This window comes from Lysinibacillus pakistanensis (genome assembly GCF_030123245.1).
GTDB classification, from domain to species: domain Bacteria; phylum Bacillota; class Bacilli; order Bacillales_A; family Planococcaceae; genus Lysinibacillus; species Lysinibacillus pakistanensis.
The window spans coordinates 2,599,681-2,715,023 of the sequence record NZ_CP126101.1; the positions used below are offsets into that span (position 1 = coordinate 2,599,681).

The window sequence follows — 115,343 nt, forward strand, 5'->3', positions numbered from 1 at the left end:
GGAGAATTTAAGTGAAACAACAAACAATCATTTTAACCGGTGGAGGGACGGCTGGTCATGTATCACTCAATCAGGCGATACTCCCTTCTTTACAAGAACTAGGTTATGATGTCCATTATATTGGCTCAGAGCAGGGCATTGAAAAGGAATTAATAGGCGAAGCATTTCCTAGCGTTCCGTTTTACGGAATTTCAAGTGGAAAATTGCGTCGTTATTTTTCAATGAAGAATTTTACAGATCCGTTTAAAGTGCTTGCAGGGATAATGCAGGCTTTTCGTATTATCAAAAAAGTGAAACCGCAAGTTATCTTTTCAAAGGGTGGATTTGTTTCTGTCCCTGTAGTGATGGCGGCGAAACTGGCTGGCGTTCCAGTAGTTATTCATGAGTCGGATGTGACACCAGGGTTGGCCAATAAAATTGCCTTGCCATTTGCCTCTCATATCTTTACTATTTTTGAAGAAACTTTACAGCATCTGCCAAAGGAAAAGGCGACTTGTACAGGATCTATCATTCGCCAAGAGCTATTTATGGGAGAGCGGGCAAAAGGATTATCACTTTGCGGCTTTACTACATTAAAACCTGTTTTACTTGTGATGGGGGGAAGCTTAGGTTCGGTTGTCTTAAATGATGCATTGCGTCAAAATTTACCAGAGCTTGTCAAACAATTTCAAATTATTCATTTGTGCGGTAAAGGCAATTTTGACGAGACATTAGCGTCTATGCCAGGCTATAAGCAATTTGAATATGTAACAACAGAGTTACCGGATTTATTACATGCAGCAGACTTTATCGTCTCACGTGCAGGTTCTAATTCTATTTTCGAATTTTTAGCACTTCATAAGCCGATGTTATTGGTGCCGTTATCTGCGCAAAAGAGCCGTGGTGATCAAATTTTAAATGCAAATTTATTTAAAAGGCAAGGCTATGCAGAGGTTTTAGAAGAGGAAGAAATGACAAAGGAATCCTTTAAAAAATCAGTGCATGTTTTGACTGAACGTAAAGAGGACATGGTAGCAACTATGAAAAAAACACAAAGACCAAAAACGCCAAAAGAAATGGCAAAATTAATTTTGCACTATAAAAAGTAGCCGTTAGGTTATGGATTGATAGACCGGATATAACCTATTCAATAACCACTAAAAAAGCTATGTGCTAGTCAATATGACAGAACACATAGCTTATTTTGAAGAAAATTGTTTTTTAGTTACATTGCTTGTTCTTCGCCCTCTAGCATTTCGTTAGCTGTTGTCAGATAGAACAAGTCTTTCGGGATTTTATATAAATTAAATTGCGCTTCACCACTGTTAACCTGCGATAATAATGTAGGATGGCATTCGTTTGCACTTACGACATAAGGTAACTTTAAAGCTGCACGTTGTGATTTTTGATTTTCAACACGTATACGGAGAAACACCGTATGGAAATTATAGTCAAAAAATAACTCGTTTAAAAATAGCATCTTTGCTTTTTGATTATAACCTTTGCCTTGATAGGGAAGTCCAATCCACGTTCCTAAAAAGCCTGCACCTTCCTCAACATCATGAATGCTGATGGTGCCGATTGGTTGACCCCAATCATCAGTAATGGTCCTAGAAATAGCGAGTCCCTTCGCTTCTTCTTCAATCAGTTGTTTTGTCATAAACCAATATTCATCAGCAGATGTGGCTTTTTGACGAACAAATGGGAAAACAGAAGGGTGTGATAATAGCTCATAAAGCTCTGTACATTCATGTAGGTCTCGATGTTTAAGCATACGAAACGCCTCCTTTACTAGGGTAGTTAAAACAATTCCGTTGAAACATAAAGAAGAAAACTAAAATTCGTACTGGAATTAAAACCCAAAGAACTAGACGTTATAACTATGATAACCATAATTTCCCGCTGTCTTACTGATTTTCGACCATACCGAAAAAAGGCTAGTTTTTTTAATATAATATAACAATCTTACTGTTTAATGCAATCATTTTACTCGCTAAAACAAAAATTAAGTTTAATAGTCAGTTAATTCTGAAAAGTAAATTATGTTATAAATACTTAATTTTGTATGAGAATTATTTAGGATATTAAGTCTATCATCTCAATTTTTACTAGGGTACAATAGTTATTCTATTTCTTTTGTATTATTTAATTTCTTGGAAAGAGGTAAACTATCAAAAAATACCCTAAAAAGGATATAATATCTGTAATTCAAAAGAAGTATTTCTTTTAAAATATGTTATAATAGTATTATTGATTTTTTTGTATAAATAAACATTAAAATAATAATTCTTTTCAACTTCAACGACTTATGGGGGTGACAGCATGGAGTATCTTTTAAGCGAAGAATTATTTAATGAATTATTTATTGGCAAGGATTTTGTCTTTCTAATGAAAAAGGTAGGAGACGATTATCAATATATTCGCTTAAATCAAGCAGCTCAAGCTTTGTTATCAGATAAGGCACTTGGGAAAATGCTTTCTACCGTTACCTCAAGTCACAATTTTTCAATTATTCAGCAATTTTATCATCAAGCCATTATGAAGCATGCTCAAATCGATTATGTGGATTATGCTTATTATAAATCGGAGATTCGAAAATATGAGACATCTGTTCGTCCGCTTACATACAAGGGCGACGACTATATTTTAGCCATTACAAAAGAGATTCTCTATGACCGTAATATTGAGGATAAGTTTTTATTTATGCGCTCTATGTTTGACCATGCATTTTTCTCAACTGTCATTCTATCTGCAGAAGGGGCAGTTTATGAAGTAAATCCTAGCTTCATGGAAGACTTTGGATTAGATAACGATGCCGTAAAAAGGAAATTGTTTGTTGATTTACCAATTGTTCCTAATGATGAGAGAGAAAACATTCAAACTTTTCTACAAAGAGCTGCAATGGGCGAAAATATTGGGGAGAAACTTATCAAGCTCCATACATTGGATAAAAAAGAGCGCTTCTATTTAATGTCACTTTCTCCTGTTATGCAAGGAGATAATTCATTTGCGATTTTTCTTATTATGCAGGATTTCACCCAGTTTACTGAGCAAAAAGCAGAATTACGTTTAAAATCGCATGGCTTAGAAGTTTTTAAGGCTGCGTTAAACTCTGCGACGGCCATTGCTATATGGGATGTTGATGGCATAATAATTGAAGTAAATGATCTATTTTTAAATGCGTCAGGCTATACGGCGGAGGAGCTTATAGGTAAACCTTATACGTTAATCGAACCTAGTTATCATACAGAGGATTTAATGCACTTAATTAATGAAACGCTTGAAGCGGGGGACATTTGGCGAGGCGAGCTGTGCTACCGTACAAAATATCATGCAGATTATTGGGTAGAAGCAGCAATTGTTCCGTTAAAAAATGAAGTAGGCAGGACAGAACAATATTTATCCATTAACTATGATATTACGGACAAGAAAAGAATGTTAACGGAATTAAAAAATATTGAACGCACATTTCGTCTAATAACTGAAAATACAAATGACTTGATTGTTATAACTAACGAGGATGGCATTATTATTTATGCTTCACCGTCCTATAGGATTTTCTTAGGCTATGAAAATGTAGATTTACAGGGTCAGTTTTACAGTGATATTGTCGATGAGGAAAGTAAAATGGCTTGGCAAACATTCTTAAATAATTATTCTGGACTAACGGATACACAATTTGAGCTATTACTCAAGGCCAAGGATGGTACACCTGTTTGGACAGAAGGAAACGTAACTGTTGTACATGATCCTGAACGAGAAAAAGTTTCCCAAATTATGATGGTATCTCGTGAAATTACGCATCGAAAAGAACGAGAGAATGATTTATTATATTTAGCCTATCATGATACGTTAACACAGCTACCCAATCGACGTTATTTATTAAAGGAGTTTCCAAAATTACTGGCAGAAGCACAAGAGACGGCTAATTGTTTGGCGATGCTTTATATAGATGGAGATGACTTTAAGGATGTAAATGATCATTATGGTCATGATACTGGCGATGACTTTATCCGAAAGTTTGGGCAAGTTTTAGTCAACTCTGTCAGAAGCCATGATTTAGTGATTCGTATTGGTGGCGATGAATTTATTGTCATTCTAACAGGGTTAACTAGAGATAGTGAAAAGCGAAAGGCTCAAATGATGCATATTATTCAGCGCATCCGAGAAGAACTAAAAAAAGGTTGGATTATTGAAAATAATTATTTTGCCCCGACTGCTTCGATCGGTGTTGCGTATTATCCTGATCATGGAAAAAATTTAGACGAATTACTGGATTTAGCGGATCAGGCGCTCTATAAAGCGAAAGAATTTGGCAAAAATAAACTTTATATTACGGAAGCGCATTAAAAAAAGTCTGTACAAACAAGTATTTGCTTGTGGTACAGACTTTTTATTTGATGTTATGCTATAACATGATAAGGAGGAATTCCTTATCACCATATTAGAATAGAAGGTGGAAAAATGCCTAAAAAGATACTTTTAGTGGAAGATGAAAAACATATCGCTCGCTTTGTAGAGCTAGAGTTAAAGCATGAGGGCTATGATGTGTTGGTCACTTTTGATGGACGTGAAGGATTAGCTCTTGCTTCATCTGAGGATGTTGATGTTCTTTTATTAGATGTCATGCTTCCAGGCATAAATGGTATTGAAATTTGTCGGCGCATACGAACGCAGTCAAATGTACCAATTATTTTGCTAACGGCACGTGACGCTGTGATGGATCGTGTAGCAGGTTTAGATGCAGGAGCAGATGACTACATTGTTAAACCATTTGCTATTGAAGAATTACTAGCTAGGATTCGAACAATTTTGCGCCGTGTAACACCAGACGAGCAAAACGGTGAGGCACTACAATTTCGCGATATTGTCATTGATGTAGCAGCCTACGAAGTACTTGTACAAGGAAAAAGGCTTGATTTAACGAAAACAGAATATGATTTACTGAAATTATTAATGGAACATAAAAATAGAGTTTGTACGCGAGAGCTAATTTTAACTTCTGTTTGGGGTTATGAAACTGATATTGAAACAAATGTTGTAGATGTATACATACGGCATTTACGAACAAAACTACCAGGTGATATGAATGCCTATATTGAAACCGTTCGTGGAGTAGGGTATGTGATGCGAGAATGAAAAAATTGAGAGAGATTTTTGTCAATCAATCATTGCAAAGAAAATGGATGTTTACGTCTAGTGCTGTTATCTTTTTTAGTTTTACAATCATTTGTATAGTCGTTTATATTTCATTGCATACATGGCTATTAAATGATGAGCAACTTAAAATTCAACGGACAAGCTATGATGTGGTGTCTTTTTTTGAATCACAAGGACCCAATCTGACCATTCAGCAAATTCAACAAAACATAGGGCTTTTAAATTCCAGTGATCAAACAGTAATATTGTTTAATTTAGATAAAATAGAGGTTTTACGTATTGTTAATACTTCAGGGGTTAATAATCCTTCACAGACTGCTCCTCTTACGCAAATGGGGGAAATTGTTGAAATGACAATTGATAAAAAGGATGTTTATGTTATTAATAAACCGATTCAGCTCGGTTTCTTTCGTGGATACATTCAGGTGATTCATCCATTATCAGGATTCCAGTCGTTGATGCATTATTTATTGACTGCCATGCTAATAGCAGGCTTAGGAGCTTTAGTATTATCCGCTTCAATTAGTTATTATCTAGCCAGTTATTTGATGAAGCCCCTACATGCTTTGCGTTCATCCATGAAAAACGTAATGGATAAAGGATTTAATGAACAAATTCAATTAACATACACGTCTCATGATGAAATAGGTGATCTCTTAAAAATGTATAATGCGATGATGAATGAACTGCAAATTTCGTTTACCCAGCAACAACAATTTGTTGCAGATGCATCTCATGAGCTACGAACACCTATTCAAGCTATTGAAGGACATCTATCTTTATTGAAAAGATGGGGAAAGGATGATCCAGAAATTCTTGAGGAATCTATTAATACATCATTAACTGAAGTTGCACGGATGCGCAAAATGATTGAGGAATTATTAGAGCTTGCACGTCGGGAGGAAAAAGATAGTAGCAGTGAGGCTAATGCAGTGGAAGTAATTGAAAGTGTTATCGAGGAAATGGAGCATCTTTATCCAGAAGCTCGAATCACGCTGTCTAAAAATGGAGAAATAGGTCTATTATTTATAACGGATAATGCGCTAAGTCAAATAGTACGTAATTTAGTTGAGAACGCCATTCGCTATTGTGAAAAAATTCCGGAGATTCAAATTACTTTATCAGTTGCTGGAAATGAGGCGCTTTTAAAAATAGAAGATAATGGAATTGGTATAGCGCAAGAAAATATATCTTTCATTTTCGATCGATTTTATCGGATTGATGAGGCTAGAAATCGTCAAAAAGGCGGTACAGGCTTAGGACTTAGTATCACAAAAATGTTGCTTGAAAAATATAATGGTTCTGTGGAAGTCAAGAGTGAGATAAATATTGGAACCGTTTTCTTCATTAAATTCCCGCTAAAATATTAAGAAAAATTCACGCTTTATTAAGTTATTTTAGCCTTTGCGAAAAAAATTGCTTAATTTCCTAAAAAGAGTTGTATTTTTTGTGAAGAGTAGTAAGATTGAGATGGAAAAAACGTTCTTTAAAATATGGATAAGTTGTGTCAAACATCCTTTAAAAGAACGGAAAAATATTATATAATTAATTGTAATTTAATTAATGGAACTGCCGAAAGGCAAAATTTGGAGGTCATTTTTCATGTCGAACAACGTTACAACTGTAAGTTCTCCATGGTCAGCTTTCTCTGGTCCTAACCTAGGATATGTGATGGAGCAATACGACTTATTCTTACAGTCTCCTGAAGAAGTAGAACCGGAGTTAGTATTATTATTCCAACAATTTGGTGCACCAGTAGTAGTAGAAGGTGAAGTAGCGGTAGCTAATAGCACAGCGGCTCCTGCTGGCGATTACAAAAAAGTATTAGCAGCTGTGAGATTAGCAGATGCAATCCGTACGCATGGTCATTTAGCGGCAGATATTTATCCTTTGAAAAACCGTGAACTACAAACAGCTCAAATTGAAGAAAGCGCGTTCAATCTAAGCGTTGCAGATTTAGCTGAAATTCCTGCAGCTATCTTCTTCAAAGATGTGCCAGCAAACGTGAAAAATGGTAAGGATGCAATTGATTACTTAAAATCTGTTTATACAGATAAAGTGGCATTTGAATATAATCACATCGCAGCAACAGAAGAACGTGATTGGATTCAAGCACAAATTGAAACAGGTTCATTTAAACAAGCATTATCTTCTGATGAGAAAAAAGCATTATTAGATCGCTTAACACGTGTTGAGAATTTTGAGAAGTTTATTCATAAAACTTTCGTTGGTCAAAAGCGTTTCTCAGGTGAAGGTTTAGATACACAAATCGTTTTATTTGATGAAATTTTAAAAACAGCAGAAGCAAATAACGTAGAAAAAGTGCGTATTGGTATGGCACACCGTGGCCGTTTAAATGTATTAACTCATATTTTAAATAAACCATATGACATGATGTTCTCTGATTTTGCACATGTTTCCAACGAATTATTTTTACCAGAGGATGGTCGACTTGAAATCACTAAAGGTTGGACAGGTGATGTAAAATACCACATGGGTGCTTCTTACAATCGCGAATCTGGTATGAACGTTAAACTTGCTTATAACCCTTCACACTTAGAAGTAGGAAACCCAGTTGTTTTAGGTACTACTCGTGCAGCTCAAGATGATACGTCTACGCCAGGTCAAGCAATTTTTAATCGAACAAAAGGATTAGGTATTCTTGTACATGGTGACGCGGCATTCCCAGGTCAAGGGATTGTAACAGAGGTTCTTAACTTTGCGAAAACAGAAGGATTCACAACTGGTGGTACAATTCACATCATTGCAAACAATATGATTGGATTTACAACTGAACAACAAGATTCTCGTTCATCTGTTTATTCTTCTGACCCAGCAAAAGGTTATGAAGTACCAGTTATCCATGTGAATGCAGATAGTCCTGAGGCTGTATCATTAGTTGGTCGTTTTGCAGCTAGCTACCGTCAAAAATTCGGTAAAGATATTATCGTTGACTTAATTGGTTACCGTCGTCACGGTCACAATGAAACAGATGATCCAACTGTAACAAACCCAGAAACATATAAATTAGTAGCTCAACATGAAACTGTTCGTGCTTTATATGGCGCACAATTAGTAGCAGAGGGTGTTGTTTCGGCAGATGATGTTGCGGCATTAGATGCAGCAATTTATGCAGAAATGCAAGCTTCTTATGATCATGTTAAAGAAATGGCTGCTAAAGATGAGCACAAACATTTAGAAATGCCAGAAGAATTAAAGGTAGAGTTCCCACAAATTGATACAGCAGTTGGTGCGGAGCGTCTAGAAACAATAAATGAAGAGCTTTTAGTGTTTGAAGAAAAGTTCGAGCCACAGAAAAAACTTGGTAAGATTTTAGAAAAACGTCGTGAAGCATTTGCTTCTGCAAAAATTGATTGGGGCCATGCTGAAACTTTAGCCTATGCTACGATTATTCAAGACGGCACTCCAGTTCGTTTTACAGGGCAGGATGCACAACGTGGTACGTTCTCGCAACGTCACTTAGTATTACATGATAAAAACAATGGTAATGTATTTACACCACTTCACCATATTTCTGGTGCAAATGCATCATTTACAGTACACAACTCTCCACTGACAGAAGCAGGGGTAGTAGGCTTTGAATATGGGTATAATTTAGAAAATGGCCATGTACTATCAGTTTGGGAAGCTCAATTTGGTGACTTTGCTAATATGGCACAAGTGATGTTCGATAACTTTATTTCAGGTGCACGTGCTAAATGGGGTCAAAAATCCGGTTTAGTCATTCTTTTACCTCATGGTTATGAAGGCCAAGGTCCAGAGCACTCTTCAAGCCGTATGGAACGTTATTTACAAATGTCAGCAGAAAATAACTGGTTCGTAGCAAACTGCTCAAATGCAGGTAACTACTACCACTTATTACGTCGTCAAGCAGCGTTACTAGGAACTGAAGGTGTTCGTCCACTTGTGGTTGTATCACCTAAATACCTACTTCGTCACCCATTAGCTGCAGCGAATGCTGAGCAATTAGCAAATGGTTCATTCCAAGAGGTAATTGAACAACCAGGTCTAGGTTCAAAACCAGAAGCTGTAGAGCGCATTGTACTTGGTACTGGTAAAGTGATGATCGACATTGCAGACCGTATTAAAGACGGTGAAGGTTTCGATCACTTACACATTATTCGTGTAGAACAACTTTACCCATTCCCAAAAGAGCAAGTTGCTGGTATTATTGCTAAGTATCCGAATGTTAAAGAAGTAGTATGGGTACAGGAAGAACCGAAAAACCAAGGTACTTGGAATTATGCATTAGAAACACTTTATGAACTTTCAGAAGGTAAAAAGCTTCGTTATGTAGGTCGCCCTGCAATGAGCTCTACTTCAGAAGGTGATGCAGATTCTCATAAAGCTGCTCAAGCCGCAGTTGTAGAAGAAGCGGTTGCTGAGCCTGTAAAGGTTAAATAATCATATATTAATTTTTGAAGCCGGGCTGCTTGCTTAGGCGGGTGGCCCTTCTATGTGCATTATGCACGTTAATTAAAGGAGGAAATGAAAGTGGCTGAAATTAAAGTCCCTGAATTAGCAGAATCGATTACAGAAGGAAGTATCGCACAATGGGTAAAAAAAGTGGGCGATCGCGTTGAGAAAGGTGAATTCATCGTTGAACTTGAAACAGATAAAGTAAACGCTGAAATTATTTCCGAAGAAGCAGGTGTCTTAACTCAAATTTTAGCTGAGGAAGGCGATACTGTACTTGTTGGTCAAGTTATCGCAGTTGTAGAAGCAGGCGAAGGTGCAGCACCAGCTCCAGCTGCTCCAGCAGAAGCAACACCAGCGCAAGCAGTACCACAAGCAGCACCTGCCCCAGTTGCGGCAGCTCCAGTTGTGGAAGAAACTTCTGGTGAGCGTGTAATCGCATCTCCAGCAGCACGTAAACTTGCTCGTGAAAAAGGTATTGATCTTGCTGCTGTATCTCCAGTAGACCCACAAGGTCGTGTACGTGTCCAAGACGTGGCAGCTCATGGGACAGCTCCAGTAGCAACAGCGCAAGCTCCAGCAGCGCCAAAAGCGGTAGCGGCTGTAGATGAATCACGTGTAACAGTAGAAAAAATGAGTCGTCGTCGCCAAACAATTGCGAAACGTTTACTTGAAGTAAAACAATCTACTGCAATGTTAACTACATTTAACGAAGTTGATATGACAAATGTTATGGCTTTACGTTCTCGTAAAAAAGACCAATTCTTCGAGTCGACAGGCTCTAAACTTGGTTTCATGTCATTCTTCACAAAAGCAGTAGTAGCAGCACTTAAAAAATACCCATATGTGAACGCACAAATAGTTGGTGACGAAATTCACTTAAACAACTTTTTTGATATTGGTGTAGCTGTATCGACAGAAGAAGGTTTAGTGGTACCAGTTGTACGTGATGCTGACCGTAAAAACTTTGCTGAAATTGAAGATGCAATTGCGGACCTAGCGAAAAAAGCTCGCGACAAAAAATTAGGTTTAGCAGATCTTCAAGGTGGCTCATTCACAATTACAAATGGTGGTGTATTTGGTTCATTAATGTCTACACCTATCATGAATGGTACACAAGCTGGTATCTTAGGTATGCACTCCATCAAAAAACGTCCGGTTGAAGTGAATGGTGAAGTAGAAATTCGCCCAATGATGTACCTAGCGCTTTCTTATGACCACCGTATTATCGATGGTAAAGATTCTGTAGGCTTCCTTAAAACAGTAAAAGAATTACTTGAAAACCCAGAAGATTTATTATTAAATTCTTAATTTCCAAAGCCCTGCGATTTGTGCAGGGCTTTTTCTTTTATATGCAAGATAGAATTAGCTGATAGAAATGCCAAAATGGTGGATAGAATCCCCAAAGTAGTGGATAGAACCTTCAACGTGATGGATAGAAACATTGTACGGTGAACACCATTGTTCTTAAAGGTACTTTTGGAATGCTAGTATTACTATCAATGGTAATAATTTGCGATTTTTTTCACTAAAACTTCAATATATTTGCTTACATTGCAAAAGTAAATAATGGATTTATAATAGATAAAACCCTAATATTGTCATTAATCAGAAAAATGATAAAATTATCTTGACGAATAAGTTCGTTTTATAGTAGTATCTAGATATCAATTAAATAAACAAACCTCACATTAATTTTGTTGTGAGGTAGAGGCGCGGTATTTATTAGTCCATTGTTGAGTACAAGCAAGCGAAGACGCAATGGAGAAGGAAATATCGCCGAAGTATAAAAGGAGCTCGTACTTTTATACTGGGTCTGCAGTGAATAAGTGCAGGACTGTCCTAGTAAGTTGCTTTCCACATTTACTAGGTTGTGCTATCTCGGAAACATGGAAATTATAGTGAGGATTTGGGCAACTGTCAATTAAAGGTAAGACCTAAGTTCAAAGCTTAGGTCTTTTTTAGTACAGTTGTCTTATTTTTTTACAGAAAAGGGGAGTTTTTCATGAAAAGAAAATGGTTGTTAGTAATGATCTCTATTATGACAGCAATTGTGCTAGCTGCTTGTGGTGCTGGCGACAAAAAGGATTCAGGTAAATCTGGAGATGCTGGTACTGATGTAGGTGGATCAGAAGATGGTGGACAATTCCGTATTGGGATGGAAGCTGGTTATCCTCCATTCAATTGGACACAGCAAAATGATGCAAATGGCGCAGTAAAAATTGCAGATAATGCAGAGTATGCAGGCGGCTATGATGTTCAAATGGCCAAAAAAATCGCTGAAGGTTTAGGAAAAGAATTAGTGATTGTCAAAATGGAATGGGATGGTTTAGTGCCAGCACTTCAATCCAATAAAATTGATGCTATTATTGCTGGGATGTCTCCTACTGAGGAACGTAAGCAAACGATTGATTTCACTGAAAACTACTATACTTCTGATTTTGTAATGGTTATTAAAAAAGGGAGTAAATATGAAAAAGCAAAATCAATTCAGGATTTCTCCGGTGCTAAAATTACTTCACAATTAAACACTTCAAACTACAATGTGATTGACCAAATCAAAGATGTACAAAAGCAAACTGCTATGGATAACTTCCCAGCAATGCGTGTAGCTCTAGAGGCTGGCAAAATTGATGGCTATGTAGCAGAACGTCCTGAAGGTATTTCAGCTGCAGCAGCTAATGGTAAATTCGCATATGTAGCGTTTGAAGAAGGCTTTGATACAGATCCTTCTAACACATCCATCGCAGTTGGTTTACGTAAAGGTGATGCAAATCTTGACAAAATCAATGAAATTTTAAAAGGAATTTCAGAAGATGATCGCCAAACAATTATGGAAGAAGCAATTCAGCAACAACCAGCAGCGCAATAACATGAATGCACGGACTCTTTGCTAGTCCGTGCAATGTCATTTCATCATTATTCAATGAGAACCTCTCTAAATAATGATAATGTCTTAGCTAAACATTTCATAAAATAGTAGAACAATCGTGTTTATCATGGCAGATAGCTAGGATTATAAAGAAGAAACAAGCAACACTATGTTGTTAGGAGGAACATCATGAGTCTTGAATGGATTATCTCTATTGTAGAGAACAACTGGCAAATGTTTTTACGAGGTGCGTATTATACCTTATTGATTTCGAGTATTAGTACAATTATTGGTGCATTTATCGGATTTTTCATCGGGATTATGCATACCATTCCGGTTCGTAAAAAAGGTGTAAAGTTTTACAGTTTAAAGCTGATTAATTTTATACTAACATGCTATGTTGAATTCTTCCGTGGTACACCAATGATTGTACAAGCGATGGTTGTCTTCTACGGATTGGATATAGCATTTGGTATCGACATGCATTTTATTACAGCAGGTATTTTAGTAGTTTCTTTGAATACCGGTGCCTATATGGCTGAAATAGTGCGTGGTGGTATTGTTTCAATTGATAAAGGTCAATATGAGGCAGCTTCAGCTATCGGTATGAATCATTTCCAAATTATGCTGCATGTTGTACTGCCACAGGTTGCGAGAAATGTATTACCTGCAACAGGGAACCAATTAATTATGAATATTAAGGATACTGCTGTTTTAAACGTTATCGGGGTAACGGAATTATTCTTCCAAACTAAATCAATTGCAGGGAATAACTTCCGCTATTTTGAATCATTCTTTGTAGCTTGTGTCCTTTACTTTATTATGACATTTACAGCATCACGAATTTTATTATATGTTGAAAAACGACTTGATGGACCAGATGCCTATCAAAAAGAACAGAAAGAAGCGATATAGGGGGACGCACAAATGACAGTTATTAAAATCAAGCATTTAAGTAAATCATTTGGTCGTAACCAAGTGTTAAAGGATGTCAATTTTCAAGTAGAGAAGGGGGAGGTAGTGTGCTTAATCGGCTCCTCTGGATCTGGTAAATCAACATTACTTCGTTGCATCAATTTATTGGAAACGCCAAGCGGTGGACAGATTATCTACAAAGGTGAAAATATTCTGGATGACAAGCATAACATTCAAAAATATCGTACACATTTAGGTATGGTTTTCCAGCAGTTTAATTTATTTAACAACCATAATGTATTGAACAATTGTACAGTTGGTCAAATAAAAGTATTAAAGCGTTCAAAATCAGAAGCTGAAAAAACAGCTTTAGAATATTTAAAAATTGTTGGTATGGATCAATATGTTAATGCCAAGCCAAGACAGCTATCTGGTGGGCAAAAACAGCGTGTGGCTATTGCGCGTGCACTATCGATGAGTCCAGATGTGATGCTGTTTGATGAGCCGACATCTGCTCTTGATCCAGAAATGGTAGGGGAAGTATTAAAGGTTATGCGTCAACTCGCAGATGCAGGAAATACGATGTTAATCGTGACACATGAAATGGAATTTGCAAAAGAAGTAGCAGATCGTGTCGTATTTATGGACAAAGGGGTAATTGTAGAGGAGGGACCACCTTCTCAGGTTTTAGTTACGCCTCAGCATGAGCGAACGAAGGAATTTTTAAAGCGTACATTAAAATAAATTCCAGATAGGTATAAAAAAAGTGAGTCCAATAAATGGGCTCACTTTATTTTCTAGAATTCCATTCTGCATAAAGAATAAAGCAAATTGCAAATGCTGCGGCAATGATAAAAAACCATTGCGGTACACCACCAAAGCTCATAATAACACCTCAAAGTAAAAATTTATAATAATAATGGTTGTTTATCAAGAAAATATGGTCTTCTATGGTTTTTTTCTCCACAAAAGATCTAAAATATTATAAAATAAGCAGTAGACATTAGCTTCAAGCTAGTAAAGAGAGGTAGAGAGATTATGTTACATTTAAAATGGAAAGATGCGCCAACACTTCGCACAGTCAAGTGCAAGCATACAAATGCATCTAAATACTTAGTGTCCAATGTATTAACGGTTGGAAAAGATTATGAAGTTAAAAATGAAACAGAAGAGTTCATCTTTATTATCGATAATACAGGTAATATCGGTGGCTATTATAAAGACTATTTTGAATAAGCTTCACAAAAGTAGGGTGGTTCAGACGATTTCTGAGCCACCCTTCGTTCATAAGAAAAATAGCATTAGTCCTTCTTAAAGCCCTTTAATTCAGCGACATCTTGTAAATGCTGTTTTTCCTGTTCTGTTGCAGTATGGAGGGCAAAGACATCCTGAATAGCCGTCTTGAGCTCCTGCTGAGTTTCTCTGAATTTTGATACTTGCTGTTCGAAAGAGGGGCTCGTAAAGCGATCGTGTGTGCGAGACAAACGTTCCTCAAGTTGTGCATAGTGTTGATCCATATTCATGGATAGCATCATGGCCAGCTGATTTTTCCAAAGCGGTATAAGGGTAACGATTGAAAATTCGATTTTTTCTGCAAGTGTTTGGTTTGCTTGCTGAATCATACGTATTTGAGGTGCAGTCTGTAGGGCAACTTGCTGTGAAACTTGTAAGTCATAAATGCGTTGATCTAGACGTTCAATTTGAGCAGCTAAGTCATTAAGCTGTTGGACTGCAAGAGGTTGTTTTGCTGCCTGTACACTTTGCACCTTTGTCGGTAGTTCTGTCTCAATGGCTTGCTGCTTTTTCATTTGTCCTGCAGCAATCGCAGTGGCAAGCTCCTCAAAAAACCCTCTATTATGTGAGTAAAGATCCTCAAGCATCTCTACATCCTTTATGAGCTGAATCTGTGCACGTTCTAGCTGTACACCAATTCGTTCGACTTGGATACTGATTCGTTCAAACTCTGTTAATGTTTGCTTAATTGGGCGTTCCGTTTTACCAAACATTTTTTTGAAGAAAGATTGCTTTTTTGGCTCTAAAGCATTAGGATCTACACGATCTAATGTTTGCATTAATGAATCTAACATTTGTCCAATTTTGGTAACATCCTTCTGTTTCACCTGTGCAAGCATGCGATCAGCGAAGTGAGAAAGTGATCGTTGTGAATCTTGCCCTAAAGATAGTACGGATTCAAAATTTTCCAAATCGATTTGACTAGCATATAGAAGTGCACGACTTTGCGCAAGAGGCGATAGCGTTTCATAGGTCGCCATCGCCTCGTTATTCGTTGTTTCTAAATAAGTTTGTACAAGGGGGGAGAGCCCTTGTATTGTATTAAGTTGAAATGCATGATCATTTGCTGTCACTTATCATCGCCTCGCCACTCCAATTGTTCTCTTCTTCTATTATTGGAACGATTCGCGAATTCGATTTCCATTTGAAGATGATCGATATCATTGGAAAGCGCATCCTTTAAATCAATCTGAATCGTATCATTTAAATCCGTCAGTGTTTCCCTTGTTTTAGATAAAGTTATTTGAATTTCTGAATCCTTTACAGGCTGCTTCGATAGCATTGTATATTTATCCGTTAATTCTACAGCAGAAGGTAGATGTGCATAAAAAAATTGCTCTACATTATAAAATTTACGAGGATCTGTCTTGACAATTTTTACAATGTTTTTTGAAATACGCGTCATTTCAAGCAATTGCTTAAATGCTGCAACAGAGCGTACACGTAAGTAGTTTTGGCTCAATGTTTGGATATGTTTATTGGCAGTTATAATTTGGGTTTCAATATGTTTATATTCTTCTTTTGTTATACCAGTTAATTGCATAACTTTCTTCTTCTGTCTATGTTTCAGCAACGCTGTACTCGTCGCGTAAGTTCCAGCAAAAAATAAACCACCAAGGAAGTATCCTGGATTTGCCACAATTGCTGCAAAGGAAACAGTTGTTAGAGAAATAAAGAAGCTAGCGGTATGTCTAGTGAAAAACTGTTTGACACTAAGCATTGTTTCTTCCTCCTTGCTTTTCAATATGTCTATCTTCTTATACGAAATAATCGACATAAAGTTTCATTGAAAAATTAAACCTTACATAAATTTTACTGCTAATTGTTAAGTTTCTCAATGATAATACTTTAAATACTGGCAATCTTTGGAGCCATATTAATAACTATCATAGATTAACATTTCCAATCGGTTTGTGCTTATGCTTATTTTGATGAATATGTATTTAATTTAGGTTAGCCTTTTCTATGTTCCTATAACATCCGTTTTAGTTATAGGTAGGGAGGAGGTCGCGTTTTTCTGGAAACCTCCTGAAGATAACAAAATGCCATAAGTAATGATGGCACCGTTATTAATGATACCTGTAAATGTTATGCCTGAAAAATTTAATCATTTAATCCCTTACCATTAAAAATTTGCTGCGTATATTTTTCAATCCTTGACACTCTTGTTTTAGATTGTTTAGCTTGCGAAAAATATAGAATGTATGCTCTTTGCCTTCCCGGCGTTAGTGCTTCAAAGGCAGTTTTCAAGGCTGGCTCTTCTTCAAATTTTTGTTGAAGTTCATCAGGGATAGTCTCCGTATCCTTTTTTAACTCTACCTCCAAGCCTGCTTTCTCGACTGCAATTGCTTCTGAGACATAGTCCTTTATGATTGCTTCCTTTTCAACTATTTCTTGAACATTGGTAAAGCGAATTTGGCGTGCTGCCTGAACATTTTCGGTTTGCTGAATGAGAATCCCGTGCGTATCCTGTAATAGTGCTCCCTTGTGAAATAGAAGCGCACAATATTCTTTAAATCCATGAATTAAAACTATATTTTTATTATTAAGCGTGTAACAAGGATGCATCCACTTAAATTCTTCAGTCAGCTCACAATCAAGAACAATTTTTCTTAACGTTCTATATTCTTCTTGCCATTTTTTTGCCTTACTTATAAATTCATCAACCTTAGGATTCATACTATTCATTACGGAACACCTCACATCAATTTGTTAATCTGAAATCAAGAAAGACAAAATCAATTTCATCAATTGATTTATAATAAAACATGAGATGGTGTCATGTCTAGCATAGCCAAATGTACTGGGGAGCTACAAATCGGAACCTAAAAAAAGATTGAAGCAATAAACCTCAATCTTTAGAAAAATTTGCCTAAGCAGCATTTCATTTTGAGAGTATCATCAATCTTATATTCACTAGCTTTTGTCCTAATTAAACAATATCTGACTCCATTCGCACATATCCTTTTAAATCATCATGAAGCTCTAAAGTAAAGGAATTAGAATCTGCTTGTGGACTTACACCTTTTTGAACAAATATCAGGAATTCTTCTATTGCCTTTTTAGATCCCTCTACTTCAACTTCAATCTGTTCTTGGACATTGAGCTTACAATATCCCTTTAATCCTAGTTCAATCGCTTTTTGTTTAATGAAAAAACGGTAGCCTGTACCATATACATCACCAAAAAATTTAATCAGCGCTCGCTTGTTCACGCTAAAACCTCCTACTAGTTAAGGAGGGGAAGAGTCCCCTCTACTTAGTGCATTACACGTTCTTTTTCTAAATGAGCAATTAAGTTATTAATAAAATAGAGAACTTTCTCAGATGCCTGGTCAACTTCTTTTAAATGAATTTCGGCTTGTTGTATATGACCAGCCTTATGAGCCTCTGCTGCTAATTTTGCTGACTCATGGACACGTATATGATAGGCGTCTAGATCACGATAATCTTGTAAGTGTCCAAAACGTTCTACAGAGCGTGGAGAAGTATACCATTTACCTAGACGGCAATCTTTATGAGAAGATACATCACTCGGTTGTACATTTTCAAGTCCGAGGAACATATTATAAATTCGCCATTTCCATAAAATATGATCTGCCTTTGATAATTGTAAAAGTGCTATGGATGATAGCTGAACATTATTATTGGCAACAATATCATTACGGAAACGGTTTATTTCTTTTCCTAATAAGTGTATATCACTAGATGTATTATGACTATATTCTCGAATATCATCCTGTAAATTAGATATTTCAATCATTCTTGTAGATACCTCGTCTATTGCTGCTGCCTGTTCCTGTGAGATAGCAGCCGTATTTGTGACATCCAGGTTAATTCCTTCAATGGCACTAACAATAGCGTTCAATAATGGCAACGATTCTTTTGCCTCAACGGTTGCATCTCTAATGATGTCTGTTGTTTCCGTAATGGAGTTAGCTACATCATTCGAATAGCTTTTTAAATGATGGACGTTCGTAGAAACCTCACTTAGTGCTGAGACAGTGCCCTCAGCAAGCTTTCGAACTTCCTGTGCCACTACAGCAAAGCCTTTACCGTGTTCACCTGCGCGTGCCGCCTCAATAGAAGCGTTTAGTGCAAGTAAATTTGTTTGATCAGCAATTTGGTTAATCAAGGTTACTACATGCTCAATATCATTTACTCGCTTTTGTAATTCCGAAAAAGATTCAACGATTGCTGTAAATGTTTCTTCTGTTTTGAAGATTTCAGATAATGCATGCTCAATAGCGTCTTTCCCTTTAATGGCATGATCTACAGATTCAGTTGTTTTTTCAGAAATATGGGAAGACATGCGGGCAACCTCATTAATAGAAGCGGCAATTTCTTCTGTTGCAGCGGTAGAGGATTGGATTTCTTCATTTTGTTTATCTAAACTGAATACTAAATCCTTCATGTACATAATTTTAGCGTTAACATCCATTAAAGAAGATATTTCTGCGACTACATTTTCAATAATTCGTTCTGTTAGTACTTCAACAAGGAGCTCTTGATCGACATTGACAGCAGATTGGAATGATTTCATGTATTCAAAGGCCTTATACGGTTTTATACCGAAATTATGCAAAATATATGTAGTAATATAAAAGGCAAATTGATTGAAAACAACAATTAGCTTACCAGGCTCATACTGATTTTTTCGAAACAAATTGAAAAATTTAACTGTTTCATCTACATACTCATCATCACGCGTAGCTAAGAAAAATTGTGTCAAATATCGATTAATATTTTCTTCACTAATTGTTTGCTGAGAGGTAGGGGAGATTTCACTTAAATAATTGTTGAAAATAGCATTCATAGATGGCGTGATATCTTTTAATTTATTGTAAAGAGCTTTTAAATTTTCCTCATCACGAGAATTGAAGTGGTTAAATGCTAAAGTTTGATGGAAACGGCCAGTTGCATTCAAATTGGTACCACGCTTTAATAATTCTTCGAGTTCTGCCTTCGGTCGAATACTTGAAAACATAAAAAAAATACCTCCCAAAAAGTATGAATAATAAGGTAATAATAGCATATTTCAGGGTGTTTTAATAGACATTTCAGGTGTGTTTGCTAAAATGAGAATATCTTATGACAGCAGGGAATGGGCAAATATGTATACAATACTTTACATGAAAGCTGATTATGAGCCTTGGTGGAAATTTGAAGGCTGGGAAGCTTTTATTCAAACGAATGAAACATTTGCAACGGAAGAGCAATTTAAATTGGCATTAGAGCAAAAATTAGAGCACTTTCGATTAACATACGACAATGAGGCAACTAAAGAAGGGAAATATTGGGCTTTTTGGTCGGAGGATGAAAGCTTTTATTGCGACGCTTGTGATGATGATACCCAAGTTTATCATGGTATTATAGCTATAAAATCAGAAGAATTGAAATAAAATTTTGAAATTAAATAAAAAAACAATTTTCTTTATTTGACAAAATTATGAATGGTGGTTATACTTAAGTTAACAATTTAATTGCTTCACCGGAAACATGAATTCACATATTACAAAAAGTGATCGCGTTAGTTCGGTACTCTTTGTAATATGTGAATTTTTTTCATTCGCTGAAGAAATTACATATTGTTCACTTTTATTTTTTGGAGGTTTTCTTAAATGAAACAAGGTACAGTAAAATGGTTTAACTCAGAAAAAGGTTTTGGATTCATCGAAGTTGAAGGTGAAAACGACGTATTCGTACACTTCTCAGCTATCCAAGGCGAAGGTTTCAAAACTCTTGACGAAGGTCAAAAAGTTGAGTTCGAAGTTGTAGATGGCAACCGCGGACCACAAGCTGCTAACGTAACTAAACTTTAATTCTCAGTAATTAAAATTACTTTCGTTAAACTTAAGGCATCCTATTTCCATAGGATGCTTTTTTTTGCATACTTTCAGGGTTAAAGGTATATTTCTATTTTAACAATAAAATTATTATGTAAACTAAATAAAACTGCTTATCTCCTAAAAAGAGAGAATAAGCAGGAGCAGTATGCTTTAATTATTGAGAATACGATGTAATTCTTGAACAGGTACAAATAAACCTACTTGACCATATGGCTCTTTTTTCATCGTGGCAAAGACAATTCCGATTACCTCACCATCATTATTTAACACAGGACTTCCACTGTTTCCTCGATACACAGGTGCTTTCATCATCATAACAGGCCCTTGCCAATCCTCAAGATATGTTGATTCAAGTAGTGTACCTTCATTAGCAATGCCCGTAAAGGCTAATGGATTGCCAATAAAATAGACATGTTCATTTTGACTATAGCTGGGATCTTCAGCAAGTGGAAGGGATGGTAGTTCATCACCAGTTACTTGCAATATTGCTAAATCAACATTAGGGTAGCTTTGCACTAACTTTGCTTGCATAATGCCCTCCTCAGGAAAAATAACCGAAAGAGTATGGGCGTCTTCTATAACGTGTGCATTGGTGACGATAAGTCCATCTGCTGAAATGGAGAAACCTGTACCTTTACTACTGCCAGTAGATACTTCTACCACCGATTTTTTATAGGTTTTTATATCCTCCTGTGTGGATAGCCTTGTTGATACCTTCAAAAATTCTATAGCTGGGATGGAGTAAATTTGAAAGATCACCGCAAATGTGTTAATAAATAACACAAGTGCCATACTCCAGACAACCCATTTGATTATCGGTTTTTGTTTTTTAGGTTTTTTACCTTGCTGGCGTTCCTCTCTTTCTAGAGCTAACGCCTTTTGCTGTTCAGCAAGGACAAGCTCAATCAATTCTTCTTCTGTTAGTTCTTCCTCAGTTGACCTATGTATATCATGCATTCATATTACCCCCATACCCAAAATAAAAGGCGCCGCAGAAAGTAAATCTGACTCGATTTTCTGTAAGGTCGACGTAATAATAAATCGTCACCATCATGTCCTCTATACGGATTAGTCCAATGTTTTTGGCAAAATATTTTGTAGTCGTTAGCGTATCAACAGTACATGTTAGCTGAATAACATCATGATAATCGGTAATGCCAACTGTAAGTGAAGCAGTCGATGATTGGATTGTCCAGCCATTGAAACGATGACCCCTGTTAAGGGCTTTTGTAAAATAGTTTCCATCACTGGCCATGAAGCTACTTCATGTGAGGAAGGTAGTTTGGAATTATCATCTAACACTTCCTTATAGACAAGCTCAATAGCCATATCTGTCATTCGATAAATCTTTAAAACTACAGGTGTTTTATCACCAACTTAACATTGCTTACGTCGCTACAGCCAATGATTAATAGTGCAAGAGAAATATAAGTAGCTTGTTGTCTCATAGGCAAACTCTTTCAGCTTTTTTCCTTCATTATACGTGAAGTTTAACGGAATACGAATGTTATGAATACCAGCTTTCTAAAAAGCTAATTTGTTTTTTTGATGCATCAACACGTATACGTAAACCAATTGGTATCGCATGGAGAGGGTGGGTGTGGCAGCAATCGACTTCCGCAATAATAGGAATATTGTTACCATCAAGAACCTCTAGCAGGACTTCAAAAGGTTTTCTCCCAGTTCCTAAATCGTCATATTGTTCATGTTTGCCTAAAATGATTGCAGCAGCTTTGTCAAAAACGCCATGTAATTTAAGCATAGTAAAGTTTTTCTCGACAACTGCAATGGTTTTGGATGTATCCTCAAGCAATAAAATATCTCCTTCTTTTATTTGTGGAAAAAAGGGGGTTCCAATAAAACCGTACATTGTATTGATATTTCCACCTATTAGACGTCCTTCAGCAACACCAGACTGGGCCGTAATCCAAGAATTCGGATGTTGTGTTTTTTCAGAAGTTTTTTCTAACCGATTTAGTCGGTCATCTGTCCAAATTGGTGGCACTGGCATATCGTAGGGAATGGGTAGAGAATGCATAAATAAATTTTTAAAATATTGTTGCGTATATTGCACAAATGGCGGAAATTCACCGAATGTTGAAGCAACAGAAGGACCGTAAAAAACAGGGATTTCCGTCTTTGCATACATTCCAAGTAATATAGCGGTCACATCAGATAAACCTACAAGCATTTTTGGATTTTGCCGAAATGCTTGATAATCCAAATAAGGCAACATACTATTAGCGTTTGTACCGCCCATTGTCGGTAAAATCATTTTTACTTGAGGATCACGTAGAAGGGCATTGAATTCTTGAGCACGTTCCTTCGGGGTACCAGAGCGATAAAAATCATCTTTGCCTGTTAAAGAACCCTCACGAATGATTAAGCCAAGTGCTTCCAGACGCTTCTTTCCACGTTCATAGCGAGCTTTTGCTGTTACAGTAGCTGGTTTGGAAGGCGAGTATATGCCGATCATATCGCCTTTTTTTAAAGGGGAAAACATAAAATACCTCTTTCTATTTTTTATCAGACAAGGCTATTATACATGATTTTACAATTTAATGGGCTAGAATGATTTACATAATAATATTATTATGTAAACTATATATCAGAAACTTGTAAGAGAGTTTAGAATTTACTATGATAGAAATGAAATTACCAAAAATGGGGGGCATCATAATGTATCGACTAGTAGATGATTTTTTAAATGATTGGACAGCAGCATCTCCAGGGACAATTCAAGTATTAAAGGCGGTAACGGATGACAAGCTAGGACAAAGCATCGTGGAAGGCCATAGTACACTTGGTTGGTTAGGTTGGCATTTAGTTGGCGCGGCAGGTTACTTTAGTTATTTAGCAGGTTTAAAGGTGCCGATGATTCGACAAGAAGATCCTATTCCAGCTACAGCTGCTGAGATTGTAGCGGCTTACGAAAAAATAGCAAATAGTATTAAAGAGGAAGCAGTAAAGCTATCAGATGAAGATTTAGTCGAGGAAGTAAAGGGCTTTGCAGGTCCAACCCAAAGAGGCGCATTATTACGTGTATTAATCGATCATCAAACACATCATCGTGGACAGATGACTGTGCTGCTACGACAAGCAGGTCTCCCAGTGCCAGGTGTGATGGGACCGACAAAGGAAATGCAATAAAATATAAGGCAGCAGACAAACATATTTTGGTCTGCTGCTTTTTTTGTTTGACACTTACCTACTAGTAAGTTAGTATATAGCCATGACAAATCGTAAATTACAAATTATCGAATTAGCCTTGAAAAAAATTCAAGAAAAGGGATTTTCAGCTTTTAGTTATGATGATTTAGCTAAAGAATTAGGCGTCACAAAAGCAAGCATTCATTACCATTTTGAAAAGAAAGGAGACTTGGGGATTGCTGTTTGCGAAAGGATTCAAAATGGACTTGAGGGGGCCTATACAACTATTAAAGAAGCAGCTATTAATGCTGAAGAAAAGCCTTTCGCCTTTATTTTACAACGAGTCAAATTTCTAGAACAGGACGGTGTTTGCCCGATTTCTGCATTACAGGCAGATTATAATGATTTACCATTGCAAATGCAGGAAAAAATTCAACAACTCAGTCAAATGGAAATCGATTGCTTTGTAGATTTACTGAAAGATGCAAAGCAAAAGGGCTCGTTACAAACGACTGAGGATTTGGAGGCACTGGCAATTATGCTTATTGCAAGTACGAAAGGAGCACTGCAATATAAGCGCGTATTAGGGGAAAGCTTCTTTACTAAAATGCTTGACCAATTAAAGGGACATTTACAATAATTCATGGAAAAAGTGAAGGAGAGTCATTCATGGTACGAAGAGTAGTAATAACAGGATATGGTGTAGTCTCACCATTAGGTAATTCAGTGCAAGCTTTATGGACAAATATTACAGAAGGAAAGTCAGGAATAAAAAAACTACAATCAGAGGAATTTTCTACTATTTCTACCCAAATTGCAGGATACATCACTTATTTTGATGCCGCTCAGTATATGGATAAAAAAGAAATTAGTAAATATGATGTCTTTATTCAATATGCACTTGCTGCTGCACAGCAAGCTTTGGAGCAAGCAAACTTAGATATGGGGAGTATTGATCAAACTCGTTTAGGCGTTTATATAGGCTCAGGTATTGGAGGCATTGATACTATTTTAGCAAATCATCAAAACATGCTGGATAATGGTCCACGTAAGGTTTCTCCCTTTATGGTACCCATGATGATTAGCAATATGGCCGCAGGTATTATAGCGATAAAAACGGGCTTTAAAGGCCCAAGCTTTTCACCAGTTTCAGCCTGTGCAACGGGGAATCAAGCAATTGGAGAGGCTTTCTTAAATATTAGACATGGTTATGCAGATGGGATTTTGGCAGGAGGAGCAGAGGCGCCAATTAATCCCCTTAGCTTTGCTGGTTTCTCTCGTATGAAAGCCATGTCTACAAGGAACGATGAGCCAACAAAGGCAAGTCGTCCATTTGACAGCCATCGCGATGGATTTGTGATGTCAGAAGGATCAGGTGTAGTATTTCTGGAGGAATATGAACATGCGAAAAAAAGAGGTGCAACAATTCTCGGTGAAATTGTAGGCTATGGCGTAACAACAGATGCTTATCATATTACATCCCCTGATTTTACAGGGGCGGCAAATGCGATGAATCTAGCCTTAAAAATGGCTGATATAGATTTGTCAGCTGTTGATTATATTAATGCACACGGTACTAGTACACCAGAGGGAGATAGATCTGAAACAAGGGCAATAAAAAGCGTTTTTGGTGAACATGCCTATCACTTAAAGGTAAGTTCTACAAAATCTATGACAGGTCACCTCTTTGGGGCAGCTGGAGGGATAGAAGCTGTTATTACCTTAAAAAGTATAATGGACAGTATTGTACCTCCAACAATCAATTATGAAACACCAGATCCAGAATGTGATTTAAATTATGTGCCAAACGAGGCGATACATCAACCAGTCAATCTAGCCTTGTCTAATGGCTTCGGTTTTGGTGGCCATAATGCAGTATTGGCTTTTAAAAAGTTTGAGGAATAGGTAGTAAAAAAAATAGATGATTCATTAAAGGATGGTATGAAATTGGATGTTCATGCCATCTTTTTATGTGTCATTCGTCAATAAGTTTTTCTTATGATTTTGTAGTGAAAATTCATATTTATGCTTATGTTCATTATGGGTTAAATTTAGGTATAGAAGGGGAGATGGAAGATGAGAATTTTTGATGCACATTTTCATATTATTGATTTTCCGATAAAAGAAAACCAGGGATACACACCTCCAAACTTTATTGTCGAAGATTATCAAAATGAAACTACTGAATTCAACGTCTTGGGTGGGGCGATTGTATCAGGATCGTTTCAAGGATTTGACCAGGAATACTTGTTGAAAGTATTCAACAGCTTTTTGATGAACAGGCTGCTGATAAGATCCTTTATAAAAATGCTCTTCAATGGTATTTTAAATAAACAAATCCTCTACCAAGGCTTACGGTAGAGGATTTTATGTGGAATTAGCTTAAACCTTGGCTATCTTTCCACTCTAAGAATTCATCATATGTTAATTGCTTATCTAAAATCGAGCCGTCTTCACGGATTTCGATGACACGGTTCGCAATTGTTTGGATAAATTGATGGTCATGTGATGTAAAGAGCATTGCACCTTTAAAGCGCATAAGTCCTTCATTTAGTGCCTGAATCGATTCAAGGTCAAGATGGTTCGTTGGTTCATCTAATAAAATAACGTTTGCTGTTGCAAGCATCATTTTAGATAGCATACAACGTACTTTTTCTCCCCCTGATAGTACGGAAGGGGATTTTTTCACTTCTTCACCAGAGAATAGCATACGACCTAGGAAGCCACGTAGGAAGCTTTCTGTTTCATCATCTGGAGAATATTGACGAAGCCAATCTACTAATGTTTTTTCCGAGCCTTCAAAATATTTATCGTGATCATTTTCAAAATAGCTTTGAGAAGTAGTCACGCCCCATTTGAATGTACCTGCGTCCGCTTCCTTTTCTTCCATTAAGATGTCAAGAAGCGCTGTTTTTGCCATTGGACTACCAAGTAAAACAATTTTATCTTCTTTATTCATAGAGAAGCGAATGTCTTTAAATAACGTTTCGCCTTCTTGACTTGCTGTTAGTCCATCAACAGTTAATACATCATTCCCAATTTCACGGCCGATTTGGAAGTTGATGAATGGGTATTTACGGCTTGAAGGTTTAATATCATCTAGCTCAATTTTATCCAGCATTTTTTTACGAGATGTTGCCTGTTTTGATTTAGAAGCGTTTGCAGAGAAACGAGCGATAAACGCTTGTAATTCTTTAATTTTCTCTTCCTTTTTGGCATTTTGGTCTTGCGCCATTTTTTGCGCTAATTGAGAAGATTCATACCAGAAGTCATAGTTCCCAACATACAATTGGATTTTAGAGAAGTCTAAATCCGCAATATGTGTACACACTTTATTTAAGAAGTGACGGTCATGGGATACAACAATAACAGTATTTTCAAAGTTAATTAAAAACTCTTCTAACCATTGGATAGCTTTTAAGTCAAGGTGGTTGGTAGGCTCATCGAGTAATAGAACATCCGGCTGACCAAATAGTGCTTGTGCAAGTAATACTTTGACTTTATCAGAGCCTTCAAGATCGCCCATTAGCATATAGTGAAGATCATCTGAGATACCTAAACCGTTTAATAATGTTGCTGCCTCTGAGTCAGCTTCCCAACCGTTTAGCTCTGCAAATTCACCTTCCAGCTCAGCTGCACGCATGCCATCCTCATCACTAAAATCTTCCTTTGCATAAATTGCATCTTTTTCAGTTTTCACATCATATAGGCGTTTGTTACCCATAATGACCGTATCAAGAACTGTATGCTCATCGTATTCAAAGTGATTTTGTTTAAGGACAGATAAACGTTCGTCCTTACCCATTGATACATGACCTTCCTGTGCTTCAATTTCACCAGAAAGAATTTTTAAGAATGTCGATTTACCGGCACCATTTGCCCCGATTAAACCGTAGCAATTCCCCGGTGTGAATTTTATATTTACGTCTTCAAATAGTTTACGATCGCCATAGCGAAGACCTACATTACTTACTTGAATCATGCAAGTTCCTCCTTTTTTCACAATGGCTCTAGTATAGCATGAAATATGTACCATAGTCTATAAACATTATTAAATCAAGGTTTAGCATCATTTAAATTATCAAGAGCACAAAAAGAAATTTAGAAACTTTGAATAACAATATAGAAGACCATCTGACAGAAAAGGATTTCTGGGGTACTCTTCGAGATTTATAAGGAAATCCTGTACCTAAACCAGGTGGTGGATACTGGAATCATTTAAAAGAAATAAAGGATTTATATAAAGGTTTTAAATAAAATTGAAAAACGAATAGAAGGGTCGTTAAAGAATCAGAATATGAATGAATCTGAGCGTAAATTACTACAAGAGGCATTAGATAAAGTAAACACATATATTAAAAAAATTGAAGATTTATTTTTTTTATATGGAGGTATTAAAAAAATGTCTATAGGCATGACAATTGGTGAAGTTATAATTTGCCAGCCCCATACAGTAATGACGATTATAGCTTGGAACAATGGTACATGGAATTTTATAAAAAACAGGTAAAAGAGTTATCAACGTTAGATGTTATTAGAATGTCAGAACAGAACATTTTGGAAGAGTTAGCAATTAAGAAGGTTGTTGAAATTTTACATGAAGATCCGTTAACATTCACCATGTTATGTAGAAATATCTGTAAAAGGTGGTGGATGTCATAAGTTACAGAACAATAGTGGCAGTACGTTTTATTCAAACGTAAACCAGATGATTTAGCGATTATAGGTTTATCTAGCTTATTTTGACTCACGAAGAACATGAGAAATTAACAGATGAAATTGCCCTAAATCTATTGCAAGAACAAGGTTACAATGTAATCAGGATGATTCATAATGAAGAAAATATAATATGTGTTAATTTTGGTGATCAATTTTAGACGTTTGACACATATAAACAATTGTTCAGGACTCACTTCAAAAATGAGTGCCTGGTCTTTTTGTGTTGTGGTGAATATTAAATTTTATAAAATTGCTATGGACCACAAATCGAGAAACAAGTGTGCTCTTCGAAATTTTTTTGTACCCAATCATCTATTTTGTTAAAAAAACGGATGAAATCGATGTCCATTGAATTATTTAAAGTACATGCAATGAAAGCGATTTGATTCCATTGTTTAAGGTTAACTGAATTTGGACCAAAATAATTAAAATTCGGTAAAACTTTATATATATGTAGATGTAAAAAAGCAAATGCCTCTTCTGTTAAAAAAATTGAAGATTCATGCCAATGTTCATTTTTAAAATCACCGCGCATGAATTCAAAAACATCACGTTGTTGTAAGTTTTTTAATGTATGTATTTTAATCATTTAATCCTCCTTATCTAAAAAGCCACTCATTTTGAGTGACTTATATCCCTAACAATTGCTTTTTCTTTGCTTCAAATTCGTCTTGTGTTAAAATCCCTGCATCTAGTAGTTCTTTCATTTTAATAATTTCATCTGCGGCACTTACAGCTGTAGATTGAGCAGTAGTCGAATCAGCATGACGTTTTGATTCAATCAAATCTACCATTTCTCGTGCTTGCTTTAATTCTTTTTTTACAAATGTGATTGAATTCTCGTCTTTTACAGCTGCCATTGTTCCACCTTTTGTTTCACTAGATCCGGAATAAGCAAACTGAATATATCCAGTAGTGAGTCCGGGCTCTTTGAATTGGATGGCAGTAATCGATTTAATAGGAATTGATTTTTCTCCTTTTGAACCGCCTTTGTTAATGAAGTTTGAAAAACCTTTAGATTGAATTTTTACGTTGTAGTCATCCACAGTTACAGTGAATTTTCCATTAGATTTAAACTCATATACTTTTGACATAACTAGATTTCCTCCTTTGAAGTTTGTTTCTATGAAATAAACTATACCAAATAGCCCAAATTGTGTCAGTATTAAATATGAAAATAAAAACAGACAACTGTAATTAATATCTGTCTCACAATCTGTTTTGGACCGTTTACCTTGTTCAATTACTTCCTCAAAGGCTGCTTTAATTTCCTCAATCGTATAGCCAGCGCCAGTAATTTTTGGGTTGTTTGTTCTAGTTTATTCATTTTGATATCCTCATTTATATTTTATCTATCTCTAACATTAATAATATTGAAATTGGCTAGAAATATCAAAAGAGTCGTACTTGTAGGGGCGTATAGGTTTTTTACTTGGTTCCCAAACATTGAGGGTCTTTGTTTTATTTTGTAGAATGAATGTAAGGGAGGCGAGCTAACTTGGAAATTACAACAGAAAGATTAATAATTAGACCTTTTAAGAGTACGGATTTACAGGATGTATTTGCTATTTATAATAATGATGATACATGTAAGTTCCTATTACATAATAAGTGGACTCATGAGGATATGCAGGAAAGATTTAATAAGAAGCTAGCAAACGGTGTACTCACTAATGAATCAATGTTAAGTTTGGCAGTTATATACAAGACTAAAGTAGTTGGTGATTTATCCGTATGGTATACAGATATGAAAGACACTGTTGAGATTGGTTATAGTTTTTCAAATGAAGTAGCTGGGAGAGGTTTGGCAACAGAAGCAGTAAGTAGTTTGGTCTATAAATTATTTGATGAATTTAATGTACATCGTATACAGGCTAATCTTGATGCACGGAATACAGCTTCACAAAAATTGTGTGAACGATTAGGCATGAGAAAGGAAGCCCATTTCATACAAGATTTTTGGAATAAAAATGAATGGACAGATAGTATTGTATATGGAATGTTACCCTCTGATTTGCAGAAATAAATTTAGTTATTTTATTGCACTTTAGGGGTGCTTTAGTTAAATATTCCGTAAAAGATCACCCGTGATGGATGTAGTTAATTTGCTATTATTTTCTCACCGCAATGTCCTACTATTGAAATACTGCGGACCATGAACAGAATATAAGCTGTCTCACTAAGTATTCTTTAAACCAAAAGTTGACTTTCATTTATAGCTACTGTAAAATATTTTGAAATTACAGTTAAATTCAATGAAAAAGAGAGTAGTTTATGGATAACTGGAAAGCGAATTAGGGATAGTGGAAGCCTAATGCAGGAGCCGTAAATGAAACGCACTTTGGAGAAGGTTCTCGAAAAAGAAGTAGAGAATATCGGGGAGTCACCTCGTTAACAATGGAAAGTGGTCATTTGGAATGGCAACTAGAGTGGTACCGCGGGATAAATATGCTCTCGTCTCTATTATTAGAGACGGGAGCTTTTTTAATTTATTTAGAGGAGGAAGATGAAATGAATATGAAGGAACAAATAGCCAAAAGCATTGCTGTTGCATTAAAGGATCAGCTCACAGAGAAAGAAATTCAACATTTATTTGAAAAACCAAAAAAATCGGAGCTAGGAGATGTAGCTTTTCCGTGCTTTACTCTTGCTAAAAAATGTAAAAAATCACCTAACAGTATCGCTGAAGAGATAAAAAACAATTTGACATGTGAAATCATAAAGGATGTTCAAGTAATAGGAGGATACGTCAATATATTTTTTAATCAGTCAATCGTTACAAAACAGGTGCTTACTAAAATATTAATAGAACAACATTTATATGGAAGTCAGCAGGAATCAAAAGGGAATATTGTCATTGATTTTTCTTCTCCTAACATCGCGAAGCCATTTTCTATGGGGCATTTACGTTCTACTGTAATTGGCAATGCTTTAGCTAATATTGCCGAAAAAAATGGCTATCAAGCAATCCGTATCAACCATTTAGGGGACTGGGGAACACAATTTGGTAAATTAATTGTTGCCTATAAACGATGGGGCAATCAACAATCGATTGCGAATGCGCCGATTGAAGAATTATTAAAAATTTATGTGAAATTCCATGAAGAAGCTGATCAGGATGAATCCCTTAATGAGGAGGCACGTGCTGCATTTAAAGCGTTGGAGGATGGGAATGAAGAAGCATTAGCTCTATGGCAATGGTTTAGAGATGTATCATTAGAGGAATTCAATACTATCTATCAACTTCTTGGAATTCACTTTGATTCATACAACGGTGAAGCCTTCTACAACGACAAAATGGCAACGGTTGTCAAGGAACTAGAAGAAAAAGAGCTACTTATAAAATCTGATGGGGCATTTGTTGTGGAAGTTGAACATATGCCACCTTGTTTAATTACTAAAACAGATGGTGCGACACTTTATGCGACTCGTGATTTGGCAGCTGCTTTCTATCGTAAACAGCACTATGACCCTAAAAAAATATTTTATGTGGTTGGCAATGAACAGTCCCTACATTTTAAAAAATTATTTAGGGTAATAGAAAAAATGGGATATGGATGGGCAAAAGATTTAACGCATGTACCTTTTGGGATGATTCTAAAAGACGGTAAAAAAATGTCAACTCGTAAAGGCAAAATTGTTTTATTAGGTGAGGTGCTGAAAGAAGCGATTACTACAGCAAAACGCAATATTGAGGAAAAAAATCCAAAGCTAGAGCAGAAAGATAGTGTTGCCTATCAAGTTGGTGTTGGAGCGGTTATATTTAATGATTTAAAAAATGATCGTCTACATGATATAGAGTTTTCTCTTGAGCAAATGATGAATTTCGAAGGGGAAACAGGTCCATATGTTCAATACACTTATGCACGTATATCATCCCTCTTGGAAAAAATTAATGAACAAAGAAATGAAGTATCTTTTGAAAAGTTGGGTGACCAAGCATGGCCAGTTGTTTTACTACTAGAACAGTTTCCAAAAGTAATTTCCAATGCTTTTGAGCAGGCGGATCCGTCACAAATTGCTAGATATGCCTTACACTTAGCTCGTTTATTTAATAAATACTATGCTCAAAATAAAATATTAGCTGAAGCTCATATTAGAGGCTCACGATTAGCTTTCTGTCAATGTGTCGCTATCATTTTAAAAGAATCATTAGCATTATTGGGTATTGCAGCACCAAAGAAAATGTAAACGAAGCACATCTACTACACTGTGGTAGATGTTATTTAAATTGACCAGTACTGGAAAAAATGATAAAAGAGAATAGAAAGAAATCGGAGGTCTGACAATAATGGTAAAATTTATAGATTAGAGAGAAGGTTAAACAAATATGATAAATAAGCAATGGAAGGCTTCCTCGGTGCTAATGGTTGTATGTATTTTTTTCATTGCCCTCAATATGCGTCCAGCAGTAACTGCAATTGGACCACTCTATAATGTTTTATTAGAGTCATTACATATATCGAATACAAAAATGAGTTTTTTAACATCTATACCAGTATTTTGTATGGGGCTCTTTGCACCCATTGCTGTACCATTACAAAAAAAAATGGGCACGAAAACAGCTATTACACTCTTAATTCTTCTTCTTGCCTTAGCAAATGGATTACGTTTTTTAAAAGAAAGTTATGGTTTACTTGTAGTTACAAGCTTTCTTGCAGGATTTGCGATTGCGCTTATTGGTCCAATGCTAAATGCCTACATCAAGAAGAAATTTCCGACTCGATTCACTACAGTTGTCGGAATTTATTCATTTGGAATAGGAACAGGCGCAACACTAAGTGCAGCACTAACCGTAACTTTTTATCGTCATTTTGATGGTAGCTGGACGATAGCTCTAGGTAGCTGGTCAATTCTAGCACTCAGCGCCCTGATAATGTGGTATCTGTTAGTACAAAAAGAGGAGCAGAAGCTATCAGGGAAAGATGAAAACTCTGAACATTTAATACGAAATCCATGGAAAAGCTTCAGAGCTTGGACAATTCTAATTTATTTTGGCTTACAAACATCACTATTTTTTTCAGTGATGTCCTGGTTGGTACCAATTTTGCAGGATAAGGGCTATTCACTCGGTGAAGCAAGCTCCATTTTAACATTTATGTCTTTTATACAAATGATTGGCAACATAGTAGTTCCGATACTAATGGAAAAATGGACAAGTCGTTTAACTTGGCTTTTTGCTTTAGGTATTTTAGGTATATTAGGATTTGCATTATTATGGGTAGGCTCAGGTAAGTTGCTATTAATGGCGGTGTTTATTATCGGTATCACATTAAGTGGTTTATTTCCAATTGGACTTTTATTGCCATTGGATGAGGCAGAAACCAATGAGGAGGCCAATAGTTGGTCGTCTATGGTGTTGTCTGGCGGATTTATAATAAGCGCCATCATTCCAATTGTAATCGGCTATTGCTATGATATTACTGGTAATCATACAGTGACTTTTGCTATTTTCATGATCATTATGATTGCCATTATGGCAACAACTTATCGTTTAAAGAAAAGTTCTCTCTAAGGCATGTGAAATTGTTTAAGCATGTCTTTTTTTAAAAATTATTTTTGCTACGATTTATAAGTCAATTTTCATAACAAAGTTTTAAAAGAAACAATTTTTATAGGTACAAGGAATTGATTAAAAGAAGCAGCCAATATGTTTATAATATAATGTACATAATAATATTATTATGTAAACTTGAAACGTAAATAAACCTTGTTTATGATAGATAATGAAAGAAGCAGAAAGAAAGTATTGGTGAAGCTATGCGGAAGAAGATGCTCATTTTGGGTGCGACAGCTATTTTATTAACAGGCTGTAGTAATCAAACAGTGGCAGAACTGTTTGAGGCAAAAAAAGCAGAGACAAAATCAGAAAAAGCGGTAACAAAACAGGAAGAGAAAATAGTGCCAGAGGTAAAAGTTGTTGGTGAAAACGGTATTGGTGCAGGACTTATTATTAGGCAGGATCAAGATAAGCTTTATATAGTTACAAATGGGGCACTCGTAGCCTCTAAGCCAATTGCCCTCGTTGAGTTTGCGAATAATAAGCTTATGGAAGCGACTATACATTATATGTCTACAGCACATAATATCGCCATCTTACAAGTATCCTATAAAACCTCTGTAAAGGTACCAACAGTATATAAGGGAGATTTAAATAAGCTCTCAGTTTATGTCGATGGATTGCCACACATTATCCATAAATATAGTGATAAAATCGCTGCTTATTATATAGATGTAGAACAACCATTACCCCTAGGGAGTCCTGTATTGGAGGCAGAGAATGGTGAATTTGTAGGGATCTACTTTAATCGTCAACAAAACGAAGTTTCACAGCCATACATATTGCCATTTAAAGACATAACTCAACTAGTAGATGAATGGATTGAAGAAGGAATGAGAGTTAGTGATCGACTATCTCAATCCAAAAATTTGTACCCCTATATAGAAAAAGGGGATCAAGCTGCTGTAACGCAGGTGATTGAAAAGTATGGAAAAAATATTTTTGCTTATAATGAAGATGAAATTAAGCAATTTTTAGATGTATTTCATAAGCATTTAAAGGCAGCTGTCGATATTCAAGACGCTAGTGTAATGAAATCTATTGTTGGAGCAGACGATTTACAGGATACTTTGAAAAATATGGTCTCTTACTATGCCTCTAAACAGGCGAAAATTAATTTTTCCAAGACTACTATAAAAAACATTGAAGTGATAGATCAGCGTTTGGTTGTGCGTGCAAAAACAGAATATTTACTGACGAATTCTGCAGGTCAGGAGGCACTTGCAAATTCGAAGATGCTTTATGAAATGATAAAAAATGAACAGGGCGAGTATAAGCTTATTCGTTTAACTACTGAGGAGTGAAAAGTTGGATGGAGCAAGCAAGACAAATGCTACAACATCATTTTGGCTATGATTCATTCCGTGATGGACAGGCACAAATTATTCAGCAAACATTACAAGGACAATCAAGTCTTTGTGTAATGCCAACAGGCGGTGGCAAATCAATTTGCTATCAAATTCCAGCTCTTATGCTGGAGGGCTTAACGCTTGTGATATCCCCTCTTATCTCTCTTATGCAAGATCAGGTGGAAGCATTACGTGCGGCAAATATACCAGCAGCTTATATTAACAGTACCTTATCTATACAAGAAGTGGATGAAACAATGCAGCTTGCAAGTGCGGGTTATTTAAAGCTTCTTTATATTGCACCAGAGAGATTGGAAAGTGCTGCATTTTTACAGGCACTATCCTATTTGTCAGTACCGCTATTAGCTGTAGACGAAGCCCACTGTATTTCTCAATGGGGACATGATTTTAGACCAAGTTATCGAGCGATCCAAAAATTATTTACATTGTGGCCACAAAAGCCAACAGTCTTAGCCCTTACAGCTACAGCAACGCCAGCTGTATGTGAGGATATAAGACAGTTATTAGAGATTGACGAGCAATCAGCGGTTATTACAGGATTTGCGCGAGATAACCTAGCTTTTTCAGTATTGATCGGTGAAAACAAAGAACGTTATATTAAAAATTACCTCACAAAGAACAAGCTGGAAGCGGGCATTATTTATGCTGCCACTCGAAAGGCTGTGGATGCAATATATGATGTCTTAAGTCGTTCTGGAGAATCTGTTGCAAAGTACCATGCTGGACTAGCAGAGGAGATGCGCATGTCAGAGCAGGAACGTTTTTTAAAAGATGAGGCGCGTATAATGGTGGCGACTAACGCATTTGGCATGGGGATAGACAAGAGTAATGTACGTTTCGTTGTTCACTATCAAATGCCACGCAATATGGAAAGCTATTATCAGGAAGCTGGGCGAGCAGGACGCGATGGTTTACCAAGTGCCTGCATTTTACTGTATGCATCAGGGGATGTTCAAACTCAGCGTTTCTTAATTGAACAGACACAGGATGAATCCCGAATTACCCAGGAACTAGTAAAGCTACAAACGATGGTGGATTACTGTCATACAGAGGGGTGTTTACAAAATGCAATTCTCCTCTATTTTGGTGAAAAGGCAGGAGAGCCATGTGGTCGTTGCGGTAATTGTAATGATGGGCGAGAGGTCAAGGATGTAACGGTGGATGCGCAAAAGGTGCTAGCCTGTGTCGTACGGATGGGGCAAAAATTTGGCAAGACAATGGTGGCTCAGGTGCTAATTGGCTCCAAAAATCAAAAGATGACGGAATTTGGCTTTGCACGGTTGTCTACTTATGGCATTTTAAAAGGGCAATACTCTTCAAAAGATGTCTCTAGTTTTATTGAATTTTTAATTGCGGAAGGATTACTAGCCGTTAAGCACGGTACGTATCCAACTATCTATGTATCAGAGGAAGGCAAGGCGGTTTTACTTGGCAATCGCAAGGTTATGCGAAAAGAAGCTGTTATTGTACGTAAGTTGGCAGACAATGATCCGCTATTTGAGCATTTAAGAGCATTGCGAAAACAGATTGCAGATGAGGAACAAGTACCACCATTTGTGGTATTCTCTGATAAAACATTACGAGAATTATGCGAGCAAAAGCCAATGGAGCTTGAAGGCTTACGACGTGTGAGTGGAATTGGTGAAGTAAAGTTTGAAAAATACGGCAAACGATTCTTCGAGGCACTCCAATCGTTCTTGAAGGAAGCATCCAATATTTAGTTTGAATCGCGTGGCTAGGGCTTGTTGCTCAAAACAAAAAAGCGTGAGAAATCAGAACGTTGATTTCTCACGCTTTTCTGATATTAAATTTTGTAATAGTCTCTTTTTGACTCCATACCCGGCAAAGATACTAGTCTACATTTATTTTTTCCAATGCTCTGAAATAAATTGATCTCTACCCGAAATTGCTCGGTCCTTTTGATAATGCTCAGGCTCTTTTTCATAATAATCCTGATGATAATCTTCTGCAGGATAAAAGTGTTGAGCATCGCGAATTGTGGTTACAATAGGCTTATCAAAGCGTCCACTTTTTGCTAATTTCTCTTTGGATGCTTCGGCGATGTGTTTTTGTTCTTCGGAATAGGTAAAAATTGCGGTTGTATAGGATTCACCACGGTCATGAAATTGGCCATAAGCATCTGTAGGATCAATTTGCATCCAGTAGATATCTAGAAGCTGCTCATAGCTAAAGATGCTAGGGTCAAATTCAATTTCTACTACCTCTAAATGGCCAGAATTGCCTTTTTTAACATCCTCATAAGTAGGATTTTCTAAATGGCCACCCATATAACCTGAAGTAACCTTATGTATGCCATCCCATTCAACAAATGGCTTGACCATACACCAAAAACAACCGCCAGCAAATGTAGCTTTTTCTATCATAGTTATCATCCTTTCTAACGTGAAAATATTATAGCATTATTTTGCTCTCTACCGACACTTTCGGTGTAAAATAACGAGTAGATGGATAATTGTAGGAGACACAATATTTTAATGAAACTTTCCTTATGGTGAATCGTTACAATAACTATATTACAATAGAGGAGTTATGCAATATGGAAGAGCAAGAGTATACAAGACGCTCACAACGTCCCAAAAAACGTCGATTGCGTAAAGGAAGGGCATTATTTTCATTGCTATTGCTATGTATCATAGTTCTAGTTGGTTATTCAGTGATGCAATATCGAAGCGGACTTGAGCTAGCAAATGACACAAAAGTCGCGCAAGAGGATTTTAGCGGTGATACAGTTAAAGGAGATATTGAAAATTATTTATTATTAGGCATTGATAGTCGTGGGGAGGAAAAATCACGTACGGATACAATGATGGTTTTGTCCTGGGATAAAAAAACAAATAATGTCAAGCTAGTATCATTAATGAGGGATATATATGCAGATATTCCCGGCTACCAATCATATAAGCTCAATACAGCTTATTATTTAGGTGGTGTGCAATTATTAAAGGAAACAATTAGCAATATGTTTGGTCTTCCCATTCATCATTATGCCATTATAGATTTTAAAAATTTTGAATCACTTGTAGATATTTTAGCGCCAAATGGAGTTGAAATAGATGTTGAAAAAGATATGTCTGAAAAGATAGGTGTTGCCTTAAAGCAGGGTGTGCATAACCTAAACGGGAAAGAATTACTTGGCTATGCTCGCTTCCGACACGATGCAGAGGGTGATTTTGGTCGTGTGGCGCGTCAGCAAAAGGTCATTGAAGCCTTAAAGAATGAAGTGTTAGCACCTCAAAATATTTTGAACTTACCAAAGTTTGTTGGAGCAGCACAAGGGTATGTCACAACGGATTATTCCTCCTCTGGGGAAATTCAGCAGGTACTAAAAATGGTGTCAAAAGGGAAGGTCAAAATTGAAAAGGCCACTATCCCAATTGAAGGAAGCTATCAATTCAAGAGCTTTAGTCATGCAGGGGATTCAATCGTTATTGATGTTGAGAAAAATAAAGCCTTTTTAAGTGAATTTTTGGGTATGAAGCTGGAGTGATGGTTCGCATAAGTCAACATTATCCTGTAATATAAAGGTAAAGCATTTGGATTGGGGTGGGTATATGGAAAAAGAAAGACCAAAAGAGCGGTCTAATTTGTTTTCGACTAAGTTCATCCGCTTTTTAGGTGGGAAAAACTTATTTTTTACACTCATTACTTTGTTATTGTTGGCATGTGTTATTTTCATGTTCCAAAAGGTTTCTTTTATATTTACCCCGCTGAAAGTATTATTTGAGGTAGTAATTTTACCTGGGGTACTTGCCATCATCGCCTATTATTTATTGCGTCCATTATTAGGCATTCTAGAAAATTGGCGTATCCCAAGAGTCTGGGGTATTTTGATTTTATACATCGCTGTCATCGGTTTCATTACATTACTAGTAGTTCTTGTTTATCCGTTTCTTCGGGATCAGTTTACAAATTTAGCGCAGGAGTTTCCAGGGTATTTTATGGCACTGACGCAAAATATTGTTGAGTACTTAACACATTCTCGCTTCAATGAGTATTTAGATAAAATAAACTTTAACTATGACGAGGTTGTTAAGAATGTCACAACCGATTTAATTGAAACGGTGAAAGATACAGCAACGAACTTAGCACAGGGTGTTGCATCTGGTATTACAGGCTTCCTTTCTACTTTAACGGGCATTATCCTGTCCTTAGTAACGGTGCCATTTATTTTATTTTATTTACTTAAAGATGGTGAAAAGTTACCGAAATTTATGTTAAACATCTGTCCACCTCGTATGCGTAAAGAGGTGCATGAAATTTTTCACGATATGGACAAGCAAATTAGCTCTTACATACAGGGTCAAATTTTAGTGTCGATGTGCATTGGTGCCATGGTAACAATTGGTTTTCTAATTATTGGCATGAAATATGCCTTATTACTAGGGTTCCTTGCAATGATTACAAGTGTGGTTCCATATTTAGGGCCTGTCATTGCGATTACACCTGCTGTAATTATCGCCTTAGTAACATCACCGTTTATGCTGATTAAGCTCGCAATTGTTTGGACAGTGGTACAGCTTATTGAAGGGAAATTTATTTCACCACAAATTATGGGGAAATCGCTTAGCATTCATCCAATCACCATTATTTTTGTCTTATTAACGGCTGGTTCTTTATTTGGTGTACCAGGTGTTATTTTAGGAATTCCGGGATACGCTATCTTTAAAGTGCTTGTAAGCCATTTATTTAAACTATTTAAACAGCGTTATAATCGTTATGAGGACGAGGAACATCAGCAATATGAAGTATGAGAAAAAACAGTTACTGCGAAAAAGCAGTAACTGTTTTTTATGGAGTTTATTTTGGTAGGTATAAACCTAATCCAAGACTTAAGATTGTGCTGTTAATTGTATTTGCGCTAATTGATTGACCGCTTCCTGTAGCACTTCTTTTGGCTGTACTAATGCTAAACGTAAATAGCCTTGTCCAGCTGAGCCAAATACCGTACCCGGAACTGTCACAACGCCAACTTGCTCAATTAGCTTAAAGGCTAATTCTGTACAATCAATATCATATGGATATTTCGCCCATACAAACATCCCTCCATCTGAAGGAGCCGCATCCCATCCGATCGTTCGTAGGCCATTCATTAATGTTTTATGACGCTCTGAAAATGTTGCTCGAAGGCTTGCTGTAATTTCCTCTGCGTTATCAAGCGCAACAACGGCTGCATCTTGAATTGGCTCAAATATGCCAAAATCTAAATTTGATTTTAATTGCTTTAAAATGGCAATCATCTCAGCGTTTCCTGCGATATAAGCGATACGTGTACCTGCAAGGCTAAAGCTTTTGGATAATGAGTTAATTTCCATCCCAACTTCTTTGGCACCAGGAGCGGCAAGGAAGCTAATCGGGCCATCACCTGTAAAGTAAAACTCGGAGTAGGCCGCATCATGTAGGACGATAATGTTATATTTTTTAGCAAAAGCAATGACTTTTTCGAAATAGGCTAAAGATGGCATTGCAGGGACAGGATTGCCTGGTAAATTTAAAATCAATAGCTTTGCTTTTTGGGCAATTTCTTCTGGAACCGCATCTAAATCTGGTAAATAGTCGTTGTCAGCTGTTTGAGGCATATAATAGGGTGTCGCACCTGCAAGATGAATTCCTGCATCGTAGGCAACGTACGCAGGGTTCGTCGATAACACGATGTCACCTGGATCACAAAAGGCGATTGGTAAATGCACTAACCCTTCTTGGGAGCCGATTGTTTGAATAATTTCAGAAGCGGGATTTAACTCTATATTGCTACGACGTTTATAATAGCGGCTTACTGCATCGTAAAAGCGTTGCGTACCCGTTAATGTATAGCCATAGGACTCTGCTAAACCCGCTCTATAGGACAAATGCTCACGAATTTTTGCATGTGGGGGAAGGTCAGGACTTCCTAAGCTTAAGTCAATCATCTTCATGCCTTTTTCTTGCTGAAGCTTGGCATGGTTTTTTAAATCTCCAAAGATTGCTGGTGTGAATAATGACATTTTTTTAGACGGTACAATTTTCAAACTAGTACACTCCTTATAGTTGTATAACAGAATAGTAGTTCACATTTTATCATACTAAAGCACATAAAGGGAAAGTTATTCTGAAAAAAGAATATTTTTCTGAAAAGGAGAAGATGTTTGCGTAGATTAGCGTAACTATTTTAGGGAATGCTGGAAATATAAAAAATGACGGAAAATTGGAAACATTTCTGCTATCATAAAAACAGGAAAGGGAGATGAACAATATGGAAGTGCATTCTTTAAGTGGACCAAGTGGGACAGGGAAAAGTACAAGTGCCCTTGTCTTCGCGCATAAAATTGGTGTAGAGGCTATTATTGATGATGGTCTACTGATTGTTAACGGTGTGAAAGTAGCAGGTCTCTCCGCAAAATTTGAAAAAAACACAATAACAGCCGTTCGCCGTGCTATTTTTACAGATGATGCTCATCGTGAGGAAGTAAAAAAAGCACTTGATACATATAAGGTACAGTCTATTTTATTGATAGGTACGTCTGTTAAAATGACAAAAACAATTGCTCGTCAGCTAGAGCTTGGGTCAATCGAAAACTATTACTATGTGGAAGATGTGCGATCTCAAAAGGAAATTGACAAAGCACGCTTTATCCGTCAAACCCAAGGTAAACATGTCATGCCTATACCATATCGCCAAGTAGAGCAAAACTTTTTTAAACGCTTAGTTCAAAGAGGAATGGAAATTTTTTCGTCAAAGCGTGAAAAAATAGGGGAGACAACGATTGTTCGTCCTGATTTCCAACAGGAATATATAGAAATTGGCAAGCATGTCTATGTGCAGCTATTGACATATTGCTGTGTACAGCATGACATTGTTCACAAGGTTGAGCAAGTACAATTAACAATAGGGGAGCAAGCGTTTACCACAATCACATTACAGCTTAAGGTACCAATCGATTATTCATTACCTGATCAATTGTATGCAATACAAAAGAATGTGCAATCGGAATTTTTTCAGCATTTTGGTTATGAGCTAGATGCCATTCATCTTCACATAAAATTAGCCATATTAAAGAGAAAAACATAAAAAAACAGATCCTCTACACGCTTAAATGCGAGTAGAGGATCTGTTTTTTATGTTGATTGGCGTGTAAATTGAGGTTGACGTTTTTCGACGAATGCACGACAGCCCTCTGAAAAATCATTTCCGACAAAAGGTGTAGAGCCTTTCCATAGCGCTGGCACACTGTCTACGCATTCTTGAACAGATTGTTTAACTGCTAATAGCGATTCGGGTGACATTCCTGCCACAAGCTTACCCATACGAATCATGTATTTATTAATATCTTTTGCAGCAACTAAATAATTTAGCATACCAAGCTTAAACGCTTCCTCTGCTTTAAACATACGACCTGTAAAAACTAGATCCTTCGTTGTAGAAGGCCCAACAAGTTGTACTAAGCGCTGTGCAAATTTGTTATTTAAAGTAATCCCTAACTTGCCAACAGGAATTCCAAGTTTTGCTTTTTCTGAGCCGATACGAATATCGCAGGCTAAGGCTAGTTCTAAGCCTGCCCCCATTGCAGGTCCATTAATAACGCCAATTGTTGGAATGGGTAAACGCTCAATCGTAGAGATTGTTTTTTCCATATGTACAAAGGCTTCCTCGGCTTTTTCGAGAGAAATGGCATTAAATTCTTTAATATCGGAGCCAGCCGTAAAATTTTCACCAGACCCCCGTAAAATTAATACTTTGTTTTTAGGATTGTCTAAAACTTGTAATGCAATCTTAGCTAATTGATCCCACATATTTGCGGTTAGTGCATTCTTCGCCTGTGGACGATGAATTGTAATGATTGCTAGCCCTGCTGTTTCTTGATAAATAATTTTTGCATCTTCTGCCTCTAATCGAGTTGTTTTCACTTGCATACTCGAAACGCCCCCTACATAAGTTCATACGTTTATTATATAACACAAACGGTAATAAACACTAAATTATACGAATTTTCATGTAAATTTGCTTTGTGTTACAAGAATAAAGGTATTTTAAAGAAATTGTACTACAACAGAAGAAAGGAAAGTTGCTATTGTAGGAAAATAAAAAAACAAAAGATACTACTATACTAGTTTGAGAAGCGGTATTTTGTATGATTATTACAGATTATCCGACATTATCATTTATTAAAATAAATATAACCTACGCACCCATAATATAGTAAAATAAAATAAAAACACGCACAGTTTATAGGGAGGGAGATTCTTGGTCACATTAGAGCAGGCATGGAATAGCTATTTATTACTCTTACATTCCTTAAAGAAAAGTGCTGCTACCAAAAAACAGTACAATTTAGATGGGAAGCAATTTTTAGCGTTTGCCCATGAGAAAAACTACTTGGATGTGAATCATCAGTTCAAAGAATTGTTATTTATATATAGTAATTACTTAAAGGAAACGTACGTAAATATCAACACATTTAATCATAAAATGGCTACATTACGAGGCTTTGTTGATTTCGTTTTTTTACGAGAGTGGGTGGAGCCATTTGATTATGAGATCATTTTACAGCCAAAAAAGAGACAAAAAGAGGCATTAAAATTACTGACAACGAAGCAATTGATGAACATTACGAATGTATGGCCAACTTATTTTCAATATGCAAAGACTCAAGAGCATGCTTGGCTGGCAAGACGTAATGGCTGTATCGTGCAAATGCTACTGGAAACAGGTTGTAAGCCAGCAGAGCTTGTACGTATGAAATGGGCGCATATGCACACGGATTCAACGTTCATCTATATCGCTAACCACAATGGGCGCCGAGAAATTAAACTTTCTCCAATTTTAGTGGACATGTTGAAACACTATAAAGGTGCGACAGAGGAACTGCATCAGCAAGAAGTAGGGGAATGGATGTGGGTCAGTGAGGCTAGCCATTCAAAATCAATTTCAACAAAGACAGTAGAGCGAATTTTTCAGGCTATTTCAAAGGATCTTGGCATGAATGTCAGAGCAACAGATTTACGTTATACCGTTATGCAGAAGGCGTTTCAAAGTGAAAAAACAATTGAACATATTCAGCAAACAATGGGTTATGTCCGAAAATGGGTGCTAACAGAAAGACAAGGGCGTTTTAAATAACTTTCTAACAAGAGAATTGGAAAAAAAGGTGACAGTCCCCCTTTATGAGTAGGTGTAAAAAGTTTAGAAGGAATGATCTATTTTGAATATCCTTATTAGTGCCCTAATAATTGTTGTTTATATCCAGCTTATGTATTTTATTTTTGGGAAGTTAATGAAATTCATGAAGTGTAAAAGTTCGGACTTCATTGTCCAAATTTTTCCTGGGTGGATTTTAATATTGTTATCAAGTTGTTGTATAGTATTATTTTCCCCACCATATTTCACCTATCAATTTGTTTTTAAATTTATTATGTTTACCTCCATAGGAGTTTGTTCTGTTTCATTTTTCCTATTATTTGTTATAAAAAATATAAGCTTAGCTAAATATAATACTATAATTTTAAAATTGAAAAATAATAGGAATATAAAATAAATTTTATAAAAGCCCTAATCAAAAAAGTCGGTTTCCTACAGTACAGGAATCCGACTTTTTTTGATTACTGCATGTTTTCTTATAAATGATTTAACGCTTTGACGTTCACTTTAACGGTTAAATGATGCTTTCCGCCTGTATAAACCCCCTCGACAGGACTTATATCGGAGTAATCACGACCAATACATAAAATAATATGGTTTTCTAATACTTCCACATTGTTTGTTGGATCTAAACCAATCCAACCAATCCCAGGAATCATTACTTCCACCCAGGCATGTGTCGCAATATCACCGACTAAAGCTGAGTGTTCATCAACGTATAGATAGCCACTTACATAACGAGCTGGAATTCCTTTCGCTCTTAGCACTGCAAGCATGACATGGGTGAAGTCCTGACATACACCACGTTTAAGCACAAAGGCTTCATTGGCGGTTGTTGTCACATCCGTTGCACAAGGGTCATACTCAAATGTTGAATATAAATACTGCATTAAATTAAGAGAAAAAAGGACTGGATTTTCAGCGTGACCAATGGCATGATACACTTCCTCTAATTGATTTTCTGTCATATACGTAAAATGGGTAAATTTTAAATAAGGCAGATAGTGTTCATAAAATAGCTGAGAATGAAATATCGTTTGCATCTCTGGTGAATATTGAATACGATGAATAAACGGCGCACGCTGAATACTCACGATAGAAGTGGTTTGAATTTCCAATTCCTGATGCTGCTCAGGAATATAAAAAGTTCCAACTGTATTCCCCCAAATATCGGTATGCTCACGTGTTAAGGATGAGGGGGTAATAGCAATTCGATAGGATAATAAGCGCTGACGCTCATCGCTTCTTGGCTTTAAGCGGATTGTATTTAAGCTTTGGTCAACTTCAGACTCATATTGAAACTTATTAATATGTTGAATTTCAAATTTCATTGTGTCCGCTTCCTTCTGTTTACTGACTTGCTTGTTGAAAGGGAGCTGTATTTGATTCCCTTCAAGGTTGTATGCTGGGTTCATTTAAATAATAAACTGTCGCGAATGTTTGACTAAATTCAATACATTGGCGCAATCTTTCCTCCATTAATAAAATAATATCTTCTATAGTAAAATTCCATAAATCCATATTCATCATAGCAAAGATTGAGCTTTTCAAAGGGGAATGAAGCACTAAAAACCTTTCTGAAAGAGAGTCCTTTTCTATATGGATAAACGCTTCCTCTAATTTTTGTAGACAAAACATGAAAGATCGCGGGAAATGTTTATCCTGCAATAAATATTGAATAACACAGAGCAAATTTGCTTGATGATGCTTGCGTAAATAAGATTCAGTTGCCTCTGATAATTCAAGTAGAAAGGCACCATCAATTTCACTCATTGGTATCGTAACGTGTTTATGTTGCTCCAAAACGATTAATATCATGCGAATCGTTTTTTCTGCCCGTTCCATCCATTTTCCAACTTGCATAAAGTAAAAAGGTAAATCGCGATCCATGGAACCCTCAATTAATCCAGTAACCGTTAAAGAAGTCTTACGAACATTTTGCAAAAAAGAATTCAGCACAATAATTGGAATAGGCTTTTGCCTTCCCATTATTTCCTCTTTAAGAGACAAATAAAATGCATTTTGCAATTCCCACAGTTCCGTAGGGATACTATCACGGGTCACACGTGCATTTTCTCGAATAGCACTCACAGTTGTCAAAAGGGCATTACAATTCTTTTTCGAAAAAAGTAAATATTCAATAAGGGGATTCACTCGAATTTTTTCAAAGCAGGACAAATACTCTTCCTTTGAGGCACAAATATTTAATATAGCTTCCCAATGATCAATATACTCATGCTCTTTCCCAGATTGCTCCAACATATTTAACAGCTGTCCCTGTAATATATGTGCGTTTGTTTGCGTCCGTTCACTATATCTTGCCATCCAGTAAAGTGCGTCGGCTACTCGGCTTAGCATGCTGCCATTCCTCCTTTAATATCCATGTATCTTTTGCTCCACCACCCTGTGACGAATTCACCACTAATGAGCCTTCCTTTAGTGCTACACGAGATAAACCACCAGGTAACACATTAATATCCTCACCCTTCATCGCATATACACGCAAATCTACATGGCAAGGATAGAACCGGCTATTTTGAAAGGCTGGAGCCCTAGATAATTTAATGGTTGGCTGTGCAATATATTGAGATGGTTTTTCATTAATTTTTTGTTTAAATCTTGCAATTTCGTCCTCACTTGCATGTGGCCCAATTAGCATATCATAGCCACCAGAAGCGCTCACATTTTTGATTACTAGCTCTTTCATATGCGCTAGAACCCAAGTTCGCTGGCTGTCATCACTTAAATGATAGGTCGTGACATTTTGTAAAATTGGCTCTTCTTTTAAATAGTAGCGAATCATATCAGGTACATAGGCATACATCGCCTTATCATCAGCAACACCATTCCCAATAGCATTTAAAATAGCAATATTCCCGGCTTTATAGGCTGCTATTATATGTGGAACACCAAGTAGTGAATCCTCCCGAAAAACAATGGGATCTAAAAAATCATCATCAATTCGACGATAAATTATATCAATCTGCTCTAGACCATAGATTGTTTTTTTATACACTTTATCATTTTGAACAACTAAATCACGTCCCTCTACAAGCTGAATATTGAGTTGCTGTGCTAAAAAAACATGATCGTAATAAGCTGAATTGTACATCCCTGCTGTCAATAAAACTGCCCTAGGCTCAGCATCAGGTGGCAAGCAACGTGGTCGATGAGCGAGAAGAGCCTTTTTCATGTAGGCCATTTGTTTATCGAGAGACTGAATGGCATGCTTTGAGAAAAATTCAGGATAGACTTCCTTCATCACATAACGGTTTTGAAAAACATAGGATATGCCTGATGGATTACGTAAATTATCTTCAAGCACAAAATAAGTGCCATGCTCATCTCGAATTAAATCGATTCCAGCTATGAAAATATGATTATCGAACGGAACCTTTACTCCAAGCATTTGGTAATAATAATAAGGATTATTCTCTATGAGCTGCCTTGGAATTAATCCATCATTAATAATGGTCTGTTTATCATAGATGTCTTGTAAAAAGCAATTTAGAGCCTGCACACGTTGCTTAACACCTGCTTCAATCATTTCCCATTGCTTATAAGGAATGATAATGGGTACAAAATCAAAGGGCATTGTACGCTCCGTTCCACCTTGAGCTCCATAAACGGTAAAGGTAATTCCTTGTCTTAAAAAACTAGATTGGGCTTGCTGATATTTCTCGTCTAACTGCGCCTTCGAAAAAGCATTCAGCTTCTGATAAAAGGACCGATAATGAGGCTTCGGCTGTTTGCCATCTAACATTTCATCAAAAAATAAACCAGATTCATATAAATTCATCATATGGATCGCCTCCGAATTTAAGTAGTAAAGAAAAAATGTTAAACTAATAGCGAATACATAAAAGGAGTAGGTAAAATGACAATTATTAATTTAATGCAAGCATATGAGCTAGATAAGCTTTCAAAATTAGATATTACAGATGAGGAAATTGTACAAACATTGCACACAGGGGATGTGTCGATTTGGAAAGAAAGGGTACCTAACTACGAATTTTTAGAAACATTAGCACTTTTTCAAGAAGGGGAACAATTGTTCTTAGATGCCTTTCATGGTAACTATCGTATAAAATATGTAACATTGCCAGGCATTCAACGTTTACTTCATCTTCGTTTTCAATTAGAAGAAGGGAAGGACTACCAATTATTAGAAGCAGGCATTCAGAATCTAACTTGTCATGAAGAAACCATCACTAATCTTCAGCGAATGCTTTCAACAAACTGGACATTGTCTAAGCATGTAGATGGAACATACAGCATATTTATGAAGTAGATGATATCCAAATAATTCCATGTGCGTTATGAGACGAATCGACATGTATTATACCCCATCTTGTCTTTTTTTAAATCGTCTCATAGCAATTAAGTATACTAGATTTAAATATTCATTTTTCTAACGCTTTATGCATAAAACGGGGAATTTTCAAAAAATAAAGATGATTTTCTTTCTAGAGAGAATCGTCTTTTTTTAACGCTTTAAAACAGAACAAATGTTCCGTGTAATGAAAAAGGGCATTTTTTTCATCATAAAGTTCCCAAATTTATATTTGGGAACGTTTTTTCATGGTAAAATAGAACATATTGGAGGGATTTGATGCAAAAGACCAAGCTGCCGAAATTTATGAAGGACTTCCTTGTTTATTTAACAACTATTAGAGGAAAGTCTCAGCGTACAAGAAAAGAATATGAATATGATCTGACACTCTTTTTCCGATTTCATTTAGCTGTCCAACAGGATTTAGATATAGGCAATATCACCTCTATCGATATTTCTACTATTACAATAGAAGAAATACGTGACATCACACTGGAAGATCTCTACTTATTTATGGAATATTGTGAGGTGCAGCGAGGTAATTCTGCATCTGCAAGAGCAAGAAAGGTTGCTACTTTAAAATCATTCTTTAAATATTTAAAAGGAAAGCGACGTCTTATTGAAGAAAATCCAGCCGATGAATTAGAAACACCAAAGATTGGGCGAAAACGACCGATTTATATGAATATAGAGGAAGCTAGACAATTTATCGACGGCATTCAGTCTAATCATGCCTCACCCAGAAATTATTGCATGATGATGTTTTTCTTGAATTTAGGAATTCGAGTATCAGAGCTTTGTCAGTTAAATAAATCATCCATACAAGGTCGATATTTAACTGTTGTAGGTAAAGGAAATAAGGAACGGACCGTTTATTTAAATGATAGCTGTATGCAGGCACTCACAAACTATGAAGCTTGTGGAAAGACAGCCTATAAAGGAGAGGGAGAAGAGCCCCTATTTGTTTCTCAAAAGGGAACACGCTTTACTAGGCAAACCGTAGCCAAAATAGTGAAACAGATTAATCATCAATCAGGACTTCAAAAAGAAAGATTGACACCGCATAAACTGCGACATACTTCTGCTACCATGATGTATAAAGCAGGGGCAGATATCCGTAGCCTTCAGCACATACTGGGGCACTCAAGTGTGGCGACAACGCAAATTTATACGCATATTGAAGATGAACAACTTCAACAGGTGCTCGAAAATAATCCATTTAATATCGTCCGCAATAAATAACCTGCTATATCTTACAAATTTAAAGGAATTCTACGATGTTAAAGAGAATATGTCATAATAGAACATATGCTGAATAGAGTTCAATAAACACAAAGTAAGGGGAGAATCCTTTGAATCCATTTATTACAAATCAGCTAATGGAAACTAGGAATAGTTTATTGGCTGAAATCGAGCTGTTAAATAATACTCAGTTCAATGGGAAGCACGAAGCAAACAGTTGGAGTATAGCGCAAGTTTGCCATCATTTAGTTTTAGTCGAGGAATCCTCTATTAAAGCGATTGCATGGGGATTAAAGCAAGTAGATGCCCAAAAAACAAAACGAAAAAATGTTCAACACATTGCCGACAGATCCAATAAAATTATAGCGCCGAAAATTGTTGAACCGGCTGAAGATCTATTTACTGTTCAGCAAATAATGGATTTATTGAATGTATCAAGAAAAAAATTAATTACCTTTCTTGATACAATCGAGGATAAATCCATATTAGCAGAGAAATCCGTGAAGCATCCAGCACTTGGTGAATTGCCTCTTGATCAATGGATTGAACAAATATATTTACATGAACAGCGACATATTGAACAAATAAAAGAGATCAAAGGTGCATTAGAGTCAACCTCTAACACTTTATAGAACATCCAATATCTCCACTTGAAGGTGGGGATATTGTTTTTTTTATTGTCGTCAATTATAAATATATTTATTTTATGTGCAAATACTTGACGAGCAAAGCAAACTGTTATATATTAAATAAAAATAAAAACAACTGTTATAAAACAGTTTGATTAGAGGAGGAATTCTTTATGTCAAAGTATCGTGATGGCTATGAATTTTATTGTGAAATGTGTGAACGCTATGGATTAGAACCAATTTCTTTCCGTTATTATGTACTACAGTTATCTCAACAGCAACTTTCTGCTTATAACATGCAAGCCAAACAATTAGGCGTTTAAGGATGTGATTATTACGGAAGCCGACGTGAATATTTTATGAAAAGCCCAGCCATACTAATTGATATGGACTGGGCTTTTAAATAAATCAATTATGCCTCGGTATAATAGTGTCCAGCATCGGCTTGACTTCTACTAAAAGAAGTTGAAAGAAATATCAGACAACTTATTGACTTGAGAATTCAACTGTTATATATTATTTAACAAATAACATTTCTGTTATAGAACAATAGTTATTATTCAAGCTACACATGTGAAAGGAAGTTATTAGGATGACAGATTATCGAGAAGGCTATGAATTTTATCGACAAGTATGTGAGAAACACGGACTTGAACCAATCAATTTTCATTATTACATTTTAAATTTATCGCAGGAGCAATTAGATGCATACAATGAACAAGCAAAAGCATTGGGAGGCCGAATAGAATATGAAATCTCTTAGCGCATGAAATGCCTTACTGCCTGTATGTGACAGTAAGGCATTTTTGAATGTAACCTAAAAGAAGAATTTATTTAAGTATCGTAAAATTTACATCAAAATCATATATTCTAAAGAAAAAAAGCCTAAAGATAACATTTTAGATAGTACTATAGAATTACATATCTTTAAAATAAGAGAAATTATGTATGTTTAATGCACCTGAATTTTGTCGATTTCCTTGAAATTTATCAAATCCAGATTTGAATGTTTTTGATATTTGGGTTGAATTAACTGCTTTTCTAGGACTATAATATAATTACATAAAAAAGGGCACTATACCACAACTTTATACCTTGAAGTAAGATAAAGCAAAAGTACCAAACCCTTCTTATTTTAATGAACGGAGAATGAAAATGATGAATATCACGCCTAGTAGTATCAATCAAGTTAACTACAGTTTGAAAGAATTACAAGATATTTTTTCAGCCATGAATAGTTCAATCATTGTAGCCATTACAGACAGAACTGGAAAAATCACTTTTGTTAATGATCATTTTTGCAAAATATCAAAATATACGCGTGAAGAATTATTAGGTCAGGATCACCGTTTGCTTAATTCGGGCTTCCATCCAAAATCTTTCTTCAGAGAAATGTGGAAAACAATCGGTAAGGGGAATATGTGGAATGGTGAGGTATGTAATCGCGCAAAGGATGGCAGCCTGTATTGGGTAAAAACGACGATTATTCCGTTCCTGGATGATAACGGAAAGCCATATCAATATATTGCTATACGAGTTGATATTACTGCTCAAAAGGATATAAAAAAAATTACTCATATTGCTTATCACGATGAATTAACAGGACTACCAAACCGTCGTAAATTAGAACAACGTTTAGAAAATGAATTCCATCAATCTCGACGTACAGAAGAAAAGTTTGCGTTGTTTTTCATTGATGTGAATCGTTTTAAAAACATTAACGATGAACTTGGTCATATTATCGGGGATATGTTTTTAGTAGAGATGGCAAATCGCCTACGCAATATTGATCATACATCTAATTCTTTCTACCGACACAATAGTGATGAATTTGTGATGATTCTTAACGATGTAAACCGTATTGAGGAGATGGCCAAGGAAATCATTGGTGTATTTAATGATAGCTTTATTGTCGATACGTATGAGTTCTATGCAAGTATTAGTATTGGCATTAGTATTTTCCCAGATCACGCAAGTTCCATTGAAGAGCTATTAAAAAATGCTGATATTGCTATGTATGCAGCAAAATCTACACGCGGCAATCAATATCGCTTATACCGTCCAAATATGGAAGAGGCAAATGATAAATGGCTATTACTCGAAACAAAATTACATCAAGCATTAAAAAAAGATATTTTAGAGCTACATTATCAACCAAAAATTGATTTAAAAACAGATAAAGTGATTGGAATGGAGGCGTTACTTCGCTGGTATGATCCTGAATTAGGTCAAATGCCACCTGACCGTTTTATTCCTTTTGCAGAAGAGTGTGGACTTATTAATGATATCGGTGTTTGGGTGTTACGGAAAGCATCTGCGCAAGCACGTGCTTGGAACGAAAACTACCATTTAAACTTACGAGTGGCTGTTAATATCTCTCCTATCCATATTAGTACAACAGGCTTTGTTGAGATGGTTCGAGACGTTATTGCGGAAACAGGAATAAATCCTCATTTATTAGAAATTGAAATTACAGAGATGAGTATGTTGGATTACACAGAGGACTTAATTGATACAATCAAACAATTAAGAGCTCTTGGAATAACGATTTCTTTAGATGATTTCGGAACGGGCTATTCATCGTTAAATTACTTAAAGAAATTCCCTGTAGATGTTTTAAAAATAGATCGTGCATTTGTCCGTGATATTGTACCAGAAAAATCAGGAATTGCCATGATTTCCGCGATGATTTCTTTAGCACATGCATTAAACCTTGAGGTAGTAGCAGAGGGTGTAGAGGAAGAAGCCGAGTTAAAAGTGCTTCGTGAGCAGGGCTGTGAGTACGTACAGGGCTATTATTTTAGTAAACCACTATCGGTAGAAGACTTTACAAAACTGATTGATGATAGTGTATCAGTGAATAAATCCGACTTTTAAGTATGGAAAGTTAACTCAAAATGATTGATATTTTTTAACTGTTTTGCTAAAGTTATTGAAAATATAAAAATTGATGATGTGGCTAAGTAAGAAAGAATTGTGAACCAGAAAATATAGCAGCTGCTGAGAGCTATATCACCGCTTCTTATCTGAAAACCTACCACGGAGATGTTATGCAAACATAACCGGATCGTTTTCGTTACCAAACGTTAGAGGGTTTTAAGTTTACCGCTTAAAACTAAATTAAAGGTGGTACCACGTCTATCTAGCACAAAGACGTCCTTATTCAGAGGATGTTTTTGTGCTTTTTATTTTATAAAAATGGAGGAAAACACACATGTCAAAACAGCTAGAAGATTTTTCGAAATGGTATATTGAGACCATCCAAAAGGCAGATTTAATGGATTATACTCCGGTTCGTGGCTGTATTGCCTTTAAACCAGATGGCTATGAAATTTGGGAGCATATTCAAGAGGAAATGGACCGTCGTTTTAAAGAAACAGGACATCGTAACGCCTATTTCCCAATGCTAATTCCTGAATCCTTCTTCCAAAAGGAAAAGGATCATATTGAAGGGTTCTCACCAGAGCTTCCTTGGGTGACAGAGGCAGCAGGTGAGCAATTAGAGGAACGCTTGGCGCTTCGTCCAACATCGGAAACGATGATTGGCCATCTTTACTCAAATTGGATCAAAAGCTACCGTGACCTACCAGTTCTTATTAATCAATGGGCTAATGTCTTCCGCTGGGAAAAGAAAACACTTCCTTTCATTCGTACATCCGAATTTCTATGGCAGGAGGGGCATACAGCTCACATAGATGACGAAGATGCCCGTAAGGAAACAATGCAAATGCTAGAGATCTATAAGGAGGTTGTGGAGCAAGTATTGGCGATTCCTGTCTATGATGGACAAAAAACGCCTTCTGAACGTTTCGCAGGTGCTGTCGATACGTATTCCATTGAGGCGATGATGAAAAACGGCAAGGCAGTTCAAGCCGGTACATCCCATTATTTAGGTACAAAATTTGCTGAAGCCTTTAATATTAAATATTTAAATAAAGCGAACCAGCACGAATATGTACACACAACATCCTGGGGTACTTCTACTCGTTTAATTGGTTCTGTTATCATGGTGCATGGTGATGAGCAAGGGCTTATTTTACCGCCAAAAATTGCACCAACTCAAGTAGTATTGATTCCTGTGGGTCCATGGAAAAAGAACCCTCAAATTATGGAGCATTTAGATGAAATTTTTGCAGCCCTAAAAGCAAAAGGTATTCGAGTACGTCTTGATGATTCAGACCAATCGCCAGGCTTTAAGTTTAATGAATGGGAGCTAAAAGGTGTGCCAGTTCGTATTGAATTAGGACCTCGTGACCTTGAAAACAATCAAGTTTTACTGAAAGCGCGTGATGAAAATGAAAAACAAACCATTGATTTGTCTAATGTTGTGACAGCCATTGAGGAAGAACTAACGACGATGCAAAAGCGTTTACTTGAAAAAGCTCGTCAATTCCGTGAGGCAAACACTCATACAACGATTGACACCCTACTACAATTACAGCAGCACATTAAAACAGCCAAAGATAACAGCACTATTCCAGGCTGGGTTCTTGCTGGATGGTGTGGGGATGACGCATGCGAGGAAAAAGTGAAAGAAGAGACAAAATATACGACTCGTAACATTCCATTTAATCCACCAACAGTTAAAACGACATGTATTTGCTGCGGAAACGAAGCAAAGCATACGGTTTGGTTTGCCCAAGCATATTAAAAAGCTGTACCCCCAACACCCTCTTTTGAAAAACGAATTAGAGGGTGTTTTATTACATAATTTTGGTTAACCAACACTAAAACACTTCATCTTAATTAACTCGAATAATGCTAATTTTTGGTTATGGAAATTCACAAAATAAAGTATGATAAATTATCTTAGCAAAAAAGTGTACCATCTAAAAAAGGAGATTAAAAATGGTTCATCTTTATTTATCTGATTTATTAACCCGCTGTCATTATAATGTCAATAGAACTTTACTTATCCGCCACTCCTTAAAGCATGAACGATTTATCAAAGCGTATCGTGACGGCTTTTTACGAGAATATACACAAAAACAATTGCCCCATTTTTATGATGCCTATGATCATGTTATTGTTTTTTCTGCAGATGAAGGAACAACGGCGAAATATTTAACCTCGTATGAAGTAAGACATGGGGCGTCACCGCTCGTAGCTCCTGATTGCTCACCGTTTTTGCTAGAACCTTATAAGGGTGAAATTATGCATCCTTTGTTTAAAATCCAAAGGGACCCATTACAGCCCTATGAAAATAAATTATATATTGAATGGGGCAAGGCAGCTGTACGATGGTATCAAAAAGGCACTAATGAAAAGATCATTACTCAGCTCGTCAATACGGGTCAATTTGTCTTTCCAGGATACGAAAGCGTCCTGTTAACGTTTCAAGAGCTGAAACAAATTATTGATAATCCTCAACTTTATGCAGATTGGCATATCGCATTAAGCGCAATCAATGCAATTTACGCTATCACAGATTGTTCTAATGGAAAAATTTATATTGGCTCCTCCTACAATAAAAATGGCTTACTTGGTCGTTGGTCAGAGTATGCCTTGACAATCAATGGCGGCAATCTAGCATTTGAGCAGTTAGGTCAACAAAACCCTAATGCACATTTTCAATTCCAGTATACGATTTTAAAAGTACTACCAAAAGATATCACTGCATTAGAAGCCATCGAGGTCGAAAACAACTTTAAACGAAAGCTACAAACAATCCAGTTTGGTTATAACCATAATTAAAAGGATACTAGTAGAACCGAGGCTACATCTATGAATCTTCAATACCTATACAATGAATATCTCAATATAAAATTTAACAGAGATTTACCAGCTTCTCATTTCGATTACTTTGAATACGATGTGCTTGAGGATGGGAGTGCACAGTTATTTTTTGTCGATCAAAAAAATGAAGCGTTTTTAGAGTGGGCAGAGGAACTTCAACCTAGAGATCCTTATTACATTAATAATCCTAGCTGGAAACCTGTGCTCTCATCATTCTATAAGCAACTAAATATCTATGATGAACAGACTTTTTATTATCTGCTGTTTACGATTAATTCAACGACAGCCATTCACAGCATTAATCCATACAATGCCATGAATGATTTTATGAAAAATTATTGCTTTTTCCAATTAGCTCAGTTATCTGCTATTACAAGATTAAACGATGAGCAGAAACGGCAATTAAAAGACTTTTTCTTCTTTTTTTATCTATACGCACACCCTGTTAATGAAGAGACCCTTTATGCCTTTTCATTCAATGGGCAAGACTTGGTTCATACAAAAAGCAATATCCAAATAGAACATTATTTCAATAATTATCATGATTACTATAGCGAGAATTCGGAGAAGTTTCATCATCAATTATTGATTACTCCACATGAAGTAATAGCTTGCAAAAATCTGACACTGGAGCTTTTAAGGGCAATAGAAGGGAAATCAAGCAAGCTGATTATGCCACCCGAGGAAGGCATGGAAACCGTATTACGGCTAATAAACGATGTTGATTATTTTTTACAGACGTATACTGATAACAAAGCAACGGTATATGATGTGATGAAAAATGTTCTCGCAGACCATTGTTCAAACCCTTACCAGAATTATTGTTTTCACACACTGCTACAGAATTATGTTACCTATGTTCTGTACTTTCAGTTTGATGAAATTAATAACTTGGTAGATTATTTTCGCGACTCACCATTATGGTGCAAACTAATTATTAATAAAATATTCGCCGATACAATCTTTCTTCAAAAAATCATGAGACAAGGCCATATAGATATAAATGAATATCCACATATCATTAAATTATTCGAAAAAGAGACTCGAAGAATTTATTTGTAATAGCTAACTATGAAAAGGGAGAATAATATAAATGGTAGAATTAATCGATTGGAGAAATGGTGCGAAAGGACACAAATTTATGGCTTCCTTTAGTGGAGGAAAGGATAGTGTCCTAGCCATATATAAAGCATCACAAGTTGGCCAAGCGATTGGTCTTATCGTCATGTTGGAGGAAGAAGGGCAGCGTTCTAGATCACATGGAATGCCACCTGAGCTAATACAGGCACAAGCTGACTCGATAGGTTTACCCGTCTATACAGCTGCTGCAAGTTGGGCAGATTATGAAAGTGTTTTTTTAGGTCTTTTAGAACAGGCTAAAAATCAAGGGGCAGAGGTATTGGTTACTGGTGATTTAGATATGCCTGCACATGGCTGCTGGCATGAAAAGATCACAAAAAAGGTAGGATTAAAGCTAGGCATGCCTTTATGGGAGATGGATCATCGAGAAGCTGTCGATGAATTTATTCACCTAGGATTTGTTACCATGGTCGTCACGGTCAATTTATCTTTAGGCATGATGGAGGATGATTTAGGACGAGTTCTTACACCAGATTATATTAAGGAACTTGAAGCCCGAAACATTGACCCTTGTGGGGAAGGTGGAGAATTCCACACAACGGTTATTGATGGTCCTCTTTTCCAATATCCAATTACTGTTCGAAAATGTCCGATTATTAGAAATGGAGGATACGCATTTTTACCTTTGGAACTTGCAAAAAAATGATCTAAAAAGAAGGGAAACAAATGAGCTCAATGTTAGATACAAACATTGATAATCATGGTTGTCAGCTTTGGGCTCTAAGTTGATGCGTACAAGGAATACTAATTGTAAATCACCAATCTGTGGATCGGCTTTTAAATTATCGAAAGTAAATTTTGCCTTCGCCTTTAAAAGAAATGTTAATAAAGCATTGTGACGTTCCTGCTTGTTGCTATGGGGTACCGTCAGGAAAATGCGGATTTACAAGTCCATTTTCCTGACGGTACCTCTTTTCATTGGATTTTTAAAATCTTATTCTATCCTTATTTGTTGGAATACCATTATTTACTTTTTCCCATGTACCATTTTTAAATAATTCGTATTGTTCAAAAGCACAAGGCAATCCTTTTGCAGTCGCTATGTCACTACTATCCATAAGTTGAAAATGCAAATGCGGAGCAAAGGAGTTACCTGAATGACCCACTTTACCAATAACTTCACCTTTTTTTACTCTCTGCCCAACTGAAACCTGAATGGAGTCTGTTTGAAGATGGACTAATGCAGCGTATACATTGTCGCCACATTCTATAATGATATAGTTACCAGCAACTGATTGTATGTCGTCTTTCTTCGGATTGAAATAATGAGCATTTTTATAAGCGTTAGTCATATCTGAAAGCACTTTTGTTCGTGTTCGTTCTTTATAACCATCCTCTGCTTTGACAATGATCCCATCGCAAGGAGCGTATACGTCTTGCCCCCAACAATAATATCCATCTAAGGGAACCCCCAAAAGTAGATATTGCGCCAAACTAACGCGATAAGCGGGCCAACCTTTTCTTTCCCAATCCACTTGTATAAAATCATAAGCATATCTTGAACCTAATTTGTTTGTGCCGTGACTCGGAATTTTTGTCCCTGGAGTGTTAGGAGAGTGCCATTCCCCTCTCAAAGGAAACCCTATAATTATCGGCTCACGTGCATCGATCATCTCATAGCCCTCCTCTGTCATTCTTTACCTACATTTTTGAAAATGACTAGTGCCACAAGGGGAAGTGCCAATACAATACTGAAAAGTACTTACGTTTTCGTGTTGAAGGCACATTTCCCAATCCCTTATTCTTTACTTATAGTATATTTTTCTCAGTTCATCAAAATATCCATCAAGTTTTTCAACAAAGAGTTCATAGTTTATAGCCTGAGATTCTGAATATCTAATATCCTCTAATATTTCATTGGTAAATCCAACATTAACCCAGAGTATAAATTGTTTGCACTTTTCAATATCCAACCCTACTTTAAATTTAGCTTCTTCTATTCCATCAAATAATTTAGGAGAACAGCTTGAATGTTCTTCGTGAACTCTGTTTTCGAGTTCCTTACTAACCTCTTTGGATTTAGTGGGCTGTAAAAGTTTATGAAAATCGAAAATCCAGGGGTACCTTTCCCATAATTTAATTTGCAAATGATACGATTGACGTAATCTGTCAAATATATCTTTTTCATCATAATTCATCAATTCAAGATATTCATTTTTAATTAGGTCAAAGAAGTAATCATACACAACAAGAAAAAGCTCCTGCTTGTTACTTACATAGTGGAACATAAGAGCTTTAGAAATTCCGGCTTCTTTTGCGATTACATTTGTTGAAGCATTGTCATACCCCTTTGATGAAAATTCTTTTAATGCTGCATTTAGAATAGCGTCCCTCCTTTGGGGGTTTAAATCTAATAACTTTGTCAACATCGGTCACTCCTTTATAAGAAATGAGGTTTTACCTATTAGGTTAATTTTATTGTATAAATGTTTACCTATAAGGTCAATGTAAAGACCGTATGATGTAGTTTTATTTGCTATCATAAGCGTCAAAAGAGTTGCGAGAAATCAATTTGATCCTATCAATGTACTTAGGAAAAATGCGTTTTAATTCTGAAAAAATGGTGCCGGTAGATTCTCTAAGACAACTAAAACTGTCTTAACGTTGTTCAAATAGGAAGAATCGTCAGAAAAATCAGCTTAGCGTTTTAAATCCGCATTTTCCTGAAGGTACCCCTTGATGTCAATTTTAAATGATACTGAATAAAAAGTTCGAAGGGTTTAACTTCTGTAACTTTTATTGCATTTTGAACATATGTTTTTCAAAGGTATAAAACTAATATCATTTTGACTAAAATAAAAATTGACTGGACACTAAATGGTGTCATATAATTAAGACACCATTTAGTGTCCTATTGGAAAGGGTGGTGGTTTTGAGTAACAAGCATCAAGAGCGTGACGTTTATGTAGCCATTGCTGATCCAACAAGGCGTCAATTGCTCAATTTGTTAGCAAAGGCAGATGAATTACCTCTTCATGAATTAACGGCTCAATTTGAAATGGGGCGTACAGCTGTATCTAAACATTTAACCATCCTAAAAGATGCTGGTCTTGTTATTGCTCGAAAAGAGGGTAGAGAAACAAGATATAGGCTGAATGCGGCTCCATTGAAAGAAATACAGGATTGGGTATCAATTTATGAAGGTTTCTGGAAAGAAAGAATATCAAAATTACATTTACTATTGGAGGAGAAAAAATGAAACCAGATGTATCGTTAGATTTTAAATTTACAAGTTCAATTGAGCAGGTATGGCATGCCCTTACAGATTCGGATACACTTGCAAAATGGATTTGGAACAATGATTTTCAGCCGATTGTAGGCCATAAATTTCAGTTCCGAGCTGAGCCAAACGAATGGTGGGATGGCATTGTCGATTGTGAGGTGCTTGAAATAGAAGAGCCACATAAATTATCATATACTTGGACAAGTGCTGGAGAAACTACGACCGTTACTTGGACGTTAACACAAACAGCAGAGGGTACAACACAGCTACATCTTGATCAAGGTGGATTTAGTGAAGAAACAAAAGCTCGTCAAGGAGCTATCGAAGGGGCAAAATACGCTTGGATGAATATGAGTTCGCAGCTTGAAAAAGTATTAGCTTAGTTCAAACAAAATTGAGACAAATGAGAGCGCAATTCCTTAGCAAGAATTGTGTTCTTTCATTTTCTGAAGGAAGCTCTTCTAAGAAAGCAAGGGGCTCTTTGAAAAACCTGAAGCACCTACTTAATTTAGTAAATGGAAGGATAATATAATGAAGATCAATCAACTAATTGCTAACAATATTAATCGTTTAGATGTTGTCTTACCAGAGGATCAATCACTAGGAATTGCAGGTTTGTCAGGATCAGGAAAAACTACATTTTGTCAAACAATTGGGGAAGAATCAAAAAAACGCCTTGTTTCTTTATTGCCAAAGGCTGAATATCAATATTTATTTCCAAATATTATGGAAACAAATTTCAGTGCCATCAAAATGGAGGACATGCCCTTAGTTCTTTTTTTAGGGAAATCATCCATTTCTACAAATCCACGTTCAACAATTGGCACGCATACGGGTGTTTTTAAAGAGATTCGTGATCGACTGGCAGATGAATTTCATCTGTCTCCTGAGGTTTTTTCCTTTAACAATGCATTGGGCTGGTGCCCTGCTTGTAAAGGACGTGGTACAACAAAAAATATTGAATGTAAAAAATGTGGGGGCAAGCGCTATAGTCAGGAAGTAGAACAACATAAAATAACTTTATGGAATGAACAATTTAGTATTTCTGACATTCACAATTTAAGTATCGAAACAATCTTTTCCCTGTCAAAGGAATTAAAAATTAGTGAAGAGAAACAACATATTCTTCAAAATATTATCCAAATGAATATTGGCTATTTAACATTAAATCGCATTATGGGCACCTTGTCAGGAGGGGAATTAACTAGACTTTACTTAGCAGAATTTATGGCAACAAGCGAAAATACGGTCATTATTATTGATGAAATCTCTGTTGGTCTTGATCATAACACCCTAGTAAAAATTTTAGAACAAATACAGCAATTAGGCTCTAAAAATCAAATTTGGCTTATCGATCATTCTGATACAGTGCTAGACACGGCTAATCAGCCTATATTCTTTGGGCCAGGTAGTGGCAAATATGGTGGACAAATCGTCGATGCATCTCCTCGACCACAGCCAATCTTTTGGGAACGAAATCAGAAAAAACCAACTACCTTCTATCAATTCCGTGAATTACATTGCCGAAATATTCAAATGGACGAAATAGAAATTCCTCAAAACCGACTGGTAACCTTTACAGGAGAGTCTGGCTGTGGAAAGTCAACACTTGTCAATGAGTGTATTGCAAAGGATTTTGTAAAGCGCTATCCAAAAGATAAACTAGTGATGGTAGGACAAGATCGCAACCAATCGATTACTAGCCGATCCACTGTCGCAACATTCCTCGATATTAAAAAGAAATTAACCAAATATAGTCAGGATATTGATGATATTTTTCTACGCTCGATTGAGGATATTATTGACGAACTTCCGAATGAAGATATTGCCCATAAGCGTTTAAGCTTGCTTATTAAGCTTGGACTTGGTTATTTGACGCTGGAAAGGAAAACACAATCCCTATCAACTGGTGAATTCCAATGTGTGCATTTAGTGTCAGAGTTGTTTGCAAATTCTCGAAATCCACATACACTCTTTATCTTTGATGAGCCTTCTAAAGGGCTATCTCAAAACATTTTAAATCAATTTATTGATAGTATCAGAGACATTTTACAAGATGAATCCATCTCCATCATGATGATTGAGCACAATGCCTATATGTTAGAAAGCTCAGATTTTATTGTTGATTTTGGTAAAAGACAGCAGGAGCCTGTGACACATCTCGAGGTGGTTAGCCATGAACACTATTTTAATCAGGATAACCATCCAAAAGATACAGCTCCATTACAAATCGCATCAATGCTGGAATCAAGAAATGGTATTCAATACTTAGAAGACCATCCTATAAGTTATTTTAAAAATGCAGAAAATGTTTATAAAGGTGGCATCTTAAAAAGCCTATCCTCAATGGCCCGCCTCATTTACGGTGAATATGAATCAAACAAGATAGCCCCCGTCATAGCAATTGATCTTGAAAGACATCTGTATAGTCAATATAGTTTTTTATATGAAATAGCTGGACTCATTAATCATATTGTCGCTGCACATCCAACCAATAAGGATACAAGAAGCTTCGATTTCTTTAGTCAAGAAAACCATTGTCCAAGCTGTTCAGGAAGATTAGAAATCGAAAAATTTGATTTTGAGCTTGTCATTCAAGACAAAAACGTTCCATTTTGGGATGGATTACTTCATCTAGATGTGATGGAGGTCTTAAAATACTATCAACATTCCAAACTGGAGTTCCTCTTTGAAGAGATAAAAAATGAACTTGGGCAAGATATTAGCAAAAGCTATAATGACATGACCGAAGATGAAAAGCATACATTTTTATATGGTTATTGGGAAAAGTCATTTTATGATAAAGCAACGAAATCCTCGAAAAAATGGGAAGGCTTTAATTTTATTATTGGTCGCTATATTGTCATTTCCAAATCAATCATTAAAGAGCAAATGAAAGAAACTAGAGTGATGATACCTTGCCCAATATGTCATGGTTCGGTCCTCAATCACCAAAAGAAATTACAATTCGGTGATTTCGATATACGTGAAATTATTCATCAACCGATTGATGAGGTCATAAAAACAGTTGGGGAATTACCGGAGCTAGAAAAAATCAAAGCCATCGTTGGGGGAGATATGTCGCTTACAACCGATGTTTCCTTACTATCTAGGGAAACAAAGGTATCGTTGAAAATGCTTGAATTAGAGCTTGCAAGCTTTGTCGGTTATGAAATCGTTTTACAAAACACGCTGCCATTCTGGGATCGTATTAAAGATAGCATTAAAGAAATAAGCAATAAAAATCTAATTACCATCTGTGATTTTGCTACTATTAACGAAACAAGAGAAGCCATTATCGATAAATATTTCACCAATGGAAAATTCAAAAAACTAACGTATGTCTATGAGGCATTTGGCTACAAAAAAATCGTTACGCAAATTAACAAGGTGAAAGCAAGTCATCCATGCCCATTCTGTAAAGGGAAGAAAGTCATTTCAGAGGATAATCTTCATGATGGTGTATTTAAATTATCTGTTCCTTGTGTGAGTTGTAGAGCAAGTGGGATCAATGAAGAAGGACGAAAGGAAATCATCGATGGCATTGATGTACAAACTTGGTTAACTGGCACAGTAAGTGATGTTGTTACAGAAGGAACACATATTGAAGCTGTTGCCGAAATTCCTATTTTCAATCGCATCAGAGAGCTGAATAAACAAGAGATGATGGCGATTTATCAATACCTTGAGCAGAATAATTAATAAGAACAAGAAACTCATTTGCAGCAATCCATTGCAAATGGGTTTTTTGTTAAACATTTTCCAAAAAAATTCAAATAGTGTCGTCTTTGACACCTCGACCGTATTATAAGTTAATGGATATTGGTATTAAAAGGGGAGATGTTCTTTGGTAATATTGGAATTGATGATACCGTTGCTTTAATCTATGCAAGGCTAAACCAAGAAATAGAAATCGTAGGGCTAGTTGCCGATTACGGAAATGTATCGAGAGAGGATGCCGTATCCAATATCTATTATGTTATGAAATTATTTGACTTTAAGGAAATACCAGTTATTTTGGGGGCAGAGGTTCCATTAACGGGAGAACAGCCGACATATTATCCAGAAATTCATGGGGAACGAGGGCTTGGTCCCATTGTACCGAATGAAGATTCCGAAATAAAAATCGAAAACTTTTGGGAAATCATCAAAATTATTGAAAAATATAAAGATGAGCTAATAATCGTCAATATCGGTCGTCTTACCTCACTTGCGACGATGTTTTTTCTCTATCATAAACTAATGAAGAATGTGAAGGAAATTTATATGATGGGTGGGGCATTTTGGGTGCCTGGCAATGTCACGACAGTGGCGGAAGCAAATTTTCATGGAGATCCATTTGCAGTCAATATTGTACTCACTTACGCAACGAATGTAACGATCATTCTATTGAATGCTACACAAAAGGCCATTGTCACACCGGGGATGGTTGATTATATAGATTCTTTTGGAAAAACGAAAATCTTCAAACCATTAATGCAATATTATACCCGATTTTATCAAGAACGGGACCCTTCACTTCTTGGGAGCCCCGTCCATGATGCGTTAACACTTATGGCTACGATTTATCCTAATATGTTTTCTCTATTGAAGGAAGTAAGTATTTGAATCATTTTTTGCTCTAACTTTAAACGTCATCAGCATTAATACAACTAAAATAAATAATAATGCGAAAAATGCAAAATCAAAAGTGTTTGTTACATCCTTTATAACACCAACAAGCATCGGAATAATGCCGCTAATAATATAGCCACCAAATTGAATCATGGCTGTCCATTCACTTGCTTCCTTTGGCGTAGCAGTTGCATCTAAGGGTAGAATCATGGCCAATGGGAATAAGCCTCCAGCACCAATGCCCATTAATGTGGCACAGAAAATGGGTGAAATCCCGCCAGTTATTAATAACAGAATGCCGATAAAGGAGCTTAATGCACAAAGTAGCATCCAAGGTTTTCTCTTCACACTATTATTAATTAAAATCGGAATAATAAAGCTACAAATCATTTGCATAACGGAAAAAATAGTTACCGTTGTTGCGGCGTAGGCATCACTATAACCAACGTCCTGCACTTTTGGAGCGAGCCAGGTCGCCAGGGCGTAATAAACACCTGATTGTAAACCAAACATTATCATAAGGAGCCAAACATATCGATTTCCCCAAGGTAATCGGCTTTTTTGACTGACAGATTTCTCTATTTTCATTTCAGCTTGCCTTGATTTTTTTATAATAGGCACCCAAACAATGATTCCCATAAGTGCGAATACTGACCATATTGCTAAAGCTGCATTCCACGACTGATGAAAAGCATGCATAACAGGCACGACTAAACCAGCACTTAAAGAGGCTCCAATTCCCATCCCCGCTGAATATACACCAATCATAGTAGAAGAATATTTAGGAAATTCCTTTTTAATATAGCCAGAGATCAGTGGGCCTGTAATGGCGATACCAATTCCACTAAAAATAGCTGTTAGTAATAAAAACAATGGAAAAGTCGCTACTAAACGTAATGCCGTAGAAACACCAATTAATAAAACGGATAAAGCAATCGTCAACTCAATACCCCATCTTTCGCTTAACTTCCCAGCCAATGGAGCAAAAATCCCCATGCAAAAAACAGGTAGGGCAGTTAGTAAACTTACTACTACACTAGACATCTGTAAATCCATTTGAATATTTTTCAATACTGGTGAGATGGATGTAATGGAAGCTCGTAGATTCATAGAGAGTATAAACAATGAAAAAACACTCCAAATAATAGTAAGATTTTTTGATTTAGTCATAACTGAAAACACCTCTTTTTGTAAATATGAATGATTGTTTGATATACTATAGTTAACTTTCTAAACAAATAAATAAACTATAATTAACCGACTTGTATACTATAATATACTTAATATACGAAGTCAACAAAAGGGGGGCGACACGTTGAATGAGGAAAATATTGACTTATCTAGTCAAGTTGGGCTTAATCTAAGAGAAATTCGAAAAAGTAAAAGGATGAGTCTTGATGATTTAGCAAATGTAAGTAATGTTAGTAAATTAACGTTAGGAAAAATTGAAAGAGGGGAAACGAATCCAACCGTCAATATCCTTTGGAAAATATGTAGAGGGCTTAATATTCCACTCGTCTCTTTATTATCATTTAAGGAAAATATAGAAGTGCATAGGTTTGGATCGGATTACCAATTTTCAGGAAATAATAATGATTGGTTTGTCGAGCCATTATTTAACACAAATGGAACGGAATGGTATAGAGGTTGCATCGAACCAAATAGTGAGTACAGTGAATGTCACTTAGCGGGATCAGAAGAAATTGTCCTTGTGTTAAACGGGCAATTGGAGATGAAGGTAGGAGAAAAAATTCATCAATTAAATCAATGGGATGTCATTAAATTTAATGGCGAAGAGCATCACACATACATCAATCGTTCCAACGAAAAAGTACATTTGATGCTCTCGTTAAGCTATACAACTCGATAGTTTGTCATAAAAAAATCGTCCTTACTCATCAAGTAAAGGACGATTTTTTTCATACTCTCGTCTAGAGATATCCCCAAATCATACATAATAACGTCCCAAAAATGGTAACGAGCGCAATGATCAACGCATAATAAATGTTGGTAAAGATCGCAGGTTTATCCTCTGTTTCACCAGCATGCATAAAGACGACTAACTGCAAGCCAGCCTGAATAAATGCTGTGACTAAAAGTATTGTCATGGTAATGGGCGATGATATATCAAAAAAATACACACATGCGGCAATGATGGTAAGGATAATCGACAGGGCAAATCCCATAACTTGTTTTAGTGGGAATAAATCACTCATTTCAAACCATTCCTTTCAAGTAAATGAAACTGAAGATAAAGATCCAGACCACATCTAAAAAGTGCCAGTATAAGGAGAAGATGAAAGATTTATTGGCTGTTTCAGGCGTCAACCCACGCTGAATTAGTTGGTAGACAATAAACATACCCCAGAACACCCCAAATGTAACGTGCGCACCATGCGTCCCTAATGTTGTCAAAAGGGTTGCTGTAAAGGCACTTGTTTGTAATCCTGCACCAACATGCACATAGTGAATGAACTCATAAACTTCAAAACCAATAAATGCTACACCAAGTAGTAGCGTCAAAACATAGAACGTTATCATCGCTTTCGTATAACCTTTGCGCATGGCATGTATGCCTAAGCCAATGGTAAAGCTACTTGTTAAGAGAATAAAAGTCTCAAATAAAACAGGTGTAATTTCAAAAATATCAGCTCCTGTAGGACCATTTCCAGTGCGATCTACCAAAACAAAGTAAGCTGCGAACAGTGTCCCGAATAGCATTATTTCAGCACCGATAAAAACCCAAAAGCCTAAAATATTCAATTGATTTTGCTGTGTACTATATTCTAAAGGAAGTGATTGATCGATTTTCATGATTGACTACCTCGCAATTTCGATTCCGTTGCTTTCACTTTTTCAACAGAAACATAATGTCCTGGATCTTTTTCTAACGATCGGTGCGCCATACAAATAAAAATACCGACGGTTGTAACAATGGTTGGAATCCACATACCAAATACAAATGAGAAGCCCCATGCAAAGAAGATACAGCCTAAAATGAAAGGTACACCACTGTTATTAGGCATATGAATGTTCTCATATTGCTTTGGGAACAAATCATGCTGACGATATTTTGCATCCCATAAAGCTTCAGTTGAAATGACATGCGGTACTCTTGCAAAATTATAGTACGGCACAGGACTTGGTGTAGCCCATTCTAATGTACGTGCGTCCCATGGGTCTGAGCCAACGTTTCTTGGTGCATAACGAATGCTGTAATAAACGTTGTATACAATTAACATAAAGCCAATTGTAAGACCAATAGCGCCAATAAAGGAAATCATATTCCACATACCAAAACCTGTGGAGGCTGAGTAAGTATACATACGGCGTGCTTGTCCATCTAAGCCAGAGAAGAACATTGGCATAAAGGCTAGTAAGGTGCTGATCGCAATAATCCAGGCCGTCACTTTGCCTATTTTTTCATTTAACATAAAGCCAAACATTTTTGGCCAATAGTAATGTAAGCCTGCTAACATCGCAAATACAACACCTGGAATAATCACCATATGGAAGTGTGCTACTAAAAACATTGTATTATGGTATTGGTAGTCAGCCGCAGACATGCCAAGCATCACGCCTGTTACGCCACCTATTGTAAACGTAGGGATAAACAACATGGAATAAAGCATCGGCGTGGTAAAGACAATTTTTCCTTTCCACAGGGTGAATAACCAGTTAAAAATTTTAACACCAGTTGGCACAGCAATGGCCATCGTTGTTATTGAAAAAATACTATTTGTTAAAGCACCTTGTCCCATCGTAAAGAAATGATGGGTCCATACTAAAAACGATAGGAAGGAGATAATGACCATTGAACCGACCATCGATTTATAGCCATAGAGATTGCGGCCAGAGAATGTAGAAATAATCTCACTGTAAAGTCCAAAGGCCGGTAAAATTAGGATATAAACCTCGGGATGTCCCCATACCCAGAAGAAATTCGCCCACAGCATATCCATACCGCCGTTGGATGTTGTGAAGAAATTCGTAGCAAATAGGCGGTCAAAAGTTCCCATGACAAGTGCTACCGTTAATACAGGAAAGGCAAAAACGATAATTACATTTGCAACGAAAGAAGACCATGTAAACATTGGCATTTTCATTAATGTCATACCTGGTGCTCGCATTTTAAGAATTGTTACAATCATGTTAATACCAGTAATTAATGTACCAAGACCTGAAATTTGTAGAGCAAACAAGTAATAGTTCGTTCCTACAGATTGACTAAATTCATTACTAGCAAGAGGGAAATAATTCGTCCAGCCAGCATCAGGAGAGCCGCCAATTACAAAGGAAATGTTTAATAGCATGGCCCCCATGAAAAATAGCCAAAAACTTAAAGCATTCAAACGTGGGAAGGCCACGTCTCTTGCGCCAATTTGAAGTGGCACAATGTAGTTCATAAAGGCCATAATAAACGGCATGGCCATAAATATAATCATCACAGTTCCGTGTGTCGTAAATATTTCATTATAATGCTGTGCATCTAGTAACTTATTGTCAGGTACTGCCATTTGCGCTCGCATCATAATAGCATCCGCTCCACCACGGAAAAGCATAAGAATGGCTGAAATTAAATACATAATACCGATTCGTTTATGATCAACTGTTGTTAACCATTCACGCCAAAGGTAGCCCCATTTTTTAAAATAGGTTAATCCTACAATAATCGCTATCACCGTAAGACAAATAGCGACCATTGAGGCATAAATAGCTGGGCTTGGATGGGGTATCGCAAATCGTTCAAAGTAATCCATCTGACTATGTCTCCTTTCGACATAAACCTTATCGTAAACTTGTTCATTTCGAGAATTTCAAGATTGTTTTATTGAGATACATGATCTTTTACGTGAGAAGAACCATGCTGATGTCCACCATTTTCACCCTCAGGTGCTGGCAGAAAAGTTAAATGTGTTCCATTGTAAGTGGACTGTCCCACATGTCCTGGTTCTAATAACGTATTAAATTTTTCCTCCGTTAATAGATCTGCTGTTTCTTTTACTTCCTTTACCCAATCATCAAATTCATCATGAGTCACCGCTGTAACGTTAAACGTATTTTCGGCGAACCCTTTGCCATTAAAGTTTGCATTTCTTCCCATAAACTCTCCGGGCATATCCGCAGCCAAATGCAATGTATTCACCATATCGGCCATTGCATATTTTTGACCACCAAGCTGGGGAATCCAGAAGCTAGTAATCGGTCCATACGAATAAAGTTTGAATTCAATTGGTCGCTCTGCAGGGATATACAAATAATTTACGGTTTCAATATCTTCTTTTGGATAACTAAAATGCCATTTCCAGTTAGATGTTGAAGCATAAATGACCAATGGCTTCTCATCTTTGTATTTTTCTGGGGTCGATTCCACCTTATAATTACTTTGAACGGAAATAATAGACATGTACGCAACAATTAAAACAGGTATGCCTACACAAATGATTTCAACCATTGTACTTCCCTTAATGTGGGGAGGCTTATAGTCGGGACTTTGCTTAGAAGCACGATACTTCATTAACATATAAGCTAAAATCACAAAAACAATTAGTACGATAAAGGACATAATCCCTATCGATAGCATAATATCTTTGGCTTGTACTTGAGCTTGAGGACCTTTTGGATCTAATACTAATAACGGGTCACAACCGGTTAACATAGTGACAATAGTGAAAAGACTGACTGATTTAAGCCAATTTTTTTTCATATACAAACCCCTTTAACTGATTCTTTGAAGTGCTATCGGTTACTATAGGTTTTGTATGGATTTTGATTCACAATTGATTTTTATCATAGTGGCACATACTTTGAAAGACAAGGCATTTTGCAAGATAACACAGAATGTTCTAAAACGAAAAAATAATTTCAGTATAACTTTATCGAGATAAATACGCGTCTAATTAGGGTTTTCATAGGATGATAGGGATTGAATTTTAAAGTGGATGGTGAAAGTAATAATAAAGTGGATGGTTAGCGACAGAAGATGTTATATTATGATTGATTTTTTAGCTTATCTGATACTGCTAAAAAATTATCATGCTCTATAGAGGTGAGTATATATGGATTGGAAACCCGATCGAAATGCTAAAAAGGCTATCTATAAACAACTTGCAGAATATATTGAAAAAGGTATTGCAGATGGGACATTTCCTCCCGATAAACCTTTACCATCAGAGAGAAACTTAGCAAATGTTTTGAACGTAAATAGAAGTACAGTTGTTAGTGCATATGACGAATTGGAAGCATTGGGGCTTATTGAACGGAATAGAGGAAGTGGCACAACCATTAGTAAGGATATATGGGGGATCACAAGGAAAAGAATTCCTAGCTGGAATCGATATATTGAGGCGGGCTCCTTTTTACCAAATTTACCTGTCACACAAAAAATAAGAAAGGAAGCAGTAGAACACAAACTAATAAATTTAGCGACAGGAGAATTATCAGAAGATCTTTTCCCAAAAACTTCATTAAGAGAAATTACAGCAACACGCTCTTTTATTGGTAGCCTTGGATATGACCATCCACAGGGGAGTGAAATACTTCGAACTACCCTCATGAAACATATTAAAAATAGCCGAGGGATTGACACAAAACCTTCTTCCATACTAATTACATCAGGGGCGCAGCAAGCATTACATTTGATTGTCCAATGCTTATTAAAGCCTGGAGATGCAATTGCAATCGAAGATCCTTCGTACAATTATAATCTGCCTATCTTTAAATCTGCAGGCTTACAAATACACTATTTATCTGTTGATAAGGATGGTATCAACCCAGACGACTTGCAAACATTATATAAAAAACATCGTATTAAAATGATTTTTTTAAATCCTGATTTTCACAATCCAACAGGCACTTCTTTAGATATTAAGCGAAGAGAGGCTATTTTAGACATATCCTCAAAGCTTGGTATTCCAGTTGTAGAAGATGATCCCTATAGCTTGACAGCATTTTCTGGGGATAAAATTCCTACCCTAAAATCATTAGATAAAAATGGCAATGTTTTATACATTAGTTCTTTGTCTAAGGTTGTTGCCTCAGGATTACGGATTGGATGGATTGTTGGTCCCACATCCGTTATTGAAAGGTTATCTGATGCAAAGCAACAAATTGACTTTGGTCATTCTAGCTTTACACAGTGGATAGCTAATGATTTTTTAGAATCAATAAACTTTAATTTGCATATCAAAAGTTTAATTAGAGAATTAGAAAAAAGACGAAATACAATTGTTCAAAGTCTCGATACTTATTTAAAAAATCAGGTGGAGTTTTCTATTCCCCAAGGCGGTATCCACATATGGTGTAAAGTGTTGAAAAATTATAGTGAAACAAAATTACTGGAAGAATCGATTAAACAAGGGGTCATTTATGTTCCTGGTTCAACCATGGGATCCCAGAATGGCTTTGTCCGCTTTACGTATGCTAGAGAAGATATAGATTCAATCGATGAAGGAATTAAAAGATTTGCACAAGCTCTTAATAGCTTATAAGTAAGAAGATGAATTTTTGTAAATTATAGACAAGTGGATGACTAAAATAGTGGCAAAGTGGATGGTTAAAAATATTCGTAAACTATTTATGATATAGACATGGATCAGAAAAAAATCCATAAAGGCTATCTACTATCATTGAAGTGTGGATTGATTCACAATTATACACACAGGTAATGAAATCTGTAAGTTGTTGGGAAGGTGATAGGATAAACCCTTTTTTGCATGTAAATTCGTTAGGTAAGAGGTAGTTATCTAATCAGTGTAATTTAATTGTTAATGGGTTATTAAAAAGCTACAAGTAAAAAACCCACTTTTTTAAAAAGAGGTTATAACATTCACAACAAGTATCGTTAATTTTGTCTCTGTGTTTTACCTGTTCTAACAGTCTCAATTTTTTTAGCTTTAACTGCTGATGAAAAAAATCAAGGCAGTCACTACTTATTATATTTTAAATTTCCCACAACTGTATATAAGGGAAATAGGCACTCCTTATATACACTATTAAACCTTAGTCAAAAACACCATCAAGCCACCTAGTTTCGATTTTCAATCGGCACAAGGTGGCTGGTTTTTTACACAATTTAATAGCTGTGTATTAAGTTGATAAGCAGTGATTATACTAGTGTTTGCAAGGGAATGGAATTACAAATAGGTAAAAAATTTAGTTTACAGTGGAGGATGTTGAATTATTTACGAAGGTATCAAAAGGTGGACGGATTCATCATTATCACGCCAGACGAACAAGCTTGATTTGTTGTTCAAGGGCTGTTGACATCAACAACTACCTACAAAGATTTGGATGGTGACAATAACGTTAGTTTCTATGTCCTGTTTTTGGCAATAATACAATACGTTACAATGTAGTTATCAAACAATATGAACCGGATGAAAGCATTTACATGCAAAAACCAACTAGACATAGAAGTACTAAAAGGTATTTTTTCGAATCCTTATTTTGAAGTTACGAAATAAAATTGACAATAAATAGAATTCTATGTTAAATTGAAAATACTAAATTTGAACGAACGGAGGGTGAAGAATTTGAGCAATTGTTTATTTATTAAAAGAGCTAATCTCATAATAAATAAACAAGAAGCTAATTTTTCACCTATCATAATTTTAAATCTACCGCCCTATGATTTTTTACACATAAGGTCAAAACTTTTTCGTTGCGCAAGATGCTTCTGTTTATAAACAGAGGCATCTTTTTTTGTTTTTATCAAATTTGGGGTGATGCATATGAACAACTAACATTAAACAGTTACATCATGAAAAAGGAAGGGGAATTTACATGATAGAAATACACAACCTTACCATCAAAACGATTAAAGATAATCGAACGTTAATAGATCATCTTCAACTGAGTATCCAAAAAGGTGATAAGATTGTCATAATAGGAGAAGAGGGCAATGGCAAAAGTACACTATTAAAATGTATTTACAATGACCAATTAATTGCTGATTATTGCACTTATGAAGGAAAAGTTCTTAAAAATGATTATTCACTGGGTTATCTATCACAGGAACTATCAGCTCAAGAAAAAAAGTTAACCATCACTGAGTTATTTTCAGAAAATAATTGGACTTAAGAATTGTTGAAGACGATGGATGATTTTAGGATTGACTCATTTGTTTCAGATAAAAGGATAGGTGATTTATCGGGAGGGGAGCGATTTAAGTATCGTTTTTTAAAGTTACTCGCCTTAAATCCTGATGTTCTTTTATTAGATGAACCGACGAGAAATTTTAGTCCTTTGACAACGCCTGTTTTGTGTCAGGCATTAGCGCAATATGGTGGAGCCATTATTAGTGTTTCACATGATCGGCGTTATTTAAAAGAAGTAGCATCAACCATTTATGAATTAACTAGTGAAGGTTTAACGAAAAAATAGGATGAGCAAAGAAAAAGTCGAATTCCTGTAGTAAAGGAATCGACTTTTTTTGCAAAAAATTTATGTAGAAAACATTGAAATAAATGATGTCTTATGATAAATTTATATGGCTAGACATTGTATAATTTATAGAACGCGCATTTTCCCTATTTTAATTATACAATACATTCTATTCTTTCGTCAACAATTTTATGATTGATTTTTAAAGGGGTGGTAGCTATGAAATCAGAAGGGGCACTACAATGGATTGGAGGAAAAAACTACTAAGCTCATTGACGAAGAAATAAGACTCTTAAGAAGCTTCATTAAGATGAGAGTTTGTAAATGAAAAAGAGAAAGAAAGTAGGACTGATACTACATGTCAGAGAAAACAATATCTGTTCAGACAAAACCGCCATACGGCATGATTGCCATTTTATTTATTGGGGCATTTGTTGCCATTTTGAATGAAACATTACTAAATATTGCTCTTCCAGCTATTATGGAAGAATTTGAGGTCAATGCCACTGCGGTACAATGGCTTTCAACAGGCTATATGCTAATTAACGGGATTTTAATACCCGCAAGTGCGTTCTTCATTCAACGCTTCACGGATAAAAGGTTATTTATAATTGCAATGGCCTTGTTTACTTTGGGAACATTTTTAGCTAGTATTGCACCCGCATTTGGCGTATTATTAGGGGCTCGTATGATTCAAGCTGCTGGATCTGCAATTATGATGCCATTATTAATGAATGTTATGTTAACTGCATTTCCAGTCGAAAAACGAGGGGCAGCAATGGGGATGTTTGGGCTGGTAATGATTACAGCTCCTGCAATTGGACCGACACTTTCTGGATGGTTAATCGAGCATTATAGCTGGAGAATGTTATTTGATTTGGTATTGCCAATTGCCATTTTAACCTTAATTTTTGCAGCCTTTAAATTAAAGAATGTTACACCACAACGTGCTATTAAGCTGGATGTACTATCTCTTATTTTATCCAGTATCGGGTTTGGTGGCTTGCTTTATGGCTTTAGCTCTGCAGGGGAAAAAGGATGGGATAATGTACTTGTCTACGGTACGATTATTATTGGTACACTTGCTTTAATTACCTTTATCCTTCGTCAGCTACGAATGGATGAGCCCATGCTTGAGTTTCGTATTTTCAAATATCCAATGTTCGCCTTATCCACAACCATTTCAATCGTAATTTCGGTTGCAATGTTCTCAGCCATGATCCTAATGCCGATTTATGTGCAAACTATTCGTGGGATTTCACCAATGGATTCTGGCCTGTTAATGCTTCCTGGCGCTATTGTCATGGGTATTATGTCGCCAATTACAGGTAAACTCTTTGATAAATACGGTGCAAGAACTTTGGCTGTCATTGGATTGATCATTACCATTGTCACAACTTATTACTTTAGCAAAATCGGTTTGCATACTGCTTATTCTACTCTTGTAGTGCTCTACACTTTGCGTATGTTTGGGATGTCAATGGTTATGATGCCAGTAATGACAAACGGTTTAAATCAGTTACCAGCCCATAATAATCCACATGGAACAGCGATGAACAATACATTGCAGCAGGTATCTGGTGCTATAGGTTCTGCAGTATTAATTACTGTTATGAACAATATAACAACTGTAAAAGCAGAGGAATTAGCTGCTAAAGCGATGAACAATATGAGTGCCAATGCTGCTCAATCATCCGCACAGGCTACAGCTGAAGTACAACAACAAATTATGAATGAAGCCATGCTACATGGTATTAATTTCACCTTCTTTATCTCAACATTGATTACGGTGATTGCTCTTATTCTCGCCTTCTTTATTAAAAGAGTCAAACCTAATCAAGTGACAGATATGGAGATTCAGAGGGATGTTCCAGGAGAATAGATAAATTGTCAGTCCACAAAGGGGGAGATTGTAGTGAACCAATACAAAATCAGCATTACTCCGTATAAACCTAAATACGCTGAACAAACGGTAGCTATGTGGCGAAATAGTAAGGAACAGGCTATTGGACAAAAAGAAATTCACAGTTTTGAAAATCACGTTTACTTTTTAAATCATCTATTACCTGAACAGTTTCAAATAGATTTAGCGTTAATGGATGAAAAGGTAGTCGGCGTAATTGTTTATAATAGAAGGGAAATAAACCAACTGTATATTCATATAGATTATCAAGGAATCGGTATAGGTCAAATATTATTAGATAAAGTAAAGACACAATCATGCGGTAGATTAACCTTATATACATTTGAGGTAAATGAAAATGCACAACGATTTTATGAAAAACATGGCTTTAAAGTCATAGGTAAAGGACATGAAAATGAAGAGAATTTACCTGATATTCAATATGAATGGATTTCCCCAAAATAATGTATTCGAGTTCTTTAATACATTAACGTAAGACATAAGTAAAAAACGTTCATCTAAAAATGATGAACGTTTTTTTGAGTAGATGAATGATTATGCATATAACTCAATAATTTGATCGGCAATATACTCTGAACTAAAATGAATCCCATCTTTGAGCCACCACATAAATTCATGCGAAAACATTACTAGTAGAAACACCAAATGCTACGGTTGAAGCTATTCGAACAATCGCCTCCATTTTGGGTTCAAGTGATGCCTATTATGTCATGACCATCTTAGCGATTGTCGCATTTGTTTTAACACTATTCGTTCCATCTAAAAAAGGATGAAACAGTAAATATCAATTTCATCTTGGTGTAATTGATTAATCTACTGAGATCAAGATGCCAAATAGGTAATTGTATTAAATCTAGCGATTATGCAGCAAATTTATAGGAGTTTGATAAGAAAACGAATTTAGTATTTTACAAATCCATTGAAATCAGAATACATGTTCGCTAAAATAGACGAAGACAAACGTGAAGGATGATAAGTAATATTATGCTTCGAAATATGATTTTGGATGATATGGCTGAATTTACGAGTAAAGAGCCTAATTATTGTCAAAAATAAGGTAGTTGGTATATTCCTTGTTTTGAGCAGTTTGTTCATCCAGAAGTTAGCTATTGGATTGGCAAGGAATATTGGGGATAAGGAATGAATTTATCCTCACCCTCATTTAAATAAGAATAAGGCGCTAAGGATAATCATTAAAAAGGAAGTGCTAAAAGATGAATGTAGCAATGATTATGCAGGAGCTTGAAGCCCTAGGTAAGGAACGAACTAAAAAAATATACATGTCCAATGGTGCACATGAACCACTTTTTGGCGTAGCAACAGGCGCTATGAAGCCGATTGCAAAGAAAATAAAAATTGATCAAGCATTAGCAGAAGAACTTTATGCCACAGGCAACTACGATGCCATGTACCTCGCGGGTATTATTGCAGATTCAAATGCTATGACTCTGACAGATTATAATCGTTGGATAGATGCTGCATATTTTTATATGCTATCGGATTACGTGGTAGCCGTTACTTTAGCGGAAGCAGATATTGCACAAGAAGTTGCAGATCAATGGATTACTAGTGAGGAAGAGTTAAAAATGTCAGCTGGTTGGAGCTGCTACTGTTGGCTTTTAGGAAATCGAGCTGATGTTGAATTTACAGAGAGTAAAATTGCCAGCATGCTTGAAATAGTAAAAAATACGATTCACCATGCTCCGGAGCGAACGAAATCAGCTATGAATAATTTTCTATACACTGTTGGGATTTCATATGTGCCACTACATGGTATGGCACTCGAAATTGCGAAAGAAGTAGGGCCAGTCGAGCTCAAACGAGACAAGAAAAAGAGCACTATTTTACACGCTTACGAAAGTATCCAGAAAGAAGTAGAAAAAGGGAGGTTAGGTTTCAAACGTAAATATGTAAGATGTTGAATAATGAAATCTCCATTTTTTCACTCATAGTGGGATTTGTTGAATATTAAATAACCTAAATTTCCCATTTAATAGATCAACTTATATATCATAAAGAGATAAAACCTCTAAAAGAAATTTTCCTGAATCGAGTACTAAAGAAAATGGCGACTCCATCATACAGGAGTCGCCATTTTAAAAAGTTATTTAGTTAGTCGCTGGATAAAGGTATCTAATTGAACCAATGTTACATTATCGTTTACTCCAAATGTCCCGTCTCCCTTACCTACCGTAATTTTATTAGAAGAGAGAACAGCTACATAATTAGATGCCCAATGTGTACTGAGAACATCTGCGAATTCCTGCGCATTTCCTTGTTGTTTTAGTTTAAATGCCTCCACTAAAACTTTTGACAATTGACCTCGTGTAATAGAGGAGCTTGGATTAAATTTTCCATTTTCATCACCAGTAAAGACACCAATTTTCTTTAATGCCCCAGCAGCACCTGCATATTTAGATGATGGTTTAACATCAGGGAAACTTGAATTTGTATCACTTGTATCTAAATGTAACATCTCAGCAAGTCGAAGAGCAACCTCTCCACGTGACGCATAAATGCTAAAATCTATTTCAGCGTTTTTTACTTCGCCAATTTCATTTTCAGAGAAGTTTGCAATGCGTTTTGCCCCTATGTAACGAGATCCCCAGTAGTATGGGTCATTAATTTTATCTATTTTAACCCCAGAGCTAGTAGTAGCAGAAATAAAATTGCTATCACCTATGTATATTCCAACATGTGAAACACCGTCTCCTGATGTATTAAAAAATACAAGATCACCCGTCTGTAAATTGTCTTTAGATATAGAAGAACCTTGTTGATACTGAGCTTTTGAAGTACGCTCTAAGGAAATTCCTAACTTAGCAAAAACTAATTGTGTATAGGCCGAGCAGTCAACGCCTGTCTTAATATCTGTACCTCCATATTTATACGGAATGCCAATATATGATTTTGCTGTATTTGATAAATCTGTTATTGTCGCTGCTTTAACATCATTTATACCCATTCCTGTGAAGAGTGCAAAGGATGCAAAAATTGGTAGTAACCATTTTTTCTTCAATTAAACTTACTCCTTTCAAATAGCTTTCGCCTTTGACTAGAGTAAGAATAGCATGAAAAATATAAGCGTGATTTTTCATTAATATTACTAATTATTCCTTCCCAGTAAAATTGAAACCTTAATTTTATCTGTGTAAAATATCTGCAATAAACATGGGTAAATTTACTAATAATATATGAAATAATTATATTTACAGGTATATATGTCCTGTTTTTATGTTTTCTCCAACTTTGAATCTATAAGTTTCGTATGTATCTTTAATCTTTACAATTATTTTTGAGAAGTGGTCATGGGGGAGAGCATTCTTAAAAAGAGATGTAGAAGAAATTTTTAATCTGTATATAGGGAAGTCTCATTCTTGGGGAGAAAATCCATTCCAAAGTTCTATTTCCGCCTCTATTGTATATACATATAAAAGATTAGTAGAATGGAGGGCTATTCATGCAGTTTTATTATGGAAATCAGATGCCATTACGTGTTCTTGATGAAGCCGAATTTTGGAAACACCAAGAAGAAGAACATACTGTTGTTATCAGAGAACTTGTAAAAGATCTAGAGCAAGAATATGTCGAGGCATTAAAGGAGTGGGAAAAAGCATTTGCCCAGACACATCAGCAAGTAGTTAGATATATTGAGACCGTTAATCGTTCTCAGGGGCAGGTTTCTCAAACTCTTTTCCAGAATATTTTGCAGCTTACTTCTTTTTGCCTTCAACAGAGTGAACAATTTATTAATTTCTGTCGTTCTCTTATAGATGAAAGTAAGCCGATTAGCACCAATTCAACAGCCAAAGTCGTTTTAAATCATATAATTGTTGAATCAGAGTATTTTATTGGGATTGCTCAAACAATTTTATATCAACAAATGTAAAAATAATCCGATTAATATGGCTTTGTCATTCAAGAAGATACACTATTATATGATTAAATCAAGGGATACCAGCGAAATTAACACTATACGCAATATCGATAAATACCTCCAAAACGAATACCCCCATCCTGTTGTGGATGGGGGTAAAATAAATTCCCTTTTGTTATAGCTGTGTCATTTGACAGTAGATTCAAGATTTCCTAAATGTTCATTAAATGTGAAAAGATAAGAGCAACTGGATTGCCCAATCGAAAAAAAGAGGTTGATCTGAAGGATACGACAATGCTGAAAGATAACTTTTTATGGATTTATCCACCATTAGAACACGATAATTTGATTAAAGTTTATGAAAATCTAGCAGGTTAATTTTTGACATCCTGAAGAACAGTACCCTTCCTCCAATGCAGCTTCCGTAATGTTTCGTAATTGACTAAAACCGTTCCTACAATAATCGTCAAAGTTCCTATACCAGTTAGCCAAGAAATATATTCATGATAGAATGCAACCCCTAGCATAACGGCAATTAAAGGTGAAATATACAGCCATGTAGAAGGAAAAACAGGATTTGTCCGTGAGACAAGCCAATAATAAATACTATGGCCGATCATTGAACCAACAATCGTTAAATAAAGAAAAGAACCAATGGAAGCTGGACTTAAAAGATAATCAAGCTGAATGTTCTCAGTAAAAAATGACAAAATGATTAATAGAATCCCACCATGCATCATTTGCGCTGCATTTAAAGCTATCGGTGATGTCGCTTCAAATTTCCGGATTACATGCTTCGTATAAATCGTTCCAGATGCATAAAAAGCTTCACCCAGTATAATAGCGAAACAACCAATCATCCAGAAGGGGCTAATCTCAATTGAAAAGCTAGGTAAGATCAAGAGCGTGACACCAATGACTCCCACGACACAACCAATGAATGAATTCCGATTTCCTTTTTGCTTCAAGATGAATGTCTGAATAATGATGATCATCATTGGACCTGTAGCAGATAAGACCGCTGCAATCCCTGATGTTACATACTGTTCTGCCCAGTATAATGCGGCAAACGTCCCGAAGGTTAAACCTACTCCTGTAAAAAACATCTCTTTCCGAAATAATAACCTTATTGTTGTTTTCTTTCTCCACACCATAAAACTAAATAGCAGCAAACCAGCAATGAAAAAACGAAGTCCAGCTGATAAAAATGGAGGCACGCCTGCATCAACACCAATTTTTATCGCTAAAAATGTCGTTCCAAAAATCAAACACATAAAGAAATAATTAATAATAACCATATAAAACTCCTCCTCTTTTTCTATCATAAAAGACAGAGGATAGAACAGATTGAAAAAGATAGAACAGATTAGATTGGGGCGTGGTACAATCGTTTTGAAAAGGAGGAATCGATGTGAGAAAAGCAATTAGAAATGATGACTATCTTTTTAAGAAAGTATACGATTATGTACTTCACAGAATAGAACGGAAAGAATGGAAAGAGCATGAAAAGATTCCCTCCGTACGGCAATTAGCATGTGAAATGAATGTTCATCGATTAACGGTCTTAAAGGCTTATCAATTATTAAAACAGCATGACAAAGTTTATGTAAAAGATAAAGCAGGCTACTTTGTACAATCAAATGTGATGAAAAATCTTGAATATCTTGATCTGGACAATCCAATTGTTTCTGCATACGTACAAAAAAATCACTTATCTGAAATCCATCAATCACCTGTTTCTTATCATTTTTCTCAGGCATTAATTGATCCAAATCTATTGCCTAATCATTATTTTTCAGATTATGTAAAAAAAGTGTTTGACCTTTATCCAAAGATACTTGCAACCTACTCCACAGTGCAAGGTGATTTAGAGCTACGTGAAACACTCACTCAATATTTTATTAGCCAGTATAAAACTCATCTGAATACAGATGATCTGTTAATCACCTCAGGCTCACAGCAAGCGATACACTTAATCGCGCAAACTTTTATTAAGCCAGGAGACGTCGTTTTATTTGAACGTCCAAGCTATAGTGCTGCAATTGATATTTTTAGAGCGCAGGGAGCACAGATTGTAACGGTTGATATCCATCCAGACGGGTACGATTTAGAGCAAGTTGAATACTATATTAAACAATATAAACCACTGCTATTTTATCTTAACCCAACATTCCATAACCCGACTGGTTATACTGTTTCCATCGAGCAGCGCAAAAAATTAGTAGAATTAGCTGAACAATATCGTTTTTTAATCATTGAGGACGATGCCTATCACGACATCTATTTTGATCATGCCCCGCCACCACCAATTTACACTTATGATACAGCTGGGACCGTCATTTATATCCGAAGCTTTTGTAAATATATCTCACCTGGTTTGAGAATCGCGGCTGTTATCTGTCCATCATCCTTAATGAATGCACTACTAACAGTAAAATCATTAGCTGATAATGGCTCACCGCTTCTCAATCAAAAAATTTTTCTCCATTACTTTTCATCACTAAGATTGCAGCAGCACCTAGAGAAAATACGGATTGCCCTTCAGATCCGAAAGGAAATCATGGAGGAAGAGCTAGCAGTAACAGATTGGAAATGGATCAGTCCAAAAGGTGGTCTTAATTTATGGGTGCAGCTTCCAGATACACTTCCAACTGAATTATTATTAACCAAAAGTATTGAGCAATCTATATCCTTTGTACCAGGTCAAGTTTGTGATCCATTAAAACAACTATCATCCTGGATACGTTTAAGCTATTCATACGTAAATGAAATACAGCTACGTGAAGGGATAAAAAAGTTTGTGGCAGTGGCACAATCTCTTTCTATGTGAGGGGAGGGGCTTTGATAAAGGTTTGCATAACTATATCAAGGCCTGTCTTCCTATTTTGCGAAGTTGGGTTAATAAAATTAATCTCTTTTTAAACTTAATATAAAAAAACAAAGAAACTCCCTTTAAATCAGAAAAGTGAGTTGGAATATTACTATCATATAGTTGGTTGGAGTTTCTTTGTAATTATCAGAAGAGGATAACTCATACCTCAAACCTTTTGAGAGATAGGTTTGAATAGCTGTCAATAATGTATTTAATAGGATCTGCTGACTGGTAGGGAGTCTGACATAATGTAGATATTATGTATGTATCATTAAAATAAATAATTTCCTATTGTAATTTTGATTTCCAACCCATAATATAAGTATATAGTTATATACAAATTTAACAAACAATACTTGGTGATGGTTTTCTATTTTTCTAAGTTATATATAAGTAAATGGTTATGTAAAAGGAGGCAAAAACATGGACAATACACACATTGAAAAACAATTAAAGGCAGCAGCTGACTTGAATCGCATTAAATTACTTGCATGTATGAAAAACGGGGAGGTATGTGTTTGTGATTTTGTGGATGTTCTAGGGATTTCACAACCAGCAGTTAGTCAGCATTTACGAAAATTAAAGGAGGCAGGCATTATTACTGAACGAAAAGTAGGGACTTGGAAGCATTATCGTTTGGTGGAAGATCAAACGCCTCTTATGCAGGGTATTTTAGAACAAATTCAGCCTTTAAATGGGTGTAATTGTGTTTCAGACTGCTGTCATGAAGGAGAGGAATAAATGAATAATGAATCCTTAACTAAACAGCTATCCTTTCTAGATCGTTATCTTACCCTTTGGATATTTGTAGCAATGGGGGTAGGTGTTTTATTTAGTGTCACAATGCCCAATATTGGGGAAGTGCTAGAGTCCATGTCTATTGGCACAACGTCCATACCGATTGCTTTAGGGCTAATTGTCATGATGTATCCACCCTTAGCGAAAGTGAAATATGAGGAAATGTGGCGGGTGTTTAAGGATTGGAAGGTGCTTTTACTATCACTATTTCAAAACTGGTTGCTTGGACCATTCTTAATGTTCTTTTTAGCAATCATCTTCTTACGTGATTATCCTGAGTACATGGCTGGACTCATTATGATTGGCTTAGCTCGATGTATTGCAATGGTGATAGTATGGAATGATCTGGCACGTGGAGACCGTGAATATGTTGCTGGTTTAGTTGCTTTTAACTCCATTTTTCAAATCATGACATATTCAGTTTTTGCTTTCTTTTTCTTAAATATATTACCTGGTTGGTTTGGTTTAGACAATTTCAATGTATCTATTTCAATGTTGGAGATTACTAAAAGCGTCCTTATCTATTTAGGCATACCATTTGCTGCTGGTTTCCTAACACGATGGATCAGTTTAAAGAGTAAAGGGAAACAGTGGTATGAGGAAAAGTTTCTACCCAAACTTTCACCACTTACTTTAATAGCACTTCTTTTCACAATTGTCATGATGTTTACTTTAAAGGGTGAGAAATTAGTGGAACTACCACTCGATGTAGTGCGAATTGCGATTCCATTATTTATTTACTTTGTAGTCATGTTTGTTGTTTCATTCTTCTCTTCACATAAAGCAGGGGCATCTTATCCGGTCACCGCAGCCCTTTCATTTACAGCAGCTAGTAACAATTTTGAATTAGCCATTGCTGTAGCCGTAGGTATTTTTGGACTTCATAGTGGAGTGGCCTTTGCTGCTGTTATCGGACCACTCGTTGAAGTACCAGTACTAATAGGACTTGTATGGGTTGCGTTACGCTGGCAGAAAAAATATTTTAACCATTAAGGGAGGATTTTAAATGAGAAGAGAAGATGATATTCGTACAAATGTACGTGAAAGCTATGCGAAAGTTGCTTTGAAATTAGAAAATACACAGGGATGCAGTACGTTAGCTCCTAGCTGCTGTAATCCAAAAGATAATCAAAATGTTTCCATTGAAGAGATCTCTCAGAAAATGGGCTATACAAAAGAGGAACTAGCTTCTATCCCCAATGGAGCTAATATGGGGCTTAGCTGTGGCAACCCACAAGCTATTGCGAACTTGAAGCCTGGAGAAATTGTTGTCGATTTAGGCTCAGGTGGTGGCTTCGATTGCTTCTTGGCTGCACCAAAGGTAGGGAAAAAAGGACGGGTAATTGGCATTGATATGACACCTGAAATGATAACTAAGGCACGTCGTTATGCAGAAAAATCTGGATATGAACAAGTAGAATTTCGTTTAGGTGAAATAGAACATATGCCGGTTGCGGATGATACTGCTGATATTATCATTTCAAATTGTGTGATTAATCTATCGCCAAACAAACGACAGGTATTTAAAGAAGCCTATCGTATTTTAAAAAAAGCTGGTCGTTTAGCAATTTCAGATGTTGTGTTAACGACAGCCTTACCAGAGAGTTATTTATTAGATATGCATCTATATTCTGGTTGCGTTTCTGGTGCCATTTCGATTGAAGAATACAAAGCACTTTTAAAAGATGCAGGCTTTATAAATATCTCAATCATACCAAAAGATGAGTCGAAAGAATTTATCCGTGAATGGGAACCCCATCATGATTTAGAAAATTACATTGTCTCAGCTATTATTCAAGCTGTTAAAAAGGGGAACTATTGATAATGAATATTTAAAAAATGAATTAATTATAATCCAAGTAAATTTTATAGGAGTCAAGGGCGAAGCTAAGATTCCTAAGTCCATAACGATTTTTAGTTTCTCATATTCCATTATAGAAATTTATTGTTTTTAGAGAAAACAATAAAACTCAAAAAAATAATGTAAAATTAAGGAGAAGTAATTATAAGAAGTGGTGGGCAAGATAGCCTTGAGCCGGTTAGAAGCCCTTGGTATAGCTAGATTCTAGGCTATCGAATCATGAGAGGAAAGACTCCGTGTCAAGGTGTAATTATTCACGAACTTGTATAGAAGGTAAGTTAATCAGCGAAAGTGTACATACTTAGACTAGCAAAATGTACACTGATATTTTGACATTTAGAGTTTTAGCCACTGGTATTAATGATTAATTAAGAACTTATTAAAAACAATAAAGGGGAAATGATATGACTAAGAGGAATATGGAATTATCACTAGAACAACGGGAGGAACTACTTAGAACTTTGAAAGCACGTTTTGAAAAAAATATGAATCGCCATAAAGATCTTGAATGGGCTAAAGTACAAGCTAGGCTCGAAGCAAATACTGAAAAACTGTGGTCACTCAATGAAATGGAAGTAACTGGTGGTGAACCAGATGTAGTTGGCTATGATAATAAGACGGACGAATACATTTTTTATGATTGTTCAGCAGAAAGTCCTAAAGGTCGCAGAAGTATTTGTTATGATCGTGAAGCGTTGGAGTCAAGAAAAAAACACAAACCAGAAAATAACGCTATTGATATGGCAACTGCAATGGGCATTGAACTTTTAACGGAAGAGCAATACCGCGAGTTGCAGAAACTTGAAAATTTCGATTTGAAAACATCAAGCTGGGTCCAAACACCTGTAAATATTAGAAAACTCGGTGGGGCCCTCTTTTGTGACTATCGTTACGACACTGTTTTTGTGTACCATAATGGAGCAGATTCCTACTATGCGGCTAGGGGCTTCCGTGGCTCGCTAAGGGTCTAACATAAGGTACTCCAATATTGGAGAGGATATGCTGGTTATGGTTCCTGGAGATCAGTACTATGGATAAATATGTACTTAAGCATTTCTAGACGGGATATTGAATGCGCTACTAATTCTAGTCAATCCCAACTTTTTCAATATTCCATTGTAAGATTTTTTACCTAAGGTTTCCGAAAAAACAAGTTATCTGTATTTCCATATCTGTACATGTCATCTCATTTTAATAAGGGAGGGGGTGTTGGTATACCTCCTCCTTCTTTAATTGTTTTTTTGTTTAAAAGAAGGCAAGAAACCCATACTTTACCCAAAAAGCAATCTTATAAAGGTGATTGGGAGGAGTTTAAAATCATATTTCCAAGTGCTTAGCCTGCTCCTATTAAATCCAAACAGACATTTGTATACTCTATTGTTTGTTTGGATACCATATTTTTTGAACACTAAATATGCACCTGGATCATAATACCCTAAGAGGTAAAAACAGGGGAGATTACCAAAAGGATTAAAGAATAGCAGTGCTAATTATGGCCTTGACTTACAGGTGTAGGCGAGGTTTTAAAAAATAAAACAGCCATTTGAAGATTCTAAAAAGATTTGGTAAGTAAAAGTCCCTAAGTGACAGATGCAATGTGTGTAAAAAGAAATTCAGTAAATTAGGAGGAAGAAAATTATGACAAAAGATTTCTACACTACACTTAAAGAAAGACGTACTTACTACGGAATTAATAAAGAGGTAAAAATATCGGATGAAAGAATTAAAGAAATTATAGAATTCGCTGTGAAATATACTCCATCAGCATTCAACTCTCAAACTGCACGTATTGTTGTATTATCAGGTGAGGCACATAATAAATTATGGGACATCACAACTGAAACATTAAGAAAAGTAGTTGGAGATAGTGATTTTTCAGGTACTCAACAAAAAATGGATTCCTTTAAAGCAGGTTATGGGACAGTTTTATTCTTAGAAGATGAAGCTGTAGTTAAATCGCTTCAAGAGCAATTTGCTGCATATGCTGAGAACTTTCCAATTTGGTCAAATCAAGCATCAGGTATGCACCAACTAGTTGTATGGGCAGCATTGGAAGCAGAGGGATTAGGAGCTTCATTACAACATTATAATCCATTAATTGACGATGAAGTGAAAAAACAATGGAATATCCCTGATAATTGGAAGCTAATTGCTCAAATGCCCTTTGGCAATCCGACGGTAACACCAGGCGAGAAAGAATTCAAACCACTTGAAGATCGAATAAAATTTTTCAAGTAATTAATGTATACGGAGCCTGTATCTTAACGGAGCTGGTTTTAAACTCTTCAAAAAACCGCGAGAAATCAACGCTTTTAAAATTGATTTCTCACGGTTTTTGTTATCCCAACCCTTGTTTAATTCATTTTAAACTTGTTCTTTTTGCTTTAAACGACTACTTAATGACCAATTTGTCCACATACGTAAAATTTGTTCGAATGGACCACGCTTCCATTTTTTCAAGTATAAAAAGCTCACGACACATTGGAAACTATAGACAATAAGCCCAAACAATATGCCATTAAAGACGCCTATTTTTCCAAACAGCCCTAAACCATAGCCATAAAAGACAGTCGTACAAATAATCGATTGCATTAAATAATTAGTTAATGATAACTTACCGACACATTCAAAGGCCTGAGAAATAATAGAGGTATGCCAAAATTTATACAGTAAGGCAGCTAAACATACATAACCTAACGATAATAATTGAGCACCGCCCATCGAAAGCATTACAGAAAAATTGTTTTCCATTAAACTTAAAGATTTGCATAACAGCCCAATTGGTACAAGAAGTGCCCCCAACATATACCATTTTTTCTCCTGCTCTATATTCTCAAATGCACGTACCTTGGCAAGCCCCATGCCTACTAAAAATAATGGTAAAAGAAGAATTGGTGCCATCAATATCATAAGAGCGATTTCTGCAGGCTTTTCCGTTTCTGATGGCTCTGGATTGAGACGGAAATCAAATATTTCTGCATAAGTACCATTCGCATACATATGACTTTCTTTTGCAGCATACGTATCCTTCTCTTGCTGTTCTTTCTTTGAAACCTCACTTTGACCATATGACAGTGCGATAGTAATAACAAACAATATCCCTGCCCAAATAAATGCAGTTTTTGCTTTTCGATTGATAAAAAGAACTAAGATAGGAATCATTAAACCATAAAATAGTAAAATATCACCCTCCCAAATGAATAAGTGATGTAACCATCCTAATACAATAAGCCCGATGCTTCGACGAAGAATGACCCATCTACTTTTTCTCCCTTTTCGGCGTACAGATTCCACTAGCTTCATCAGTGAAAAGCCGAAAAGTAATGTAAAGATTGGCATAAATGAGCTTTCAACAACAACCTTCAAGAAATAATATGCACCTTGATCGAGCAGCGATAAGCCCTTTAGATTTTCCTTTCCTTGCATTCCAAATTGAAAAATCAGTAAATTCGCGAGCAATATCCCAAATAAACTAAATCCCCGCATACAATCAATAAAAGAAACTCGTTTTATTTCCATTAGAAAACCTCACTATTCTTTAACTATATTGTAAGTATATTGGGATAACCTTATAGCAAAATAATCGACACCTTAAAAAAAGCTTAAACGAATAAAAGGATTAAAAAATGATGATTAAAAGCTTTACTTTTTCTCCTCTTATTTTTTGAGACAATGACCGAATGCCAGTTTTTCATTAAGGTTGGACTCTTTTTAGGCTCACCGAATAACCCTCATCTTGAAGGGTATAATGGATTTTAGGTGCACTATAGTGGTGTTTACTTTCTGTATGAAATTTTGTTTCATACTTTTTTGAAAGGGTGTGTTTTTAATGGAAAAAAAAACGTCTACTATTCCTCAACCGAAAACATATGGACCGCTGGGGAATATCCCATTAATCGATAAAGATAAACCGACCCTATCGTTTATCAAACTAGCGGGAGAGTATGGCCCCATTTTTCGGCTTCAAACTCTAAGGGACAGCATCATTGTCGTTTCTGGACATGAACTGGTAGAAGAGGTTTGTGACCAGTCACGCTTCGATAAAAGTGCAGAGGGTGCTTTAGCAAAGGTTCGTTCCTTCGCTGGAGACGGTTTATTTACAAGCTGGACTTACGAGCCTAACTGGAAAAAAGCTCATAATATACTGATGCCTACCTTTAGTCAACGTGCCATGAAGGATTACCATCACATGATGGTTGATATTGCTGTACAGCTTGTTCAAAAATGGACACGACTTAATCCGAATGAAGTGGTGAATGTCCCAGAGGATATGACCCGTCTTACATTAGACACGATTGGTTTATGCGGCTTTAATTACCGATTTAATAGTTATTATCGTGAGACCCCTCATCCTTTTATCACTAGTATGACCCGTGCTCTAGATGAAGCGATGCATCAATTACAGCGACTAGATATAGAGGACAAACTCATGTTGAGAACGAAACGTCAATTTCAGTATGACATCCAAACTATGTTTTCTTTAGTGGATAATATTATTGCTGAGCGCAAAGCACAAGAAAGCCAGGAAGAAAATGATTTACTTTCTCGTATGTTAAATGTGAAGGATCCAGAAACAGGCGAAAAACTGGATGATGAAAATATTCGTTTCCAAATCATTACCTTTTTAATAGCTGGGCATGAGACAACAAGTGGTTTATTATCCTTTGCGATTTATTTCTTATTGAAAAATCCGGACAAATTGAGAAAAGCCTATGAAGAAGTAGATCAGGTATTAACAGGTCACACTCCGACATATCAACAGGTTCTGCAACTTAAATATATACGGATGATTTTAAATGAGTCGCTACGTCTATGGCCTACCGCTCCAGCATTTAGCCTTTATCCAAAGGAAGATACGGTGATTGGCGGGAAATACCTAATTAAGAAAGAAGATCGTATTTCCGTTCTTATTCCACAGTTGCATCGGGATAAAGACGCATGGGGAGAAAATACGGAAGAGTTCCAGCCTGAACGATTCGAGGATCTGGATAAAGTACCACATCATGCTTATAAGCCATTTGGAAATGGTCAGCGGGCATGTATCGGTATGCAGTTTGCCCTCCACGAGGCAACTCTTGTACTAGGCATGCTTCTCCAACATTTTGAATTGATTGATTATCAAAACTATCAGCTGGATGTTAAGCAAACTTTAACGCTAAAGCCAAATGATTTTAAGATCAAGATTCAATCCCGAAATCAAGATGCCATCCATCCTGCCGTTCTTACATCCAAAGAGGAGACACGAAAGGATGACAAGATTGAACAAAACGTTCAGAATACACCATCTCTTATTGGGATCAATAATCTTCCTCTGCTTGTTCTTTACGGCTCTGATACAGGAGTAGCAGAAGGTATTGCAAGAGAACTCGCGGACACAGCTAGTTTACATGGTGTTCAAACGGAAGTAGCTGCTCTTAATGATCGAATTGGAAACCTGCCAAAAGAAGGAGCCATTCTGATTGTGACTTCCTCTTATAACGGAAAACCGCCAAGTAATGCAGGTCAGTTTGTGCAGTGGTTGGAGGAACTAAAATCGGATGAATTAAAAGGCGTTCAATATGCCGTTTTCGGTTGTGGAGACCATAATTGGGCTAGTACCTATCAGCAGGTACCAAGATTTATTGATGAGCAAATGGCCCAAAAAGGAGCGATGAGATTCTCTAAACGCGGAGAAGGAGATGTAAGCGGTGACTTTGAGGAACAGCTCGATCAATGGAAACGAAGCATGTGGTCTGATGCGATGAAAGCCTTTGGATTGGAGCTCAATAAAAATGTGGAGACAGAGCGTAGTACTTTAAGTTTGCAGTTTGTCAGTAGCCTGGGAGGGTCTCCACTAGCACGGACATATGAAGCAGTTCACGCATCTGTAGTAGAAAATCGTGAGCTCCAAGCAACCGGCAGTGATCGAAGTACTCGGCATATCGAGATAGCCTTACCGGAAGGGGTTACTTATCAAGAAGGAGACCACCTTGGAGTACTGCCAAGAAACAGCAAGGCGAATGTCAGCCGAATTTTAAATCGCTTTGGCTTAAACGGGAAAGAACAAGTCGTGCTAAGTGCAAGTGGACGCAGTGTAACTCACCTTCCTTTGGACCGTCCTGTTAGTTTATTTGACCTTCTTAGCTATAGTGTAGAAGTTCAGGAAGCCGCAACTCGAGCACAAATACGCGAATTGGCGACATCTACAGCTTGCCCTCCCCATAAATATGAATTGAAAGCATTATTGGAAGAGGGAGTTTATCATGACCAAATACTAAAGAAACGCATTTCAATGTTGGATCTTCTCGAAAAATATGAAGCGTGTGAAATCCGTTTTGAACGTTTTTTAGAACTTCTTCCAGCACTCAAACCGCGTTACTATTCTATTTCAAGCTCTCCTCTTGTTACACCAGATCGTCTAAGTATTACAGTCGGTGTTGTTAGTGGACCTGCATGGAGTGATCAAGGGGAATATAAAGGAGTCGCTTCTAATTATTTAGCTCAGCGTCACAATGATGATGAAATTACCTGCTTTATTCGAACGCCACAAGTAAATTTTCAGTTACCTGAGAATCCACAAACACCCATTATCATGGTTGGACCAGGCACTGGCATTGCACCATTCCGTGGATTTTTACAAGCACGACGTGTCCAACAGCAAAAAGGTGTTCACTTAGGGGAAGCTCATCTATATTTCGGTTGTCGTCATCCAGAAATGGATTATCTCTATCGTACAGAATTAGAAAAAGAAGAAAAAGACGGTTTACTATCTTTGCATACAGCTTTTTCCCGCTTGGAAGGACACCCCAAAACATATGTACAGCATTTAATGCAACAAGATGGAGCTCAGTTAATTTCGTTATTAGATAACGGCGCCCACCTTTATATATGTGGTGATGGTAGTCGAATGACTCCAGATGTTGAAAATACTCTTTGTCACGTATATCAAGATATTCACGGGGTCAGTGACCAAGAGGCGAGAAATTGGTTGGATTTTTTACAGCTTGAGGGAAGATACGGAAAAGATGTTTGGGCTGGTATCTAAATGTTTCTACAAGTGAATTTTTTGACTAGGTGTTACTTTAATAAACGAATTATCAAAATCCCGTATTTTCTAATGAATACGGGATTTTGATTATGATGGCAAGGATTAGTTGCAAACCGCATGAAAAATTACTTATCAATTATGCCTCGACATCATTGATAAAGATTCGGCTTTGTCATTAGACCTTCGTGAAGCAGGTCAGTTAGCCGTTATCGCATGAATGCGAAATATCCTTTATTTACTCCTTTTCGATTCCGTGACATCCACCGTCGCTTTGGGCCAATAGATGTTTTTTGTGCGATGGCTGTTGCTTTTAAATGAGGTTTGATCATAAACATCCCACAAACCAGCATTTTACAATACGAAATGGCTAGAACAAAATATAACCAAATTAAAAACCACAAATGGGATTAACACCACTTGTGGTATATCATGTTAATTAATTGGGTAATTTCTAGAAAATACTCCGTGAAAGCTCTATATACAAAGCAAGAGTGTTAAGAAAATTATTTTATTTTCTCTGATAAAATATGCACACCTATACAAACAGCTGTAAAAATGACTGCACGCATTATCGCTTCAGACAAAGGGTATTTTTGATAAAATAATAGAATAAGCAGCATTACGATAAAAAACAAACTATAAAAAACCAATTTTTTTTTCATGTTCCACCTCTTGATATTCAATTTCAATCTACACGATTTCTAGTAGGTACAACATGAATAAAATTGACTATTCCAAATTTATTGTACATACCATTTGGAAATTGTATAACTACCATCTCTAGCAACCACTATACGATAACGATAATGCCAAGTATTGTCTTTTCCTGTTTCACTGATATAAACAATAATTTCTTTCGTGCCTACAAGTGGAACAGCTGTATAAAGGATAGGTCCAATGATTGGAGTATTATACGTCACCATAGCAGTCATTGCAGAAACAAAATTCTTTTTCTCCTTAACAAGCTCACCTGTTTTTGTGTTGTAAATATTTTTAATAAATGGTAGTCGTTCTGAAATTCCGTAAGTTATTCTCGCTTTTAAAGCTGCACTTCCGGCTTGGACTAAAGTTCCTGTTGCTGCATTAAACCAAATCTGTGTCGCATTTTGTACGTAATAATGATATCCCTGACGCTCATACATTATAAACTTTCCGTCAAGAATTGTAAATTCTAATGGAACACCGTTGTTCCAAGTAATTTCTGTATCAATTCTTTTAGGATTAGTAATAGTACCTAGCCCAGTAGGTGGGATAAAGTATAAAGCTTCGCTATGCTTTCGATACAAAAAACATTTGCTGAAAGAAGAAAAATGTGTTCTTGTTTGGTTAATATATGGAAATATCTAAAAGGAAATATTGCACTTACACAACGAAAGGCTTGTAAATGTACAAAGTATATTTCTTGTAACATCATTTGCTAGCTTCTATATTTTCAGCTATAGGTGAATGCGTTGTAAATTAATAAAATAGTAAGGTAATTAACAGGGGATTTTAAGGTTAAAGTGCTAGACTACTAACAATACTTAATCAATGTCATAGGGAAAAGGGGAAACATTATGAATTTTTTCGATTTACTTGTAATCAGCATAAACTCCATTCTCCTGGGGAGGTTCCTGTTTTTTAGTAAATCTAGGAATAGAATGAATATTTTCTTATTAATTTGTGCTGGGATGATAACAGGACTTCACATGCTTATTGAGGGCTATAGATGGCAAATACTACCTGCATATTTACTGCTCTTACTGCCATGCATTCAATTTCTCTTTTTTTGGAAAAATAACATCTCCACATCTTGGCTAACACGAATAGTAAAGGGGTTCTTATATATCCTTTGGTTATATGTAGTATTTGAATTACCTATCATTGCCCCAATGTTTTCGTTTCCAGAGCCGACAGGACCATATAAAATCGGAACAACCAGCCTCCATCTTGTTGATGAAAAAAGACTTGAAGAATACACAAAGGAACCGGATGATCATAGGGAATTAATGATTCAAATTTGGTATCCTGCAGAAGTTAACAAGAATGAGTTAACAGCTCCTTATACTGCTCATTCGAAAGAGCTAGCGGCTGGTCTACAAACAGCTTTACCTTTACCACAGTTTGCCCTACAGCATTTGAATAAAATTCAAACACATTCCTATCAAGATGCGCAATTAGTCAAGAATGAATCTGGTTGGCCAGTATTACTGTTTTCACATGGGATGAATTTATATCGATATCAAAATACCTTTCAAGTAGAAGAATTAGTGAGCCATGGCTATATCGTTGTCGGGATAGATCATACATATGATGCTGCAGCTACTGTATTTCCTGATGGACGCACAGTTCTAAATTCACCTCAATTAGATGATGGTATCCCTGCTCTCGATAAACATATAGCAGTATGGACAGATGATGTAACCTTCGTACTAGACCAGCTTGAAAAGTTTAACCAAACAAAGAACGAAGAATTATATCATTCTATGGATTTGAGGAAAGTCGGCATGTTTGGTCACTCTTATGGTGGAGCTACTGCTATGCAAATGTTGCTGCGTGATGATCGAGTAAAAGCTAGTATTAATATGGATGGAGGTTTATTTGGAGACGATGCACCAAAGCAAGGGGTAGGCAAACCTTTTTTAATGATGAATGCCGATGAAATGGAGAAATATATGACTGAGGCAAAGAATTCAGAGAAAAATGATCTAGCAACAACCCTCTTTAAAGAGTTTGATAGACGTCAAACGCTTGCTTTAAAGGGTGGAGGCTATTCATTGACCATTCCAAACACAAACCATGCCAGCTTTACGGATACTTCTTTATTCTCAAAACTTTTACAATCAAAAGGAGAAGATCCACAATATGTTCATCAAATCATTAATGAGGTTAGTCTTGAATTCTTCAATCAATACGTGAAAGATGATGCAGCAGCTTCGATGAAAAAAATAGCTGATCGTTATCCAAAAATTCAATTGACTAAAAATAAATAATCAATCGGATTTCTTAACATGTTAAGTAGTCCAGAAGTTCTTGTTCAAAATGAAGGATAATGATTTTATAGATTTTGTAAGACAAAACTATTTTAATAAAATAAACCTGAACTATTCCGTGAAACTCTAATTTAGTGTTTTGTAATAGTTCGGGTTTTTGTTTATTTTTCATTATTTATTAAAAACATGCGACAATAGGCAGTTATACCCCAGCCTCTATGATTGAACTAATATTTTGGAGATAATTTATACTGTTGTTTTCATCAATCTAACAACGACTTTCCACATTTATATCTTCAAAACTATAAATGGTTAAGCTCTTGTTGGATACAACTTGGCTTTCTAATTGGAGAACGTGTCACAAAGTATAGCATCCATTCGTTATATAGAGTGAGAGGAGGGAATATATGAAAACTAAAAATAAGGATTATGAAAAAATGGTAGAACTATACGAGTTGTATGAACAAAAAATTTATTATGTAGCTTATTCCATTTTAAATAATATTCAGCAAGCTGAAGATATAGTTCAAGAGACGTTTATTATTCTCTATCAGAATATGGAAAAAATCTACAGCTTGAATACTGAAGAGCTTAAACGTTACATATTGAGAATTGCGAAAAACAAATCAATTGATGGCTACCGGAAAAATAAACGACATGAAATGTTTTTAGATGAATATCAAAAAGAGTCGCCAGAAGTAGCAGATGAAAATATTGAAGAGTGGGAGCAGCGTTCAATATGTGAGGTACAAATTGATACATTGCTTACAGAGTTAAATGACTCTTACAGACAGATTTTTAAGTACAAAGTCTTCTATAACTTAACGTATCAGGAAATTTCAAAAATAATGGGGATCACTGAAGTCAATGCCCGCAAGCAATTTGAACGAGCTCGAAAACGAGTACAGAATATTATAGGAGGTATAGAAAATGACGAATTCAAAGAACTCCAAAAATATGTATGACATTGCTGAGAAAATCGCTTTAGACGATTTTGATCATCAAAATGAACAACATAAATTTTCAGATACCTACATGCACAAAAAGAAATTGTTTATGGAGGAAATTAAGTTGAAAAATAAACAGTCACTGCAAAAACGTAAAAAGAATCGCATTTTAATCGCCGCTGCCTGCTTAATGTTTGGTATACCAACAACTGCTTTTGGTGCAGTAAAAGTCTACGATATGATTGTTCAAAAACAAAATTATGAAGTAAATGTCTCAGTGTCAGATAATACCTCAAAAAAGAAGGACAATTGGTATAAACTAAAAGTAAATTATTTACCGGAAAATATGGTAGAAGACAAAAATGCTCCTATGAAATATTCATTTAAAGATAACTACGCAATGGGCGGGTTTTCATTCTATCTTTGGAGAGTTGGTAAAAATACCAATTTCCACACTCTGTACTCAAAAAGCTATGAAGAAAAAGAGTTAAATGGTAAGAAAGCAGTGATTGTCAAAAAAGATACTGGAAACAAAAGCTTAGTATTTGATAGAAAGGTCTATCTTTTATTTGAAGAAGAGGGGATTATGGTAGACGCTGAAATTGGCAATGATGTAAGTGAAGAACTTATGATAAAGGTCATGGAGAACATTTCACTTGAGCCCACGTCAAAAGAAATGGCATCATTTATAGCAGATTTAGATAATCCTCTTTATAGTGAAGAGGATGAACCAATCGAATTTAGCGTTATTCCTTTGAAAAAAGACAGCACACAACTATTTAGTGTAGGAGAAAAGGTTCCAGTAACCATAGATCAAATAAGCAGATTAGACAATCTTGAATTTGTTATCGAAAAAGTTGAAATCTTTGATTCAATCACAGATTTTAAACAAAATAACTTTAATGGAGTTGGCCTAAGAAGCTTAAGTTGGTATAAAGCTTTAGATCAGAAAAAGATATTGTTACCGTATAGACGGGATATATATAAAGTTGGTAATGGTAAAGATTCAAATTATGAATTAGTAGAGTCAAAATTAGTGGCTCCTAAATTTGTCTACCTAACTACAACAATGAAAAATATTGGTAAAGAGGCAACAGAAGAAATCTATATGCGTCCAACTATAAAAGTGCTTAAAAATAAAAATAATGCATGGCACTATGCTGGAGAAGATGGAATTGACGAAAAAAGTATTATGACGGGTGAGGTTGATTATCTTGCACCTCACGGAAAGGGAAAAGCTTTTTACAATATAGGAAATATCCAACCCGGACAAACGATTAACATGAACTTAGGTTATTTTGTAGACGAGGATAAGCTAGATTCTATCTTCCTTGATGTTTTCGGCGATTACAGTAGTTTTAATGGATCTGAAAACATGAATGCAAAAGATCGTTGGTGGATTGATATTCGTAAATATGAAAAATAGAAATAAGCAGTAGTATGTTTTCTTTACCACTTGCTATTAGCCGAAAAGGAAAATTAGGTAAATTACATGAAAGTGTTTTTTATGCAAGTCATAAAGGTAGATGATTTATAAGCCATTATGGTGGGAGTTTTTAGAAATACATTGTCTATTTATGATCCACAAAACATATTTTAAGAAATTAGAAAAAAATCAAATGTCAACGGATTTTAAAACAAAAGGCAAATGTTTCCCTATTGTTAGATACTATATTGCAATTTGAGGTGCAGATTTTAGGAAATTTTCAAAATATAATCTATAAAATGTAAGAGGAATTCATTTTGAACAAATGTTCAAATGGATTCTTTTTTTAGCAGTTTTTATATCACTGGTATAAAAGTTTTGTTTCGTTCCATATTACTTTTATGTTGCTCTCCTTTTAAATGAAAGAAGAAAAAACAAATGTAATAAACATGTTCTAATATTTCTTCAACTATTTGATGAGGAATAAGATTATTATCTAAATTATTTTTAGAATTTCATCAAATTAAGGGGACGATATTATTGGAAAGTGTAAAATTAGCAGACATTTATTAAAAGTGTGAGTGGGATCATGTGTTGATGCTATTATTTTCAGTGTTTTCACTCGGTTACAGATAAAAATTTACTATAGATAGGGGAGCAAAAGATGGATATCTTCCTAGCGATTTTACCAGCTCTTTTTTGGGGAAGTATTGTGCTCTTTAATGTCAAGCTTGGTGGTGGTCCCTATAGTCAAGTGCTTGGAACAACAATTGGAGCACTTCTCTTCTCTATAGGCGTTTATTTTGTTGTTAAACCTGTGTTGACACCTGTAGTTTTGGGAGTCGGAATTGTATCAGGCCTTTTTTGGGCATTAGGGCAGGCAAATCAATTAAAAAGCATTGATTTAATGGGCGTTTCTAAAACAATGCCCATTTCAACAGGTCTACAATTGGTTGCAACAACATTATTTGGAGTCATTGTCTTCCATGAATGGTCGACTACAATATCCGTTATCTTAGGTATCCTTGCATTGATCAGTATTTTGATTGGTATCGTTCTTACATCGCTGCCAAATCCAGAGGAGAAAAAAGAAGAGCAAGGGAAAAATTTAAGAAAAGGAATTTTAATTTTACTCGTTTCTACTTTTGGTTATTTAGTCTATGTGGTGGTTATCCGCTTATTTGATGTAAATGGATGGTCGGCTCTATTACCGCAAGCAATCGGAATGGTCATAGGTGGAATTCTATTAACATTTAAACACAAACCATTCAATAAATATGCGATTCGTAATATTATTCCAGGTTTAGTTTGGGCTGCAGGGAATATGTTTTTATTTATCTCTCAGCCACGTGTAGGAGTTGCCACAAGTTTTTCTCTTTCCCAAATGGGGATCGTGATTTCTACTTTAGGCGGAATTTTTATTATAGGTGAGAAAAAAACCAAACGACAACTTATAGCAATTTTCATTGGGATTATCTTTATAGTCGCTGCTGGAATTATGCTAGGGATGGCGAAAGCATAAGGAGGAGAATTTTATATGTATCCAGATTTAGAAGGCAAAGTTATTGTTATTACAGGTGCTTCAACAGGATTAGGAAAAGCAATGGCATTACGCTTTGGCGAGGAAAAGGCAAAAGTTATCGTTAATTTTCGTTCAAATGAAAAAGAGGCAAATGTGGTTGTTGAAGAAGTGAAAAAAGCAGGTGGGGAAGCCATTGCCGTAGAAGGAGATGTGTCAGTTGAAGGGGATGTCATCAACCTCGTCCAGACTGCTGTAAATAAGTTTGGAACCCTCGATGTGATGATTAATAACGCTGGTATAGAAAATCCTGTACCCTCACATGAAATGCCGCTCGATGATTGGAATAAAGTAATCAATACGAATTTAACAGGGGCATTTTTAGGAAGTAGAGAAGCGATTAAATACTTCGTGGAGAATGATATTAAAGGTTCTGTTATCAATATGTCCAGTGTTCATGAGCAAATTCCTTGGCCTTTGTTCGTGCATTATGCGGCTAGTAAAGGGGGCATAAAATTAATGACTGAAACTTTAGCGTTAGAATATGCTCCAAAAGGAATTCGTGTCAATAACATCGGACCTGGAGCGATCAATACGCCTATAAATGCTGAAAAATTTGCAGATCCAGCAAAACGGGCAGATGTAGAAAGCATGGTTCCGATGGGGTATATAGGAAAACCAGAAGAAATTGCTGCTGTAGCAGTATGGCTTGCTTCCTCACAAGCTAGTTATGTAACAGGGATTACCCTATTTGCCGATGGTGGAATGACATTATACCCTTCTTTCCAAGCAGGTCGTGGGTAAGTAAATATCTACAACGACAAGATAATTAGTTTCCTTATCAGAGCAGTATATCATTAATAAAACACAAATAAAAATTGGCATTGGAATTTAATCTCTCCAATGCCTTTCTTTAATCTATAAGAAAAAACCGCCCATTACGAGGCTTGTTGAGTTATTTCCAGATGCACCTAAGTTTGCTCGTCTAGGTCAAATAAATGCATGGGATAATGAGAATTTTGTCAAAAAAGTTAAATTGACTGGTAAAAAGCAACTAATTATAGCCGGAGTTGTCACAGATGTTTGTGTTGCTTTTCCTGCATTATCGGCTCTGAACGCAGGCTACGAAGTATTTGTCGCTACGGATGCGTCGGGAACTTTCAGTAAACAAGTTGCAAATGCGGCGATAATGCGTATGGCTCATAGTGGCGTACAGTTGATGAACTGGTTAGTATTGCTAGTGAATTACAACGTGATTAGCGAAACGACATCGTAGGCTTCGGCGCATTACTTGCAAGCCAACTTCCTGGCTATCAAAACGTTATGGAAAGCTATGAAGGTGCTCAAAAAGATTTTAATAAGCAGTAAAAATAAAATAAAGGAATTAAAAAAACGCGGATTTCATTTTAACTCCGCGTCTTAGTAAGGTTAATCTGCTGGTCTTGGGCCTCTATCGCCCTGTGTATTTTCAGAAGTTAAAATGGGCCGAACGGTAATGTCTCCTATGACACGGATTTGACAAGATAGCCGTAAGCAGTCCTCAAATAAATTCTCATCAATATTTTTAATAGCAAAGGCGGTTTTTTCTATTTTCGAAATATCCTTATATTCTCCAGCTAAGACCTCTACTCTACAAGTAGTACATTTTGCTTTTCCACCACATAGATGAAATATTTCTATACCATTATCTTCAAGTGCTAAAACTAATTTTTTTCCTTCCTCTACTTCAAATGTTTTTCCTCCAAATACGTTGATAAGTGGCATCTAATAATACTCCCTTCATAAATTTCCTAATGGATGGGGTTAACGAAGTAAGTGTTATTATCAGTTTGTATTGTTCCGGCTATTCTCATACAAAAAAATCATTCATTGTCTAAAAGCTTAAAGATTTTACCTAGCGTGGATATCTGTTTGGTGGGTATCCGATTGGGTGGATAGCCATAGGAAGGGTACCCAAATGGTGGATATCCATCAAAACCATACCCTGGGAAAAACATTCTTTCTATTGGATTGCGACCAAATTCGCCGTATTGGGGTCCTCTGAATTCGCCATATCGAGGTTCTCTGAATTCACCAACCTGGGTTCATTTCACGTGGCATATTGGGATAATTTCTTGTCACTTTCATACCTCCTAATAATAGTCATAGGCCTACTATATGTTCGGAAAGTCTTTTGGAATGGGGTATTTGCCTATTTCACAAATGGGATTATGGTAGGTGTCACGTTTCAAAAGATCATTTATTTGAGGTTAATCAAATCAGCCAACACATATATTTTAGTTAATGATAATGGAGAAATGAGGTTTTCAATGTTTATTTATGTGGTTAAAATGGGTGATTCGTTATTTTCCATTGGGGCAAGATTTCAAGTAAATATGGATTGGTACAAATAATGTTGATTATCGTTTAAAATACATATCTTCAAAATACTTTAACAATTTTCATAAACTAACCCTAAAATTCATCAAATTAAAATAACGTAAATTACCAAGATAGAATTATTGGCATATTTATTTGACTTTATCTCTGCAAGCAGTATCAGCTGCAGGAGGGCTATAAATCATCTGTTTGCGGACGGTATGAAAATATATCCTGAACAAATTCATATTCGAACGGTTGAACAATTTATTGGTTATATCAGGTTGTTTGCAATATTGACAAAAAAGATGCCAGCGTGGTTTAATTTAATTATTAAATAATTATTTAAATATTTAAACAGAAAAGGTAGGTGATAATATGACGTTAAATCTTACATTCAAAGCGCTCTCTGACCCGACCAGACGTAAAATTCTTGATCTTCTCATGGATAAGGATTTAACGGCTGGGGAAATAGCCAATCATTTTCAGATGACAAAGCCTGCGATCTCTCATCATCTTGGCTTGCTTAAGCAAGGGGGATTGGTATGGGACGAAAGGAAAGGGCAGCATGTTGTTTACTCAATCAATACTACTGTATTACAGGAAGTAATGAAGTGGTTTATGCAATTCAATAATAACAAGGGAAAGGGAGAGGAATAATTATGAAAAAGTACTGGTTTTCGGTATTGCTTTTCATTATAGCTGTGTTAGCAAGTGTATGGAGCTACCCACAGCTTCCTGAAAACATTATTTCCGCTTCAAAGTATCAAAGTGATTCTACCGCTACTACCAGAGAGTTTATTGTGAGCATGATTCCCGTAATGATGATTCTTGTGTTTGTCTGCATGGCATTGATACAGAAGCTTGGATTGGATAAAAAAAGCCCGCGCTCCGTTGAGCCGGTTAATGCAATTCTGAACGGAGTTATTTTTATCCTTCTGCCAGTTCACGGTCTGGTATTGGCCTATGGCATGGGTAATCCGTTTAACGTGGATATCATTGCTCCTTTAGTTACAGGTGCTGTGTTCATTGTGATAGGTAATTTTATTCCGAGAGTGAGAGAGAATTTAGGTTCTAGCCTGGCTACTTCCGTATACGATACCAATAATGGGATCGAAATTCGCAAGTCTCACCTTTTCATGGGTCGGGTATATGTAGCAGGCGGCTTCATCATGCTAGTTAGCACACTCGTGCCTGGCGGTGCATCTTTACCGGTCTTTATTACTCTTCTGCTGCTTACTGTAATTATCTCTATCATTGGGTATTATAAAAAATTGCTACGGTGATAAAGAAACCAGCTCTGAGATTATTAAAAAGATCATGCCTTCAGTTATTATAAAGTGTACTCTGTAGAGTAGACACCTAAAAAAGTCTACCTGCAGGGTATATTTTTGTATAGTTAAGAAATACACAAGGGATTGTATTCAAGCCCTTCTTCACGCCAATTTATTTTTAATATAAATACCTTAGTCTAAATTTTTAATTTTTCGTTCAAAAAGGGATTAAGTTACCTTTCCAATTGTGGATTTAAACAAAGTTGCAATGTTTAAAATAAAGTCGAGCTTTGCCCCTTTGGAATAATTATCTAAAGGGTGTTTTTGTATCGAAAAGAAAAAGAACATCTAAAATCGATAAGTGGTTTAATGAGCGTCAAGGAACTGGCAGTGGGGCAGATTATCAGCCTTTTGCTTAAAATTCAAGATGTTTCCTCATTAGGTCGGTCAACAAGATTGGTTTAAAGTTCATTCTTTTTATTGAATACAATTCGGTTTAAGATGTAATTATTCAGTAAAGGACACGCCATAAATAAAAGGTAGCGTATGATTCCCAGTTTTTCCATGGAAACGATATTTCTAAGATTTCATCTTTCGTAGGCTTTCGGTTCATATTACGTAATATTTTTATCGAATTAATAAGACCCACATCATCGATTGGAAAAGCCGTCTGGAATCTGAGGCAGCGCATTAGAACATAATTGGCTGTCCAAGGACCGATTCCCCGTATTTTAATTAAGTTTTTTTCAGCATCTTTAAAGTTCATTTTCATTAATTTTTCCCTCGATAATTCTCCACTTGCCATTAATTTGGCAATTCCAATGATATATTCACTTTTTTTTACCGTCATTTTAATATCTGCTAGGTCGGTAGGTGTTAACTGTGCAATTCGTTCGTATGGTGGGAACACCCAATACTTTTTACCATTCCATTCGATAGAATCGCCAAATTCTTCTACAAATTGCTTCTTTAAGGAGTACGCGAAGGCTAAGTTAATTTGTTGCCCTAAAACTCCCCAACATAAAGCTTCAAATAAATCGAGAATGCCGACAACTCGCAATCCGTAGAATTTTCGGGCAGGCATTTTAAGTAATGGGTCTGCTTTTGCCATTTCATAAAATGGCGTTAAATCGTTATCTAGATCAAACCATTCATGAATATATTTTACAATCTCTTCCCGTTTCCATTTTTCAATAGGTCTAGAATCATTTAGGAATTGAACAACCATTTGTTTATTATTTATTACGCTTACCTGTACTAAGGACCGAATTTCCCCAATGGCTATAACTTTTGTAATTATATCGTTCTCTATTTCATACATGCATTCATTTTTTTCCCTTGTTAGATAGCCTAGGTTAACTTTCATGTCGAAATTTTCAGGTAATGTAATTACAATAACATCATTAATTTCATGCCATGTCACTTTTTCATTCTCCTCATCTTATTACGATTTTCTATTGTAATTTTACTTTATCACATAATAATCTTTACTAATTTTGTTATCTTGCTATTACATTCTAAACACCTTATTTTTTTCTATTTATGCGGTTATAGTGTTAGTTATCTAGAATGCTAGGGAGTGAATAAAAATGGGCCAAGATATTAAAACACGTATCGTAAACTTAAATTGGGAGTCAATTCAAAATGATTTAGATGAGCAAGGATTTGCAAAGCTTCCAGTGATTTTAACAAAAGAGGAATGTGAATACTTCATAGAATTGTATTGTGAGGAAGAGTCATACCGAACAACAATTAATATGATGAGATACCGCTTCGGGAATGGGGAGTACAAATATTTTTCCTATCCATTACCTGAAATCATCCAAAGTTTAAGAGAGTCCTTTTATTTAGAATTGGTCAAAACAGCCAATCGATGGTTAGGCTATTTAAAGAAAACAGAACAGTTTCCAGATCATCTTCAAGATTTTTTGAACACCTGTGAAAAATATGAACAAACTAGACCGACACCCTTACTATTAAAGTATGAAACAGGAGGGTTTAATTGTTTACATCAAGATCTATATGGCGACCTATTTTTCCCGTTTCAAGTCGTATTTGTTTTAAATCAACGAGATCAAGACTTCTGCGGTGGAGAATCTCTATTAGTGGAACAAATTCCTCGTGCTCAGAGTAGAGGACATGTCATTACTTTAGAACAAGGTAGTGCGCTGATCTTTCCTACTAACTATAGACCTGTTCTAGGTAAAAAAGGATATTACAAAAATACAATTCGGCACGGAGTAAGCACGGTTACTTCTGGAGCACGATACGGTCTTGGAATTATTTTTCACGATTCTAAGTAAAATTGAAATTCAATATTTTGCTATTTAAATCCAGAGAATATATTGAAAGGAGAGGTGAGATAAATGGTGGATAGTATCAATAACGGACATAAAGAGAGCCATGACTATAGAAATTTGAATGATGGAGAAATGATAACAGATGAAAAGTGGCAAGCAATTATAAATAATGATACAGCGTACAATAATCAATTTTTCTATGCAGTAAAGTCGACAGGGATATTCTGTAAACCCTCCTGTAAATCTCGTGTTCCGAAAAAAGAAAATGTATGTATTTTTCATAACGCAGAACAAGCACTCCGCGCAAATTTTCGCCCTTGTAAACGTTGCAAGCCTACTAATGAAAATCTGCCTGATAGGGAGTGGGTTAATTTAATTACTGGATACATTGATAAAAATTTCACAGAAAAATTAACCCTCGAATCGTTAGCAAATATATGTCATGGGAGTCCGTATCATATGCATCGGACATTTAAAAAGATTAAAGGCATTACGCCTGTTGAATATATACAACAAGTTAGAGTTCACGCGGCTAAAAAGTATTTAATTGAGACAAAAAAAGCGATTGGAGATATCGCCATTTGTGTGGGTATGGCTAATACGCCTTATTTTATTACTTTATTTAAAAAGAAAACTGGTCTGACACCAGCACAGTATCGTCAAAATCAGAAAACGGAGGAAAAGTACAATGGAAACAACGAGTAAACCAACTCTTTATTGGTCTTTACTAGATTTTCAGGATTGGAATTTTTATATTGCTGCAACCTCGAAGTGGCTTGTCTTTGTAGGTTCACAGAACAAATCAATCGAGGAATTGTTCGAATGGGCTAAGAAACGTTTTCCAGGAAGCCCTTTTATTGAAGATGATGAAATGCTTCAACCCTTTGCCGCTGAAATCACGCAGTATCTAGAAGGAAAGCGGAAAACCTTTACTGTTCCATTTCATAATGTAGGTACGCCATTTCAGCTAGCAGTCTGGCATGCACTTTGTGAAATCCCTTATGGACAGATGAAATCCTATTCCGACATTGCAAATGCTATAAATAAACCTGCAGCTGTTCGTGCTGTAGGCGCGGCTATTGGGGCTAATCCGATATTAATTACTGTACCGTGCCATCGTGTAATAGGGAAGAATGGCTCATTAACTGGCTATCGGGGTGGACTAGAAATGAAAACACTGCTCCTGGATTTGGAAAAGCGAGCTTTATCTAGCAATGAGTCATTATTGTCCACACAATGAATGGAGGTTCTGTCATGAAAATGAAAAAACAATTCTGAATAAAGGGAAGGGCTTTCTTTCTGGGTATAATCATTCACTAAATCCTTAAACTGGGTGTTTTATGGTGTTCCTATTGTAATGTACGTGAAATGCCTGTATTGCTTTTTCGAAAGGAGAATGGGGGAGTTGGATCGATGTTAAAAACGGAGCTGCAAGTTTATTAAAAAAACTCCATCGAGCCAAAACCAAAGGGAAAGTAACCATTTTTATGTTATCCAGTACATGTCCCCTATCAACCAATAGAGCAAAAGGAAAAAGTGACGCCTCTATGGTAGAAGATCCTCCTAACTTCCTAATAGTTCAGACTAGAAGCCCACTTGTCAGTCGAGATATCGATTTGCTGCAACAATTTAAAGATAAAGCTCGAGTAAGTATGATTATTGAGACAAATTAAGAAACCACCCTCAATCCAGGCACGCTTTAAGACATTGGAAAAATTAAGTGCAGAAAATAGAAAGAAAAAATGGTGGATTATTAAGATATTTAATCAATTCTTTATAAATATGAATTAATAGAGGTGTCATATGAAAAATAACAAACATTTTAATTTTTACAAGCTTTGGCTAGGACAGTCAATCAGTTTGTTAGGTACCCAGTTTACAGTAGTAGCTTTGCCTCTTTTTGCATTAGAGGTGCTAGAAACAAGTGAGGCGAATGCTGCCTTGCTTCGTGGGATTATATTCATTCCTTAAAAGGGTCACTTGGGATAGGAGTGACCCTTAGTAACAAAATTCGGAGGTGTAAGGCTAAAATAGCTTTACATTACTATTAATATGCCGTGATAGCGTAGTTTGTATAGTTCATAGCCTGAAAAATAGATTTATAAATTTAATCCAAATCTCTTTAATTCAATGAAAATACCTTCCAATTGTTTTCCTTTTTCCGTTAGCGTATATTCCACACGAGGAGGAACCTCCGGGAATACCTTTTTATTCAATATCCCATGATCTTCTAGTGTCTTAAGACGGAGTGAAAGTGTTTTCGGGCTAATTCCATTCATTGATTTCAATAGGTCACTAAATCGCATTGTTCCTTCTATAAGCAAATCACGAACAATTAAAAAAGTCCATTTAGTCCCAATCACGTCGAGCGTTTTAGCAATGGGGCAAGTCTCACCTGGTGCTCCTTTGGTCAACACTACTGGTTCAATAACACTCATCTGAAACATCCTCCCTAAAATTTTTTTGACTAATTTACCTTATCATATCACAATAGTATACTTTCAGAAACTTTATGAAATAAAGATCACTACTTCCGTAAATGAAGTTACTATATATATAATATCGTTGAACCTTTATTGAGGAGGCGATCAAAAATATTGCAAGAAATCAACGAAACAAACTACCGTTTTTATTCATTGCTTTCTTATTCAACGCATTTGCTATTGGTACGTCATCATGATTTTTCTTCCAGGTGTAGCAAACGATTTGAATTTTACCTTAAGTGTTGTAGGTTTATTGGTTACCGGCTATACGCTAGGCGAGTTATTTTAGAGATTATGGAAATGAAGGAGCTAGATTAAGATGAAAAATATACTTATTATTAACGGTCATCAGAAGTATAGTTCAGCAGAGGGGAATTTGAACCAAACATTGATGAACAAGTTGGTCAGTTTTTTAAGTGAAAAGAACAATGTAAAAACAACAATTATTCAAAACGGATATAAAATCGAAGAAGAACAACAAAAATTTATATGGGCTGATATTGTCATTTACCAGACACCTATCTATTGGTTTAGTGTCCCTGGCTTATTGAAGACGTATATGGATGAAGTATATGCTTATGGTTTATTTTTTAAGGGTGCTGATCAGTATGGAAAAGGCGGGTTATTGACTGAAAAGAAATATATGTTTTCGACAACCTGGAATGCTCCTGAAAACGCATTTAAAGATCCTACTCAATTTTTTGAAGGGAGCACCCTAGAAGATGCATTAAGTCATTTACATCGTATACAGAAATTTCTCGGAATGAAACCTTTAAAGAGTTTCTCTTGTTATGATGTAGTCAAAAATCCGAAGGTTGAAAAATTTGTATCCGAACTTGATATACATTTGCAAGAGGTATTTAATTTTTAATCTATTAGGGGGAGAAAAACATGTTAAAAGATAAAAAAGTTGTAATTATCGGTGGAAGCTCTGGGATTGGTTTGGAATCAGCTAAACAGTTAATAGCTCAAGGGGCAGAAGTAATCATTGGCAGTCGTTCCGAAGATAAATTACGGAATGCAAAAGAGCAACTAGGAGTTAGAGCAATCGCTTATACTCTAGATACATCGCAAGAACAGCAAGTCCAGTCTTTCTTTGAAAAAATCGGCCAGTTCGATCATCTTGTGGTAAGCGCAGCAGAAACATCCGGCGGTTCATTCCTACAAACGGATACAGCGCAAGCCCGACAACTGTTTGAAAACAAATTCTGGGGACAATATTATGCAGCGAAATACGGTGCTCCGAAAATTTTACCAAACGGTTCAATCACTTTATTCTCTGGAGTTGTAGCCTACAAATCTATGGTTGGCTCAGCAATTCTAGGGGCAGTCAATGCGGCTATTTCGAATCTAGGCCAGACTTTGGCATTAGAACTTGCTCCGATCCGAGTAAACATCGTTTCACCAGGAATCATTGATACACCTTCCCGTAGCAAAATGCCAGAAGAAGCACGTAATAACTTCTATAATACAGTTGAAAATAAACTCCCTGTGAAACGAATAGGAAAAGCTGAAGATGTTGCACAAAGCGTACTATACTTGCTACAAAATAGTTTCGTGACTGGAACTGTTCTTCATGTAGAAGGTGGTCACATTTTAACTTAAGCCAGCAGCTGAGGAATATATATCCCCGAAACAAGAAAAAACGCTTTTTTTGTAGAACTATGCACTGCACTGACCTAAAAAAATGAGACAAATAAAAACACCTTTCGTTGAAAAACGGGTATTGTACCTTACCCAAATCAACGCGGAGGTGTTTTTCTATGGGGAATGAGACTAGAAGGGACCCGATGTAAAGGATTGTATCGAAGAAGTCAAATTTAATGGTAATCCATTTTTTTTCTTATCGGAAATAATTGAAGGGGATATTTAAACAAAACATTCTTTTTGAAGAATTTTATTATTTTTTAGGAATTCTTTTTTATTACTTAACATGTGAGCTAATAATAATAAGTGTAATTCCCGTAAATAGGCAAATGATTCTCGTCACAGGAATTTTATCAGCTAGTCCAAATAATGCAATGGCAGTCGTTACGATTAAAACTGTTGGACCAACCAAAGCAAGCATTGTATTAATATAGAATGCTTTTTCTAAACTATTAAACTTTAGCATCAACAATCCAGCACATACTTCAATACTTCCAGACAATACGCGTAAAATAGCCATAGCAAGAAGCGATTTTTCAATAATTGTCATCATCCTATCTTTATAGAAAGTTTTCGCTTATATTATAATTCCATCATTAGGATAATTATAGACTTCTGTTTTAATGAAATACTTAAATCAATATATGTATGAATCGTATCAAATATACTTGTTATATTATGCTTTATAGTGTTAATTTAATAAGTGATTTTGTAGTTAAAAGTTCAAAGTATTTATTAATATCATTGAACCGAGAGATGATTCAAAAGAATATATCCGTGAATGGGAACCTAATTATAATTTAGAAAATTATATTGTCTCAGCTATTATTCAAGCCGTTAAATTGAAGGTTTAATTAACTGAAGTTGAACAAAACTATAACCCCGTTCTAAATTAGAACGGGGTTATTTGAAGAGACATTAGTGCATTGTTGATAAGAAAGTAGATTAATCATAAGCAACATCATTTTTAATTTATATATGGGGAGTTGACGTATCCAAGCCCTCCTTCATACCAAACGATTTTAGTTTACATAATATAAATACCTTGGTCACAACTTTCTTATTATCGGAGGCTTCTCATAATTTATCGTTCGAAAGGTGGTGTTGTTAATTGGAAAACAAGAAATAATACTTAATATCTTAAATGAAATCAAAAATGGAAATATACCTGTTCATACAGATTACAATTTAAACTTAGACATGTGGACAGATCTTATTGAGTATATGCATGATAGAACATATATTGCCGATGTTACAATTTATTGGTTTGGTGATGATGATACATATAACGATGAAAGAGTTCACTCTGTTGATCTAACTAAAGTCAGAATGACAACTTTTGGAGAGAGGTTTTAAACTGAAGAAATGAATTAATTATACAAATCAAATCGAAATAACGTTCCCAAATGAAAGTTAGGAAACGCACTTAAAAGCCACAAAATGAAGTTTAGTTATTCCATTAAAGGCGGCTTTTCCGTAATAAGGAAAGCGTCTTTATTCATGAAAAGGGCCATATTGTTGAGTAATAAGCGTGAACTTGAACTGTATTGAATACTATAATCACAAACGTATAAAAGAGAAATTAAAAGAATTGAGCTCGGTACAATACCGAATTCAATCCTTCATAGCTGCTTAACTTAATATAGTGTCTAAATTTTTGGTGTCATTTCAAAATAGAATAGGCGCACATTTTTCATTTAAGGGTCATAATTCAGTAGGGAAAGTAGTTATACTTGCATAATAAACACCTACATTTTTTCTAGAATATTTTTTATAGGCTTTTGAAGTACGTCTATAATGGCAGCGATGATAACTGTTACTAAAATCCCTAATAAACCAAGTGCTATCGGACCCGCTGCGTCTTCACCCGTGAACATAGCAAAAACCCTTAAGTAAACTATTAAAAACAAAATGAAGAAAATAATTGTAAAAGCACATTTTTTTATAACCTTCAAGGATTTAAGGGATAACTCTGAAAAAGCATTGTTTATATTGATATAATTTAATAGTTTATATGCTTGATACAACGCAACAGAAAACGTAATGCATACTCCATATGCACATATTAACAATGGATATATCGAGTAATCTCCTGGACGCACTTTCGCATCTCGTATAGCTGCTTGAGGTAACCAATATATACACACTGCAAGTACCGCAATTCCTATAAGAAAAGCAACGATCTTTAAGAAAAAAGTTGAACTTAGTTTAACATTCATTTGAAGCACCTCACTGATTTAATGAAAATATGATTTAATACGATATTAGTCTATTTATTATCGTTTATCAATATATTTATTTCGTTTTTTATTATATTATTATTGTTATTCGATGGTGGCTTGCACAGGCAGGATTACTTATAGAATGGAATGTTTAGCTAACATTAAAATTAATAGCCTTGATTTGGGATAAGGAATCCTTGAAGAACGGTGCATTATTAAATTTCTTTAAGAGTGGCTTTAAAAATTTAACAGTATTAGGTAAAGGAGGTTCGACCAATACAGCTTATACGGATACTTTCGATCTCTTGAGGAAAGGGAGCCAGAAGCTGTTTTGGAATGCAGTGAACGTATTCTTAAAATAATTATTAACTAATGCTTTGGTAATTTTGTGAAAAAAGAAGTAGTTTTATAAAAAAGATTGATCATTTAAAACAAAGTTCGATAGTTTAAATTAAACATTGATTATTTTAATAAAGTTTTATTAAAAATCCTGTATCAGCAGGATTTTTTCTTATTCCACAAACGGACCAGATTGTGGAATAACACTTTTAAATAAAAAAGGTTCGCTGACCACTTCACAAATTCTTTGAAAACAATTTTTATACCTATTTCAGTCTAATTACCGATAGCATATTAAATGAATATCCTGTATGGTTAATAGGTCGTAAAAGACACTATCAGGTATATCCTGCAAATATATGAAATGATAGGTGGAAACAATGAATTATCAAGTTTTATTATATTACCATTACACGAAGATTGAAGATCCAGCTGCGTTTTCGGCAACGCACTTAGCCATGTGTAAAGAAATCGGTTTAAAAGGTCGTATTTTAGTAGCCAATGAGGGCATTAACGGTACTGTTTCAGGTACGATTGAGCAAACAGAGCAATACATGGCAAACATGCAAGCAGACTCATTATTTGAAGGCATTGTCTTCAAAATTGATGCGGCAGATGGGCATGCATTCAAAAAAATGCACGTACGCCCGCGTCCTGAGTTAGTAAACTTAGGCTTAGAAGAAGACGTAAACCCACATGAATTAACAGGTCGCTACCTGTCACCAGAACAATTCCTTGCTGAAATGCAAGATGAAAATACAGTAGTATTAGATGTGCGTAACACGTATGAATACGATGTCGGCCATTTTCGTGGCGCGATTCGACCAGATGTAAAAAACTTCCGTGATACACCGGAATGGGTACGTGCAAACCGCGAGCTATTCGAAGGGAAAAATGTTTTAACATATTGCACGGGTGGGATTCGTTGTGAGAAGTTTTCGGGCTGGATGAAGCGTGAAGGCTTTGGCGATGTCGGTCAATTACATGGCGGTATTGCAACATATGGAAAAGACCCTGTTACGAAAGGCCAATTATGGGACGGTCAAATGTACGTATTTGATGAGCGTTTAACGGTGCCAATCAATCAAGTAGAGCATGTGATTATCGGTCGAGATCACTATGACGGTGAACCTTGTGAACGTTATATTAACTGTGCAAACCCTGAATGTAACAAGCAAATCATCGCATCTGAAGAAAATGAAGCAAAGCATTTAGGTGGCTGTACTATCGAATGTACAAAGCATGCGCGCAACCGCTACATCGTGCGTCACAATTTAACAGAAGAGCAAGTAGCTCAAGCAATTGAGGCGTTACAAGCATAAGCATGAAAAGCTGTCTAAACAAAAAACGTCATTAATTATCTATCTTAACCTCAACCATCTATATAGAGGTACTTAATACACTCTATGTAAGTGTTCAAACTATCCATTTTTCCAAATTGGACTAGTCTGCTCGCTTACTCTGGGTGTTTTTTCTTTTGTAAGAGAAAAGTAAATGACTAAATGCATGCGTTGGAACGCAGGATGTGAAAAATATACAAGTGAAGTGATTTCTAAAGAGGATGTAGCCACAAATTTTGAAAAATTATAACTACACGAGACAGTGTATATAAAGGTAGAATAGGTGTTTTTTACTAGGACTAGTGAAGTGAGAACACTTATAAATTAGAGAGGAGCATGGTTAAAATCATGCACCTTTTTTTATGATAAGAGGAAATGAGATCAAGTACCTCATTAATATCTGTGTAGTGTTTTTAATTTGTTGTTCTAAAATATTTGAACTTAAATATTTTTCAAGTTTATAGCCCTTCTCACTTACGTTCTTCCACATGTTTTAGCGATAAAAGGAGGGAAATTTGTGTGCAAAAATAATTGTAATAGTTCATCAGCAAGAAATGACTGTAATAACTTAGGACCATTTATGGCCACAGATATCAATTGTATAAATTAAGAAATTGGGAATGGCGGTGAAAATCAAGGTGGTTCAATAATTCCCTTCTCCTCTGGAAGACAAACAGTCGTTGAAAATATACTTGGCAATAGACTTGCTAGTCTCATAGGGTTTGGTTCTACTGTAGACCTTGTACCTCTTGTAAATAATACGATTAATTTAACCGGTCTTTTAAGTGAAGCCTTCACCGTCCCACGTGACGGGAAGATAACTGCTATTTCAGCCTCATATAATGCACTCGCGGGGCAAGTAGAATCAGGATCTGTGACAATCCGTGCTCAAATTTTTCATGCACCTGTAGGTAGTAATACTTTTACTGGTACAAGTGCTAGCGTTGATTTAGTTCCATCTATTACAGAACCTATACCCGTAGGCCTTTTAGTATTTGCATCGGCTACTATTCCACCAGTACCAGTAACTGCAGGTGATCGTTTATTAATGGTATTTTATATTTCATCAGTACCAGGGGAAACTGCAGTTGATATTATTATTGGTAATGCGAGTGCAGGAATTAATATTGTTTAAAACACAATGCCGTTCTCATCCATTCTTGTAGAATTGCTTTCTTCAGTTCAATCTATATTTTTATGTAGCCGGTGAACCTTTATATAAGGGTTTATCGGTTGTTTTTTACTTAATTTTATTTAGGGATACAAGACCTATTTTAAGCGGGGAGGTGGGAGCCTCCACACATCTTTAAAGATGACATGTAAAACCCCGCGAATCTAATGTTTTACGATTTTTGATCTGTTGGATAAATTTGATTGATCTTAAAGAAGCATCCAAGCCCCTCCTCCACGCCAAAATAAT

The 115,343-nt window shown here is 36.0% G+C and carries 104 protein-coding genes, 7 pseudogenes, 1 riboswitch and 1 other annotated feature; of the genes and pseudogenes, 76 read left to right on the forward strand and 35 right to left on the reverse strand.

Going from position 1 to position 115,343, the window contains the following annotated elements:
* The first annotated feature begins 11 nt into the window (after positions 1-11).
* Entirely contained in the window at positions 12-1,088 is a 1,077-nt protein-coding gene (murG, locus tag QNH24_RS12810) for an undecaprenyldiphospho-muramoylpentapeptide beta-N-acetylglucosaminyltransferase (protein ID WP_283872657.1), read from the forward strand.
* Between the two features lie 116 nt (positions 1,089-1,204).
* On the opposite strand, the gene QNH24_RS12815 is transcribed toward murG, so the two are convergent.
* Positions 1,205-1,753 (reverse strand): GNAT family N-acetyltransferase, encoded by a 549-nt coding sequence (locus QNH24_RS12815; RefSeq protein ID WP_283872658.1) that lies wholly within the window; start codon positions 1,751-1,753, stop codon positions 1,205-1,207.
* A 548-nt stretch (positions 1,754-2,301) separates the two neighbouring features.
* Between QNH24_RS12815 and QNH24_RS12820 the strand changes: the two genes are divergently transcribed.
* From QNH24_RS12820 to QNH24_RS12860, 9 genes are all read left to right on the forward strand, one after another.
* Positions 2,302-4,329, forward strand: a complete 2,028-nt coding sequence (locus QNH24_RS12820; RefSeq protein WP_283872660.1) for a diguanylate cyclase domain-containing protein — start codon at positions 2,302-2,304, stop codon at positions 4,327-4,329.
* Between the two features lie 114 nt (positions 4,330-4,443).
* Positions 4,444-5,118: a response regulator transcription factor gene (locus QNH24_RS12825; protein WP_283872662.1), complete on the forward strand. Its 675-nt coding sequence runs from the start codon at positions 4,444-4,446 to the stop codon at positions 5,116-5,118.
* Entirely contained in the window at positions 5,115-6,509 is a 1,395-nt protein-coding gene (locus tag QNH24_RS12830) for a sensor histidine kinase (protein WP_283872664.1), read from the forward strand. Before QNH24_RS12825 ends, QNH24_RS12830 begins: the two co-directional genes overlap by 4 nt.
* A 232-nt stretch (positions 6,510-6,741) precedes the next feature.
* The gene (locus QNH24_RS12835; RefSeq protein ID WP_283872667.1) at positions 6,742-9,564 is read left to right on the forward strand and encodes a 2-oxoglutarate dehydrogenase E1 component; all 2,823 of its coding nucleotides are present in this window, start codon (positions 6,742-6,744) and stop codon (positions 9,562-9,564) included.
* Positions 9,565-9,654: 90 nt separating this feature from the next.
* Complete coding sequence (gene odhB, locus QNH24_RS12840; protein WP_283872669.1) at positions 9,655-10,887, forward strand: 2-oxoglutarate dehydrogenase complex dihydrolipoyllysine-residue succinyltransferase; 1,233 nt, start codon at positions 9,655-9,657, stop codon at positions 10,885-10,887.
* A 389-nt stretch (positions 10,888-11,276) separates the two neighbouring features.
* A riboswitch (Lysine riboswitch) is annotated at positions 11,277-11,463 on the forward strand.
* A gap of 118 nt (positions 11,464-11,581) precedes the next feature.
* Entirely contained in the window at positions 11,582-12,448 is an 867-nt protein-coding gene (locus QNH24_RS12845) for a transporter substrate-binding domain-containing protein (protein WP_283872671.1), read from the forward strand.
* Between the two features lie 189 nt (positions 12,449-12,637).
* Positions 12,638-13,363 carry an amino acid ABC transporter permease gene (locus QNH24_RS12850; RefSeq protein ID WP_283872673.1) on the forward strand — a complete coding sequence of 242 codons (726 nt, stop codon included), beginning with the start codon at positions 12,638-12,640 and terminating at the stop codon, positions 13,361-13,363.
* 12 nt (positions 13,364-13,375) lie between these two features.
* On the forward strand, positions 13,376-14,107 hold the full coding sequence (locus tag QNH24_RS12855; protein ID WP_283872676.1) for an amino acid ABC transporter ATP-binding protein: 732 nt from the start codon (positions 13,376-13,378) through the stop codon (positions 14,105-14,107).
* Between the two features lie 294 nt (positions 14,108-14,401).
* Complete coding sequence (locus tag QNH24_RS12860; RefSeq protein WP_054771772.1) at positions 14,402-14,599, forward strand: DUF6501 family protein; 198 nt, start codon at positions 14,402-14,404, stop codon at positions 14,597-14,599.
* 65 nt (positions 14,600-14,664) lie between these two features.
* On the opposite strand, the gene QNH24_RS12865 is transcribed toward QNH24_RS12860, so the two are convergent.
* The 5 genes from QNH24_RS12865 to QNH24_RS12885 all read right to left on the reverse strand — a co-directional run bounded on the left by QNH24_RS12865 (position 14,665) and on the right by QNH24_RS12885 (position 19,642).
* Positions 14,665-15,729: a toxic anion resistance protein gene (locus QNH24_RS12865; RefSeq protein ID WP_283872679.1), complete on the reverse strand. Its 1,065-nt coding sequence runs from the start codon at positions 15,727-15,729 to the stop codon at positions 14,665-14,667.
* The gene (locus QNH24_RS12870; protein ID WP_283872681.1) at positions 15,726-16,376 is read right to left on the reverse strand and encodes a 5-bromo-4-chloroindolyl phosphate hydrolysis family protein; all 651 of its coding nucleotides are present in this window, start codon (positions 16,374-16,376) and stop codon (positions 15,726-15,728) included. The genes QNH24_RS12865 and QNH24_RS12870 overlap by 4 nt, the downstream gene beginning before the upstream one ends.
* Before the next feature lie 383 nt (positions 16,377-16,759).
* Entirely contained in the window at positions 16,760-17,344 is a 585-nt protein-coding gene (locus QNH24_RS12875) for a YdeI/OmpD-associated family protein (RefSeq protein ID WP_283872683.1), read from the reverse strand.
* Positions 17,345-17,588: 244 nt separating this feature from the next.
* The gene (locus QNH24_RS12880) at positions 17,589-17,870 is read right to left on the reverse strand and encodes an acylphosphatase (RefSeq protein WP_283872685.1); all 282 of its coding nucleotides are present in this window, start codon (positions 17,868-17,870) and stop codon (positions 17,589-17,591) included.
* Between the two features lie 44 nt (positions 17,871-17,914).
* Positions 17,915-19,642 (reverse strand): globin-coupled sensor protein, encoded by a 1,728-nt coding sequence (locus QNH24_RS12885; RefSeq protein WP_283872687.1) that lies wholly within the window; start codon positions 19,640-19,642, stop codon positions 17,915-17,917.
* Between the two features lie 91 nt (positions 19,643-19,733).
* On the opposite strand from QNH24_RS12885, the gene QNH24_RS12890 reads away from it, so the two are divergent.
* Both QNH24_RS12890 and QNH24_RS12895 read left to right on the forward strand, forming a co-directional pair.
* On the forward strand, positions 19,734-20,057 hold the full coding sequence (locus tag QNH24_RS12890; protein WP_283872688.1) for a DUF1033 family protein: 324 nt from the start codon (positions 19,734-19,736) through the stop codon (positions 20,055-20,057).
* A 219-nt stretch (positions 20,058-20,276) separates the two neighbouring features.
* Complete coding sequence (locus tag QNH24_RS12895; protein WP_004230088.1) at positions 20,277-20,477, forward strand: cold-shock protein; 201 nt, start codon at positions 20,277-20,279, stop codon at positions 20,475-20,477.
* A 177-nt stretch (positions 20,478-20,654) separates the two neighbouring features.
* Here the strand turns inward: QNH24_RS12895 and QNH24_RS12900 are convergent, their stop codons facing one another.
* The 3 genes from QNH24_RS12900 to QNH24_RS12910 all read right to left on the reverse strand — a co-directional run bounded on the left by QNH24_RS12900 (position 20,655) and on the right by QNH24_RS12910 (position 23,007).
* Positions 20,655-21,461: a S1C family serine protease gene (locus QNH24_RS12900; protein ID WP_283872691.1), complete on the reverse strand. Its 807-nt coding sequence runs from the start codon at positions 21,459-21,461 to the stop codon at positions 20,655-20,657.
* 168 nt (positions 21,462-21,629) lie between these two features.
* On the reverse strand, positions 21,630-21,842 hold the full coding sequence (locus tag QNH24_RS12905; RefSeq protein ID WP_283872692.1) for a hypothetical protein: 213 nt from the start codon (positions 21,840-21,842) through the stop codon (positions 21,630-21,632).
* 169 nt (positions 21,843-22,011) lie between these two features.
* The gene (locus tag QNH24_RS12910) at positions 22,012-23,007 is read right to left on the reverse strand and encodes a S66 family peptidase (RefSeq protein WP_283872694.1); all 996 of its coding nucleotides are present in this window, start codon (positions 23,005-23,007) and stop codon (positions 22,012-22,014) included.
* A gap of 176 nt (positions 23,008-23,183) precedes the next feature.
* Here QNH24_RS12910 and QNH24_RS12915 point away from each other — a divergent pair, with 176 nt between their 5' ends.
* The 4 genes and pseudogenes from QNH24_RS12915 to QNH24_RS12930 all read left to right on the forward strand — a co-directional run.
* Positions 23,184-23,654: a DinB family protein gene (locus QNH24_RS12915; protein WP_283872696.1), complete on the forward strand. Its 471-nt coding sequence runs from the start codon at positions 23,184-23,186 to the stop codon at positions 23,652-23,654.
* Between the two features lie 82 nt (positions 23,655-23,736).
* Positions 23,737-24,294, forward strand: coding sequence for a TetR/AcrR family transcriptional regulator (locus QNH24_RS12920; RefSeq protein WP_283872697.1), 558 nt, complete (start codon positions 23,737-23,739; stop codon positions 24,292-24,294).
* Positions 24,295-24,323: 29 nt separating this feature from the next.
* Positions 24,324-25,559 (forward strand): beta-ketoacyl-ACP synthase II, encoded by a 1,236-nt coding sequence (gene fabF, locus QNH24_RS12925; RefSeq protein ID WP_283872698.1) that lies wholly within the window; start codon positions 24,324-24,326, stop codon positions 25,557-25,559.
* 171 nt (positions 25,560-25,730) lie between these two features.
* A pseudogene (locus QNH24_RS12930) lies at positions 25,731-25,910 on the forward strand (amidohydrolase family protein); the annotation flags it as partial.
* Between the two features lie 121 nt (positions 25,911-26,031).
* On the opposite strand, the gene QNH24_RS12935 reads toward QNH24_RS12930, so the two are convergent.
* On the reverse strand, positions 26,032-27,636 hold the full coding sequence (locus QNH24_RS12935) for an ABC-F family ATP-binding cassette domain-containing protein (RefSeq protein ID WP_283868015.1): 1,605 nt from the start codon (positions 27,634-27,636) through the stop codon (positions 26,032-26,034).
* 224 nt (positions 27,637-27,860) lie between these two features.
* Here QNH24_RS12935 and QNH24_RS26375 point away from each other — a divergent pair.
* From QNH24_RS26375 to QNH24_RS26300, 3 genes and pseudogenes are all read left to right on the forward strand, one after another.
* Positions 27,861-27,911 (forward strand): annotated as a pseudogene (locus QNH24_RS26375) (hypothetical protein); the annotation flags it as partial.
* Positions 27,912-27,951: 40 nt separating this feature from the next.
* Positions 27,952-28,164, forward strand: a complete 213-nt coding sequence (locus tag QNH24_RS12940) for a hypothetical protein (RefSeq protein ID WP_430675561.1) — start codon at positions 27,952-27,954, stop codon at positions 28,162-28,164.
* On the forward strand, positions 28,140-28,316 hold the full coding sequence (locus QNH24_RS26300; protein WP_353051155.1) for a contact-dependent growth inhibition system immunity protein: 177 nt from the start codon (positions 28,140-28,142) through the stop codon (positions 28,314-28,316). Before QNH24_RS12940 ends, QNH24_RS26300 begins: the two co-directional genes overlap by 25 nt.
* Positions 28,317-28,626: 310 nt before the next feature.
* Here QNH24_RS26300 and QNH24_RS12945 read toward each other — a convergent pair whose 3' ends face one another.
* Positions 28,627-28,962, reverse strand: coding sequence for a hypothetical protein (locus tag QNH24_RS12945; RefSeq protein WP_283868016.1), 336 nt, complete (start codon positions 28,960-28,962; stop codon positions 28,627-28,629).
* Positions 28,963-29,002: 40 nt separating this feature from the next.
* Positions 29,003-29,467, reverse strand: a complete 465-nt coding sequence (locus tag QNH24_RS12950; protein WP_283868017.1) for a DUF4429 domain-containing protein — start codon at positions 29,465-29,467, stop codon at positions 29,003-29,005.
* Positions 29,468-29,871: 404 nt separating this feature from the next.
* Between QNH24_RS12950 and QNH24_RS12955 the strand changes: the two genes are divergently transcribed.
* The 5 genes from QNH24_RS12955 to recQ all read left to right on the forward strand — a co-directional run bounded on the left by QNH24_RS12955 (position 29,872) and on the right by recQ (position 37,024).
* Positions 29,872-30,399, forward strand: a complete 528-nt coding sequence (locus QNH24_RS12955) for a GNAT family N-acetyltransferase (protein WP_054771778.1) — start codon at positions 29,872-29,874, stop codon at positions 30,397-30,399.
* 220 nt (positions 30,400-30,619) lie between these two features.
* Positions 30,620-30,838, forward strand: a binding site (T-box leader).
* 46 nt (positions 30,839-30,884) lie between these two features.
* Positions 30,885-32,564 carry an arginine--tRNA ligase gene (argS, locus tag QNH24_RS12960; protein WP_283868018.1) on the forward strand — a complete coding sequence of 560 codons (1,680 nt, stop codon included), beginning with the start codon at positions 30,885-30,887 and terminating at the stop codon, positions 32,562-32,564.
* A gap of 139 nt (positions 32,565-32,703) precedes the next feature.
* Positions 32,704-33,888, forward strand: coding sequence for an MFS transporter (locus QNH24_RS12965; protein ID WP_283868019.1), 1,185 nt, complete (start codon positions 32,704-32,706; stop codon positions 33,886-33,888).
* 245 nt (positions 33,889-34,133) lie between these two features.
* Positions 34,134-35,237, forward strand: coding sequence for a S1C family serine protease (locus QNH24_RS12970; RefSeq protein ID WP_283868020.1), 1,104 nt, complete (start codon positions 34,134-34,136; stop codon positions 35,235-35,237).
* A gap of 8 nt (positions 35,238-35,245) precedes the next feature.
* On the forward strand, positions 35,246-37,024 hold the full coding sequence (gene recQ, locus QNH24_RS12975) for a DNA helicase RecQ (RefSeq protein WP_283868021.1): 1,779 nt from the start codon (positions 35,246-35,248) through the stop codon (positions 37,022-37,024).
* 141 nt (positions 37,025-37,165) lie between these two features.
* Here recQ and msrA read toward each other — a convergent pair whose 3' ends face one another.
* Entirely contained in the window at positions 37,166-37,687 is a 522-nt protein-coding gene (gene msrA / locus QNH24_RS12980) for a peptide-methionine (S)-S-oxide reductase MsrA (protein WP_283868022.1), read from the reverse strand.
* Between the two features lie 173 nt (positions 37,688-37,860).
* On the opposite strand from msrA, the gene QNH24_RS12985 reads away from it, so the two are divergent.
* Together QNH24_RS12985 and QNH24_RS12990 are read left to right on the forward strand one after the other, a co-directional pair.
* A complete protein-coding gene (locus QNH24_RS12985; RefSeq protein WP_283868023.1) occupies positions 37,861-38,811 on the forward strand; it encodes an LCP family protein in 951 nt (316 codons plus the stop codon).
* A gap of 64 nt (positions 38,812-38,875) precedes the next feature.
* The gene (locus QNH24_RS12990) at positions 38,876-40,075 is read left to right on the forward strand and encodes an AI-2E family transporter (RefSeq protein WP_283868024.1); all 1,200 of its coding nucleotides are present in this window, start codon (positions 38,876-38,878) and stop codon (positions 40,073-40,075) included.
* A 78-nt stretch (positions 40,076-40,153) separates the two neighbouring features.
* Here QNH24_RS12990 and QNH24_RS12995 read toward each other — a convergent pair whose 3' ends face one another.
* Complete coding sequence (locus tag QNH24_RS12995; protein ID WP_283868025.1) at positions 40,154-41,329, reverse strand: aminotransferase class I/II-fold pyridoxal phosphate-dependent enzyme; 1,176 nt, start codon at positions 41,327-41,329, stop codon at positions 40,154-40,156.
* 224 nt (positions 41,330-41,553) lie between these two features.
* Between QNH24_RS12995 and QNH24_RS13000 the strand changes: the two genes are divergently transcribed.
* Positions 41,554-42,369 (forward strand): P-loop NTPase family protein, encoded by an 816-nt coding sequence (locus tag QNH24_RS13000; RefSeq protein ID WP_283868026.1) that lies wholly within the window; start codon positions 41,554-41,556, stop codon positions 42,367-42,369.
* 47 nt (positions 42,370-42,416) lie between these two features.
* Here the strand turns inward: QNH24_RS13000 and QNH24_RS13005 are convergent, their stop codons facing one another.
* A complete protein-coding gene (locus tag QNH24_RS13005; RefSeq protein WP_283868027.1) occupies positions 42,417-43,211 on the reverse strand; it encodes an enoyl-CoA hydratase/isomerase family protein in 795 nt (264 codons plus the stop codon).
* A gap of 331 nt (positions 43,212-43,542) precedes the next feature.
* Here QNH24_RS13005 and QNH24_RS13010 point away from each other — a divergent pair, with 331 nt between their 5' ends.
* Entirely contained in the window at positions 43,543-44,418 is an 876-nt protein-coding gene (locus QNH24_RS13010) for a tyrosine-type recombinase/integrase (RefSeq protein WP_283868028.1), read from the forward strand.
* Positions 44,419-44,912: 494 nt separating this feature from the next.
* On the opposite strand, the gene QNH24_RS13015 is transcribed toward QNH24_RS13010, so the two are convergent.
* The 3 genes from QNH24_RS13015 to QNH24_RS13025 form a co-directional block, all read right to left on the reverse strand.
* Complete coding sequence (locus QNH24_RS13015; protein ID WP_283868029.1) at positions 44,913-45,767, reverse strand: transglutaminase family protein; 855 nt, start codon at positions 45,765-45,767, stop codon at positions 44,913-44,915.
* A 61-nt stretch (positions 45,768-45,828) separates the two neighbouring features.
* Positions 45,829-46,794 (reverse strand): alpha-E domain-containing protein, encoded by a 966-nt coding sequence (locus tag QNH24_RS13020; RefSeq protein WP_283868030.1) that lies wholly within the window; start codon positions 46,792-46,794, stop codon positions 45,829-45,831.
* Entirely contained in the window at positions 46,748-48,238 is a 1,491-nt protein-coding gene (locus QNH24_RS13025; protein ID WP_283868031.1) for a circularly permuted type 2 ATP-grasp protein, read from the reverse strand. The genes QNH24_RS13020 and QNH24_RS13025 overlap by 47 nt, the downstream gene beginning before the upstream one ends.
* Before the next feature lie 75 nt (positions 48,239-48,313).
* Here QNH24_RS13025 and QNH24_RS13030 point away from each other — a divergent pair, with 75 nt between their 5' ends.
* From QNH24_RS13030 to QNH24_RS13075, 10 genes are all read left to right on the forward strand, one after another.
* Positions 48,314-48,727 (forward strand): hypothetical protein, encoded by a 414-nt coding sequence (locus tag QNH24_RS13030; protein WP_283868032.1) that lies wholly within the window; start codon positions 48,314-48,316, stop codon positions 48,725-48,727.
* Positions 48,728-49,048: 321 nt separating this feature from the next.
* On the forward strand, positions 49,049-50,011 hold the full coding sequence (locus tag QNH24_RS13035; protein ID WP_283868033.1) for a tyrosine recombinase XerC: 963 nt from the start codon (positions 49,049-49,051) through the stop codon (positions 50,009-50,011).
* A 110-nt stretch (positions 50,012-50,121) separates the two neighbouring features.
* On the forward strand, positions 50,122-50,643 hold the full coding sequence (locus QNH24_RS13040) for a DinB family protein (RefSeq protein ID WP_283868034.1): 522 nt from the start codon (positions 50,122-50,124) through the stop codon (positions 50,641-50,643).
* A 170-nt stretch (positions 50,644-50,813) separates the two neighbouring features.
* On the forward strand, positions 50,814-50,963 hold the full coding sequence (locus QNH24_RS13045; RefSeq protein WP_283868035.1) for a transcriptional regulator: 150 nt from the start codon (positions 50,814-50,816) through the stop codon (positions 50,961-50,963).
* Between the two features lie 269 nt (positions 50,964-51,232).
* A complete protein-coding gene (locus QNH24_RS13050; protein ID WP_054771784.1) occupies positions 51,233-51,403 on the forward strand; it encodes a hypothetical protein in 171 nt (56 codons plus the stop codon).
* 392 nt (positions 51,404-51,795) lie between these two features.
* A complete protein-coding gene (locus tag QNH24_RS13055; protein WP_283868036.1) occupies positions 51,796-53,517 on the forward strand; it encodes a putative bifunctional diguanylate cyclase/phosphodiesterase in 1,722 nt (573 codons plus the stop codon).
* Between the two features lie 337 nt (positions 53,518-53,854).
* Positions 53,855-55,291, forward strand: coding sequence for a proline--tRNA ligase (proS, locus tag QNH24_RS13060; RefSeq protein ID WP_283868037.1), 1,437 nt, complete (start codon positions 53,855-53,857; stop codon positions 55,289-55,291).
* A gap of 197 nt (positions 55,292-55,488) precedes the next feature.
* Entirely contained in the window at positions 55,489-56,334 is an 846-nt protein-coding gene (locus tag QNH24_RS13065; RefSeq protein WP_283868038.1) for a GIY-YIG nuclease family protein, read from the forward strand.
* A gap of 30 nt (positions 56,335-56,364) precedes the next feature.
* Positions 56,365-57,438 (forward strand): hypothetical protein, encoded by a 1,074-nt coding sequence (locus QNH24_RS13070; RefSeq protein ID WP_283868039.1) that lies wholly within the window; start codon positions 56,365-56,367, stop codon positions 57,436-57,438.
* 31 nt (positions 57,439-57,469) lie between these two features.
* A complete protein-coding gene (locus tag QNH24_RS13075) occupies positions 57,470-58,162 on the forward strand; it encodes a Dph6-related ATP pyrophosphatase (RefSeq protein WP_283868040.1) in 693 nt (230 codons plus the stop codon).
* Positions 58,163-58,442: 280 nt separating this feature from the next.
* Here the strand turns inward: QNH24_RS13075 and QNH24_RS13080 are convergent, their stop codons facing one another.
* Both QNH24_RS13080 and QNH24_RS13085 read right to left on the reverse strand, forming a co-directional pair.
* Positions 58,443-59,129 carry a M23 family metallopeptidase gene (locus tag QNH24_RS13080; RefSeq protein WP_283868041.1) on the reverse strand — a complete coding sequence of 229 codons (687 nt, stop codon included), beginning with the start codon at positions 59,127-59,129 and terminating at the stop codon, positions 58,443-58,445.
* Between the two features lie 132 nt (positions 59,130-59,261).
* Positions 59,262-59,882, reverse strand: coding sequence for a TetR/AcrR family transcriptional regulator (locus tag QNH24_RS13085; RefSeq protein WP_283868042.1), 621 nt, complete (start codon positions 59,880-59,882; stop codon positions 59,262-59,264).
* A 506-nt stretch (positions 59,883-60,388) separates the two neighbouring features.
* On the opposite strand from QNH24_RS13085, the gene QNH24_RS13090 reads away from it, so the two are divergent.
* The 4 genes from QNH24_RS13090 (at position 60,389) to QNH24_RS13105 (ending at position 65,347) form a co-directional block, all read left to right on the forward strand.
* Entirely contained in the window at positions 60,389-60,715 is a 327-nt protein-coding gene (locus tag QNH24_RS13090) for an ArsR/SmtB family transcription factor (RefSeq protein WP_283868043.1), read from the forward strand.
* Complete coding sequence (locus QNH24_RS13095; RefSeq protein ID WP_283868044.1) at positions 60,712-61,122, forward strand: SRPBCC family protein; 411 nt, start codon at positions 60,712-60,714, stop codon at positions 61,120-61,122. The genes QNH24_RS13090 and QNH24_RS13095 overlap by 4 nt, the downstream gene beginning before the upstream one ends.
* A 148-nt stretch (positions 61,123-61,270) precedes the next feature.
* On the forward strand, positions 61,271-64,441 hold the full coding sequence (locus tag QNH24_RS13100) for an ATP-binding cassette domain-containing protein (RefSeq protein WP_283868045.1): 3,171 nt from the start codon (positions 61,271-61,273) through the stop codon (positions 64,439-64,441).
* Positions 64,442-64,579: 138 nt separating this feature from the next.
* Entirely contained in the window at positions 64,580-65,347 is a 768-nt protein-coding gene (locus QNH24_RS13105) for a nucleoside hydrolase (RefSeq protein ID WP_283868046.1), read from the forward strand.
* Here the strand turns inward: QNH24_RS13105 and QNH24_RS13110 are convergent.
* Entirely contained in the window at positions 65,324-66,523 is a 1,200-nt protein-coding gene (locus QNH24_RS13110) for an MFS transporter (protein ID WP_283868047.1), read from the reverse strand. The genes QNH24_RS13105 and QNH24_RS13110 overlap by 24 nt on opposite strands.
* A 145-nt stretch (positions 66,524-66,668) precedes the next feature.
* On the opposite strand from QNH24_RS13110, the gene QNH24_RS13115 reads away from it, so the two are divergent.
* Positions 66,669-67,223, forward strand: a complete 555-nt coding sequence (locus QNH24_RS13115) for an XRE family transcriptional regulator (protein WP_283868048.1) — start codon at positions 66,669-66,671, stop codon at positions 67,221-67,223.
* Between the two features lie 61 nt (positions 67,224-67,284).
* Here QNH24_RS13115 and qoxD read toward each other — a convergent pair whose 3' ends face one another.
* The 4 genes from qoxD to qoxA all read right to left on the reverse strand — a co-directional run bounded on the left by qoxD (position 67,285) and on the right by qoxA (position 71,060).
* Positions 67,285-67,569 (reverse strand): cytochrome aa3 quinol oxidase subunit IV, encoded by a 285-nt coding sequence (qoxD, locus tag QNH24_RS13120; protein WP_054771787.1) that lies wholly within the window; start codon positions 67,567-67,569, stop codon positions 67,285-67,287.
* A gap of 1 nt (position 67,570) precedes the next feature.
* Positions 67,571-68,167: a cytochrome aa3 quinol oxidase subunit III gene (qoxC, locus tag QNH24_RS13125; RefSeq protein ID WP_283868049.1), complete on the reverse strand. Its 597-nt coding sequence runs from the start codon at positions 68,165-68,167 to the stop codon at positions 67,571-67,573.
* Positions 68,164-70,113 (reverse strand): cytochrome aa3 quinol oxidase subunit I, encoded by a 1,950-nt coding sequence (qoxB, locus tag QNH24_RS13130; RefSeq protein ID WP_283868050.1) that lies wholly within the window; start codon positions 70,111-70,113, stop codon positions 68,164-68,166. Before qoxB ends, qoxC begins: the two co-directional genes overlap by 4 nt.
* A gap of 68 nt (positions 70,114-70,181) precedes the next feature.
* The gene (qoxA, locus tag QNH24_RS13135; RefSeq protein WP_283868051.1) at positions 70,182-71,060 is read right to left on the reverse strand and encodes a cytochrome aa3 quinol oxidase subunit II; all 879 of its coding nucleotides are present in this window, start codon (positions 71,058-71,060) and stop codon (positions 70,182-70,184) included.
* A gap of 352 nt (positions 71,061-71,412) precedes the next feature.
* On the opposite strand from qoxA, the gene pdxR reads away from it, so the two are divergent.
* From pdxR to QNH24_RS13160, 5 genes and pseudogenes are all read left to right on the forward strand, one after another.
* On the forward strand, positions 71,413-72,843 hold the full coding sequence (gene pdxR, locus QNH24_RS13140) for a MocR-like pyridoxine biosynthesis transcription factor PdxR (protein WP_283868052.1): 1,431 nt from the start codon (positions 71,413-71,415) through the stop codon (positions 72,841-72,843).
* A gap of 1,294 nt (positions 72,844-74,137) precedes the next feature.
* A pseudogene (locus QNH24_RS13145) lies at positions 74,138-74,737 on the forward strand (ATP-binding cassette domain-containing protein).
* A gap of 358 nt (positions 74,738-75,095) precedes the next feature.
* A complete protein-coding gene (locus QNH24_RS13150) occupies positions 75,096-76,619 on the forward strand; it encodes a DHA2 family efflux MFS transporter permease subunit (protein ID WP_283868053.1) in 1,524 nt (507 codons plus the stop codon).
* Between the two features lie 33 nt (positions 76,620-76,652).
* Positions 76,653-77,105: a GNAT family N-acetyltransferase gene (locus QNH24_RS13155; RefSeq protein ID WP_283868054.1), complete on the forward strand. Its 453-nt coding sequence runs from the start codon at positions 76,653-76,655 to the stop codon at positions 77,103-77,105.
* Between the two features lie 770 nt (positions 77,106-77,875).
* On the forward strand, positions 77,876-78,583 hold the full coding sequence (locus QNH24_RS13160; RefSeq protein WP_283868055.1) for a DNA alkylation repair protein: 708 nt from the start codon (positions 77,876-77,878) through the stop codon (positions 78,581-78,583).
* A gap of 182 nt (positions 78,584-78,765) precedes the next feature.
* Here QNH24_RS13160 and QNH24_RS13165 read toward each other — a convergent pair whose 3' ends face one another.
* Positions 78,766-79,680 (reverse strand): C40 family peptidase, encoded by a 915-nt coding sequence (locus tag QNH24_RS13165; RefSeq protein WP_283868056.1) that lies wholly within the window; start codon positions 79,678-79,680, stop codon positions 78,766-78,768.
* Between the two features lie 441 nt (positions 79,681-80,121).
* Here QNH24_RS13165 and QNH24_RS13170 point away from each other — a divergent pair, with 441 nt between their 5' ends.
* Together QNH24_RS13170 and QNH24_RS13175 are read left to right on the forward strand one after the other, a co-directional pair.
* Complete coding sequence (locus tag QNH24_RS13170) at positions 80,122-80,550, forward strand: DUF2935 domain-containing protein (protein WP_283868057.1); 429 nt, start codon at positions 80,122-80,124, stop codon at positions 80,548-80,550.
* A gap of 240 nt (positions 80,551-80,790) precedes the next feature.
* Positions 80,791-80,916, forward strand: a complete 126-nt coding sequence (locus tag QNH24_RS13175) for a hypothetical protein (RefSeq protein ID WP_283868058.1) — start codon at positions 80,791-80,793, stop codon at positions 80,914-80,916.
* Here QNH24_RS13175 and QNH24_RS13180 read toward each other — a convergent pair.
* A complete protein-coding gene (locus QNH24_RS13180; protein ID WP_283868059.1) occupies positions 80,913-81,836 on the reverse strand; it encodes a DMT family transporter in 924 nt (307 codons plus the stop codon). The genes QNH24_RS13175 and QNH24_RS13180 overlap by 4 nt on opposite strands.
* A gap of 113 nt (positions 81,837-81,949) precedes the next feature.
* Between QNH24_RS13180 and QNH24_RS13185 the strand changes: the two genes are divergently transcribed.
* The 6 genes from QNH24_RS13185 (at position 81,950) to QNH24_RS13210 (ending at position 88,307) form a co-directional block, all read left to right on the forward strand.
* A complete protein-coding gene (locus QNH24_RS13185; protein WP_283868060.1) occupies positions 81,950-83,368 on the forward strand; it encodes an aminotransferase-like domain-containing protein in 1,419 nt (472 codons plus the stop codon).
* A 465-nt stretch (positions 83,369-83,833) separates the two neighbouring features.
* Positions 83,834-84,151 carry an ArsR/SmtB family transcription factor gene (locus QNH24_RS13190; RefSeq protein ID WP_283868061.1) on the forward strand — a complete coding sequence of 106 codons (318 nt, stop codon included), beginning with the start codon at positions 83,834-83,836 and terminating at the stop codon, positions 84,149-84,151.
* Positions 84,152-85,201, forward strand: coding sequence for an ACR3 family arsenite efflux transporter (gene arsB / locus QNH24_RS13195; RefSeq protein ID WP_283868062.1), 1,050 nt, complete (start codon positions 84,152-84,154; stop codon positions 85,199-85,201).
* Positions 85,202-85,214: 13 nt separating this feature from the next.
* Complete coding sequence (locus QNH24_RS13200) at positions 85,215-86,030, forward strand: arsenite methyltransferase (RefSeq protein WP_283868063.1); 816 nt, start codon at positions 85,215-85,217, stop codon at positions 86,028-86,030.
* A gap of 443 nt (positions 86,031-86,473) precedes the next feature.
* Entirely contained in the window at positions 86,474-87,040 is a 567-nt protein-coding gene (locus tag QNH24_RS13205) for a DUF4256 domain-containing protein (RefSeq protein WP_283868064.1), read from the forward strand.
* Positions 87,041-87,707: 667 nt separating this feature from the next.
* On the forward strand, positions 87,708-88,307 hold the full coding sequence (locus QNH24_RS13210; protein WP_283868065.1) for a nitroreductase family protein: 600 nt from the start codon (positions 87,708-87,710) through the stop codon (positions 88,305-88,307).
* Positions 88,308-88,433: 126 nt separating this feature from the next.
* Here QNH24_RS13210 and QNH24_RS13215 read toward each other — a convergent pair whose 3' ends face one another.
* Positions 88,434-89,588 carry a DUF418 domain-containing protein gene (locus tag QNH24_RS13215; protein WP_283868066.1) on the reverse strand — a complete coding sequence of 385 codons (1,155 nt, stop codon included), beginning with the start codon at positions 89,586-89,588 and terminating at the stop codon, positions 88,434-88,436.
* 310 nt (positions 89,589-89,898) lie between these two features.
* Here QNH24_RS13215 and QNH24_RS13220 point away from each other — a divergent pair, with 310 nt between their 5' ends.
* Entirely contained in the window at positions 89,899-93,093 is a 3,195-nt protein-coding gene (locus tag QNH24_RS13220; protein ID WP_283868067.1) for a bifunctional cytochrome P450/NADPH--P450 reductase, read from the forward strand.
* Between the two features lie 506 nt (positions 93,094-93,599).
* Here QNH24_RS13220 and QNH24_RS13225 read toward each other — a convergent pair.
* Entirely contained in the window at positions 93,600-93,758 is a 159-nt protein-coding gene (locus QNH24_RS13225) for a hypothetical protein (RefSeq protein ID WP_283868068.1), read from the reverse strand.
* 78 nt (positions 93,759-93,836) lie between these two features.
* Complete coding sequence (locus QNH24_RS13230; protein WP_283868069.1) at positions 93,837-94,382, reverse strand: hypothetical protein; 546 nt, start codon at positions 94,380-94,382, stop codon at positions 93,837-93,839.
* 354 nt (positions 94,383-94,736) lie between these two features.
* Between QNH24_RS13230 and QNH24_RS13235 the strand changes: the two genes are divergently transcribed.
* The 6 genes and pseudogenes from QNH24_RS13235 to QNH24_RS13260 form a co-directional block, all read left to right on the forward strand.
* Complete coding sequence (locus tag QNH24_RS13235; protein WP_283868070.1) at positions 94,737-96,068, forward strand: alpha/beta hydrolase family protein; 1,332 nt, start codon at positions 94,737-94,739, stop codon at positions 96,066-96,068.
* Between the two features lie 407 nt (positions 96,069-96,475).
* Positions 96,476-97,033, forward strand: coding sequence for an RNA polymerase sigma factor (locus tag QNH24_RS13240; protein ID WP_283868071.1), 558 nt, complete (start codon positions 96,476-96,478; stop codon positions 97,031-97,033).
* Complete coding sequence (locus QNH24_RS13245) at positions 96,999-98,441, forward strand: DUF4367 domain-containing protein (RefSeq protein WP_283868072.1); 1,443 nt, start codon at positions 96,999-97,001, stop codon at positions 98,439-98,441. The genes QNH24_RS13240 and QNH24_RS13245 overlap by 35 nt, the downstream gene beginning before the upstream one ends.
* Before the next feature lie 664 nt (positions 98,442-99,105).
* Positions 99,106-99,963, forward strand: a complete 858-nt coding sequence (locus QNH24_RS13250) for a RhaT/GlcU family sugar-proton symporter (RefSeq protein WP_283868073.1) — start codon at positions 99,106-99,108, stop codon at positions 99,961-99,963.
* Positions 99,964-99,978: 15 nt separating this feature from the next.
* Entirely contained in the window at positions 99,979-100,764 is a 786-nt protein-coding gene (gdh, locus tag QNH24_RS13255) for a glucose 1-dehydrogenase (RefSeq protein WP_054770671.1), read from the forward strand.
* Positions 100,765-100,906: 142 nt separating this feature from the next.
* Positions 100,907-101,328 (forward strand): annotated as a pseudogene (locus tag QNH24_RS13260) (isochorismatase family protein); the annotation flags it as partial.
* A 60-nt stretch (positions 101,329-101,388) separates the two neighbouring features.
* Here the strand turns inward: QNH24_RS13260 and QNH24_RS13265 are convergent.
* Positions 101,389-101,724 (reverse strand): 2Fe-2S iron-sulfur cluster-binding protein, encoded by a 336-nt coding sequence (locus QNH24_RS13265; RefSeq protein WP_283868074.1) that lies wholly within the window; start codon positions 101,722-101,724, stop codon positions 101,389-101,391.
* A gap of 972 nt (positions 101,725-102,696) precedes the next feature.
* Between QNH24_RS13265 and QNH24_RS13270 the strand changes: the two genes are divergently transcribed.
* Positions 102,697-102,978, forward strand: a complete 282-nt coding sequence (locus QNH24_RS13270) for an autorepressor SdpR family transcription factor (RefSeq protein ID WP_283868075.1) — start codon at positions 102,697-102,699, stop codon at positions 102,976-102,978.
* Positions 102,979-102,980: 2 nt separating this feature from the next.
* Positions 102,981-103,604: an SdpI family protein gene (locus QNH24_RS13275; protein ID WP_283868076.1), complete on the forward strand. Its 624-nt coding sequence runs from the start codon at positions 102,981-102,983 to the stop codon at positions 103,602-103,604.
* Positions 103,605-104,103: 499 nt separating this feature from the next.
* Here QNH24_RS13275 and alkA read toward each other — a convergent pair whose 3' ends face one another.
* Complete coding sequence (alkA, locus tag QNH24_RS13280) at positions 104,104-105,015, reverse strand: DNA-3-methyladenine glycosidase II (RefSeq protein WP_283868077.1); 912 nt, start codon at positions 105,013-105,015, stop codon at positions 104,104-104,106.
* Between the two features lie 166 nt (positions 105,016-105,181).
* Here alkA and QNH24_RS13285 point away from each other — a divergent pair, with 166 nt between their 5' ends.
* The 5 genes and pseudogenes from QNH24_RS13285 to QNH24_RS13305 form a co-directional block, all read left to right on the forward strand.
* Positions 105,182-105,895 (forward strand): 2OG-Fe(II) oxygenase, encoded by a 714-nt coding sequence (locus QNH24_RS13285; RefSeq protein ID WP_283868078.1) that lies wholly within the window; start codon positions 105,182-105,184, stop codon positions 105,893-105,895.
* 63 nt (positions 105,896-105,958) lie between these two features.
* Positions 105,959-106,597 carry a bifunctional transcriptional activator/DNA repair enzyme AdaA gene (locus QNH24_RS13290; RefSeq protein ID WP_283868079.1) on the forward strand — a complete coding sequence of 213 codons (639 nt, stop codon included), beginning with the start codon at positions 105,959-105,961 and terminating at the stop codon, positions 106,595-106,597.
* Positions 106,581-107,132, forward strand: a complete 552-nt coding sequence (adaB, locus tag QNH24_RS13295) for a methylated-DNA--[protein]-cysteine S-methyltransferase (RefSeq protein ID WP_283868080.1) — start codon at positions 106,581-106,583, stop codon at positions 107,130-107,132. The genes QNH24_RS13290 and adaB overlap by 17 nt, the downstream gene beginning before the upstream one ends.
* Positions 107,107-107,611 (forward strand): annotated as a pseudogene (locus QNH24_RS13300) (radical SAM family protein); the annotation flags it as partial. The gene adaB and the pseudogene QNH24_RS13300, both read left to right, overlap by 26 nt.
* Positions 107,612-107,695: 84 nt before the next feature.
* Positions 107,696-107,860, forward strand: a pseudogene (locus QNH24_RS13305) (MFS transporter); the annotation flags it as partial.
* 131 nt (positions 107,861-107,991) lie between these two features.
* Here the strand turns inward: QNH24_RS13305 and QNH24_RS13310 are convergent.
* Positions 107,992-108,330 carry a winged helix-turn-helix transcriptional regulator gene (locus QNH24_RS13310; protein ID WP_283868081.1) on the reverse strand — a complete coding sequence of 113 codons (339 nt, stop codon included), beginning with the start codon at positions 108,328-108,330 and terminating at the stop codon, positions 107,992-107,994.
* A 364-nt stretch (positions 108,331-108,694) separates the two neighbouring features.
* Here QNH24_RS13310 and QNH24_RS13315 point away from each other — a divergent pair, with 364 nt between their 5' ends.
* Entirely contained in the window at positions 108,695-109,246 is a 552-nt protein-coding gene (locus QNH24_RS13315; RefSeq protein ID WP_283868082.1) for an NAD(P)H-dependent oxidoreductase, read from the forward strand.
* A gap of 20 nt (positions 109,247-109,266) precedes the next feature.
* On the forward strand, positions 109,267-109,980 hold the full coding sequence (locus QNH24_RS13320) for an SDR family oxidoreductase (RefSeq protein ID WP_283868083.1): 714 nt from the start codon (positions 109,267-109,269) through the stop codon (positions 109,978-109,980).
* A 319-nt stretch (positions 109,981-110,299) separates the two neighbouring features.
* Here the strand turns inward: QNH24_RS13320 and QNH24_RS13325 are convergent, their stop codons facing one another.
* A complete protein-coding gene (locus tag QNH24_RS13325) occupies positions 110,300-110,575 on the reverse strand; it encodes a YqhV family protein (RefSeq protein ID WP_283868084.1) in 276 nt (91 codons plus the stop codon).
* Positions 110,576-111,126: 551 nt separating this feature from the next.
* On the opposite strand from QNH24_RS13325, the gene QNH24_RS13330 reads away from it, so the two are divergent.
* On the forward strand, positions 111,127-111,378 hold the full coding sequence (locus tag QNH24_RS13330; RefSeq protein ID WP_283868085.1) for a hypothetical protein: 252 nt from the start codon (positions 111,127-111,129) through the stop codon (positions 111,376-111,378).
* A gap of 190 nt (positions 111,379-111,568) precedes the next feature.
* A pseudogene (locus QNH24_RS13335) lies at positions 111,569-111,658 on the forward strand (IS3 family transposase); the annotation flags it as partial.
* Positions 111,659-111,770: 112 nt separating this feature from the next.
* On the opposite strand, the gene QNH24_RS13340 reads toward QNH24_RS13335, so the two are convergent.
* Entirely contained in the window at positions 111,771-112,241 is a 471-nt protein-coding gene (locus QNH24_RS13340; RefSeq protein WP_283868086.1) for a DUF2975 domain-containing protein, read from the reverse strand.
* Positions 112,242-112,963: 722 nt separating this feature from the next.
* On the opposite strand from QNH24_RS13340, the gene trhO reads away from it, so the two are divergent.
* Positions 112,964-113,905 carry an oxygen-dependent tRNA uridine(34) hydroxylase TrhO gene (gene trhO / locus QNH24_RS13345; protein ID WP_283868087.1) on the forward strand — a complete coding sequence of 314 codons (942 nt, stop codon included), beginning with the start codon at positions 112,964-112,966 and terminating at the stop codon, positions 113,903-113,905.
* A 667-nt stretch (positions 113,906-114,572) separates the two neighbouring features.
* Complete coding sequence (locus QNH24_RS13350; RefSeq protein ID WP_283872834.1) at positions 114,573-115,058, forward strand: exosporium glycoprotein BclB-related protein; 486 nt, start codon at positions 114,573-114,575, stop codon at positions 115,056-115,058.
* The last annotated feature ends 285 nt before the right edge of the window (positions 115,059-115,343 follow it).

Excerpts from the sequence above, each read along its gene's own strand:
- QNH24_RS12815 (WP_283872658.1), bottom strand. The coding sequence starts at position 1,753 with ATGCTTAAACATCGAGACCTACATGAATGTACAGAGCTTTATGAGCTA.
- QNH24_RS12820 (WP_283872660.1), top strand. The coding sequence starts at position 2,302 with ATGGAGTATCTTTTAAGCGAAGAATTATTTAATGAATTATTTATTGGC.
- QNH24_RS12825 (WP_283872662.1), top strand. The coding sequence starts at position 4,444 with ATGCCTAAAAAGATACTTTTAGTGGAAGATGAAAAACATATCGCTCGC.
- QNH24_RS12830 (WP_283872664.1), top strand. The coding sequence starts at position 5,115 with ATGAAAAAATTGAGAGAGATTTTTGTCAATCAATCATTGCAAAGAAAA.
- QNH24_RS12835 (WP_283872667.1), top strand. The coding sequence starts at position 6,742 with ATGTCGAACAACGTTACAACTGTAAGTTCTCCATGGTCAGCTTTCTCT.
- QNH24_RS12845 (WP_283872671.1), top strand. The coding sequence starts at position 11,582 with ATGAAAAGAAAATGGTTGTTAGTAATGATCTCTATTATGACAGCAATT.
- QNH24_RS12850 (WP_283872673.1), top strand. The coding sequence starts at position 12,638 with ATGAGTCTTGAATGGATTATCTCTATTGTAGAGAACAACTGGCAAATG.
- QNH24_RS12855 (WP_283872676.1), top strand. The coding sequence starts at position 13,376 with ATGACAGTTATTAAAATCAAGCATTTAAGTAAATCATTTGGTCGTAAC.
- QNH24_RS12860 (WP_054771772.1), top strand. The coding sequence starts at position 14,402 with ATGTTACATTTAAAATGGAAAGATGCGCCAACACTTCGCACAGTCAAG.
- QNH24_RS12870 (WP_283872681.1), bottom strand. The coding sequence starts at position 16,376 with ATGCTTAGTGTCAAACAGTTTTTCACTAGACATACCGCTAGCTTCTTT.
- QNH24_RS12875 (WP_283872683.1), bottom strand. The coding sequence starts at position 17,344 with ATGAATAGTATGAATCCTAAGGTTGATGAATTTATAAGTAAGGCAAAA.
- QNH24_RS12885 (WP_283872687.1), bottom strand. The coding sequence starts at position 19,642 with ATGTTTTCAAGTATTCGACCGAAGGCAGAACTCGAAGAATTATTAAAG.
- QNH24_RS12890 (WP_283872688.1), top strand. The coding sequence starts at position 19,734 with ATGAGAATATCTTATGACAGCAGGGAATGGGCAAATATGTATACAATA.
- QNH24_RS12895 (WP_004230088.1), top strand. The coding sequence starts at position 20,277 with ATGAAACAAGGTACAGTAAAATGGTTTAACTCAGAAAAAGGTTTTGGA.
- QNH24_RS12900 (WP_283872691.1), bottom strand. The coding sequence starts at position 21,461 with ATGCATGATATACATAGGTCAACTGAGGAAGAACTAACAGAAGAAGAA.
- QNH24_RS12905 (WP_283872692.1), bottom strand. The coding sequence starts at position 21,842 with ATGACAGATATGGCTATTGAGCTTGTCTATAAGGAAGTGTTAGATGAT.
- QNH24_RS12910 (WP_283872694.1), bottom strand. The coding sequence starts at position 23,007 with ATGTTTTCCCCTTTAAAAAAAGGCGATATGATCGGCATATACTCGCCT.
- QNH24_RS12915 (WP_283872696.1), top strand. The coding sequence starts at position 23,184 with ATGTATCGACTAGTAGATGATTTTTTAAATGATTGGACAGCAGCATCT.
- QNH24_RS12920 (WP_283872697.1), top strand. The coding sequence starts at position 23,737 with ATGACAAATCGTAAATTACAAATTATCGAATTAGCCTTGAAAAAAATT.
- fabF (WP_283872698.1), top strand. The coding sequence starts at position 24,324 with ATGGTACGAAGAGTAGTAATAACAGGATATGGTGTAGTCTCACCATTA.
- QNH24_RS12935 (WP_283868015.1), bottom strand. The coding sequence starts at position 27,636 with ATGATTCAAGTAAGTAATGTAGGTCTTCGCTATGGCGATCGTAAACTA.
- QNH24_RS12940 (WP_430675561.1), top strand. The coding sequence starts at position 27,952 with ATGAATGAATCTGAGCGTAAATTACTACAAGAGGCATTAGATAAAGTA.
- QNH24_RS26300 (WP_353051155.1), top strand. The coding sequence starts at position 28,140 with ATGGAATTTTATAAAAAACAGGTAAAAGAGTTATCAACGTTAGATGTT.
- QNH24_RS12945 (WP_283868016.1), bottom strand. The coding sequence starts at position 28,962 with ATGATTAAAATACATACATTAAAAAACTTACAACAACGTGATGTTTTT.
- QNH24_RS12950 (WP_283868017.1), bottom strand. The coding sequence starts at position 29,467 with ATGTCAAAAGTATATGAGTTTAAATCTAATGGAAAATTCACTGTAACT.
- argS (WP_283868018.1), top strand. The coding sequence starts at position 30,885 with ATGAATATGAAGGAACAAATAGCCAAAAGCATTGCTGTTGCATTAAAG.
- QNH24_RS12965 (WP_283868019.1), top strand. The coding sequence starts at position 32,704 with ATGATAAATAAGCAATGGAAGGCTTCCTCGGTGCTAATGGTTGTATGT.
- QNH24_RS12970 (WP_283868020.1), top strand. The coding sequence starts at position 34,134 with ATGCGGAAGAAGATGCTCATTTTGGGTGCGACAGCTATTTTATTAACA.
- recQ (WP_283868021.1), top strand. The coding sequence starts at position 35,246 with ATGGAGCAAGCAAGACAAATGCTACAACATCATTTTGGCTATGATTCA.
- msrA (WP_283868022.1), bottom strand. The coding sequence starts at position 37,687 with ATGATAGAAAAAGCTACATTTGCTGGCGGTTGTTTTTGGTGTATGGTC.
- QNH24_RS12985 (WP_283868023.1), top strand. The coding sequence starts at position 37,861 with ATGGAAGAGCAAGAGTATACAAGACGCTCACAACGTCCCAAAAAACGT.
- QNH24_RS12990 (WP_283868024.1), top strand. The coding sequence starts at position 38,876 with ATGGAAAAAGAAAGACCAAAAGAGCGGTCTAATTTGTTTTCGACTAAG.
- QNH24_RS13000 (WP_283868026.1), top strand. The coding sequence starts at position 41,554 with ATGGAAGTGCATTCTTTAAGTGGACCAAGTGGGACAGGGAAAAGTACA.
- QNH24_RS13005 (WP_283868027.1), bottom strand. The coding sequence starts at position 43,211 with ATGCAAGTGAAAACAACTCGATTAGAGGCAGAAGATGCAAAAATTATT.
- QNH24_RS13015 (WP_283868029.1), bottom strand. The coding sequence starts at position 45,767 with ATGAAATTTGAAATTCAACATATTAATAAGTTTCAATATGAGTCTGAA.
- QNH24_RS13020 (WP_283868030.1), bottom strand. The coding sequence starts at position 46,794 with ATGCTAAGCCGAGTAGCCGACGCACTTTACTGGATGGCAAGATATAGT.
- QNH24_RS13025 (WP_283868031.1), bottom strand. The coding sequence starts at position 48,238 with ATGATGAATTTATATGAATCTGGTTTATTTTTTGATGAAATGTTAGAT.
- QNH24_RS13030 (WP_283868032.1), top strand. The coding sequence starts at position 48,314 with ATGACAATTATTAATTTAATGCAAGCATATGAGCTAGATAAGCTTTCA.
- QNH24_RS13035 (WP_283868033.1), top strand. The coding sequence starts at position 49,049 with ATGCAAAAGACCAAGCTGCCGAAATTTATGAAGGACTTCCTTGTTTAT.
- QNH24_RS13045 (WP_283868035.1), top strand. The coding sequence starts at position 50,814 with ATGTCAAAGTATCGTGATGGCTATGAATTTTATTGTGAAATGTGTGAA.
- QNH24_RS13050 (WP_054771784.1), top strand. The coding sequence starts at position 51,233 with ATGACAGATTATCGAGAAGGCTATGAATTTTATCGACAAGTATGTGAG.
- QNH24_RS13055 (WP_283868036.1), top strand. The coding sequence starts at position 51,796 with ATGATGAATATCACGCCTAGTAGTATCAATCAAGTTAACTACAGTTTG.
- proS (WP_283868037.1), top strand. The coding sequence starts at position 53,855 with ATGTCAAAACAGCTAGAAGATTTTTCGAAATGGTATATTGAGACCATC.
- QNH24_RS13065 (WP_283868038.1), top strand. The coding sequence starts at position 55,489 with ATGGTTCATCTTTATTTATCTGATTTATTAACCCGCTGTCATTATAAT.
- QNH24_RS13070 (WP_283868039.1), top strand. The coding sequence starts at position 56,365 with ATGAATCTTCAATACCTATACAATGAATATCTCAATATAAAATTTAAC.
- QNH24_RS13075 (WP_283868040.1), top strand. The coding sequence starts at position 57,470 with ATGGTAGAATTAATCGATTGGAGAAATGGTGCGAAAGGACACAAATTT.
- QNH24_RS13080 (WP_283868041.1), bottom strand. The coding sequence starts at position 59,129 with ATGATCGATGCACGTGAGCCGATAATTATAGGGTTTCCTTTGAGAGGG.
- QNH24_RS13095 (WP_283868044.1), top strand. The coding sequence starts at position 60,712 with ATGAAACCAGATGTATCGTTAGATTTTAAATTTACAAGTTCAATTGAG.
- QNH24_RS13100 (WP_283868045.1), top strand. The coding sequence starts at position 61,271 with ATGAAGATCAATCAACTAATTGCTAACAATATTAATCGTTTAGATGTT.
- QNH24_RS13105 (WP_283868046.1), top strand. The coding sequence starts at position 64,580 with ATGTTCTTTGGTAATATTGGAATTGATGATACCGTTGCTTTAATCTAT.
- QNH24_RS13110 (WP_283868047.1), bottom strand. The coding sequence starts at position 66,523 with ATGACTAAATCAAAAAATCTTACTATTATTTGGAGTGTTTTTTCATTG.
- qoxD (WP_054771787.1), bottom strand. The coding sequence starts at position 67,569 with ATGAGTGATTTATTCCCACTAAAACAAGTTATGGGATTTGCCCTGTCG.
- qoxC (WP_283868049.1), bottom strand. The coding sequence starts at position 68,167 with ATGAAAATCGATCAATCACTTCCTTTAGAATATAGTACACAGCAAAAT.
- qoxB (WP_283868050.1), bottom strand. The coding sequence starts at position 70,113 with ATGGATTACTTTGAACGATTTGCGATACCCCATCCAAGCCCAGCTATT.
- qoxA (WP_283868051.1), bottom strand. The coding sequence starts at position 71,060 with ATGAAAAAAAATTGGCTTAAATCAGTCAGTCTTTTCACTATTGTCACT.
- pdxR (WP_283868052.1), top strand. The coding sequence starts at position 71,413 with ATGGATTGGAAACCCGATCGAAATGCTAAAAAGGCTATCTATAAACAA.
- QNH24_RS13150 (WP_283868053.1), top strand. The coding sequence starts at position 75,096 with ATGTCAGAGAAAACAATATCTGTTCAGACAAAACCGCCATACGGCATG.
- QNH24_RS13160 (WP_283868055.1), top strand. The coding sequence starts at position 77,876 with ATGAATGTAGCAATGATTATGCAGGAGCTTGAAGCCCTAGGTAAGGAA.
- QNH24_RS13170 (WP_283868057.1), top strand. The coding sequence starts at position 80,122 with ATGCAGTTTTATTATGGAAATCAGATGCCATTACGTGTTCTTGATGAA.
- QNH24_RS13180 (WP_283868059.1), bottom strand. The coding sequence starts at position 81,836 with ATGGTTATTATTAATTATTTCTTTATGTGTTTGATTTTTGGAACGACA.
- QNH24_RS13190 (WP_283868061.1), top strand. The coding sequence starts at position 83,834 with ATGGACAATACACACATTGAAAAACAATTAAAGGCAGCAGCTGACTTG.
- arsB (WP_283868062.1), top strand. The coding sequence starts at position 84,152 with ATGAATAATGAATCCTTAACTAAACAGCTATCCTTTCTAGATCGTTAT.
- QNH24_RS13200 (WP_283868063.1), top strand. The coding sequence starts at position 85,215 with ATGAGAAGAGAAGATGATATTCGTACAAATGTACGTGAAAGCTATGCG.
- QNH24_RS13205 (WP_283868064.1), top strand. The coding sequence starts at position 86,474 with ATGACTAAGAGGAATATGGAATTATCACTAGAACAACGGGAGGAACTA.
- QNH24_RS13210 (WP_283868065.1), top strand. The coding sequence starts at position 87,708 with ATGACAAAAGATTTCTACACTACACTTAAAGAAAGACGTACTTACTAC.
- QNH24_RS13215 (WP_283868066.1), bottom strand. The coding sequence starts at position 89,588 with ATGGAAATAAAACGAGTTTCTTTTATTGATTGTATGCGGGGATTTAGT.
- QNH24_RS13220 (WP_283868067.1), top strand. The coding sequence starts at position 89,899 with ATGGAAAAAAAAACGTCTACTATTCCTCAACCGAAAACATATGGACCG.
- QNH24_RS13225 (WP_283868068.1), bottom strand. The coding sequence starts at position 93,758 with ATGAAAAAAAAATTGGTTTTTTATAGTTTGTTTTTTATCGTAATGCTG.
- QNH24_RS13235 (WP_283868070.1), top strand. The coding sequence starts at position 94,737 with ATGAATATTTTCTTATTAATTTGTGCTGGGATGATAACAGGACTTCAC.
- QNH24_RS13240 (WP_283868071.1), top strand. The coding sequence starts at position 96,476 with ATGAAAACTAAAAATAAGGATTATGAAAAAATGGTAGAACTATACGAG.
- QNH24_RS13245 (WP_283868072.1), top strand. The coding sequence starts at position 96,999 with ATGACGAATTCAAAGAACTCCAAAAATATGTATGACATTGCTGAGAAA.
- QNH24_RS13250 (WP_283868073.1), top strand. The coding sequence starts at position 99,106 with ATGGATATCTTCCTAGCGATTTTACCAGCTCTTTTTTGGGGAAGTATT.
- gdh (WP_054770671.1), top strand. The coding sequence starts at position 99,979 with ATGTATCCAGATTTAGAAGGCAAAGTTATTGTTATTACAGGTGCTTCA.
- QNH24_RS13265 (WP_283868074.1), bottom strand. The coding sequence starts at position 101,724 with ATGCCACTTATCAACGTATTTGGAGGAAAAACATTTGAAGTAGAGGAA.
- QNH24_RS13270 (WP_283868075.1), top strand. The coding sequence starts at position 102,697 with ATGACGTTAAATCTTACATTCAAAGCGCTCTCTGACCCGACCAGACGT.
- QNH24_RS13275 (WP_283868076.1), top strand. The coding sequence starts at position 102,981 with ATGAAAAAGTACTGGTTTTCGGTATTGCTTTTCATTATAGCTGTGTTA.
- QNH24_RS13285 (WP_283868078.1), top strand. The coding sequence starts at position 105,182 with ATGGGCCAAGATATTAAAACACGTATCGTAAACTTAAATTGGGAGTCA.
- QNH24_RS13290 (WP_283868079.1), top strand. The coding sequence starts at position 105,959 with ATGGTGGATAGTATCAATAACGGACATAAAGAGAGCCATGACTATAGA.
- adaB (WP_283868080.1), top strand. The coding sequence starts at position 106,581 with ATGGAAACAACGAGTAAACCAACTCTTTATTGGTCTTTACTAGATTTT.
- QNH24_RS13310 (WP_283868081.1), bottom strand. The coding sequence starts at position 108,330 with ATGAGTGTTATTGAACCAGTAGTGTTGACCAAAGGAGCACCAGGTGAG.
- QNH24_RS13315 (WP_283868082.1), top strand. The coding sequence starts at position 108,695 with ATGAAAAATATACTTATTATTAACGGTCATCAGAAGTATAGTTCAGCA.
- QNH24_RS13320 (WP_283868083.1), top strand. The coding sequence starts at position 109,267 with ATGTTAAAAGATAAAAAAGTTGTAATTATCGGTGGAAGCTCTGGGATT.
- QNH24_RS13325 (WP_283868084.1), bottom strand. The coding sequence starts at position 110,575 with ATGATGACAATTATTGAAAAATCGCTTCTTGCTATGGCTATTTTACGC.
- QNH24_RS13340 (WP_283868086.1), bottom strand. The coding sequence starts at position 112,241 with ATGAATGTTAAACTAAGTTCAACTTTTTTCTTAAAGATCGTTGCTTTT.
- trhO (WP_283868087.1), top strand. The coding sequence starts at position 112,964 with ATGAATTATCAAGTTTTATTATATTACCATTACACGAAGATTGAAGAT.